103 protein-coding genes, 3 tRNA genes and 2 riboswitches (2 of these 108 cut by a window edge) are annotated in these 115,343 nt (G+C 63.5%); of the genes, 49 read left to right on the top strand and 57 right to left on the bottom strand.

The features are described 5' to 3' along the window. From flgA to VG99_RS12935, 4 genes are all read left to right on the top strand, one after another. Window positions 1-102 carry the end of a flagellar basal body P-ring formation chaperone FlgA gene (gene flgA, locus VG99_RS12950; protein ID WP_044500577.1) on the top strand. The gene continues 621 nt to the left of window position 1, outside the view, so only the last 102 of its 723 coding nucleotides appear in the window; its start codon lies beyond the left edge, outside the window; it ends in the stop codon at window positions 100-102. A 148-nt stretch (window positions 103-250) separates the two neighbouring features. Further along, a complete protein-coding gene (flgM, locus tag VG99_RS12945; RefSeq protein WP_044500575.1) occupies window positions 251-568 on the top strand; it encodes a flagellar biosynthesis anti-sigma factor FlgM in 318 nt (105 codons plus the stop codon). A gap of 40 nt (window positions 569-608) precedes the next feature. Continuing rightward, the gene (locus VG99_RS12940) at window positions 609-1,070 is read left to right on the top strand and encodes a flagella synthesis protein FlgN (protein ID WP_044500573.1); all 462 of its coding nucleotides are present in this window, start codon (window positions 609-611) and stop codon (window positions 1,068-1,070) included. A gap of 67 nt (window positions 1,071-1,137) precedes the next feature. Next, entirely contained in the window at window positions 1,138-1,881 is a 744-nt protein-coding gene (locus VG99_RS12935; RefSeq protein WP_044500572.1) for a flagellar brake protein, read from the top strand. Here the strand turns inward: VG99_RS12935 and VG99_RS12930 are convergent. The 3 genes from VG99_RS12930 to VG99_RS12920 all read right to left on the bottom strand — a co-directional run bounded on the left by VG99_RS12930 (window position 1,878) and on the right by VG99_RS12920 (window position 5,863). After that, window positions 1,878-3,191, bottom strand: a complete 1,314-nt coding sequence (locus VG99_RS12930) for an MFS transporter (protein WP_158023929.1) — start codon at window positions 3,189-3,191, stop codon at window positions 1,878-1,880. The genes VG99_RS12935 and VG99_RS12930 overlap by 4 nt on opposite strands. 168 nt (window positions 3,192-3,359) lie before the next feature. Further along, a complete protein-coding gene (locus VG99_RS12925) occupies window positions 3,360-5,525 on the bottom strand; it encodes a hypothetical protein (protein ID WP_044500570.1) in 2,166 nt (721 codons plus the stop codon). 261 nt (window positions 5,526-5,786) lie between these two features. Continuing rightward, window positions 5,787-5,863 (bottom strand) — tRNA-Arg (locus tag VG99_RS12920). Between the two features lie 318 nt (window positions 5,864-6,181). Between VG99_RS12920 and VG99_RS12915 the strand changes: the two genes are divergently transcribed. Continuing rightward, window positions 6,182-6,499, top strand: a complete 318-nt coding sequence (locus VG99_RS12915; RefSeq protein ID WP_044500568.1) for an Arc family DNA-binding protein — start codon at window positions 6,182-6,184, stop codon at window positions 6,497-6,499. Window positions 6,500-6,568: 69 nt separating this feature from the next. On the opposite strand, the gene VG99_RS12910 is transcribed toward VG99_RS12915, so the two are convergent. The 18 genes from VG99_RS12910 to VG99_RS12820 form a co-directional block, all read right to left on the bottom strand. Beyond that, complete coding sequence (locus tag VG99_RS12910) at window positions 6,569-7,705, bottom strand: sodium ion-translocating decarboxylase subunit beta (protein ID WP_044500566.1); 1,137 nt, start codon at window positions 7,703-7,705, stop codon at window positions 6,569-6,571. A gap of 10 nt (window positions 7,706-7,715) precedes the next feature. Beyond that, window positions 7,716-9,503 carry a sodium-extruding oxaloacetate decarboxylase subunit alpha gene (oadA, locus tag VG99_RS12905; protein ID WP_044500563.1) on the bottom strand — a complete coding sequence of 596 codons (1,788 nt, stop codon included), beginning with the start codon at window positions 9,501-9,503 and terminating at the stop codon, window positions 7,716-7,718. 43 nt (window positions 9,504-9,546) lie between these two features. Further along, the gene (locus VG99_RS12900; protein WP_044500561.1) at window positions 9,547-9,810 is read right to left on the bottom strand and encodes an OadG family protein; all 264 of its coding nucleotides are present in this window, start codon (window positions 9,808-9,810) and stop codon (window positions 9,547-9,549) included. A 158-nt stretch (window positions 9,811-9,968) separates the two neighbouring features. Continuing rightward, window positions 9,969-11,408, bottom strand: a complete 1,440-nt coding sequence (gene mgtE, locus VG99_RS12895) for a magnesium transporter (RefSeq protein ID WP_044500559.1) — start codon at window positions 11,406-11,408, stop codon at window positions 9,969-9,971. Between the two features lie 149 nt (window positions 11,409-11,557). Then, window positions 11,558-11,634: transfer RNA gene (locus VG99_RS12890), tRNA-Arg, on the bottom strand. A gap of 99 nt (window positions 11,635-11,733) precedes the next feature. Beyond that, window positions 11,734-11,824: transfer RNA gene (locus VG99_RS12885), tRNA-Ser, on the bottom strand. Between the two features lie 60 nt (window positions 11,825-11,884). Beyond that, the gene (gene csrA, locus VG99_RS12880) at window positions 11,885-12,070 is read right to left on the bottom strand and encodes a carbon storage regulator CsrA (protein ID WP_036990539.1); all 186 of its coding nucleotides are present in this window, start codon (window positions 12,068-12,070) and stop codon (window positions 11,885-11,887) included. Between the two features lie 204 nt (window positions 12,071-12,274). Beyond that, window positions 12,275-13,516: an aspartate kinase gene (locus tag VG99_RS12875; RefSeq protein ID WP_044501644.1), complete on the bottom strand. Its 1,242-nt coding sequence runs from the start codon at window positions 13,514-13,516 to the stop codon at window positions 12,275-12,277. 80 nt (window positions 13,517-13,596) lie between these two features. Then, window positions 13,597-16,221, bottom strand: a complete 2,625-nt coding sequence (gene alaS, locus VG99_RS12870; RefSeq protein WP_044500557.1) for an alanine--tRNA ligase — start codon at window positions 16,219-16,221, stop codon at window positions 13,597-13,599. 138 nt (window positions 16,222-16,359) lie between these two features. Then, complete coding sequence (gene astA / locus VG99_RS12865; RefSeq protein WP_044500550.1) at window positions 16,360-17,406, bottom strand: arginine N-succinyltransferase; 1,047 nt, start codon at window positions 17,404-17,406, stop codon at window positions 16,360-16,362. Between the two features lies 1 nt (window position 17,407). After that, entirely contained in the window at window positions 17,408-18,430 is a 1,023-nt protein-coding gene (locus VG99_RS12860) for an arginine N-succinyltransferase (RefSeq protein ID WP_044500549.1), read from the bottom strand. Between the two features lie 14 nt (window positions 18,431-18,444). Next, window positions 18,445-19,659 (bottom strand): aspartate aminotransferase family protein, encoded by a 1,215-nt coding sequence (locus VG99_RS12855; protein WP_044500547.1) that lies wholly within the window; start codon window positions 19,657-19,659, stop codon window positions 18,445-18,447. Between the two features lie 65 nt (window positions 19,660-19,724). Continuing rightward, complete coding sequence (locus VG99_RS12850; protein WP_044500544.1) at window positions 19,725-20,711, bottom strand: GlxA family transcriptional regulator; 987 nt, start codon at window positions 20,709-20,711, stop codon at window positions 19,725-19,727. A 166-nt stretch (window positions 20,712-20,877) separates the two neighbouring features. After that, complete coding sequence (locus VG99_RS12845; RefSeq protein ID WP_044500542.1) at window positions 20,878-21,696, bottom strand: SDR family oxidoreductase; 819 nt, start codon at window positions 21,694-21,696, stop codon at window positions 20,878-20,880. Between the two features lie 133 nt (window positions 21,697-21,829). Beyond that, window positions 21,830-22,483 carry a tRNA-uridine aminocarboxypropyltransferase gene (locus VG99_RS12840; RefSeq protein WP_044500540.1) on the bottom strand — a complete coding sequence of 218 codons (654 nt, stop codon included), beginning with the start codon at window positions 22,481-22,483 and terminating at the stop codon, window positions 21,830-21,832. Window positions 22,484-22,688: 205 nt separating this feature from the next. Continuing rightward, window positions 22,689-22,811, bottom strand: a complete 123-nt coding sequence (gene ccoM / locus VG99_RS16385; protein ID WP_044500537.1) for a cytochrome c oxidase subunit CcoM — start codon at window positions 22,809-22,811, stop codon at window positions 22,689-22,691. Window positions 22,812-22,906: 95 nt separating this feature from the next. Next, complete coding sequence (locus VG99_RS12825; protein WP_044500535.1) at window positions 22,907-23,089, bottom strand: hypothetical protein; 183 nt, start codon at window positions 23,087-23,089, stop codon at window positions 22,907-22,909. Between the two features lie 38 nt (window positions 23,090-23,127). Beyond that, window positions 23,128-23,409, bottom strand: a complete 282-nt coding sequence (locus VG99_RS12820) for a hypothetical protein (protein WP_044500533.1) — start codon at window positions 23,407-23,409, stop codon at window positions 23,128-23,130. A gap of 221 nt (window positions 23,410-23,630) precedes the next feature. Between VG99_RS12820 and rapA the strand changes: the two genes are divergently transcribed. Then, window positions 23,631-26,474: an RNA polymerase-associated protein RapA gene (gene rapA / locus VG99_RS12815; protein WP_044500531.1), complete on the top strand. Its 2,844-nt coding sequence runs from the start codon at window positions 23,631-23,633 to the stop codon at window positions 26,472-26,474. Window positions 26,475-26,693: 219 nt separating this feature from the next. Here the strand turns inward: rapA and VG99_RS12810 are convergent, their stop codons facing one another. Together VG99_RS12810 and VG99_RS12805 are read right to left on the bottom strand one after the other, a co-directional pair. Beyond that, window positions 26,694-27,872: a patatin-like phospholipase family protein gene (locus tag VG99_RS12810; RefSeq protein ID WP_044500528.1), complete on the bottom strand. Its 1,179-nt coding sequence runs from the start codon at window positions 27,870-27,872 to the stop codon at window positions 26,694-26,696. Further along, window positions 27,872-28,834: a lipid A biosynthesis lauroyl acyltransferase gene (locus VG99_RS12805; protein ID WP_044500525.1), complete on the bottom strand. Its 963-nt coding sequence runs from the start codon at window positions 28,832-28,834 to the stop codon at window positions 27,872-27,874. Before VG99_RS12805 ends, VG99_RS12810 begins: the two co-directional genes overlap by 1 nt. A 159-nt stretch (window positions 28,835-28,993) precedes the next feature. Between VG99_RS12805 and minC the strand changes: the two genes are divergently transcribed. From minC to VG99_RS12780, 5 genes are all read left to right on the top strand, one after another. Beyond that, the gene (gene minC / locus VG99_RS12800) at window positions 28,994-29,761 is read left to right on the top strand and encodes a septum site-determining protein MinC (RefSeq protein ID WP_044500523.1); all 768 of its coding nucleotides are present in this window, start codon (window positions 28,994-28,996) and stop codon (window positions 29,759-29,761) included. 148 nt (window positions 29,762-29,909) lie between these two features. Continuing rightward, window positions 29,910-30,716, top strand: a complete 807-nt coding sequence (gene minD, locus VG99_RS12795; RefSeq protein ID WP_044500520.1) for a septum site-determining protein MinD — start codon at window positions 29,910-29,912, stop codon at window positions 30,714-30,716. A gap of 1 nt (window position 30,717) precedes the next feature. Next, window positions 30,718-30,975 carry a cell division topological specificity factor MinE gene (gene minE, locus VG99_RS12790; protein ID WP_036990554.1) on the top strand — a complete coding sequence of 86 codons (258 nt, stop codon included), beginning with the start codon at window positions 30,718-30,720 and terminating at the stop codon, window positions 30,973-30,975. Between the two features lie 39 nt (window positions 30,976-31,014). Beyond that, on the top strand, window positions 31,015-31,650 hold the full coding sequence (locus tag VG99_RS12785) for an RluA family pseudouridine synthase (protein ID WP_044500516.1): 636 nt from the start codon (window positions 31,015-31,017) through the stop codon (window positions 31,648-31,650). Window positions 31,651-31,664: 14 nt separating this feature from the next. Then, window positions 31,665-32,957 (top strand): M18 family aminopeptidase, encoded by a 1,293-nt coding sequence (locus VG99_RS12780; RefSeq protein ID WP_044500514.1) that lies wholly within the window; start codon window positions 31,665-31,667, stop codon window positions 32,955-32,957. Window positions 32,958-33,130: 173 nt separating this feature from the next. Here the strand turns inward: VG99_RS12780 and VG99_RS12775 are convergent, their stop codons facing one another. After that, window positions 33,131-34,087 carry an NAD(P)H-quinone oxidoreductase gene (locus tag VG99_RS12775; RefSeq protein ID WP_052508848.1) on the bottom strand — a complete coding sequence of 319 codons (957 nt, stop codon included), beginning with the start codon at window positions 34,085-34,087 and terminating at the stop codon, window positions 33,131-33,133. Window positions 34,088-34,189: 102 nt separating this feature from the next. On the opposite strand from VG99_RS12775, the gene VG99_RS12770 reads away from it, so the two are divergent. Beyond that, window positions 34,190-36,307 (top strand): carboxy terminal-processing peptidase, encoded by a 2,118-nt coding sequence (locus tag VG99_RS12770; protein ID WP_044500509.1) that lies wholly within the window; start codon window positions 34,190-34,192, stop codon window positions 36,305-36,307. Between the two features lie 374 nt (window positions 36,308-36,681). Here VG99_RS12770 and VG99_RS12765 read toward each other — a convergent pair whose 3' ends face one another. Next, window positions 36,682-37,383 (bottom strand): BamJ family beta-barrel-assembly machinery protein, encoded by a 702-nt coding sequence (locus VG99_RS12765; protein WP_044500506.1) that lies wholly within the window; start codon window positions 37,381-37,383, stop codon window positions 36,682-36,684. A 147-nt stretch (window positions 37,384-37,530) separates the two neighbouring features. Continuing rightward, window positions 37,531-37,695, bottom strand: coding sequence for a con-10 family general stress protein (locus tag VG99_RS15795; RefSeq protein WP_076939754.1), 165 nt, complete (start codon window positions 37,693-37,695; stop codon window positions 37,531-37,533). A gap of 233 nt (window positions 37,696-37,928) precedes the next feature. Here VG99_RS15795 and VG99_RS12760 point away from each other — a divergent pair, with 233 nt between their 5' ends. After that, window positions 37,929-38,336 (top strand): hypothetical protein, encoded by a 408-nt coding sequence (locus VG99_RS12760; RefSeq protein ID WP_044500503.1) that lies wholly within the window; start codon window positions 37,929-37,931, stop codon window positions 38,334-38,336. Between the two features lie 4 nt (window positions 38,337-38,340). Here the strand turns inward: VG99_RS12760 and VG99_RS12755 are convergent, their stop codons facing one another. Further along, entirely contained in the window at window positions 38,341-38,835 is a 495-nt protein-coding gene (locus VG99_RS12755) for a CinA family protein (protein WP_044500499.1), read from the bottom strand. Window positions 38,836-39,228: 393 nt separating this feature from the next. Between VG99_RS12755 and glgA the strand changes: the two genes are divergently transcribed. From glgA to VG99_RS12700, 11 genes are all read left to right on the top strand, one after another. Continuing rightward, entirely contained in the window at window positions 39,229-40,791 is a 1,563-nt protein-coding gene (gene glgA / locus VG99_RS12750) for a glycogen synthase GlgA (protein WP_052508804.1), read from the top strand. Continuing rightward, window positions 40,779-42,542 carry a malto-oligosyltrehalose trehalohydrolase gene (gene treZ, locus VG99_RS12745; RefSeq protein WP_044500491.1) on the top strand — a complete coding sequence of 588 codons (1,764 nt, stop codon included), beginning with the start codon at window positions 40,779-40,781 and terminating at the stop codon, window positions 42,540-42,542. The genes glgA and treZ overlap by 13 nt, the downstream gene beginning before the upstream one ends. Then, a complete protein-coding gene (gene malQ / locus VG99_RS12740) occupies window positions 42,539-44,611 on the top strand; it encodes a 4-alpha-glucanotransferase (RefSeq protein ID WP_044500487.1) in 2,073 nt (690 codons plus the stop codon). Before treZ ends, malQ begins: the two co-directional genes overlap by 4 nt. Next, window positions 44,604-47,372: a malto-oligosyltrehalose synthase gene (treY, locus tag VG99_RS12735; RefSeq protein ID WP_044500485.1), complete on the top strand. Its 2,769-nt coding sequence runs from the start codon at window positions 44,604-44,606 to the stop codon at window positions 47,370-47,372. Before malQ ends, treY begins: the two co-directional genes overlap by 8 nt. Then, window positions 47,369-47,710, top strand: coding sequence for a DUF2934 domain-containing protein (locus VG99_RS12730; RefSeq protein WP_044500483.1), 342 nt, complete (start codon window positions 47,369-47,371; stop codon window positions 47,708-47,710). The genes treY and VG99_RS12730 overlap by 4 nt, the downstream gene beginning before the upstream one ends. Window positions 47,711-47,755: 45 nt before the next feature. Continuing rightward, window positions 47,756-49,879: a glycogen debranching protein GlgX gene (gene glgX / locus VG99_RS12725; protein WP_158023967.1), complete on the top strand. Its 2,124-nt coding sequence runs from the start codon at window positions 47,756-47,758 to the stop codon at window positions 49,877-49,879. Window positions 49,880-49,995: 116 nt separating this feature from the next. Next, the gene (locus VG99_RS12720; RefSeq protein WP_044500477.1) at window positions 49,996-51,282 is read left to right on the top strand and encodes a zinc-dependent alcohol dehydrogenase; all 1,287 of its coding nucleotides are present in this window, start codon (window positions 49,996-49,998) and stop codon (window positions 51,280-51,282) included. Further along, on the top strand, window positions 51,279-52,211 hold the full coding sequence (locus VG99_RS12715) for a DUF72 domain-containing protein (protein WP_420848300.1): 933 nt from the start codon (window positions 51,279-51,281) through the stop codon (window positions 52,209-52,211). The genes VG99_RS12720 and VG99_RS12715 overlap by 4 nt, the downstream gene beginning before the upstream one ends. Continuing rightward, window positions 52,208-52,996, top strand: a complete 789-nt coding sequence (locus VG99_RS12710) for an endonuclease/exonuclease/phosphatase family protein (protein ID WP_044500471.1) — start codon at window positions 52,208-52,210, stop codon at window positions 52,994-52,996. The genes VG99_RS12715 and VG99_RS12710 overlap by 4 nt, the downstream gene beginning before the upstream one ends. Continuing rightward, entirely contained in the window at window positions 52,996-54,228 is a 1,233-nt protein-coding gene (gene clsB / locus VG99_RS12705; protein ID WP_044500469.1) for a cardiolipin synthase ClsB, read from the top strand. The genes VG99_RS12710 and clsB overlap by 1 nt, the downstream gene beginning before the upstream one ends. Next, the gene (locus VG99_RS12700; protein ID WP_044500467.1) at window positions 54,225-55,202 is read left to right on the top strand and encodes a lysylphosphatidylglycerol synthase domain-containing protein; all 978 of its coding nucleotides are present in this window, start codon (window positions 54,225-54,227) and stop codon (window positions 55,200-55,202) included. Before clsB ends, VG99_RS12700 begins: the two co-directional genes overlap by 4 nt. Window positions 55,203-55,214: 12 nt before the next feature. Here VG99_RS12700 and VG99_RS12695 read toward each other — a convergent pair whose 3' ends face one another. After that, window positions 55,215-55,844 carry a hypothetical protein gene (locus VG99_RS12695; protein WP_044500464.1) on the bottom strand — a complete coding sequence of 210 codons (630 nt, stop codon included), beginning with the start codon at window positions 55,842-55,844 and terminating at the stop codon, window positions 55,215-55,217. Further along, the gene (locus tag VG99_RS12690; protein ID WP_044500463.1) at window positions 55,841-57,139 is read right to left on the bottom strand and encodes a sialidase family protein; all 1,299 of its coding nucleotides are present in this window, start codon (window positions 57,137-57,139) and stop codon (window positions 55,841-55,843) included. The genes VG99_RS12695 and VG99_RS12690 overlap by 4 nt, the downstream gene beginning before the upstream one ends. 254 nt (window positions 57,140-57,393) lie before the next feature. Between VG99_RS12690 and VG99_RS12680 the strand changes: the two genes are divergently transcribed. The 3 genes from VG99_RS12680 (at window position 57,394) to lipA (ending at window position 61,685) form a co-directional block, all read left to right on the top strand. Beyond that, on the top strand, window positions 57,394-58,668 hold the full coding sequence (locus VG99_RS12680; protein ID WP_044500458.1) for a lytic murein transglycosylase: 1,275 nt from the start codon (window positions 57,394-57,396) through the stop codon (window positions 58,666-58,668). Window positions 58,669-58,857: 189 nt separating this feature from the next. Further along, window positions 58,858-60,435, top strand: a complete 1,578-nt coding sequence (locus VG99_RS12675) for a TerC family protein (RefSeq protein WP_044500456.1) — start codon at window positions 58,858-58,860, stop codon at window positions 60,433-60,435. A 200-nt stretch (window positions 60,436-60,635) separates the two neighbouring features. Next, window positions 60,636-61,685, top strand: coding sequence for a lipoyl synthase (lipA, locus tag VG99_RS12670; RefSeq protein WP_044500453.1), 1,050 nt, complete (start codon window positions 60,636-60,638; stop codon window positions 61,683-61,685). Between the two features lie 34 nt (window positions 61,686-61,719). Here lipA and lipB read toward each other — a convergent pair whose 3' ends face one another. The 11 genes from lipB to VG99_RS12615 all read right to left on the bottom strand — a co-directional run bounded on the left by lipB (window position 61,720) and on the right by VG99_RS12615 (window position 71,623). Further along, window positions 61,720-62,343, bottom strand: a complete 624-nt coding sequence (lipB, locus tag VG99_RS12665) for a lipoyl(octanoyl) transferase LipB (protein ID WP_044500450.1) — start codon at window positions 62,341-62,343, stop codon at window positions 61,720-61,722. Beyond that, complete coding sequence (locus tag VG99_RS12660) at window positions 62,343-62,618, bottom strand: HP0495 family protein (protein ID WP_044500448.1); 276 nt, start codon at window positions 62,616-62,618, stop codon at window positions 62,343-62,345. Before VG99_RS12660 ends, lipB begins: the two co-directional genes overlap by 1 nt. Window positions 62,619-62,628: 10 nt before the next feature. After that, on the bottom strand, window positions 62,629-63,756 hold the full coding sequence (locus VG99_RS12655) for a D-alanyl-D-alanine carboxypeptidase family protein (protein ID WP_044501643.1): 1,128 nt from the start codon (window positions 63,754-63,756) through the stop codon (window positions 62,629-62,631). Between the two features lie 121 nt (window positions 63,757-63,877). Next, a complete protein-coding gene (locus tag VG99_RS12650) occupies window positions 63,878-64,786 on the bottom strand; it encodes a septal ring lytic transglycosylase RlpA family protein (RefSeq protein WP_044500446.1) in 909 nt (302 codons plus the stop codon). Next, a complete protein-coding gene (gene mltB / locus VG99_RS12645) occupies window positions 64,783-65,796 on the bottom strand; it encodes a lytic murein transglycosylase B (RefSeq protein ID WP_420848299.1) in 1,014 nt (337 codons plus the stop codon). Before mltB ends, VG99_RS12650 begins: the two co-directional genes overlap by 4 nt. A 30-nt stretch (window positions 65,797-65,826) precedes the next feature. Then, the gene (rodA, locus tag VG99_RS12640; protein ID WP_044501642.1) at window positions 65,827-66,951 is read right to left on the bottom strand and encodes a rod shape-determining protein RodA; all 1,125 of its coding nucleotides are present in this window, start codon (window positions 66,949-66,951) and stop codon (window positions 65,827-65,829) included. A gap of 14 nt (window positions 66,952-66,965) precedes the next feature. Beyond that, the gene (mrdA, locus tag VG99_RS12635; RefSeq protein WP_044500441.1) at window positions 66,966-68,864 is read right to left on the bottom strand and encodes a penicillin-binding protein 2; all 1,899 of its coding nucleotides are present in this window, start codon (window positions 68,862-68,864) and stop codon (window positions 66,966-66,968) included. Between the two features lie 3 nt (window positions 68,865-68,867). Beyond that, complete coding sequence (rlmH, locus tag VG99_RS12630; RefSeq protein ID WP_044500439.1) at window positions 68,868-69,335, bottom strand: 23S rRNA (pseudouridine(1915)-N(3))-methyltransferase RlmH; 468 nt, start codon at window positions 69,333-69,335, stop codon at window positions 68,868-68,870. 6 nt (window positions 69,336-69,341) lie between these two features. Further along, entirely contained in the window at window positions 69,342-69,701 is a 360-nt protein-coding gene (rsfS, locus tag VG99_RS12625) for a ribosome silencing factor (protein ID WP_044500437.1), read from the bottom strand. Window positions 69,702-69,722: 21 nt separating this feature from the next. After that, window positions 69,723-70,361 (bottom strand): nicotinate-nucleotide adenylyltransferase, encoded by a 639-nt coding sequence (gene nadD, locus VG99_RS12620; protein ID WP_044500435.1) that lies wholly within the window; start codon window positions 70,359-70,361, stop codon window positions 69,723-69,725. Next, window positions 70,358-71,623 carry a glutamate-5-semialdehyde dehydrogenase gene (locus tag VG99_RS12615; RefSeq protein ID WP_044500433.1) on the bottom strand — a complete coding sequence of 422 codons (1,266 nt, stop codon included), beginning with the start codon at window positions 71,621-71,623 and terminating at the stop codon, window positions 70,358-70,360. Before VG99_RS12615 ends, nadD begins: the two co-directional genes overlap by 4 nt. 86 nt (window positions 71,624-71,709) lie before the next feature. Here VG99_RS12615 and VG99_RS12610 point away from each other — a divergent pair, with 86 nt between their 5' ends. The 3 genes from VG99_RS12610 to VG99_RS12600 all read left to right on the top strand — a co-directional run bounded on the left by VG99_RS12610 (window position 71,710) and on the right by VG99_RS12600 (window position 74,236). Next, window positions 71,710-72,423 carry a DNA-3-methyladenine glycosylase gene (locus tag VG99_RS12610; protein ID WP_044500431.1) on the top strand — a complete coding sequence of 238 codons (714 nt, stop codon included), beginning with the start codon at window positions 71,710-71,712 and terminating at the stop codon, window positions 72,421-72,423. Continuing rightward, window positions 72,408-73,637, top strand: coding sequence for a DedA family protein (locus VG99_RS12605; protein WP_044500429.1), 1,230 nt, complete (start codon window positions 72,408-72,410; stop codon window positions 73,635-73,637). Before VG99_RS12610 ends, VG99_RS12605 begins: the two co-directional genes overlap by 16 nt. Before the next feature lie 143 nt (window positions 73,638-73,780). Beyond that, entirely contained in the window at window positions 73,781-74,236 is a 456-nt protein-coding gene (locus VG99_RS12600; RefSeq protein WP_044500427.1) for a MaoC family dehydratase, read from the top strand. A 312-nt stretch (window positions 74,237-74,548) separates the two neighbouring features. On the opposite strand, the gene VG99_RS12595 is transcribed toward VG99_RS12600, so the two are convergent. The 3 genes from VG99_RS12595 to mpl all read right to left on the bottom strand — a co-directional run bounded on the left by VG99_RS12595 (window position 74,549) and on the right by mpl (window position 77,314). After that, the gene (locus VG99_RS12595) at window positions 74,549-75,253 is read right to left on the bottom strand and encodes an SDR family oxidoreductase (protein WP_044500425.1); all 705 of its coding nucleotides are present in this window, start codon (window positions 75,251-75,253) and stop codon (window positions 74,549-74,551) included. 101 nt (window positions 75,254-75,354) lie between these two features. Then, window positions 75,355-75,960: a flavin prenyltransferase UbiX gene (locus VG99_RS12590; RefSeq protein WP_044500422.1), complete on the bottom strand. Its 606-nt coding sequence runs from the start codon at window positions 75,958-75,960 to the stop codon at window positions 75,355-75,357. Beyond that, window positions 75,953-77,314, bottom strand: a complete 1,362-nt coding sequence (gene mpl / locus VG99_RS12585) for a UDP-N-acetylmuramate:L-alanyl-gamma-D-glutamyl-meso-diaminopimelate ligase (RefSeq protein ID WP_044500420.1) — start codon at window positions 77,312-77,314, stop codon at window positions 75,953-75,955. The genes VG99_RS12590 and mpl overlap by 8 nt, the downstream gene beginning before the upstream one ends. 279 nt (window positions 77,315-77,593) lie before the next feature. Between mpl and VG99_RS12580 the strand changes: the two genes are divergently transcribed. From VG99_RS12580 to VG99_RS12560, 5 genes are all read left to right on the top strand, one after another. Further along, a complete protein-coding gene (locus VG99_RS12580; protein ID WP_044500418.1) occupies window positions 77,594-78,853 on the top strand; it encodes a 6-phosphofructokinase in 1,260 nt (419 codons plus the stop codon). 176 nt (window positions 78,854-79,029) lie between these two features. Next, entirely contained in the window at window positions 79,030-79,557 is a 528-nt protein-coding gene (ppa, locus tag VG99_RS12575) for an inorganic diphosphatase (RefSeq protein WP_044500416.1), read from the top strand. Between the two features lie 148 nt (window positions 79,558-79,705). Beyond that, a riboswitch (glycine riboswitch) is annotated at window positions 79,706-79,799 on the top strand. Window positions 79,800-79,803: 4 nt separating this feature from the next. Next, window positions 79,804-79,894: riboswitch (glycine riboswitch) on the top strand. 64 nt (window positions 79,895-79,958) lie between these two features. After that, window positions 79,959-81,224: a D-amino acid dehydrogenase gene (locus VG99_RS12570; protein WP_044500415.1), complete on the top strand. Its 1,266-nt coding sequence runs from the start codon at window positions 79,959-79,961 to the stop codon at window positions 81,222-81,224. A gap of 177 nt (window positions 81,225-81,401) precedes the next feature. Further along, window positions 81,402-82,748, top strand: coding sequence for an MFS transporter (locus VG99_RS12565; protein WP_158023926.1), 1,347 nt, complete (start codon window positions 81,402-81,404; stop codon window positions 82,746-82,748). A gap of 165 nt (window positions 82,749-82,913) precedes the next feature. Continuing rightward, on the top strand, window positions 82,914-83,594 hold the full coding sequence (locus tag VG99_RS12560) for a spermine/spermidine synthase domain-containing protein (RefSeq protein ID WP_044500413.1): 681 nt from the start codon (window positions 82,914-82,916) through the stop codon (window positions 83,592-83,594). 13 nt (window positions 83,595-83,607) lie between these two features. Here VG99_RS12560 and VG99_RS12555 read toward each other — a convergent pair whose 3' ends face one another. Next, on the bottom strand, window positions 83,608-84,144 hold the full coding sequence (locus VG99_RS12555) for a peroxiredoxin (protein ID WP_044500410.1): 537 nt from the start codon (window positions 84,142-84,144) through the stop codon (window positions 83,608-83,610). 147 nt (window positions 84,145-84,291) lie between these two features. Here VG99_RS12555 and VG99_RS12550 point away from each other — a divergent pair, with 147 nt between their 5' ends. Further along, window positions 84,292-85,005, top strand: coding sequence for a tellurite resistance TerB family protein (locus VG99_RS12550; protein ID WP_044500408.1), 714 nt, complete (start codon window positions 84,292-84,294; stop codon window positions 85,003-85,005). Window positions 85,006-85,069: 64 nt separating this feature from the next. On the opposite strand, the gene VG99_RS15550 is transcribed toward VG99_RS12550, so the two are convergent. The 4 genes from VG99_RS15550 to VG99_RS12530 form a co-directional block, all read right to left on the bottom strand. Continuing rightward, complete coding sequence (locus VG99_RS15550; RefSeq protein WP_082050047.1) at window positions 85,070-87,103, bottom strand: carboxylesterase/lipase family protein; 2,034 nt, start codon at window positions 87,101-87,103, stop codon at window positions 85,070-85,072. A 30-nt stretch (window positions 87,104-87,133) separates the two neighbouring features. Beyond that, a complete protein-coding gene (locus tag VG99_RS15545; RefSeq protein ID WP_052508802.1) occupies window positions 87,134-89,065 on the bottom strand; it encodes a carboxylesterase/lipase family protein in 1,932 nt (643 codons plus the stop codon). A 333-nt stretch (window positions 89,066-89,398) separates the two neighbouring features. Beyond that, window positions 89,399-90,172: an enoyl-CoA hydratase gene (locus VG99_RS12535; RefSeq protein ID WP_044500406.1), complete on the bottom strand. Its 774-nt coding sequence runs from the start codon at window positions 90,170-90,172 to the stop codon at window positions 89,399-89,401. 131 nt (window positions 90,173-90,303) lie between these two features. Continuing rightward, on the bottom strand, window positions 90,304-90,819 hold the full coding sequence (locus tag VG99_RS12530; RefSeq protein WP_044500398.1) for a gluconokinase: 516 nt from the start codon (window positions 90,817-90,819) through the stop codon (window positions 90,304-90,306). Window positions 90,820-91,023: 204 nt separating this feature from the next. Here VG99_RS12530 and VG99_RS12525 point away from each other — a divergent pair, with 204 nt between their 5' ends. The 5 genes from VG99_RS12525 (at window position 91,024) to VG99_RS12505 (ending at window position 94,474) form a co-directional block, all read left to right on the top strand. Next, on the top strand, window positions 91,024-91,572 hold the full coding sequence (locus VG99_RS12525; protein WP_044500396.1) for an RNA polymerase sigma factor: 549 nt from the start codon (window positions 91,024-91,026) through the stop codon (window positions 91,570-91,572). Beyond that, window positions 91,565-91,990 (top strand): anti-sigma factor family protein, encoded by a 426-nt coding sequence (locus tag VG99_RS12520; protein WP_044500394.1) that lies wholly within the window; start codon window positions 91,565-91,567, stop codon window positions 91,988-91,990. Before VG99_RS12525 ends, VG99_RS12520 begins: the two co-directional genes overlap by 8 nt. Continuing rightward, the gene (locus tag VG99_RS12515) at window positions 91,990-92,445 is read left to right on the top strand and encodes a periplasmic heavy metal sensor (RefSeq protein WP_036988739.1); all 456 of its coding nucleotides are present in this window, start codon (window positions 91,990-91,992) and stop codon (window positions 92,443-92,445) included. The genes VG99_RS12520 and VG99_RS12515 overlap by 1 nt, the downstream gene beginning before the upstream one ends. Further along, a complete protein-coding gene (locus tag VG99_RS12510; RefSeq protein ID WP_162182780.1) occupies window positions 92,442-93,035 on the top strand; it encodes a hypothetical protein in 594 nt (197 codons plus the stop codon). The genes VG99_RS12515 and VG99_RS12510 overlap by 4 nt, the downstream gene beginning before the upstream one ends. Window positions 93,036-93,142: 107 nt before the next feature. Beyond that, window positions 93,143-94,474 (top strand): ferredoxin reductase family protein, encoded by a 1,332-nt coding sequence (locus VG99_RS12505; RefSeq protein WP_044500390.1) that lies wholly within the window; start codon window positions 93,143-93,145, stop codon window positions 94,472-94,474. 75 nt (window positions 94,475-94,549) lie between these two features. On the opposite strand, the gene VG99_RS12500 is transcribed toward VG99_RS12505, so the two are convergent. From VG99_RS12500 to VG99_RS12485, 4 genes are read right to left on the bottom strand one after another with little or no spacing between them, the layout of a single operon-like run. Further along, complete coding sequence (locus VG99_RS12500) at window positions 94,550-96,121, bottom strand: FAD-binding oxidoreductase (protein WP_044500387.1); 1,572 nt, start codon at window positions 96,119-96,121, stop codon at window positions 94,550-94,552. 13 nt (window positions 96,122-96,134) lie between these two features. Beyond that, window positions 96,135-96,821 carry a hypothetical protein gene (locus VG99_RS12495; protein ID WP_044500384.1) on the bottom strand — a complete coding sequence of 229 codons (687 nt, stop codon included), beginning with the start codon at window positions 96,819-96,821 and terminating at the stop codon, window positions 96,135-96,137. 10 nt (window positions 96,822-96,831) lie between these two features. Beyond that, window positions 96,832-97,170 carry a c-type cytochrome gene (locus VG99_RS12490; RefSeq protein ID WP_044500382.1) on the bottom strand — a complete coding sequence of 113 codons (339 nt, stop codon included), beginning with the start codon at window positions 97,168-97,170 and terminating at the stop codon, window positions 96,832-96,834. A 32-nt stretch (window positions 97,171-97,202) separates the two neighbouring features. Further along, window positions 97,203-98,675 carry an aldehyde dehydrogenase family protein gene (locus VG99_RS12485; protein ID WP_044500380.1) on the bottom strand — a complete coding sequence of 491 codons (1,473 nt, stop codon included), beginning with the start codon at window positions 98,673-98,675 and terminating at the stop codon, window positions 97,203-97,205. Window positions 98,676-98,931: 256 nt separating this feature from the next. Between VG99_RS12485 and VG99_RS12480 the strand changes: the two genes are divergently transcribed. Further along, window positions 98,932-100,743 carry a sigma-54-dependent Fis family transcriptional regulator gene (locus VG99_RS12480; RefSeq protein WP_044500378.1) on the top strand — a complete coding sequence of 604 codons (1,812 nt, stop codon included), beginning with the start codon at window positions 98,932-98,934 and terminating at the stop codon, window positions 100,741-100,743. Window positions 100,744-100,980: 237 nt separating this feature from the next. On the opposite strand, the gene VG99_RS12475 is transcribed toward VG99_RS12480, so the two are convergent. The 3 genes from VG99_RS12475 to VG99_RS12465 all read right to left on the bottom strand — a co-directional run bounded on the left by VG99_RS12475 (window position 100,981) and on the right by VG99_RS12465 (window position 103,575). Further along, window positions 100,981-102,069 (bottom strand): NAD(P)-dependent alcohol dehydrogenase, encoded by a 1,089-nt coding sequence (locus tag VG99_RS12475; RefSeq protein ID WP_044500376.1) that lies wholly within the window; start codon window positions 102,067-102,069, stop codon window positions 100,981-100,983. Between the two features lie 81 nt (window positions 102,070-102,150). Continuing rightward, on the bottom strand, window positions 102,151-102,789 hold the full coding sequence (locus tag VG99_RS12470) for a TetR family transcriptional regulator (RefSeq protein ID WP_044500374.1): 639 nt from the start codon (window positions 102,787-102,789) through the stop codon (window positions 102,151-102,153). A gap of 6 nt (window positions 102,790-102,795) precedes the next feature. Continuing rightward, on the bottom strand, window positions 102,796-103,575 hold the full coding sequence (locus VG99_RS12465; protein ID WP_044500372.1) for an IclR family transcriptional regulator: 780 nt from the start codon (window positions 103,573-103,575) through the stop codon (window positions 102,796-102,798). Between the two features lie 208 nt (window positions 103,576-103,783). Here VG99_RS12465 and VG99_RS12460 point away from each other — a divergent pair, with 208 nt between their 5' ends. From VG99_RS12460 to VG99_RS12445, 4 genes are all read left to right on the top strand, one after another. Then, a complete protein-coding gene (locus VG99_RS12460; RefSeq protein ID WP_158023925.1) occupies window positions 103,784-104,935 on the top strand; it encodes an efflux RND transporter periplasmic adaptor subunit in 1,152 nt (383 codons plus the stop codon). 10 nt (window positions 104,936-104,945) lie between these two features. Further along, complete coding sequence (locus VG99_RS12455; protein WP_044500370.1) at window positions 104,946-108,098, top strand: efflux RND transporter permease subunit; 3,153 nt, start codon at window positions 104,946-104,948, stop codon at window positions 108,096-108,098. Beyond that, entirely contained in the window at window positions 108,095-109,528 is a 1,434-nt protein-coding gene (adeC, locus tag VG99_RS12450) for an AdeC/AdeK/OprM family multidrug efflux complex outer membrane factor (RefSeq protein WP_044500368.1), read from the top strand. Before VG99_RS12455 ends, adeC begins: the two co-directional genes overlap by 4 nt. 111 nt (window positions 109,529-109,639) lie before the next feature. Continuing rightward, window positions 109,640-110,188 carry an NADPH-dependent FMN reductase gene (locus VG99_RS12445; protein ID WP_044500362.1) on the top strand — a complete coding sequence of 183 codons (549 nt, stop codon included), beginning with the start codon at window positions 109,640-109,642 and terminating at the stop codon, window positions 110,186-110,188. Here VG99_RS12445 and VG99_RS12440 read toward each other — a convergent pair whose 3' ends face one another. Further along, window positions 110,189-110,527, bottom strand: coding sequence for a 4a-hydroxytetrahydrobiopterin dehydratase (locus VG99_RS12440; protein WP_044500361.1), 339 nt, complete (start codon window positions 110,525-110,527; stop codon window positions 110,189-110,191). A 146-nt stretch (window positions 110,528-110,673) separates the two neighbouring features. Here VG99_RS12440 and VG99_RS12435 point away from each other — a divergent pair, with 146 nt between their 5' ends. The 3 genes from VG99_RS12435 (at window position 110,674) to VG99_RS12425 (ending at window position 114,668) form a co-directional block, all read left to right on the top strand. Next, on the top strand, window positions 110,674-111,141 hold the full coding sequence (locus tag VG99_RS12435; protein WP_044500360.1) for a hypothetical protein: 468 nt from the start codon (window positions 110,674-110,676) through the stop codon (window positions 111,139-111,141). Between the two features lie 97 nt (window positions 111,142-111,238). Next, window positions 111,239-113,449: a TonB-dependent siderophore receptor gene (locus VG99_RS12430; RefSeq protein WP_082050045.1), complete on the top strand. Its 2,211-nt coding sequence runs from the start codon at window positions 111,239-111,241 to the stop codon at window positions 113,447-113,449. 55 nt (window positions 113,450-113,504) lie between these two features. Further along, a complete protein-coding gene (locus VG99_RS12425; RefSeq protein ID WP_044500359.1) occupies window positions 113,505-114,668 on the top strand; it encodes a PepSY-associated TM helix domain-containing protein in 1,164 nt (387 codons plus the stop codon). A gap of 57 nt (window positions 114,669-114,725) precedes the next feature. Here VG99_RS12425 and VG99_RS12420 read toward each other — a convergent pair whose 3' ends face one another. Beyond that, a protein-coding gene (locus tag VG99_RS12420; protein WP_052508800.1) for a porin family protein crosses the window boundary here: on the bottom strand, window positions 114,726-115,343 show its 3' portion. It continues 129 nt past the right edge of the window; only the last 618 of its 747 coding nucleotides appear in the window; its start codon lies off the right edge, out of view; the stop codon is at window positions 114,726-114,728.

Below are 115,343 nucleotides of genomic sequence, written 5' to 3'. Positions count from 1 at the left end.
AGCGGCAGCACCGGCAGCCAGATCCGGGTGCGCAATACCCGCTCGGACCGGGTGGTGCAGGCACGCATCACCGGGCCCGGCCAGGTCGAGGTAGCCATGTGATCGGGCGCCCTGAATCGACTATACTGGTCGCCATTCGCCCAGGCATGCAATCTGTGCGCTGGGTCACACTATTATTTACTCCGATTCCTAAAGTATCTGGGCAGGCTGCCGTTACAGCGGTAGGCATCCAGGTTCTGAGGACACACCCATGGCCATAGATTTCAACACTGGCGGCGCCAACGGCGCGGCCCGCAGCAACCAGACCAGCGGCACCACTGGCAAGCGCGACCTGCCGGTAGAACGCCCGGCGGGCGAGGCAGCCAGCACCAGCGCCCCGGCCACGACCCATGGCGAGGTCAAATTGAGCAGCCAGGCCCAGCAGTTGCAGGCAATCGAGGAACGGTTGCGGGAATTGCCCGAGGTAGACAATGCCCGGGTTGCGCAGATCAAACAGGCCATTGCCGACGGCAGCTACCAGATCGACAGCACACGGATCGCCGACAAGCTGATCGCCCTGGAAAAATAGTGAGCTGAAGGCGGCCGAGCAAACCAGCGGAGAAGGAAGGATGCAGGATCTCAGCGCACTTTTTGCCCAGGCCACACAGCACTGCGAGCAGTTCATCGAGCTGCTGGAGCGCGAGCGCCAGGCGCTGCTCGACCAGGATATGCCGACCTTGGAAAGCCTCATCCAGGCCAAGGCACCCCTGATCGAAGCGCTGAACGCTGACGGGCAGGCATTGGCCGCCCATTGTGCAAGGCTCGGCAAACCGGACTCGATGAGCCTGACGGCCTTTATTGCCAGCCTCAACGTTCCTGGGCTGGCCGAGCAACACGCTGCTTTCCTCAGCGCCGCCGAGCAGTGCGAAAGCAGCAATCTGCATAACGCCCGCTTGATTCGGCACAGCCAGCACATCAACAGCAGTCTGCTGGATCTGCTGCGCAACCAGGGCGAAGCCAGCCAGAACGTATACGATCGTCAGGGCAATGCCAGCCGCTCCGCCTCCGGGCGACCAATCAGCCGAGCCTGACAGGGATGTCGCTGGCCCACTGCGCCAGCCACATTGACTCCACCGCCAGTGAGAAGTCTCAGTGTCAATGTTATTCGAACAAGAGGGCAGCCCCCAGCCGCCCCGGGAAGTAACCGCCCCTCTGGAAATCCAATCCCTGCTGAAAAACCTGCAGCAGGCCCGCGTCCCCCTGGAAATCACCTTCGAGGGTCGTAGCCAGACCTGCCAGAGCTTCATAGTCGAGCTGGACCCGGTAAACGGAACCCTCGCGATCGACGAAATGATCCCCAACATCGGTGACAAGTGGGCCGGCCAGGGCGAAGCCTTCCAGGTGGATGCCTGGCTGGAGGGCGCGCATCTTCGCTGGCACAGCGAGCAGGCCCAGCGGGTGTTACTGGCCGACGCCCCGGCTTTCAGCACGCCGCTGCCGCCGTCCCTGCGTTACCACCAGCGCCGGGGCGCCTACCGCGCCGCCGTGCAGCGCAGCATCGATACCCGGGTGGAACTGGTCCATGCCAAGCATCAGCGTCAGTTCGCGGGCGAATTACTGGATATCTCCGCCACCGGTTGCAAGGCGCGCTTGCCGGGCAACCAGCTGAAAGGGCTGCAACCGGGCGAGCGCTATGAGCTCAGCCGCCTGCAGCTCCCCGATACCCCCCTGTTCGATATCAACCTGGAAATTCGCCATCGGGAATACCAGGAGGCAACCGATACCACCCATGTCGGGCTGCGCTTTCACCAGCCCGGGGCACAGGTGCAGCGGCAGATCGACCGCTTCGTGCACTTTCTGCAGCGCGAAGCACGCCGCCAGGCCCGGGAAGATCTGTTCTAACCGGGCCGGTGCTCGTCGTCCTCCTCGGCGACCGGCTTGGCCTGCAGATCCCCTTCATCCTGCATCTGCTCGATCACGACCTGCTCGTCTACCCGGGGGTCGATCGCTGCCGCCAGCGGCGAGGAAGCCAGGTTACCCGCCGCGGGCATGAACTGAATCGGCGCCTCCTCCACCAGGTGCGTACCGGTAACCCGCTCCGGCCGGACGAAGACCACCAGCAGCAAACTGCTGCACGCCATGAATACGTAGAGCATCGGCGCGCCGCCCAGCTTCATCAGTACCGAGCCCAACAACGGGCCGGCGCTGGCGCCCAGACCGAAAGTCACCAGCAGCATCGCGGACAGCAATACCCGCTCCTCCTGCTCCACGTGGTCATTGGCTAGCGCCACCGCCAGCGGATACAAGGTAAAGGCCAGCAGACCGAAGATGCCGGTCAGTAGCAGCAACATCTGCGGCCAGGCCACCAGGGCAATGAGCAGCGAGACCGTGGTCAGCACGACAGCGTTCACCTGGATCATGCGGCTGCGATCCAGGCGATCGGACAGCCAGCCAGCGGGCCACTGGGCGATCAGACCAGCGGCGATGGTGACCGCCATGAACACCCCCACATGCTCGGTGTCCAACCCCACCGAGCTGGCGTAGACCGGCGCCAGGCCATAGAAGGCGCCAAGCAGCAGACCCGCCACGCCGATGGTGGTCAGCGCCTGGGGGATACGCTTGACGAACAGACGGATTTCCAGCGGCGCCGGGTGCAGGGGCGCCGGGTGCAGGCGCTTGGTGACCGCCACGGGTACCAGGCACAGGGAAAAACACATGGCCACCAGGATGACGTGGCGGACGCTGAGATCCGGCATGGCGGTCAGTACCAACTGCCCCAGCCCCAACCCGAGGAAGGTCACCAGCATATAGCCGGCAAATACCCGTCCCCGTTGGTGGGATTCGGCCTGTTCGTTCAGCCAGCTTTCCAGCACCATGTACTGGCACATCATCCCCACGCCCACCAGCCAGCGCAGTACCAGCCAGACTTCGACGCTGGAGGTCAGCGCGTGGCCGAGCACGGAGGCAGTCACTACCCCGGCGCTGGCGACGAAGGCGCGGATATGCCCGACCCGGGCAATCAGCCGGTGCCCGACCGATGCGCCCATGACCAGCCCGACATAATAGGCGGTCATCAGGACACCGATCCAGATCTCGCTCACATTGGCCGCGGACAGCCGGAGCCCGAGATAGGTGCTGAGCAACCCGCTGCCGAGCAACATGAGAAGCGTGGAGAAATACAGGGACGAAAATGAGGTAAAGGTGCTCGGCAATGCGTCCTCCAGAGGGGCTTACTGTTCGCCTTACCTGGCCTGATGTATACGAGCCGTCACTTCCCGTGCGACCGCTATAGCATAGCAGCCCAGCGCTACCAGGGCGGCACGGCGAGGATGACAAGAACAAAAAGGCAGCCCTCTGGCTGCCTTTTTGATGGCGCAGGGTTATTGTGCTGGCACGGTTTCCACTACCGGCGGAGCACCGAACCAATCCGCTTGCACCGCGTAGAACAGCACGCCAAGCACTATCAGCACCACCAGCAGCCAGGGCCACAGCGGCCTTCTGGCCGCATAGGGGTCGCGCAACGCCCTGGCCGAGCCAGCCGGCAAGTGCGCCAACTGGGTAAGCGCCGTACCGAAGGCGATATTGATACGTGCCTGGGTATTGACCGCCCAGCCGTTGGCATCCAGGATCGGCCCCAGGTTGCGCCGGCGCAACTTGAACCAGGCCATCAACATGGAGGGCCCGGAGATGGCCAGCAACACCCCGACCACCACCAGTGGCCACTGCCACCACTGCAATGACATCAGACCGCTGAAGATGGCAGCCATGGCCGCACCCAGAGCGCCGACGGCCAGACCAATGGCAGCGAAGATACCGGCGAACTTGGCAATATCGAAGGTCTTCGACATGGTGCTGGCCTCAGCCGCTGCATCCGTACCGCTGCCCACGCGGGCGGCGGTCTTATTGACCAACGCATCGTCGCGACTGGCCGCCAGCTTTTGTATCTGTTCAGACACCAGTCTGGAGACCCGCCGGTACGGCGACCAGAATGCCTCGCGTACGCTGATCGCATTTTGTACCACCTTGACCACAGTGGCGTCCCAGTCATTTCCCTGGCGGTCATAGAACAGGCCATTGCGCCCAACCAGCAGCTCGCTTTCGCTCCCTGCGGTGACCGCCGCGACGATATTCAGTGATTCACGCTCCCTGACCGGCTGGCCGCGCCGCGTGCAGGCGCAATACAACAGAAAACTCTCACTGTTGGTCGCTACCCTGGCGTGGGCTTCCACATCCCCTACTTCCACCACCAGATCGCAGCTGCGCCCATCAATGTACAGCCGGCCCGCCTGGAAAATGGCCTTGTCCTTGCGGCAATAGAAATCCTGGAAGGAGATGAAGTTGCGCAGCAGGGTGACCAGCCCCCGCTGCAAGCGCAGCAGCTTGTCCAGATCGACCAGGCCGCCGGCCGCTTCCGCCACTTCCAGATCAAGCGCGACCAGCTCCAGCAGCCGGGCCTGAATGCCCTGCTCCACCAGTTCGACGATACGCTCGACACTCAGGCATTGGAGAATACCGACCTGTGGTTTGGAGGCCTGCCAAGCGAAATAGGCATTGCTGCGGGCGGTCAGCTCCTGCCACTGGCTCCGGGTGATGGCGTCCACATCGCCGAGCACCGGCTTGACCACATGCTCGCGCAGGGCTTCCATGGCCGCGCGCCAGGCCGGGTTGATGCCGCTGCCCAGCGGCAGGCTTTCGCCGTGCTGCAGACTGGCCAGCGGCAGATCCGCCACTTCCCGGGCATCGGCCAGATTCCTGCCAGACAGCCGCGCCAACTCCGCCTCGTCTGCGTTCATGATGCTCGCCGCCCGGGGATCGAAGGCGACCATCTCTACCCGGGTGAAGTAATCATCAATCTTGTCGCGCAGCGCGCTGATCGCGGCGATGGCCTGCTCATCATCCGGCCCCAGCGACAGTACACCATGCTGCTCAGCGCCCTGCTGCCATTGGTGTACCTGCTGCGCCTGAGCAAAGAAGTTATTGATACCCGCCGCAGACACCGCCGGCTCGCCGCTGCGATCCTGTTCCGCACCGAGGCAATTGATGATATCCGCAATCGCTACTTTTAGATCAGCATCAGTGGCCAGGCTCGCTGGCACCAGACCGTCGCCATTGGCTTCGGCCGGTGGAAACAACGCCGCCAGGTTGTCGGTGTCATCGGTAGTCAGGCCCTGGAGCTCATCCCGCCCCAGTACCTTCAACAGACGCTGGGCGGCAAGTGACAAACGATGCCCCTCGGGCTGGTCGCTGAAGGAGGTAAGGGTCAGGGGATCGTTACGAAACAGACTGTGCGGGTCGGCAAGGCGCACCAACGTCCAGTCCACCGCATCGAGGATCTCGGGCGCGCGGATCCGACCGTCGTTATTGCCGTCGATATAAGCCAACATGCGCTGATCGAGTTCGAGGTTCTTCACCGGGCAGGCCAAGGCCGCCCACAACTTCTGATCCAGACTGCGCAGCGCCAGCAGATCCTCAGGTGTCTCCAGCTGAACCTGATCGAAACCGCCAGCGCGAAAGAATTTCCAACGGTGGGTAGATGATGAGCCCATGATGTTCCTTGTTTTTCAGACGAAACGCGATGGGCATATTCTGGCAGCAATCCCGATATTCAGCGAGTGCCAACCGGGGCCATCAACTCCTTCCCTGCAGCAGGTCGAGGGACTCGCCCTGGCGATCCAGCGCCAGCAGACTCGCCACCGCCCATGAGAGGAGCGCGGAAAAATACAGGGACGAAAATGAGGCGGAGGTACTGGGGTGCGCTCCTGTAGCAGGCGCACAGCGGAACCTGTTGTGACAAACGTGCGGGGAAATGGTGCGCGAGCCCGGATTCGAACCGGGGACCTACCGCTTAGGAGGCGGTTGCTCTATCCAGCTGAGCTACAAGCGCAGAAACTGAGACGGGCGTACAGCTTTTAACGCGGCAAATGATACCTGATCGCAGTCAGACTTGACCACCTTGACAAATACTGCCAAAGTTCGATTTCAAATGGCCAGCGCCGGAAACCTGTCGCAAAAGCGAGACGTAATTCCGGCACTTTGTAAGCCATTGAAAAATAATGGGTATAGCATTGAGTAGAATGGCTTTATCCATTGTCAATGTGACAGGATTTTCCAGATCCTGACGAGATGGCGGTTTGGATGGCAGGAAGCCATGCGGATTCCAACTGGCCGGTACGACTCATTAGCCAAAGTGATATTTTTGCCCATGAAAACAGCACTTCAGCACTACACTAGCCGGACAGCCGACAAATTCGTTGTTCGTCTTCCCGAAGGCATGCGTGATCGCATCGCCGAGGTTGCCAAGCAGCACCACCGCAGCATGAACTCGGAAATCATTGCGCGTCTGGAGCACAGTCTGCTCGACCTGCCCAGCCTCCCCGAGCAGCCCTCCCGGCAAGCCCTCGATGCCCAGCGTCTGGAAGACCTGAACCATCCGGAGCGGGAACTGCTGGTGCGCTTCCGGGAAATGAGCCGCCGTCAGCAGAATGCCCTGCTGGCTCTGCTGGCCAGCGAACTGGGCTGAGCCAAGACCGCTTGTCGATAAAAAACCCCGCCCAGTTGCCTGGGCGGGGTTTTTTATTGGTCGCGCCGATTAGCTGACAAAAGTCAGCAGAATACCGGCAGCTACCGCCGAGCCGATCACACCCGCCACGTTCGGTCCCATGGCGTGCATCAGCAGGAAGTTCTGCGGATTGGCCTCGAGACCTACCCTGTTGGATACCCGCGCAGCCATCGGCACAGCCGATACCCCGGCGGAGCCGATCAACGGGTTGATGGGATGCTTGCTGAACATGTTCATCAGCTTGGCCATCAGCACACCGCCCGCGGTGCCTGCGCAGAATGCGACCATGCCCAGCACCAGAATGCCGAGTGTCTTGAGCTGCAGGAAGGCCTCAGCCGACAGCTTGGAACCCACCGCCAGACCCAACCCGATGGTCACGATGTTGATCAAGGCATTGCGGCTGGTGTCGGCGAGACGTTCAACCACACCACATTCGCGCATCAGGTTACCGAAGCAGAACATACCCACCAGCGGCGCCGCAGAAGGGAGCAGCAAGGCGATGAGCAGCAGGAGCACCAGGGGGAAGACGATCTTCTCGGTCTTGCCCACCGGACGCAGCTGGGTCATGACGATGGCCCGTTCCTTCTCCGTGGTCAGCGCCCGCATGATCGGCGGCTGGATCAGCGGCACCAGGGCCATATACGAGTACGCCGCGACCGCGATGGGACCCAGCAGATCCGGCGCCAGCTTGGACGTCACGAAGATCGAGGTCGGACCGTCAGCACCGCCAATGATGGCAATGGACGCGGCCTCGCGCATGGTGAACTCGAAGCCGGGAATACCCCAGGCGGTGAGTGCCAGCGCACCCAGCAGGGTACCGAAAATCCCCACCTGGGCCGCAGCCCCGAGCAACAGTGTGCGCGGATTGGCCAACATGGGGCCGAAGTCGGTCATCGCCCCGACGCCCATGAAGATCAACAGTGGGAAGATGCTGGTGGGGATACCGACGTCATAGATGAGCCGGAGCAGCCCACCGGCCTCCGCCATGCCCGCCACCGGCAGGTTGGCCAGAATGCCACCAAAGCCGATAGGGATCAGCAGCAGGGGCTCAAAGCCCTTGCGTATCGCAAGATAGATCAGCGCCAGACAGACCACAATCATGAACGCCTGGCCCAGAGCAATCTGGTACAGCCCGGTGGTGTTCCAGAGCAGGGAAAGCCTATCCATTTCGCTCTCCTCAGCCGATGGTCAACAGGGTGTCGCCAACGGTCACCGCATCGCCGACCTTGACATTGACCGAGCCGACCACGCCCGACTTGAACGCGCGGATGTCGGTTTCCATCTTCATGGCTTCCAGCACCATGACGAGGTCGCCCTCCTCCACCTGTTCACCTGGCTGCACCAGCACCTTGAAGATGTTGCCGGCCAGCGGCGCCGCCTGCGGATCGCCGCCGCCCACCGCCGGTGCCGCCGCTGGCGCCGGTGCCGCTGCGGCGTCGCCCAGCTGCTTGATACCGGTGATGTCACCTCCATCAGCGACCTGAACCACGAAGTCCTTGCCGTTGACCGTGACGGTGTAGACTTCCGGTTCGCCTGGCTTGGCGCTGACGGGTGCCGATTCCTTGCCGGTCGGTACGGGTTCGAAGGCCGCCGGGTTGCCGCGGTTCTCCAGGAACTTCAGGCCGATCTGCGGGAACAACGCATAGGTCAGTACGTCGTCAATGTCGTGCTCGGCCAGCTTGATGCCTTTTTCCGCCGCCAGATTGCGCAGCTCGATAGTCAGCCGATCCAGTTCCGGTTCGAGCAGGTCCGCCGGACGGCAGGTAATCGCCTCCGCACCCGCCAACACCCGTGCCTGCAGCTCGGTATTGAAGGGAGCCGGGGCGGCGCCGTATTCGCCCTTGAGCACGCCGGCGGTTTCCTTGGTGATGGACTTGTAGCGCTCGCCGGTCAGCACGTTGATCACCGCCTGGGTGCCAACGATCTGCGAGGTGGGGGTAACCAGGGGAATGAAGCCCAGGTCTTCACGTACCCGCGGGATTTCCGCCAACACCTCATCAAACTTCTCGCCAGCGCCCTGCTCTTTCAGCTGGCTTTCCATGTTGGTCAGCATGCCGCCCGGCACCTGGGCGACCAGGATGCGTGAATCCACGCCCTTGAGATTGCCCTCGAACTTGGCGTACTTCTTCCGTACTTCACGGAAATAGGCGGCGACTTCTTCCAGCAGCTCCAGGTTCAGGCCGGTATCCCGTGGCGTGTTCTGGAAAATCGCCACGACCGACTCGGTCGGTGAGTGACCATAGGTCATGGACATCGAGGAGATCGCCGTATCGACATTGTCGATACCCGCCTCCGCCGCCTTGAGAATGGCTGCAGTGGACAGCCCCGCAGTGGCGTGGCACTGCATATGGATGGGGATGCTCAGGGTCTGCTTGAGGCGGGTGACCAGTTCGAAGGCCACGTAGGGATTCAGAATACCAGCCATGTCCTTGATGGCCAGGGACTCGGCACCCATGTCCTCGATCTGCTTGGCCAGATCAACCCACATCTCCAGGGTGTGCACCGGGCTGGTGGTATAGGAAATGGTGCCCTGGGCATGCTTGCCGACCTGGCGCACGGCCTTGAGGGCGGTCTCCAGGTTACGCGGGTCATTCATTGCGTCGAAGACGCGGAACACGTCGACGCCATTGACCGCAGCGCGCTCGACGAACTTCTCCACCACGTCGTCGGCATAGTGCCGGTAGCCCAGCAGGTTCTGGCCACGCAGCAGCATCTGCTGGCGGGTGTTGGGCATGGCCTTCTTCAGTGCACGGATGCGCTCCCACGGGTCTTCACCCAGATAGCGGATACAGGCGTCGAAGGTTGCGCCACCCCAGGATTCGACCGACCAGAAGCCGACCTGATCCAGCTTGCCGGCGATCGGCAGCATGTCTTCGAGGCGCATGCGGGTTGCGAGGATAGATTGATGCGCGTCGCGCAGGATGACGTCGGTAATACCTAATGGCTGGTTTTTCAGGTCGGTCATAAACTTATGGCCTTTATTTTGTAATTTGTTCTGGGTGAGCTTTTCAGCCGCGGCGGCGGGCGCGGTGTTGACTCACCGCAGCGCCGATCACGGCAAGTAATTCGGCATCCACAGGCTGCGAGCCGGAGCTGGCTGCGGCCACACGCTTGGGTTTGGCAATTACCGGGGCAGCATCGGGGAAGAAACGATTGATGATGAAGGACATCAGGTTGATCAAGCCAACCAGCATCATCAGAAAGACAAATACCGTGCCCAGCCCCATGAACATCAGCTCAACGCCTTCCATTACCAGGTCGGAAGAGGTCATTATTTTTTGTGTCTCCATTAAAAAAGCGCACCACTTGAGTGGACGCGCTTCTTGAGGAAAGACGGAACGAGACGCCATTCCGTCGCGTCAAAGCGGGAGTAATGTAGCCTGATGTGACATTGTTGGCAATCAATGCGACATGGGGAAAGCCTGCTGCGCTATAGCAGGAACAGGCTGGCCAGGCCGAGGAAAATGAAAAAACCGCCGCTGTCGGTGATGGCGGTGATCAGCACACTGCCACCCAGCGCGGGGTCGCCGCCGGTGCGCAACCTGGCCAGGGGAATCACCACGCCCATCAGCGCAGCCAACAGCATATTCAGCAGCATTGCCGCCATCAGTACCGCCGACAGGGCCGGATTGCCGTAGAGAAAATAGGCAATGACCGCCAGTACCAGCCCCCAGAACAGGCCATTGATCATGGCCACCCCGGTTTCCTTGCGCAGCAGTCGCTTGCCATGGGCAACCTGGACCTGGCCGGTGGCGATGCCGCGGACGATCATGGTGATGGTCTGGTTGCCGGAGTTGCCGCCGATGCCAGCGACGATGGGCATCAATGCCGCCAGGGCGACCAGTTGCTCGATTGCGCCCTCAAACAGGCCAATCACCCGGGAAGCAATCAGCGCGGTGCAGAGATTGACCGCCAGCCAGGCCCAGCGGTTACGTACCGACTTCCAGACCGAGGCGAAGATGTCCTCTTCCTCCCGCAGCCCCACGGAATTGAGGGCTTCGGTTTCGCTTTCCTCGCGGATGTAGTCCAGCACTTCATCAACGGTCAGCCGGCCGCAGAGGATGCCATCGGCAGCCACCACCGGTGCGGTCACCAGGTCGTAGCGCTCGAAGGCCTGGGCCGCCTCGCTGGCATGGGCCTGGGGGTCGAAGGTCACCGGGTCGGTGGCCATCACCTCCGCCACCAGCGCATCCGGCGAACTGACCAGCAGCTTCTTGACCGGCAGCACACCCTGCAGGCGGCCGTCATTGTCGACAACGAAGAGCTTGTCGGTATGGTCGGGGAGCGTGTCGAAGCGGCGCAGGTAGCGACTGACGACCTCCAGGGTGACGTCATCGCGGATGGTCACCATGTCGAAGTCCATCAGCGCCCCGACCTGGTCCTCATCATAGGACAACGCCGAGCGCAGCCGCTCGCGCTGCTGGGCATCGAGCATATCCATCAGCTCGCGCACCACGTCCCGCGGCAGGTCCGGCGCCAGGTCTGCCAGCTCATCAGCATCCAGCATATTGGCTGCGGCGATGATCTCCTGATTGTCCATGTCGTCAATCAGGATCTCGCGCACCGCATCCGAGACTTCCAGCAGGATTTCACCGTCGCGGTCATATTTGACCAGCTGCCAGACGGCCAGACGTTCGGTCAGGGGCAGGGATTCGAGGATATAGGCGACGTCCGCCGGGTGCAGCTCATCCAGCCAGCGCTGCAGTTCGAGCTGATCCTGCTGCAGGTCAGCATCGGCCAGCAGCGCCGTGCGGCGGTGCTTGTCTTCATGTGCGAGAACATCAGCCAGGCCGTTGCGTTCCAGCAGCTGCAGAACCTGCTCGACCCGGTCCTGCAGACGCTCCGGGGATTTTCCGTGTTGCTCAGACATGGTGCGTCCTCCGACAAGACAAGCTCAGCGCAGCCGTAACGGCATGACGATAATCCTGTGGTCAATTCTGGCAGGCTTTTGCGCAGCCAGGATGACTGCAGATGCGGGACGAAAAAAAACCCACTGGATGTCCAGTGGGTTTCTTCGTTTGGCGCACTCGGGAGGATTCGAACCTCCGACCGCTCGGTTCGTAGCCGAGTACTCTATCCAGCTGAGCTACGAGTGCGTTGTTGGTGCGTATTATATAGGCTTTCAACTCCCTGTCAACTGTTTTTTTCTTTTAATTTCAAGAACTTAACAATTGACAACCTAGATAACACAAAAGTGGCGGAGAGGGAGGGATTCGAACCCTCGACACCCTTTTGAGGTGTACTCCCTTAGCAGGGGAGCGCCTTCGGCCTCTCGGCCACCTCTCCGTAACACGCGCAGAATATTAACTGCGCGGCTGCGCTAATGCAATGAAAAATTTAAGAAAATTAATCATTTGATGCTTCGTCTTTTTCCTTCTGGATGCGCTGGTAGATTTCTTCACGGTGTACAGCCACTTCTTTCGGGGCGTTGACGCCGATACGTACCTGATTCCCCTTCACGCCCAGGACCGTAACCGTCACTTCATCACCTACCATCAGGGTCTCACCAACCCGTCGAGTCAAAATAAGCATTCCATTTCTCCTTGCTCAATAATCAGGACACAGCTCTGCGATAAAACCGATTGTTATGTGTCAGCCGTCAAGCTTGCATGAATGTGACCACATCCGGCACCGAGCGTTCGATACCTGAGCCACTTCATATGGGCCGGCCTGCCCAGGCGGGCACGGCGCCCCGGAAAACCATGCCCAGCGGGGGCGATATCGCCCCGTGAGTGCTCAGATATGGTCGCTATCCTGCTCAGGGGCGTCCAGCTCGAAGGCCGAGTGGAGCGCGCGCACGGCAAGCTCGAGGTACTTCTCGTCGATGACAACGGAAATCTTGATTTCCGAGGTGGAGATCATGAGGATGTTGATGCCGTGGTTAGAGAGCGCTTCGAACATCTTGCTGGCCACGCCCGCATGGGAGCGCATGCCGACACCGACAATGGACACCTTGGCGATGGCATTGTCTCCGGCCACTTCACGCGCGCCGATCTCGGTGGCCACCTTGCGCAGTACCTCTTCGGTGCGACGCTGGTCGTTGCGGTTGACCGTGAAAGTGAAGTCGGTGGTCTGATCCTTGGACACGTTCTGCACGATCATGTCGATTTCGATATTGGCCGCGCTGACCGGGCCGAGGATCTTGAAGGCCACGCCGGGGGTATCCGGCACACCACGGATGGTCAGTTTGGCTTCATCACGATTGAACGCTATGCCGGAGATGACGGGCTGTTCCATTGACAGATCTTCCTCAAGGGTAATCAGGGTCCCGGGACCCTCTTTGAAACTGTGCAACACACGCAGTGGCACGTTGTATTTGCCGGCGAACTCGACCGCACGGATCTGCAGCACCTTGGAGCCCAGGCTGGCCATCTCGAGCATTTCCTCGAAGGTGACCTTTTCCAGGCGGCGCGCACTGTCGACCACCCGTGGATCAGTGGTGTAGACGCCATCCACATCGGTGTAGATCTGGCACTCGTCCGCCTTCAGCGCCGCCGCCAGGGCCACGCCTGTGGTGTCGGAGCCGCCCCGCCCGAGGGTAGTGATATTGCCCTGCGGATCCATGCCCTGGAAGCCAGCAACAATCACCACCTTGCCCGCGTCCAGCTCACCACGCAATCTGGCTTCATCTATATGCTGGATGCGTGCCTTGCCGAAGGAGCTATCGGTCTCGATGCGCACCTGGGCGCCGGTATAGGAGACGGCGGGGACACCAATGGACTTGAGCTTCATGGCCAGCAGGCCGATGGTGACCTGTTCACCGGTGGAGAGGATCACGTCCAGCTCCCGCGGGTCGGGCTCGGCGCAGATATCCTTGGCCAGACCGATCAGACGGTTGGTCTCCCCGCTCATGGCGGAGACCACGATAACCAGATCATGGCCCTGGGCCTTGAAACCCTTGATTTTCTCGGCCACCTGGGCAATGCGCTCCACACTGCCGACCGAGGTACCCCCAAACTTCTGGACAATAAGTGCCATTTGTTGCACCAACTCCCATGCGAAATCGGTTATCCCGACCATTGTGTCGATCCACCACCGTGGACCGACCCCTGTTCATTTCACTGCTGCTGCGCTATCCACTCGGCAGCGCTGGCCAGGGCGCTATCCAGCGCCGCGACGTCAGTACCACCACCCTGGGCCATGTCTGGGCGGCCGCCGCCCTTGCCACCCACCGCCTGCGCGGTGTTGCGGATCAGGTCGCCCGCCTTGACGCGGGCCGCCAGGTCCTTGGTCACCCCGGCGACCAGCACGACCTTGCCGTCCAGCTCGCCACCCAGCAGGATGACCGCCGAGCCCAGCTTGTTCTTCAACTGGTCGATCAGCGCCAGCAGGGCCTTGCCGTCCAGTCCGTCAAGGCGCTTGACCAGCACAGTCATGCCGCCCAACTGCTGCGCCTCGCCCGCCAGGTCGTTACCCGCAGCGGTGGCGGCCTTGGCCTTGAGCTGCTCCAGATCCTTCTCCAGCTGGCGGTTGCGATCGACGACCGCCGCCAGCTTCTCCAGCAGATTGTCCCGGGACCCCTTGACCAACTGGGCAGCCTGCCGCAGTTGCTCTTCCGATTCGTTGACCCAGTCCAGCGCCGCCTGGCCGGTAATCGCTTCGATGCGCCGCACGCCGGAGGCAATGCCACCTTCGGCGGTGATGCGGAACAGGCCGATGTCGCCGGTACGCTCGACGTGGGTGCCGCCACACAGCTCAACGGAGAAGCCGCCGCCCATGCTCAGGACGCGGACCTGGTCGCCGTATTTCTCACCAAACAGCGCCATGGCGCCCTTGGCCTTGGCGGTCTCGATGTCGGTGACTTCGATTTCCACCGCGGTGTTGGCGCGGATCTGGTCATTGACGATGCGTTCCAGCTCACGCAGCTGCTCGGGGCGGATGGCCTCGAAGTGGCTGAAGTCAAAGCGCAGGCGCTGACTGTCAACCAGCGACCCCTTCTGCTGGACGTGCTCGCCCAGCACCTGGCGCAGCGCGGCATGCAGCAGGTGTGTGGCCGAGTGATTGCCCTTGGTCGCAGCGCGCACATTGTCGTCAACCACGGCGCGGATGGTCGTGCCACTGTTCAGGCTGCCGCTGCTCACCACCCCGTGGTGCAGGTGGGCACCGCCGGCCTTGGTGGTATCGCGCACGTCGAAACGCACGCCGGCGCTTTCCAGGTAGCCGGTATCCCCGATCTGGCCGCCGGATTCGGCATAGAAGGGGGTGCGGTCGAGTATCACCACGCCTGCCTCACCTTCGCGCAGCGTGTCGACCCGTACGCCCTCGCGATACAGGGCCAGGATTTGCGCCGAGCCCACGGTCGCGGTGTAGCCCTCGAATTGGGTCTGCCCCTCGATCTTGACCAGCTGGTTATAGTCCACACCGAACTGGCTGGCCGACCGGGCGCGCTCGCGCTGGGCCGCCATGGCGGTCTCGAAGCCGGCTTCGTCGATGGTCAGGTTGCGCTCGCGGGCGATATCGCCCGTCAGGTCCATGGGGAAGCCGTAGGTGTCGTACAGTTTGAATACCACGTCACCGGGAATCTCGCTGCCCTTGAGCTCCGCCAGATCCTGCTCGAGGATGCGCAGGCCCTGTTCCAGGGTCTTGGCAAACTGCTCTTCTTCGGTCTTGAGCACCCGCTCGATGTGCGCCTGCTGGGTTTTCAGTTCCGGGAAGGCATCGCCCATCTCGGCGACCAGGGCCGCGACGATACGATGGAAGAAGGTGCCGGTGGCGCCCAGCTTGTTGCCGTGCCGGCAGGCACGGCGGATGATGCGACGCAGCACGTAGCCGCGGCCCTCGTTGGACGGCAGCACGCCGTCGGCGATCAGGAAACCGCAGGAACGGATATGGTCGGCGACCACCTTCAACGACGCCTGGCCCTCGTTGGCGCAGCCAATGGCCTGGGCCGCCGCATTGAGCAGGCTCTGGAACAGGTCGATCTCGTAGTTGGAGTTCACATGTTGCAGCACCGCGCTGATGCGTTCCAGGCCCATGCCGGTATCGACACTGGGGGCCGGCAGCGGATGCATCACGCCGTCGGCGGTGCGGTTGAACTGCATGAAGACGTTGTTCCAGATCTCGATGTAGCGATCACCATCCTCTTCCGGGCTGCCGGGCGGGCCGCCCCAGATGTGCTCGCCGTGGTCGAAGAAGATCTCGGTGCAGGGACCGCAGGGGCCGGTATCACCCATGGCCCAGAAGTTGTCGGAGGCATAGGGCGCACCCTTGTTGTCGCCGATACGCACCATCCGCTCGGCGGGCACACCCACTTCCTGCGTCCAGATGTCATAGGCTTCGTCGTCGCTGGCATAGACGGTAACCCAGAGCTTGTCCGCGGGCAGGCCCAGCCATTTGTCCGAGGTCAGGAATTCCCAGGCATAGTGGATCGCGTCACGCTTGAAGTAATCGCCGAAACTGAAGTTACCCAGCATCTCGAAGAAGGTGTGGTGCCGCGCCGTGTAGCCGACGTTCTCCAGATCGTTGTGCTTGCCACCGGCGCGCACGCACTTCTGGCTGCTCGTCGCGCGGGTATAGGCCCGCTTTTCCAGTCCCAGGAAACAGTCCTTGAACTGGTTCATGCCGGCATTGGTAAACAGCAGCGTCGGATCGTTATCCGGCACCAGCGAACTGGAGGCTACTCGGGTATGGCCCTTTTCTTCAAAGAAGCGAAGGAAAGCTTCACGGATCTCAGCGCTTTTCATAGGTCTCTTTATCACAGATCAGGTCGCCGGGCTCGCGCCGGGCAGGATTCGACATTATATAGGCATCGCAAGATAGCATGCATCATGCGGCCCGTGCGTTTCTGTCTATCGAGGCAATAACTTCAGGCCACGGCGCGCTCAGGGCGCGGCGGCATAGGGATCGGCCAGGCCATCGCCGCCCACCAGCGCGACCGCCCGCACCGGGGTGCCGGCGCGCAGACGCAGCAGCTCGGCGGTCTCGGCCGCGACCACCAGGGTGCCGGCGGCAATCCGGCCCGCGGCGGCGGTGATGCGGCAGTGCTGCCGTTCGCGGTTGTGCACCAGATAGGTCTGGGCCTCGTCCCCCGGGGTACCGATAGCCAGTACCAGCCGCTGGCTGTCATGGATGCTGCGCACCTGGCTGGGCGGCGCCTCCAGGGTGATGCCGCCGTCGAAGATATCGATATAGCCCTGGTAGGCCAGCCCTTCCTCGGCGAGCATCGCCAGGGCCGGCTCGGAATCGGGATGCACGCGGGCGATGGCGTCCCGTGCTTCCTGACTGAGGAAACAGGTATACAGCGGGAATTTGGGCATCATCTCGGCGATGAAGGCCTTGCTGCCGGTACCGGTCAGGTAATCCGCGCGGGCAAAATCCATGCGGAAGAAGTGTCGACCGAGACTGTCCCAGAACGGCGAGCGCCCCTGGCGGTCGGACAGGCCGCGGATTTCGGCTATGATCCGCGAGGCAAAATCATCGGCGAATTCCGCCATATGGATGAACCGCGCCTTGGACAGCAGGCGCCCATTGAGACTGTGGCGATGGGACTCGCGCAGATACAGCGAGCACAGCGCCGTGGCGCCGGTCAGGTCGTTGTTGAGAAACAGCGTCGGCTGGCGGCGATAGACGTTCAGTTCCCGGCTGGCAGTCACGGTCAGCCCGACCCGGTAACTGTACCAGGGCTCACGCATGCCCGCGCCGGCCACCATGCCGCTGGTACCCACAACCTGTCCCTGCGGGTCTTCCAGCACAAACAGGTAGTCGGCGTCCTCGGGCGTCAGCTCCCCGGCAAAGCTTGCCGCGACCGTCTGCAGGCGTCGCTGCAGCCGCTCCTCGCTGGCCGGCAGACTGGTCATCCCCGACCCTACGCCCAACGCCAGCTCCAGCAGAGCGGCCAGGTCGTTCATCTGCGCTGCGCGCACCAGCATGTCAGTCCCCTCCAATCAATCTGAGCGTGTCACCCTCCACCACCTTGAGCAATCCGGCCAGGGCTGTATCCAGCACCAGCGGCTCCCCCGGATGCCAAGCCAGCGGTGCCAGGCAGGCGCGAAAGTCGCGCACCTTCTCGTTGGCCACCAGCCAGGTACCGGTGGCCGCACCCGGCTCGCCGATATGCACCGTGGCCACTTCGCTGCAGCGCACCGAGATCAGCTCGGCGGTCTTGGCCTGCACCACCGGACCACCGTCGAAGATATCCACGTAGTTATCGGTCTCGAAACCCTCGGCCATGAGGATGTCGTACACCAACTGGGAAGCCGGGCGCACTTGCCCGATCACCTCCTGGGTAGCATCCGGCAGCATCGGGACATAGATGGGATAACCGGGCATCAGCTCCGCCAGCAGGCTGCGGCCGTGGCTACTGCCCAGGCGTTCGGCCTCCCGGTAATCGACGTCGAAAAAATGCCGACACAGGCCATCCCAGAACGGCGAGTTACCTTCTTCGTCGCAGACCCCGGAGATCTCCACCGCGGTGGACTCGGCAAAACGCTGCGGGTGCGAGGCCATGAACAGCAGGCGGCCGCAGGCGTTGAGCTTGAGCGCGGGATACAACCCCTTCCAGGGCGTATCCAGATAGAAGCCGGTGAGCAGGCTGTGGCCGGTCAGGTCATGGCAGAGCGACAGCACATGCATGCGGTTCTGCAATCCCAGCTCCCGGGAGGCGTGCATGAAGATGTCGTTACGGAAGGTATGGAACGGCTGGCTGAAACCGGCCGCCGACATGATGCTGCTGCAGCCGGCCAGCCGCCCACTCTTCGGGTCTTCAAGCACGAAGAAGTAACGCTCCTCGCCGGTGAAGGTGACCGTCTCATCCGTTGCCGCCTCACTGCCTTCGATGATCGCCGACAGCTGCTCGCTGTCCGCCGGCAGGGAGGTGATGCCTACCGGGCTGTCGATGGCCAGCCGCTGGATTTCCGGCAGGTCCGCGAGGGTGCACAGGCGCTGGATGAGCATGGCCGTTCTCCGCGTTATCCAACCAGCCGCAACAGCGCCGAGCGCAGCCGCCCGAGGCCCTCACGGATATCCGCTTCGGGGATGATCAGACTCGGCGCCAGCCGTACCACATCAGGTCCGGCCTGGAGCACCAGCAGTCCCTCCTCCTGCGCCAGGCGCATGAGTTGACCGGCCTGGCCCCGCCAGCGCTCGGCCAACACCGCACCGATCAGCAGGCCCTGGCCGCGCACCTCGGAGAACACCCCGAGCTCATCGGCCAGCTGCCGCAGGCCGGCGGTCAACAGATTGCGCCGCTCCCCGACCCCGTCCAGCACCTGGGGCGTATTGATGATATCCAGGACCTTTTCCGCTACGGCGCAACCCAGCGGGTTGCCGCCATAGGTGCTGCCATGAGTGCCGACGGCCAGGGCCGGCGCAACGCGATCGGTGGTCAGCATGGCCGCAATCGGAAAGCCCCCGCCAATGCCCTTGGCACTGGTCAGGATGTCCGGTGCGACGCCGCTATGCATATAGGCGTACAGCTTGCCGGTCCGCCCCATGCCGCTCTGCACCTCGTCGAAGATCAGCAGGGCATTGTGCTTGTCGCACAGCGCCCGGACCGCCTGCAGATACTCCACCGAGGCCGGAATGACCCCGCCCTCGCCCTGCACCGGCTCGACCACTACCGCGCAGGTGCGCTCGGAGATCTGCGCCTCCAGTGCGGCGATGTCGTTATAGGGGACGTGGCTGATACCGCTGATCGCCGGCCCGAACCCCTGGGAGTACTTGGGCTGGCCGCCCACGCTGACGGTGAACAGGGTGCGGCCATGGAAACTGTTGCTGCAGGCAATGATCTCGTGTTTCTCCGGACCGACCTGGTCATGGGCCCAGCGCCGCGCCAGCTTGAATGCCGCCTCGTTGGCCTCGGCCCCGGAGTTGACGAACAGCACCTTGTCGGCAAAGGTCGCCGCCACCAGCTTGGCGGCCAGGCGCAGCGCCGGCTCGTTGGTCATGATGTTCGACACATGCCAGAGCTTCTGCGCCTGCTCTACTAACGCTTCAACCACCTGCGGATGGGCGTGACCCAGGGAGTTCACCGCGATGCCACCCGCCAGATCGATGTATTCGCGGCCCTGCTGATCCCACAATCGCGACCCGTCGCCACGCACCGGGATCATGTCCACGGGGGCGTAATTGGGCACCATCAACCGATCGAAATCGGCGCGATTGACCTGCATTGACTGCGACATTCCGGTAACTCTCCTGTGTTCGCCCTGGCGGGCGGATAATGTATAGGGCCTGGCCAGCTCGCCGTCTACAGGCTGGCCCGGCCGTCCTGCGCCTGCTGGGCGCGGTATTGGTTGCGATCTTCCCGCGGGGTCACGCCGAAACAGTTGCGATAGGCGCTGGAAAAATGCGGACCCGATGAGAAGCCGCAGGACAGGCCGATCTGGATGATCGACTTGCTGGTCTGCTGCAGCATCTGCCGCGCGCGATTCAGGCGCAGCTCCAGATAATACTGCGACGGCACGCTGTTCAGGTACTGCTTGAAGATCCGCTCCAGTTGGCGCCGGGACACGCAGACGTGCCGGGCGATCTCATCGGTCGTGAGCGGCTCCTCGATATTCGACTCCATCAGAATCACCGCCTGGGTGAGCTTCGGATGGGTACTGCCCAACCGGTTGCGCAGCGGCACCCGCTGCTGCTCGCTGCCATCCCGGACCCGCTCGACGTTCAGATCCTCGGCAACCAGGGCCGCCAGGTCGGCGCCGTGGTGCTCGCCCACCAGGGTCAGGAACAGATCAGTGATGGCGCAGCCGCTGCTGCTCAGCCGGCCCTCGTCCTGCTCGAACAGCCGAGTGCCGGCCTGCACCGCGGGGAAGCGCTCACGAAACTCCTCAAGCATGCGCCAGTGCACGGCGCAGCGATGGCCATCCAGCAGCCCGGCCATGGCCAGGGGGAATACGCCCTCCTCCAGGCCACCGAGGTGGACACCTTCGCGGGCCAGGGAGCGCAGCTGCAGGACCATCGTCGGGCTCATGGACACCGGCAGTCGCTCGGCGTCGGCCACCAGCCACAGATGGGACAGGGCCTCGGCACCCTCCCAGCGTCGCGCCGGCAGTTGCCAGCCCTCGGGTGACAGGATCGGCTCGTCGTCGAGGGTAAAGCAGTCGATCAGGTAGAGGCCGGTTTCGGCCATGCGATTGGCCGAACGCAGCACCGCCAGCGCGGGCATGAGGATCGCCGGATGACAGCCAGGCCAAACGAGGAACGCCATACGACGTGCTTCAGCAGCATTCATCAACCCGCTTGCGGCAGTGGACACGCCCATGTTCCCGTCTGGTCCCGGTCAGAATTCAGTGCTGCATTGTGCCACATGCCGCAGAGCTTGACACCGCAGGAGCAAATCGGAACGACAAAAAAGGGAGACGCTGGCGCGCCTCCCCGGGGTACCGCGTGCAAAAGTGTCAGTTGCCCGAGGCGGAGAGCTTTTTCACAGCCAGGCGCACCATCTCGTCGTAGATCAGCTGCGGCTGGGCCTGCTTGACGGCCCAGGCCTCACGGCCCTTGTCATGGGGCAGGATCATGAAGGTGCCGGCCTCGCTTTCGCGGTAGATCAGGTCGGCGATGTCCGCCGCGGAAATGGGCGAGCTTTCCAGCAACTTGGCAATATCATCCCGGGACTCGCTGTCCGGGCCGCGGAAGGAACTCAGCAGATTGGTCTGGAAGAACGACGGGCAGACCACGTTGACCTTGATGCCACGGGGCTGCAGTTCGCACAGCAGGCTTTCCGACAGCGCCACCACCCCGGCCTTGGCCACGTTGTAGTTGCTCATGCCTGGCGCCTGCATCAGCGCCGCCATGGAGGCGATATTGATGATCCGGCCATTGCCCTGGGTCAGCAGCATGGGCACGAATGCCTTGCAGCCCTTGACCACGCCCATGAGGTTAATGCTGATCTGCCATTCCCAGTCCTCCAGCGACAGCTCCTCGAACCAGCCGCCAGACGCCACGCCGGCGTTGTTGATCAGCACATCCACACCCTGCATCAACTCCTCGCAGCTCTGGGCCAGGGCCGCCAGCTGGCTGTAGTCGCGCACATCGCAGCGCCGGGTGAAACCACTACCGCCCGCCGCCTCAACCAACCGCAGGGTCTCGCCCAGGCCGGACTCCTGGATGTCCGCCAGTGCCAGTCGCGCCCCCTCCCGCGCGTAACGCACCGCCAGCTCACGACCCAGCCCGCTACCCGCCCCCGTAACCACCACCCGCAAACCTGTCTTCTGCATACCGCCTCCGTAAACCCATGCTGTCGAGCCAATTTACGATTTTGTATCAACTCGACTATTTTCGCAGTCTAGCGGGGCCAGCAATCGGAGAGGAGTGGAAATCACCAAAATCACTGTCACGAATGGAGTCAACTCAACGTCGAGGTGGTGACCCTTCGGCATCCTGGTGGTTGCGCCGATAGACCTCCTCGCCCATGGCCTGGATCTGCCCTTCGATCAGCGCGTCAAAGGGCTTGAGCAGATCGTGAAAATCGCCGTCGGGCTCGATCAGCTGCAGCGCCGCGACGCCCGCTTCAATGGTGGACAGCGCGCCGGCAGCCGGCGCCTTGCGTAACCGGTAGCGACTTTCCAGGCCCGCCGGCAACGCCACCTGGGGCAACTGCTGCAGCAGCGGGCTCAGGTGCAGCAGCTTGCGGGCCTTGCGCCAGGTGCCGTCAAGCAGCACCAGTTGGCGGGGCCGCGGATCATCTGCGGCGGGCGCCACCAGCGGCACCTGCGGCCCGGGAAACAGCAATTCCGTCCGCCAGGCCGGGTTGCCCAGCCGCAGCTGCCACTTCTCCGGCAGTTGCTCCGCCACCACCAGCTCCCCATTGCGCAGGCCCGCCACCAGCAGGCGGGCGGTATTCAGCGCGTGGCGGCGTTCGTCCGGGTGCTGGATCACGATAATAGTGGTCCGTGGCGCGAGATCCGGCACCAGGTGACACAGGCACAGCTCGACCGGGCGCGCGCACTGCGGGCAACGGGCACGGGGAACGGGCGCACTGGGCGGCGAGGGCAGATTGGACATGGTGTGGCTCGGTACGGGATGGACCGGTCAGTCTACCGGATGCCTGCCACCCACCGCAGCAGCGAGGACACTGCCCAGGGGCAAAAAAAAGCGGTTACCCAAAGGGTAACCGCGAAGGCCTTGCGAGCCATGCACATTGAGGAACCCGAAAGAGTCCCGCGCAGAGGGGGCTGCGCTTTCGAGCTCCGGCAATTCCAGGGGTGAATCAGGGAATCTTTTTGCTGGTCTTGCGCGCATCCTGGTAGATGAATACGCCAACCCCGGCGAGGAACACGACCATCAGGCCCACTGTCAATAAACCGGCAATCACTGCATCATCGATAAACATGAGCTTTCTCCGCATCCATGTATGTCTGTCTATGATTGCAGAATACCCATGAGGATCATCAGGGTACTTGACCGAGGTCAAGTAAATAGCCGTTTTCAGCGCTTTTTCGGTTTTTTCGGTTTTTTCTTGCCACTGCGCTTTGGCTTGGCGGGCAATGGCAGGGCTTTTTCGAAGGCGGCGCGCACCTGCAGGAGGCGGGCTTCGTGGATATCATGCAGCCGGCTGCGCCGTGCTTCGGCAAGATCGATAACCGGGGCAGACTGTGGCTGTTCGGGCATGGGGGGCTCCTGGGGCAAGCGGCAAGCCTACCATCGCCTCAGGCCCGGATGTCAACCAGCAGCCCCTTGCGCGGCAGATCTGGCGCGCCGACTTCGGTTGGCTCGGTAGCGGCAGGCGGCTCATGGGCGGTCTGCAGATCGGCCGACTGCTCTGCGGCGCGATGCTGATGCTCGTGGCCGCCGTGCCCGTCCCTGTCGTCCGTCGGCAATCCCGAAAGCGGATCGCCGGGCACGCCGTCGATCGCCCCCGGCCGTAGCTGGCGGTCGGTCTTGAGACGTTCCTGTTGAACGCCGGGGGCGGGAACACCGGGAATGAGCATGGCTTTACCTGTAAAGGGTGATATCGAGCAGCATGGTAGCTAGCTTATCGACCGTCAAACGCCGCCTTTGATCCCCGAACTGCGACCGGCGTCACAGAACCGACTTTTTCTGCCGGGGCAGGCGGATCCGCCAGTGACTATCCCGCTTTGCTATCAGCGGTTTGTGAGCACTCCCGGATCAGGTAACATATGCGCCCTTTACGCATGGGCAGGAGTGAGGCATGACAGTATTTACCCCGGGGCAACGCTGGGTCAGTGACAGCGAATCGGAACTGGGACTGGGTACCGTGTTATCACAGGATGGCCGGCTGGTCGTGATCCTCTTCCCGGCGAGCGGCGAAACCCGCCATTACGCCATGCGCAATGCCCCCTTGACCCGCGTACGGTTCAGCCCGGGCGACAGTATCACCCACCACGAAGGCTGGAGCCTGACGGTCAGCGATGTGACCGAGCAGGATGGGCTGTTGCATTATCGCGGACTGCGGGACGATGGCAGCAATGCCGACTTTGCCGAAACCATGCTGGACAACTTCATCCAGTTCCGCCTGGCCAGCGACCGGCTGTTTGCCAGCCAGATCGACCCCCTGCCCTGGTTTGGCCTGCGCTATGAAAGTCTGCGCCATTATTGCCGCATCCAGCGTTCCCCACTGCTGGGCCTGGCGGGTGTCCGCACCCAGCCGATCGCCCACCAGTTGCATATCGCCAGGGACGTGGCTGACCGGGTCGCGCCCCGCGTACTGCTGGCGGACGAAGTGGGCCTGGGCAAGACCATCGAGGCCGGCCTGGTCATCCACCGCCAGATCCAGACCGGGCGGGTACGCCGGGTACTGATCGTGGTACCGGAGAACCTCCAGCACCAGTGGCTGGTGGAAATGCTGCGGCGCTTCAACCTGCGCTTTGCCCTGTTCAACCAGGAACGCTGCGATGGGGCCGAACAGAACCCCTTCGAGGAAGAACAGCTGGCGCTGGTATCACTGGAATTCCTGCTGGCCAATGACAAGGCCGAGCAGTGGCTGCACGCCAGCGACTGGGACCTGCTGGTGGTCGACGAAGCCCACCATCTGGTCTGGCATGAGGAGGCGGCCAGCCCGGAATACACCCTGGTGGAACAGCTCGCCGGCCAGATTCCCGCCGTGCTGCTGCTGACCGCCACGCCGGAACAGTTGGGCCAGGCCAGTCACTTCGCCCGCCTGCGCCTGCTGGACCCGGACCGCTTCCATGACCTTGAGGCGTTCCGCGCCGAAACCCTGCGCTACCAGCCGGTTGCCGAAGCGGTGCAGCAACTGCTCGACACCCCGGCCCTGGCGCCAGAACACCGCGAGGCCATCAGCCAGTGGCTCGGCGACAGCGCCGACAGCCTGCTGGATGCCGTGCAGGCCGGCGGCGAGACCGCCACCGAGGCCCGCCGCAGCCTGATCCGCCAGTTGCTCGATCGCCATGGCACCGGCCGGGTGCTCTACCGTAATACCCGCGCGGTAATCAGCGGCTTCCCCGAGCGCGAGCTGCATGCCTACCCGCTGCCCTGCCCCGCCCTGTACGACGAGCTGCAAGGCCGCGCGACGCTGTATCCCGAGGTTGGCCTGCAGGATGAGTTCGAGCCGGCGGAAACCGCCTGGTGGCAGGACGACCCGCGGGTCGACTGGCTGATCGACACCCTGAAATCCCTGAAGCAGCACAAGGTGCTGGTGATTTGCGCCCACGCCGAAACGGCGCTGGACGTGAACGACGCCCTGCGCATCCGCAGCGGCATCCCCGCCACCGTGTTCCACCAGGGCATGAGCATCATCGAGCGTGACCGCGCCGCTGCGTTCTTCGCCGATGAGGAATTCGGCGCCCAGGTGATGATCTGCTCGGAAATAGGCAGCGAGGGCCGCAACTTCCAGTTCGCCCACCACCTGGTGATGTTCGACCTGCCGGCGCATCCCGATCTGCTGGAGCAGCGCATCGGCCGCCTCGACCGTATTGGTCAGAAGCACACCATCGAGCTGCATGTACCCTACCTGGAAGGGACCGCCCAGGAGCGCCTGTTCCAGTGGTACGACCAGGGGCTGAACGCCTTCCGCGCCACCTGCCCCACCGGCAACGCCCTGCAGCAGCAATACGGCGACGCCCTGGAGCAGCAACTGGAGCAACCGCAGGAGCAAGAGTGGCAGACCTTGATCGCCGAGGCGCAGCAGACCCGCAACGCGCTGGAGGCCGAGCTGCACAACGGCCGCGACCGCCTGCTGGAACTGCATTCGCGCGGGCATACCGGCGAGGCGCAACGTCTGATCGAGACCATCGAGCGACAGGACCAGGACTTCCAGCTGCCTATCTATATGGAGCGGCTCTTCGATGTATTCGGTATCGACAGCGAAGACCACTCCGATAATGCCCTGGTGCTGCGCCCCGGTGAGCGCATGCTCGACGCAGGCTTCCCCCTGGGGGACGACGAGGGGGTGACCATCACCTACGACCGCGACACGGCCCTGTCCCGCGAGGACATGCAGTTCATCACCTGGGAGCATCCGATGCTACAGGGCGGCATGGACCTGGTGCTGTCCGGCAGTATGGGCAACAGCTCGGTGGCGCTGCTGAAGAACAAGGCGCTGAAGCCCGGCACCATGTTGCTCGAGTGCCTGTTCGTCAGCGAGGCCATCGCTCCGCGGGCGCTGCAGCTGCAACGCTATCTGCCGCCGACCCCGGTGCGCTGCCTGTTGGATATCAATGGCAACGACCTGGCCGCCAAGGTGGCCTTCGAAACCCTGGAAGCGCAGATCGATGGGCTGCCCAAGCATCTGGCCAGCAAGATCGCCAAGAGTCAGCGCGACGAGGTTGAACGTCTGCTGGACCGCGCCGAAGCCCTGGCTGACATCCAGCATGCCGAGTTGGTGGAACAGGCATCGACCCGCTTCACCACCGACCTGGACGAGGAAATCAACCGCCTCAAGGCACTGCAACAGGTCAACCCGCTGGTGCGCCAGAGCGAGATCGACGCCCTGGAGCAGCAACGCCGGCGTGGGGTTGAGGTACTGCACCAGGCGAAGATCCGACTGGACGCGCTGCGTATCCTGGTGGTGGGCTAAGCTCCGCGGTAATCTGCCACCGCATCGCTTCAGTGCGGTGCGGCTCGGCGAACCGGGGCGTGCTCGTCAATCCCAGGACAGGCACATGACTCGCGCGAACGCCTGGGAGATTCGAGCACCAGCTCGTATCTTGCTGGCAGCGGCCGCGGTACTTATCCGGTAGCATTCGATCAGTGGCCGCAAGCCACCTGGCCGGGACCCAACGGCGGCGTCGCCAGCTTATCTAGCCTCGGCAAGCCCCAAAAACCGCCGCAGCTCTGGCGCCTGGGCCAGGGCATCACGGCGGCCCAGGGCGATCAACTCATTGCAGTATTCCGCCTCGAACAGCAGATAACTCAGCAGATCACTGCCCGAGCTGCGGGTCGCGCCGCTGCCCCGCAGGAACAGCCGCAAGCCGGCCGGCAACGCCGCGCGATGGCGCGCGGCGATCAGGTCCAGCGGTTCGCTGGGCGATACTACCTGCACCTCCACCTGGCGCACCCCATTGCCGCTGTTACGCAGGGCCGCTGGCTGGTAGGCCGCCAGGCGATTCATCCGCTCCAGCTGCTCCAGGTCGGTCTCCAGGTTGTCAATGAAGGTACTATGCAGAAGATGTCCGCCCAGCTGCGCCAGGCTGGGGGGCGGCGGCGTTGCCAGCCTCCCGCCCGGCTGTCCCGCATCCGGAGTCACGCCATGATGGGTAACGCCGATTACCAGCACCCGGTTCGCCCCCAGGTGCAGCGCCGGACTCAGCGGCGCCTGCTGCCGCACCGCCCCGTCGCCATACCAAGTGCGATTGAGCAGCACCGGCGGAAACAGCAGCGGTATCGCGGTCGAGGCCATCAGATGGTCCAGCCCCAACCGGGTCTGCACGCCAATGCGCCGGTGCCGCCGCCAGGGCGTGATCCGGTCGCGCCCCTGGTAGAAGTACACCGATTGCGATGCACGGTAATCGAAGGCGCTGACGGAGATGGCCCGCAGCTGCCCCGCCTGCAGTGCCTCTTCGATGCAGCCAAAGCGCATGCGCGCCGCCAATAACTGCCGCAGCGGCTGATTGTCCAGCAGCGCCGTGGTGCTCTCCCCGGCCACATTGCCCAGCAGGTTGGTCCGACTCCAGCGCCAGGCCTGGGCCACCAGCCCTGGCCAGTCGGTGCGCATGACGTGGTGACTGCGAAAGGCGGACCAGACCTCGAGCATGCTGTCGACCGCGGCGTGCAGGTTGCCCGCATGGGTCGCCAGCGCCAGGGCGTTGATCGCCCCGGCAGAGGTACCGCAGATGATCGGAAACAGGTTGGGAGTTGTGCGCGGCGTCAGTTCGGCGATCCCCGCCAGCACTCCGACCTGGTAGGCGGCACGGGCGCCACCGCCGGACAGAATCAGCGCCAGGCCATCATCCTTGTCTGGGCCTGTCGTTGCCATCAGCGTGGGCTCTTGCGTTTACGCCGCTTGCGCTCGCGCTCGGGATAGGGCCGCGGCTCGCCCTCCGGACGGGTCTTGAAGCGCCGGTGCACCCACATGTACTGCTCCGGTTGCTGGCGGATTTCCTGCTCGACCCACTGGTTGATGCGCAGGGCGTCCGCCTGCTCGTCGCCCTGGGGAAAGTCCTCCAGCGGCGGGTGCACGGTAAGCAGGTAACCCTGGGCGTCGGGCAGGCGGGTCTGGGTGAAGGGCACGACTTGAGCCTTGCCCAACCGGGCAAAGGTGGCGGTGGCGGTCACGGTCGCTGCCGGCACGCCGAACAGCGGCACGAACACGCTGGCCTTGCGTCCGTAATCCTGGTCCGGGGCATACCAGATGCCGCGCCCCTTGCGCAGCGACTTGAGCATGCTGCGCACATCCTCCCGCTCCACGGCAACCGCATCGGCATTGTGCCGTTCGCGCCCGCGCCGCTGTACATAGTCAAAGGCCGCATTCTTGTGCTCTCGGTACATGCCATCGATGGTCGCCCGCTGGCCGAGCAAGGCGGCGCCGATTTCCAGGGTAGTGAAATGCAGTGACATCAGCACCACGCCCTGCCCCGCCGCGGCCGCCCGCTGCAGGTGCTCCAGCCCCTCCACCCGCGCCAGCTTCGCCAGGCGCTGGGGCGGCCACCACCAGGCCATGGCCATCTCGAACAGGGCGATGCCATTGGAGGCGAAGTTTTCCCGCAGCACCCGGTTACGCTCGGCGGCGCTCCACTGCGGGAAGCACAGCTCCAGGTTGATCCGGGCAATCTCCCGGCGCTCGCGCATCAGGTGATACATTCCCCAGCCCACCAGCCGGCCCAGCTGCAGCAGCACCCGGTAGGGCAGGCGAATGACCAACCACAGCAGGCCCAGTCCGATCCACATGGGCCAGTAGCGGGGATGCAGCAACGCAGGTTTGAAGCCGGGACGAGTCATCAGGCAGCCATATTCCGAAAAAAACCCATTCTACCCAAGCCGTCGGTCGGATGGGAAACCGCAAGGGTTCAACGACCAGCAACCTGCCGCTGGTTTCGGCTTGCGGTCGGCCATGGCAGGCTATATAAGTGTGCCCACCAAACGCTCTATGGATCTGCCATGACTTCTGAAACACATCTGGACCTGCTCGATACCGACCCCGTCTTCCATCTCAAGGGCGGCATGCTCACCATGACCGTCGTGGAGCTGGTCCGTCAGGCCCCGCAACGTTTTGCGGTGCAGCTGGCCGAGAAGGTCGAACAGGCGCCGAATTTCTTTCAGGACACCCCGGTACTGATCAGCCTGGAAAAACTCGATGACGAACTGGATATCGCCGGTCTGATCGCGCTGCTGCGCATCTGCCGGGATCATGGCTTGCAACCGGTGGCCCTGCGCGGCGACGAGCAGTTCCGTGCCCTGGCGCAACAGGCCAGCCTGGTGCTGCTGCCCCCGGGCCGCGGTCGCGACAAAATAATCGACGCACCGGAACCTGCACCGCAAGCTGTTGCCCAACCAGCGGAGGTCGCCCCTCCCCCGGCTGCGCCCCAGGTCGCCGATACCACGCCGACGCGGGTGATTACCGAGCCGGTACGCTCGGGCCAACAGGTCTATGCCCGGGGCGGCGACCTCATCGTGCTGGCGCCGGTGAGCGCCGGCTCGGAGCTGCTCGCCGATGGGCATATTCACGTATACGGCCCGCTGCGCGGTCGGGCACTGGCGGGTGTACGCGGGGATACCCGGGCACGCATCTTCTGCCAGTCGCTCGAAGCGGAGCTGGTCTCGGTGGCCGGGCAGTACAAGGTGGCGGAAGATCTGCGCCGGCACCAATGGAAGGAAGCAGTACAGGTATCGCTCGATGGGGACAGCTTGAAGATAGAAGCCCTTTGACAGATACTGTTCCACCATTCGGGGACGCCCGTGAGCCGTGGCTCAGGGCCAATCGCAAGTACCCCAGGCAAGGCAGGACAGGCGGTATCCGCACGCGGCGGGCCGACGCATCCCACATTCAAATTCAAGATCAGTCAGGAAGGTCATTTTGGCAAAGATCCTAGTCATTACCTCAGGCAAGGGGGGCGTTGGCAAAACCACTACCAGCGCTGCCATCGGTACCGGACTCGCTCTGCGTGGATACAAGACGGTCATCGTCGATTTCGATGTGGGCCTGCGCAACCTCGACCTGATCATGGGGTGCGAGCGTCGTGTGGTCTATGATTTCGTCAACCTGATCAACGGTGATTCCAACCTGAATCAGACCCTGATCAAGGACAAGCGCTCGGACAACCTCTATATCCTCCCCGCGTCCCAGACCCGGGACAAGGATGCGTTGACCCTCGAAGGCGTCCAGGGCGTGCTTGACCAGTTGAAAGAAACCTTCGACTTCATCGTCTGCGACTCCCCGGCGGGCATCGAGAAAGGCGCCCACCTGGCGATGTATTTTGCCGATGAGGCCATTGTCGTGACCAACCCCGAGGTGTCCTCGGTGCGCGACTCCGACCGCATGCTCGGCCTGCTCTCCAGCAAGTCGCGCCGCTCCGAACAGGGCGACAAGATCAAGGAGCACCTGCTGCTGACCCGCTACAGTCCCGAGCGGGTCGAGAACGGCGAGATGCTGTCGGTCAGCGACGTCGAGGACATCCTGTCGATTCCGCTGCTGGGCGTCATCCCCGAGTCCCAGGCAGTGCTCAAGGCCTCCAACCAGGGCATCCCGGTGATCATGGACGACAAGAGCGATGCCGGTCAGGCCTACAGCGACGCCGTCGAACGCCTGCTTGGCAAGGAAGTGCCCCACCGCTTCCTCGAAGCCCAGAAAAAAGGGCTGCTCAAGCGCCTGTTCGGAGGATGAGATGAGTCTTTTTGATTACTTCAGTCGCAAGAAGAAGCAGGACTCCCCGGCCTCCATGGCCAAGGAGCGCCTGCAGATCATCGTCGCCCATGAGCGCGGCCAGCGCAGCCAGCCCGACTACCTGCCGCAGCTGCAGCAGGAGATCATCGATGTGATCAGCAAGTATGTACCCATCGATCGTGACCAGGTGCACGTGGCGCTGGACAATCAGGACGACTGTTCGATCCTCGAACTCAACATCACCCTGCCCGAAAGATAACAGACAGGTGCCGCCCGTCGGCGGCACCGTGGTTGCCCAATGCCCCTGACCCATATCGGTATCCTCCACGAGGATCCGGCTTTTCTGATCGTCAACAAACCCACCCTGCTGCTGTCCGTGCCCGGCCGTGCCGAGGACAACAAGGATTGCCTGATTACCCGGCTGCAGGACAACGGCTATCCCGAGGCGCGCATTGTGCACCGCCTGGACTGGGAAACCTCCGGCATCCTGGTGATCGCCCGCGACCCGGACAGCCACCGTGAGCTGTCCCGCCAGTTCCAGGATCGTGAGACCGGCAAGACCTATATCGCCCTGTGCTGGGGCCAGCCAGCGGAGGACGCCGGGCATATCGACCTGCCCCTGCGCTATGATCCACCGAACAAGCCGCGGCATATCGTCGACCACGACCAGGGTAAGCCGGCGCAGACCTTCTGGCGCGTTCTGGAACGCCACGGGGATCATTGCCGGGTCGAACTCACCCCCATCACCGGACGTTCGCATCAATTGCGCGTGCATATGCTGAGCATTGGCCACCCATTGCTGGGCGATCGCCTGTACGCCCAGGGCGCGGCCCTCGATGCCTGCCCGCGTCTGGCCCTGCATGCCGCCCGGCTGGAACTCAATCATCCGTCCAGTGGCGAGCGCATGGCCTTCGATTGCCCTGCCCCGTTCTGAACCGAGGAAACACTATGTCAGCCCATACCGCCAGTCAGGCACTCGCCGATTTCATCCAGGCCTCCCCTACTCCCTTCCATGCTGCGCAGAGTCTCGCCGAGCGCCTGCGTGCCGCCGGTTATCAGGAACTGGATGAGCGGGATGACTGGCGCCTGGATGCTGGCGGTCGCTACTTCGTGCTGCGCAACCAGTCCTCCGTGATCGCCTTCAGCCTGGGGCGCGGCGACATGTTGCACCAGGGCATCCGGATGATCGGCGCCCATACCGACAGCCCCTGCCTGCGGGTCAAACCGCAGCCGGAGCTGAACCGCCACGGACTGTGGCAGCTGGGTGTGGAAGTCTACGGCGGCGCACTGCTGGCCCCCTGGTTCGACCGGGACCTGTCGCTGGCGGGGCGGGTGACCTGCCGGGATGCGGGCGGTCGGCTGCACAACCTGCTGATCGATTTCCAGCGGCCGATCGCCATCATCCCCAGCCTGGCCATCCACCTGAACCGGGATGTCAATAACGGCTTTGCGGTGAACGCCCAGACCGATCTGCCACCGGTACTGGCCCATGGCATCGAGCCCAACCGCGACCTGCGCGCCCTGCTGGCCAATGAACTGAGCCGGCAGTATCCCGATCGGGGACCGCTGCACGTGCTCGATTACGAGTTGAGTTTCTATGACACCCAGCCGCCGGCGGTGCTGGGCCTGGACAATGATTTCCTTGCTGCCGCCCGACTGGATAACCTGTTGTCCTGCCACGCCGGTTTGGAAGCGTTGCTGGCCAGTGACGGCAGCCAGGCCTGCCTGCTGGTCTGCACCGACCACGAAGAAGTCGGCTCCAGCTCGATGTGCGGTGCCGATGGTCCCTTCCTCGAAGATGTGCTGGCACGCCTGCTGCCCGACGAAAGCGAGCGTATCCGGACCATCCAGCGCTCGGTCCTGGTCTCGGCGGACAACGCCCATGCCATTCACCCCAACTACGCCGACCGCCACGACGGCAATCACGGGCCCCAGCTCAACGCCGGACCGGTGATCAAGATCAACACCAACCAGCGCTACGCCACCACCAGCGAAACCGCCGCCCTGTTCCGCCTGCTGTGCCAGCAGGTCGAGGTACCGGTGCAGAGCTTCGTGGTGCGCAGCGACATGGGCTGTGGGAGCACCATCGGCCCGATTACCTCCAGCCGCCTGGGTGTGCGTACCGTGGATATCGGCGCGCCGACCTTCGCCATGCATTCCATTCGGGAACTGGCGGGAGTCAGGGATGTGGAGTATCTGGGCAAGGTGTTAACGGCATTTCTGGATTGCGAGCGCGTTTAACCGGTACATAATTCAGGCGCTGAGGGAAGGCCGGGTTCCATCCCGGCCAGCACTGTCTCTGGCCCGCACCAGTGTCGAGATGGAACTCGACACTCCGGGTCGGCTGGCGCGGAGTCGGTACAGGAGCAACGCCTTGCACTGATACTCAGCGTAAGGCGCGTTGCAGGGTCCGATCAGTCCCCGTCGTTGACCAGGACGATCTTGCCGACAATCCGGTCCCGGGCCAGCTCGTCAAAAGCTTCATCGACCTCGTCGAAGCTGTAGGTCTTCGCCACCAGCGGCTTCAGCTGGCCGGTCTCGAACAGGGGCCACAGCCGCTCTTCCATGCGTTGCAACAGACCCGCCTTGAAATCGGCGCTGCGGGTGCGCAGGGTGGAGCCGGTCAATTGCAGGCGCTTGACCAATACCTTGGCCAGGTCCAGCTCAGCCTTGCGACCGCCCATCAGCCCGATCATCACCCAGCGGCCATCCAGCGCCAGCAAATCGAGATGATCCTGGGCGTAGTTGGCGCCCACCGGATCCAAGGCCACGTCAAAGGGGCCGTCGGCCTTCAGGGCGCTGATGCCGTCGTGGCGCAGTACGCCGCCCTGGGCACCCAGCGCCTTGCAGGTCTCCAGTTTTTCCTGGCTGCCCAGGGTCACCCAACAGGGATTGCCGAAGGCCTTGCACAGCTGGATGGCGGCCGTGCCTACACCGCTGGCACCCGCATGGATCAGGACCTTTTCCCCGGGCTGGGCGGCGCCCAGCTCGAAGACGTTCAGCCAGGCCGTGCTGAAGACTTCCGGGATGGCGGCGGCGTCTTCCCAACCCATGCCGGCAGGAACAGGTAACAGATGCCGGGCGTCGATCACCACCTCGTCGGCAATACCACCACCGGCCAGCAGCGCGCAGACCCGGTCGCCGACCGCCCAGCGCACCGCGCCGTTGACCTCGACCACCTCCCCGGCACATTCCAGGCCCAGGATGTCACTGGCACCCGGCGGCGGCGGGTAGTTTCCGGCCCGCTGCAACAGGTCCGCGCGGTTGATTCCTGCCGCGCGAATCCGCACCCGAACCTGCCCCGGCGCCAGCGCCACGGCGGCTTCCGTACGCCAGCTCAGTACCCCGGCTTCAGCTTGCAATCCTCTCACGGTGCCCCCATAGTTATCAGTCAAATCGGTTTGAAAAGGGAACCCACGGGTCCCTGTCGAGCACTAAAGAATACCCTCACCTCTCCGGACACGATACCTTTGATGACAGTTTCCAAGCTCCTGCGCACGTCCTGTGTAATCGCCCTGCTGGGCCTCGGCACCCATTCCTTTGCCGCAGAGACAGTCGACAGCGCATTGCCGGTGTTCGATCTGGAGAGTCTGCAGCCAACCCGCGAGCAGATGATCGCCAGCCTCAACACCGTCGAGCTGCTGCGCCGTCATCACTACAATCGCATCCGCCTGGATGACGCCCTGTCCAGCGAGATATTCGATACCTACCTGCGCCAGCTCGATCCCCAGCGCAGCCTGTTCACCGCCGCGGACATCAAATCCTTCGAGGAGTATCGTCACCAGCTCGATGACCTGCTGGTGGCCGGTGACCTGAGCGTCGGCTTCGCCATCCATACCCGGCAGATCCAGCGCGCGGATGAGCGCATGGTCTACGCCCAGCAGCTGCTGCGCGAGGGTATCGACAAGCTGGACTTCGCCAGCGACCAGAACATCCTGATCGACCGCGAAGAGGCCGAATGGCCCGCTGACGAGGACGCCCTGCGTGTGCTCTGGCGCCAGCAGATCAAGGACGAAGTGCTCCGGTTGAAACTGGCCGGGCGCGAACAGGATGCGATCCAGGAGCTGCTGGAAAAGCGTTACCACAACGCCCAGAAGCGCCTGTACCAGACCCGCAGCGAAGACATTTTCCAGAACTACATCAATGCCCTGGCCCAGGTCTACGATCCCCACACCCAGTACCTGTCGCCGGATAATGCCGAGAACTTCGACATCAATATGAGCCTGTCGCTGGAAGGTATCGGTGCGGTGCTGCAGAGCGATAACGACTACACCAAGATAGTGCGCCTGGTGCCTGCCGGCCCAGCGGAAAAGAGCAAGCAGTTGGCACCGGCTGACCGCATCATCGGCGTGGCCCAGGACAAGGGCGAAATGGTCGATGTAGTCGGCTGGCGCCTGGATGAAGTGGTCAAGCTGATCCGCGGCCCCAAGGGCTCCTCGGTCCGCCTGGAGGTAATTCCCGCCAGCAACCCGCCGAGCGACATGACCAGCCGCGAAGTGGCCCTGGTGCGTGAAGCAGTGAAACTGGAGGACCAGGCGGCCCAGTCGACCATCCTGGAATTCAAGGAACAGGGCAACGATTACCGGATCGGCGTCATCGAGGTGCCGGGCTTCTATATCGACTTCAAGGCCTACCGCCGCGGCGACCCGGACTACCGCAGTACTACCCGCGATGTGCGCCGCCTGCTCAGCGAACTGCAGGAGCAGGAAATCGACGGCATCGTGCTGGACCTGCGCAACAACGGCGGCGGCTCCCTGCAGGAAGCCACCGAGCTGACCGGGCTGTTCATCGACCAGGGACCGACGGTCCTGGTGCGTGACAGCAAGGGCGACGTGCAGGTGCTGGACGATCCGGAGGCTGGCGTTGCCTACAGCGGCCCGATGGCGGTTATCGTCAACCGGTTGTCCGCCTCGGCATCGGAAATCTTCGCCGGCGCTATGCAGGACTACGGCCGGGCGCTGGTCATTGGCGAGCCGACCTTCGGCAAGGGCACGGTGCAGTCGATCCAGCCGCTGAACCACGGCGAGCTCAAGTTTACCCTAGCCAAGTTCTATCGCGTTTCCGGCCAGAGCACCCAGAACCGCGGCGTGGTGCCCGATATCGCCTACCCGTCGCTGCTGGATACGGTGGAAATCGGCGAGAGCAGCCTGCCCCGCGCCTTGCCCTGGGATACCATCCCGGCGGCCCGCTATCAGGCGGATAACCGACTCGACAAGTTCATTCCCCTGCTGGCCGACAAGCACAAAGTACGGGCAGCCGAGGATCCGGAGTTTACCTATACCCTGGCCCGCATCGAACTCAATCGCGCCATGCAGGAGCGGGAATACCTGCCGCTGAACGAGAAACGGCGCCGTGCCGAGCAGAAGGAATTCGAGGACAAGCTGCTGGCCATGGAAAACGCCCGGCGCCAGGCCCGCGGCGAAGAGCCCCTGGCGGCGCTGGACAAGGAAGACCCGCTGATGGATGGCACCGGCATTCCCTCGCCCATGGCCGAGGAAGAAGAGGATGAGGACGACCCCTTCCTGGCGGAGACCGGCCATATCCTGATCGACCTGCTCGAGCTCAAACGGCAGGTCGCCAGCGCTGGCTGAGCCCTGCTCCTGCTCTACCCTTGAAATGGCCTTGCCGGCTCCCTCCGTGCAAGGCCATTTGCATTTGTGCCCCTGCGTTCCTCAATACTGGCCCAAAGGGGCACTGATCAGGGTTACCCACAGTTACTGTGGATAAGTCTGTGAACAAGGGTGGGGCAAAGCGGGCAAAGGCCCGATTGGATGCGCTTCAGGCTACTCTGGATATTTTTTGATCAACTGCAAAAACCTTGAAAAACAGGCACTTGCGGATTAGTACGGCGGGATGTAAATGAGGGGAATTAGTGCTTGCGTGTTACCGGCGTGGTGTGCATAACGGTAACACTCGCAGGTTCGAAACCTCTGCTTCGCGGCCTGCGCGGTGTTACCGCCAGTGCTTACTCGTCGTCCTGCTGGATACCCAGCAATTCCATTTCAAACACCAGGATGGAGTTCGGGGGAATGACGGGGCTCGGGCTGCCCGGACCGTAGGCCAGATCGCTGGGGATGGTGACCTTCCACTTGTCGCCGATGCGCATGAGTTGCAGCGCTTCGACCCAACCCGGGATCACGCCACTGACGGGCAGATCCACCGGCTCACCCCGGCTGATCGAGCTGTCAAATACAGTGCCGTCGGTCAGCTTGCCTTCATAATGAACCGAGACCACATCGCTCGCCTTGGGCTGGGCACCCTCGGCATCACCGGACTCGATCACTTCGTACTGCAGGCCGGACTCGGTGGTAATTACGCCTTCACGTTTGGCATTTTCGGCCAGGAACGCGGTATTGGTCTCGAGCTGTTCGGTGCTCTCGGCGGAGGCGCGTTCTTCAGCCTGGGCCTGGAGTTCACCGAAGGCAGCCATCAGGTCCTTCTCACTGACCCGGGCCTCGGTGCCGGCCAGGGCATCTTCCATGCCTAGCGCCAGTGCCTGGGTATCGATATTTTCCAGACCATCCTGCAGCAGGCTCTGGCCCATGTTCAGACCAATGCCGTAGGACGCCTGTTGGATGGAGGTGGTGAGTTCCGGTTCCTTTTCACTGCAACCCACCAAGGTGATAACGCTGAATGCAACACTGGCTGCCAGCAGATTCCGCTTCATGCTTACCTCTTCGACTAGCCCGCTCGGGGCGACAATAAAGCGAGCAGCATAACAGTGCAGCCAGAACCCGGCTACCGCCGGTGAATCCTGATTTTTTGCCGCCCAAAAGAAAACGGGGGCCGCAGCCCCCGTCTTCTGAACTACCGCTCAAGTACGCCGACTTTGCTGGCCACCCTTGCGTCCCGCCTCCGCAGCACGCTGCGGATTGTTCTTGAAATTACCACCACTGGCCTGGCCGCCTTTTCTGCCGGCCTCTGCTGCGCGTTGGGGGTTCTCCGCGAAGTTGCCTTTACCACCTTTACGTTGAGTCATGTCACTGCCTCCAGTATGGGTTGTAAACTCAGAACTCCAGGTGCATTGCACCTTCTTGTTGGAGGCCACCCCCGCTTGGAGGTTCGCCTTTTTTTCCGTTTCCGGGCCGAGCGGTCATCCGGCAGCCCGCATGCCGCCTCGCTTCCAGTGATGGACCAGGCTTTTTGTCGACAGGGTCAACTCATGGCCGCTTTCCCGGTCCAAGGGGTATCCCGCCCGACAAGGAGACCGACATGACCGATCCTGCTGCACCGCTTTCCACCGAGCTGTTCATCCGCCGCTTTGGTGAAACATTATTGGCCGCCGCCGCCCCCCTGTTCGAGCAGGCGGCGCTGAATGCCCGGGAGGTCGGGCTCGATGCCATGGCGCACACCGCCGGCAATCCGCCGGAGCTGCGGCTTGAGGTGAGGGCGGCTGACCAGCCCTACGCCAGCCATTACCGGATCAGTGCCGATACCGCCCGCCAATGCGTGGAGCATGCGCTCTATTTCGTCACCGACGGCACCACTCGTACCCTGGAAGGCGGGTTGGATTCCATCAACTCCATGGTAGTCGACACCCAGTTGGCCACCCTGCTGCGGGATGGCTTCGGCGTGACGCTGCCGACAGTGGAGGCGCGCCATCCGGCCGGATTCTGGTAATGCGTCAGGCAAACAGCGCCGGGTTACGCAGATCGGTCAGATACCGGTCCAGGGAGTACAGGGCGTGACGGGCCGCCTGCTCGCGCACCGCGTTGCGTTCGCCGTCGAACTTGCAGGTTTCACTGACCACCCGCGCCTTCCCGTCGACGGTCAGCGCACAGGCGATACAGACCACCCCATCCATGGGCCCCTCGGCTTCTGCCAGCCCGGTGTTGGCCAGGGTGACGCCCGCGCCACAGCGCTCCAACGCGCCAAGTGCCATTTCCCGGGCCACCTCCTCGCTGGTCAGGCCGAAGCGGTCGATGGTCTCCAGGTTCACCCCCAGCATCTCGCGCTTGGCCCGCACGGCGTACACCACGTAGCCGCATTCCATCACCGCCCCGCTGCCCGACACGTCGGCGACCAGTGAGGCGATGAGACCCGCCGTGCAGGACTCGGCGGTGGCCAGTACGAGATTGTTACGTTTGAGAAAATCCACTACCTCTTGCAGGTTCTGCATGCTCGGCTCCCGGTCGGTTTCTACTGCTCTCAATAGCAGCTTAGAGCCGACCATAGAGCGGTTCAGTTCCCATTTCTGCACCGGCAAGCTGCGGCAAAAAAAGTCGAAACTTCTGCAAAACCAGCCGGTCACTATTTTGAGGGATGGATAACAAGTCTTCTGATCTGTTACGGCGGGGGTGCCGGCAATAGCGTCTGTGTGATTGGGCAATCCTGAATAACGCAGCTGGCATACGCAAGACAATACCGGACTAGAGGCACGCTCGCGGTCAGTGATGACCCTGCCAGGTCTTGTAACCGGGTCGACCTGCCCCCAGCACCATCGCGCCTGATTCAGGATTTTCCACGCACCAAACGCTCTCCCAGAGAATCAGTGAACGATTAGGAGGGTGTCATGGGAAATGCTGCGGCGGCGGTCCTGCCGAAAGAAATAATCAAGCGTGCAACCGAGGGGGCTCCCTTGAGCCCTATGCCGCCTGCTGAGATTGGCCACAATATACTTTTCGTGACGTCCGAGATTACCGACCTGGTCAAGGTCGGCGGGCTGGGTGATGTATCCGCTGCCCTGCCCCGCGCCTTGAACCGGCATCATTCGGTGCGGGTATTGATTCCCGGCTATCGCCAGGTCATCCAGAGCGGCCACCCCATCCGCGTGGTCGGCAAGCTCCCCGGCCATGCAGCGATCCCGCCTTGCCTGATCGGCGAGATGACCATGGAGGACGGCCTGATCATCCACGTGGTCATCTGCCAGGAACTGTATGACCGCGAAGGCAACCCCTACGGTGACGCCAACGGGGTTGACTGGCCGGACAACCACATCCGCTTTGCCCGGCTGGCGCTGGCGGCCAGCAAGATCGCCGATGGCCAGGGAATCCGCGGCTGGCGTCCGGACCTGGTCCATGCCAACGACTGGCCGACCGGGCTGACCCCGGCCTACATGGCCTGGCGCGGGCAGCAGACCCCCTGCGTATTCACCATTCACAACCTCGCCTATCAGGGCCTGTGCGCACCGGAGAAAGCCGTCGAACTGGGCCTGCCCGACGAAGCCATGACCATTGATGGCATGGAATACTACGGCAAGCTGTCCTTCCTCAAGGCGGGCATCAACTACGCCGCGCAGATCACCACCGTCAGCCACACCTACGCCCACGAGATCACCTCGCCGGCCTTTGGCTGCGGACTGGAGGGACTGCTGCGGCGCAAGGCGGATGAAGGGTTGCTCAGCGGCATCGTCAACGGCATCGACACCAGTTGGCAGCCGGAGTCCGACCCCCGCCTGGTGCAGGGGTTCTCCGCTGGCGACTGGGCCGGCAAGCTTGCCAACCGGCGCTATGTCGAGGAGGCCTTCGGCCTCGCCCCGGAAGACGGCCCGCTGTTCGCCGTTGTGTCCCGCCTGGTCCACCAGAAGGGCATCGACCTGACCATCGCCGCCGCGGACACCATAGTCGCCGGTGGCGGGCGCATCGTCATCATCGGTCAGGGTGAAAAGGACCTGGAACGGCGTGTGCAGCAACTCGCAACCCGCCATCCGGGGCGTATCGGCGTCAATCTCAAGTTTGACGAGACCGAAGCCCGCCGGATGATCGCCGGCAGCGACTTCCTGCTGATGCCGTCCCGCTACGAGCCCTGCGGCCTGAGCCAGATCTATGCCCAGTGCTACGGCTCGCTGCCGATCGCCCGGCGCACCGGCGGCCTGGCCGATACCATCGAAGATGGCGTGTCCGGTTTCCTGTTCCGCGAGCCTACGGTCGACAGCTACGTGCAGGCCATTCGCCGCGCGTTGCATGTGCATGACCGGCCCGTGCTGCTCAATGCCATGCGTTGCAAGGCAATGGCCGCGCCACTGTACTGGCACCAGTCGGTACGCCCCTACGACAGACTCTATCGCCGCCTGATCGAGCACACCTATGACTCCTTCGCCCTGACCGGCAGGAGATTGCGCGCATGTTCGAAATGACCCGGCTGCACGGGGCAACCGTGCAACATGATGGCGCCACCTGCTTCTCGCTATGGGCGCCGGACGCCGACACCGTTGCCGTCAAGCTTGGCGACGGCAGCGTGCACACCATGCACCACCAGGCCAGCGGCTGGTACAGCGCCCGGGTCAATTGCGGGCCGGGCACCACCTACCGCTTCCTGATCAATGGCCAATTATCCGTGCCGGATCCGGCGTCCCGTTACCAACCCCAGGGCGTGGACGGCCCCAGCTGCGTGCTGGACCCCGATGCCTTTGCCTGGCAGTTCAATGAATGGAAGGGCCGGCCCTGGCACGAAACCGTCATCTATGAACTGCACCCGGGCGCCTGCGGCGGCTTTGCCGGCATCCAGGCCAAGCTGCCCGAACTGGTAGACCTGGGTATTACCGCCATCGAGCTGATGCCGGTGAACGAATGCCCGGGCAAGCACAACTGGGGTTATGACGGCGTCTTCCCCTTCGCGCCGCAGTCCAGTTGCGGCACCCCGGACGACCTGCGCCGGCTGATCGATGCCGCCCACGGCTACGGGCTGATGGTGTTCATGGACGTGGTCTACAACCACTTCGGCCCCCACGGCAATTACCTGGGCGAATATGCCAAGAGCTTCTTCCGCGACGACATCCATACGCCCTGGGGCCCGGCCATAGATTTTCGCAACAGCCAGGTCTGTGATTTCTTCTGCGAAAACGCCTTGATGTGGGTGCTCGATTATCGCATCGATGGCTTACGCCTGGACGCGGTACACGCCATCAGCGAAATGGATTTTCTCACCAACCTGGCCAAGCGGGTCCGCAGCGCCGTGCCGGACGGGCGCCATGTGCACCTGATGCTGGAAAACGAGAACAACCAGGCCAGTCTGCTGGCCGAGGGCTTCGACGCCCAGTGGAATGACGATGGCCACCATGCCCTGCACGTGCTGCTGACCGGCGAACATGAGAGCTACTACCAGGACTTCGCCGCGGACACCACCATCAAGCTGGCCCGCTGCCTGAAGGAAGGCTTCATCTATCAGGGCGAGACTACCCGCAAAGGTGCCAGCCGCGGCGAGCCCAGCGGCCATCTGCCGCCGACCGCCTTTATCCTGTTCCTGCAGAACCATGACCAGATCGGCAACCGCGCCTTCGGCGATCGGCTGATCACCCTGGCCGACCACCGTGGCGTACGTGCGGCGCTGGGGCTGGTACTGCTGTGCCCGATGATCCCCATGCTGTTCATGGGGGAGGAATGGGGCTGCGAGCAGCCCTTCCTGTTCTTCACCGATCACAATGAGGAGCTGGGCCGCGCGGTGCGCGAGGGGCGCCGCAACGAGTTCTCGGATTTCGCCGCCTTCGCCGACGAGATGATCCGCCAGCGAATTCCCGACCCGAACTCCCACAGCACCTTCGTGACCTCGGTGCCGGACCGCGCCGGCGGCAACCAGACCCTGCAGGACGACTGGCTGGCCTATTACCGCAGCCTGCTGCGCCTGCGCCACGCCCATATAGTGCCGCGGCTGCCCGGTACGCTGTCCGATGGCACCACGATTCCCGGCGAAAAGGCCGTCTCCGCCTGCTGGCGGCTGGGCGACGGCAGCCGGTTGCGCATCGACCTCAACCTGTCGGAGAACCCGGTGGTAGTGGCTGCCCCCGATCCCGGCAGCAAGATCATCCACGACTATCGAGCCAGCCTGTCCAAGGACCCGACCATACTACCGGGCTACAGTTCGAGAGCGATTCTGGATCAAGCCACATGATTACCGGTCCATTGCTGGAGCTGGCCCACGAAGCCGGCATTATCTGTGACTGGACCGACGCCCATGGCGACCCGGTCAGCCTTGAGGAGGACGCCCTGCACGCCGTATTGGCCGCCCTCGGTTTACCCGCCGACGGGCCCGACCAGGTGGCCGACAGTCTCAGGCGCGCACGGCAGCTACGCGAGGAAGCCGACAAGGGGCCCCTGCTGATCTGCGCCGCCGGCCAGCCCATCGACCTGCACTGCCGGCTGGTCGCCGGCAGCCAATGCGAACTCATCCGCGAAGACGGCCAGCGCCAGCAGGTAGAGATCGATGCGCTTGGCCGCCTGCCGGCCCAGCCCTATGGTTACCACCAACTCCGCTGTGGCGATCAGCAGTGGACCCTGGCCTGCGCGCCCGAAGCGGCCATGTCCGTGGCCGAATTGGCCGGTGGTCGCCCGCACATCTGGGGCATTGGCGCTCAGGTGTATGGTCTGCGCCGCCCCGGAGATGGCGGCCTCGGCGACACCGCCGCGCTGCAGGACTTGGCCGAGGCGGCAGCGCGTAAAGGCGCCGACGCCCTGGCAATCAGCCCCCTGCATGCCATGTTCAGCGCCCGCCCGGAACAGTTCAGCCCCTACTCGCCATCGAGCCGGTCGCTGTTCAATATCCTGCATGCAGCGCCGGCCGCGGTACTGGGTGACGAGGCCGTGGCCCGGGCCATGGAGCACTGTCATCTGCAAGCCGAATGGCAGGAATTGGAAGAACAGGAGCTGGTCGACTGGCCCGCGGTGGCCTCACTGCGGCTGCAGCTGCTGCGCCAGCTCCACGCGGATTTCGCCCAGGCCGCCGAGGCCCTGCAGGCCGATTTCCGCCATTTCCGCAGCACCGGCGGCGATCGCCTCGAACTCCACTGTCGCCATGAAGCCCTGCAACAGCACGCGCTGGCCGAGGAACGCAGTGGCGACTGGCGGGACTGGCCCGACGCCCTGCGCGACCCGCACTCGCCCGAGGTCGAAGCCTTCGCCTGGGAGCAGGCGCAGGAAGTGGAATTCCATGCGTTCTGCCAGTGGCTCATCGACCGCTGCCTGCAGCGCGTCCAAGACCGCTGCCGCGAGACAGGCATGGCCATCGGCCTGATTGCCGACATGGCGATTGGCGCAGACATGAGCGGCAGCTTCGGCTGGGCCCACCAGGGCGAGTTGCTGAGCAAGGTCACTATTGGGGCACCGCCGGACCTGCTCAACCGCGACGGTCAGGACTGGGGCGTGGCCGCCTTCTCGCCGCTGGGCCTGAAGCGCAGCGGCTATCGCGCCTTCATCGAGATGCTGCGGGCCAACCTGATGCATGCCGGCGGTATCCGTATCGATCACATCATGGGGCTGCAGCGGCTGTGGCTGGTGCCCGAGGGCAGCGATGCGAGCAAGGGCGCCTATCTGAGCTACCCGCTGGAGGACTTCCTGCGCCTGCTGGCGCTGGAATCCTGGCGCCATCGGGCGCTGATCATCGGCGAAGACCTGGGCACCGTCCCCGAAGGGCTGCAGGACACCCTGGCCCGGCAGAACATCCTGGGTATGCGGGTGCTGCTGTTCGAACAGCAGGATGACCAGATTCCCGCCCCCGATCAGTGGAGCGGCGACGCCCTGGCCACCACCACCACCCATGATCTGCCGACGCTCACCGGCTGGCAGTCCGGCCGCGATATTGCCTGGCGTGAACACGTTGGCCAGAGCAGTAGCGAGCAGGCCGAACAGGACCGCCAGCAGCGCACCGAGGAGGTGAAGATACTGCGCGATGCCCTGCACCGCGAAGGTCTGTTGCAGGGGGCAAAGGACCCGCAGGCGCAACTGGACGCCAGTATCGAATTCCTCGGCACTACCCCGGCACCGCTGGTACTGATTCCGCTGGAGGATCTGGTCGGCGCCATCGAGCAACCCAACCTGCCCGGCCCCGGCGACACCCACCCGAACTGGCGGCGGCGCTGGTGGCAACCGGCGGCGGAGATGCTTGATGCGCCCATCCCGGCGCGCCGCCTGCAACGCCTGCACGAGGCGCGCTTGAACCGTGAAAGGAAAAATCTCGATGGTTGAACTGCGTGCTACCTTGCGCTTGCAATTCCACGCCGGCTTCATGCTGGACGACGCCCTGGAGATGGTCGACTACTTCCATGACCTGGGCATCAGTCATATCTACGCCTCCCCCCTGCTTGCCGCCCGGCCCGGCTCGACCCACGGCTACGATGTCGTCGACCCCACTCGGGTCAACCCGGAGCTCGGTGGCGAACCGGCCCTGCGCCGCCTGGCCGATGCCCTGCACCAACGGGGCATGGGGCTGATCATGGACATAGTGCCCAACCACATGGCCGTGGATAACGCCAACCTCTGGTGGCAGGACGTGCTCCAGTGGGGCGCCGGCAGCCCCTTCGCCGGCTTCTTCGATATCACCTGGCGCTCCCAGGACGAGTTCATGCGCGATCGCCTGCTGCTGCCGATATTGCGCACCGACTACCTGGAGGTGCTCAAGGCGGGCGAGCTGCAACTGAGCTTCGAGGCGGCCTCCGGCAGTTTCTTCATCCACCATTTCGACCACCGGATGCCGGTCGCCATGGCCAGCTACGCCGACATCCTGGCCGACACCGGCGACGACGCCCTGACCCGGATCGCCGACCGCTGCGCCGCACTGGTGGACGAGTTCGGCGCCCATGGCATCGGCCAGCAGATTCGCCAGGACTTGGCAGCGGCTGCGGGTGCCTCATTGCCGGCCATTGAACGGGCCCTGACCCGTTTCACCGCGGATACGCCGGAGAACTGCCTGCGCTTGCATACCCTCCTGGATCAGCAACACTACCGCCTGGCCAGCTGGCGTACCGCCAACGATGACATCAACTGGCGGCGCTTCTTCGACGTCAACGAGCTGGTCGGCCTACGCGCAGAACATCCCCAGGTATTCGAAGCCACGCACCGCAAGATCTTCGAACTGATCGAAGCCGGGCTCATCGATGGCTTGCGCATCGACCACATTGATGGCCTCGCCAATCCGCGGGCCTACTGCCGCCGGTTGCGTCGCCGGGTTGATCGCCTGCGCGGCGAGCGCCGGGGCCACTTTCCCATCCATGTGGAAAAGATCCTCGCGGCCGATGAACGTCTGCCCGACAACTGGATGGTGGATGGCACCACCGGCTACGACTTCATGAACCGGGTCTCGCTGCTGCAGCATGATCCGAACGGGCAGGCGGAACTGGCCGATCTCTGGGGCAGCCTGACCGGGCGCAGCACCGATTTCACCGACGAGATCCGCGAAGCCCGCCGGCTGGTGCTCAGTGGCTCCTTGGCCGCGGATTTCGACGTATTGAGCCAGGCCCTGCTGCGGCTGGCCCGCTGCAGCCTGGCGACCCGGGATATTACCCTGGGGGCGATCCGCCGGGCCCTGCGCGCCCTGATTACCCATTATCCGGTCTACCGGACCTATGCCTGCGTCTGCGGCCAGTCTGCCCAGGACCGCCGGTTCTTCGACCAGGCGCTGGCCGGCGCCCGGGCCGAGCTGAGCAGCAATGACTGGCCGGTGCTGGAGCAGCTCGACCGCTGGCTGGGTGGCACACCCCTGTATGCCAACCCACCCGGAGCGAAACGCCGGTTCCAGCAGCGCCTGTTGTCGCGCTTTCACCAGCTGACCTCGCCGGTAGCCGCCAAGTCGGTGGAGGATACCGCCTTCTACCGCTCGGCCATTCTGTTGTCGCGCAATGATGTCGGCTTCGATCCGGAGCGCTTCAGCGCCAGCCCGGACTGGTTTCACCAGGAATGTATCGAGCAGGCCGAGCACTTCCCCCTGGGCATCCTCACCACCGCGACCCACGACCACAAACGGGGCGAGGATGCCCGCGCCCGGCTCGCTGTGGTCAGCGAGCATGCGCCCTGGTTCAACATCCAGGTGCGCTTCTGGCATAACCTGGCCGAACCCCTGATCGCCACCGTAAACGGCCAACCCGCGCCCTCCCCGGCCGACGAATTGATGCTGTACCAGACCCTGTTCAGCAGTTGGCCGCTGGGCCTGAGCGCCGACGACGATGCCGGCTGCGCCGAGTTCGCCGAACGGGTGGAGGCCTGGCAGCGCAAGGCTCTGCGCGAAGCCAAGTTGCGCAGCAGCTGGGCCGCCCCGGATACAGCCTATGAGGAGGCCTGCCACCAGTTTCTCCGGCGATTGATGACCACCCATGAAGTCATCGAACTGCGCCGCGCGCTGGCCCATGCGGTCAAGCTGGCCGCCTGCAACGGGGCGCTCAACAGCCTGACCCAATGCCTGCTGCGCATGACCACGCCGGGCGTGCCGGACCTCTACCAGGGTTGCGAGTACTGGGACTTCAGCCTGGTGGACCCGGACAACCGCCGGCCCGTGGACTACGCGCGGCGGGCCAGCACCCTGGCCCCCGCCGCCGCCCCGGCCGAACTGCTGCAGCACTGGCACGATGGACGCATCAAGCAATGGCTGATCACCCAGGTACTGAATTGCCGGCGCCGCCTGCCCGAGCTGTTCCGCCAGGGCAATTACCAGCCGCTGACCCTGCACGGCCGCCATGCCGATCGGCTGATTGCCTTCAGCCGGCAGCATGGCGACGAGGTGGCCATTACCATAGCGCCGCGGCTGGCAGCGCCCCTGCTCGGCGACAGTGAAGCACCCCTGATTCCAGCTGAGCGCTGGGATGACACCCTGATCGACCTACCCTCTGTCTATCTGACCAGCGCGTTGACCGGAGAAGCCGTTCCAAGCGGCCCCGCAGTCCCGGTGAGTGACCTGCTGGCGATGGTTCCAATGAATCTCCTTGTGACCACCCAACATCAGGAAGCCAAACCATGAACAGTGACGAACAACGTATCCGCGAACTGGCCTATCAAATCTGGGAAAGCGAAGGCAAGCCCGAAGGCCAGACCGACCGCCATTGGGAAATGGCCTGCAAGCTGCTCGAGAGCGAGCAACAGGGCGACCTGCAGCCCGCGCCAGCCAAGGCCCGCAAGCCGCGCCGCAAGGCTGCGGCCGAAGCGCCACCGGAAGACGAAACCCAACTGGAAAAGCCGGCGCTGCTGGGCAAGCCAGCCGGGGCAAAGAAAACCACCCGAGCCCCGCGCAAGCCAGCGGCGGCAACGGCCAAGACCACCAAGGCCGGCAAGTCCACTTTGGACTCCGGTAAAGAGTAGACCGCCATGACCGCGAAAAAACAGGGAACCCAGTCTCCCCAGATCATGCAGAAATCCCGGGTAGCCGAGGGCCAACCTTTCCCCCTGGGCGCCACCTGGGACGGCTTGGGAGTGAATTTCGCACTGTTTTCGGCCCACGCCACCAAGGTCGAACTCTGCCTGTTCGACAATGAGGGCAAGCAGGAGCTGGAGCGCATCGAGCTGCCGGAATACACCAACGAGATCTGGCATGGCTACCTGCCGGATGCCCGCCCGGGAACCGTGTACGGCTACCGGGTCTATGGCCCCTACGAGCCGGAGGCCGGACATCGTTTCAACCCCAACAAGCTGCTGATCGACCCCTATGCCAAGCAATTGGTCGGCGAACTGCGCTGGTCGGATCGCCTGTTCGGCTACACCCTCGGCTCGCCGGATGCTGACCTGAGCTTCGATGACCGGGACAGCGCCGCGCATATTCCCAAGGCCCGGGTCATCGACCCCGCCTTCACCTGGGGACGTCAGACCCATAGGCACATCCCCTGGGACCAGACGGTCATCTACGAAGCCCATGTGCGCGGCCTGACCATGCAGCATCCCGCCGTCCCCGAGTCGGTGCGCGGCACCTTCGCGGGGCTCAAGCATCCGGAGGTGATCAAGCATATCCGTTCCCTGGGCGTGACCAGCGTGGAACTCTTGCCGATCCATGGTTTTGTCAACGACCAGCACTTGCTGGACAAGGGCCTGAACAACTACTGGGGCTACAACAGCATCGCCTTCTTCGCCCCCCACCAGGCCTACCTGGCGTCCGGCAACATCAGCGAGTTCAAGGAAATGGTCGCCCACCTGCATGACGCGGGTCTGGAGCTGATCATGGATGTGGTCTACAACCATACCGCCGAAGGCAACGAACTGGGCCCGACCCTGTCGATGCGCGGTATCGACAACGCCACCTACTACCGGCTGATGCCGGATGAAAAGCGCTATTACATCAACGATTCCGGTACCGGCAACACCCTGGATCTGAGCCACCCCTGCGTGCTGCAGATGGTGACCGACTCCCTGCGCTACTGGGCCACCGAGATGCAGGTGGACGGCTTCCGTTTTGATCTGGCAACCATCCTCGCCCGCCACGCCGATGGCTACGACGAGCGCCATGGCTTTCTCGTTGCCTGCCGCCAGGACCCGGTATTGAGCCAGCGCAAACTGATCGCCGAACCCTGGGATTGCGGCCCCGGCGGCTATCAGGTGGGTGGCTTCCCGCCGGGCTGGGTGGAATGGAACGACCGCTTCCGCGATACCGCCCGCGCCTTCTGGATGGGCCAGGAAGGCCAGATTGCCGAACTGGCAAGCCGCCTGACCGCCTCCGGCGACCACTACAACCAGCGTGGCCGTCGGCCCCACTCGTCGGTGAACTTCGTCACGGCCCACGACGGCTTCACCCTGCGCGACGTGGTCAGTTACAACGACAAGCACAACGAAGCCAACGGAGAGAACAACCAGGACGGCAGTGATCACAACCTGTCCTATAACCATGGTTGCGAAGGCCCCACTGACGATCCGGAAATCAACGAACTGCGCATGCGGCAGATGCGCAACCTGCTGGCCACCCTGCTGTTCTCCCAGGGCACGCCCATGCTGCTCGCCGGCGATGAATTCAGCCGCACCCAGCAGGGCAACAACAACGTCTACTGCCAGGATAACGAGCTGGGCTGGATCGACTGGAACCTGGATGAAGACGGCACCGAGCTGCTGGCCTTCACCCGCCGCCTGATCGCCCTGCGCCGCGCCTATCCCATCCTGCGTCGGCAGCGCTTCCTGGTGGGCGAATACAACGAGGAACTGGGCGTCAAGGATGTCACCTGGCTCAGCCCCACCGGCGACGAGATGACCGACGAGCAGTGGGAAGATCCCCACGCACGCTGTCTCGGCATGCTGCTCGACGGCCGCGCCCAGCCCACCGGCGTGCGCCGCAGTGGCGATGATGCGACGCTGCTGCTGGTGTTCAACGCCCACCACGACGTGGTCAATTTCCGCCTGCCGGAGGTGGCCCAGGGCAGTTGCTGGCACTGCCTGGTGGATACCCATCGGCCGCAGTTACGCAAACGCGAGATCCATGAGTTCAATAGTGAATTCCAGGTGACCGGGAACTCGCTGCTGTTGTTTGCCCTGGAGCGGGAGGACGACAGCTGAGCGTTGCCGCTGCGCAGAAAGGCTGAACCAAGCTGCGCTCCGTCAGTCGGAAACAGTAGGGCGATACAGGCCCAGACCACAAACGCAGCAGCGCAGCGACCATGGGAGGACAGAGGATGAAAGCCGTCGTTTTTCACGATGTCGGTGACATACGCCTGGAAGAGGTACCTGATCCGGTATTGCATGAGCCCACCGATGCCATTATCCGCCTGACCACCTCTGCCATCTGCGGTACCGACCTGCATTTTGTCCGTGGCAGTATCAGTGGTATGCGTCCGGGCACCATCCTCGGGCACGAGGGGGTCGGCATCGTCGAAACCCTCGGCACCGATGTGCGCAACCTGCAGGTGGGTGACCGGGTGATCGTCGCCTCGACCATTGCCTGTGGCAACTGCTCCTACTGCCGGGCCGGCTATTACGCGCAATGCGATACCGCCAACCCGAACGGCCCCCAGGCCGGCACCGCCTTTTTCGGCGGGCCGGAAGCCAGTGGCAGCTTCGATGGCCTGCAGGCGGAAAAGGCCCGCATTCCCCACGCCAATATCGGCCTGATCAAGATCCCTGACGCCATTACCGACGACCAGGCGATCCTGCTCTCCGACGTCTTCCCCACCGGCTACTTCGGTGCGGAAATGGCAGAAATCGGCCCCGGTGATACCGTGGCCGTTTTCGGCTGCGGCCCGGTGGGTCAGTTTGCCATCGCCAGCGCGCTGCTGATGGGCGCTGCCCGGGTATTTGCCATCGACCATTTACCCGACCGCCTGGACATGGCCCGCCGCCAGGGCGCCGAGGTCATCGATTTCGATAAAGAGGATCCCGTCACTACCCTGCAGCGCCTGACCGGCGGCATTGGGGTGGACCGGGCCATTGACGCCGTGGGCGTGGATGCCGAGCATTCCTGCCTGAATGATGACCCCCTGCAGCAGAGCCAATTCCGCCAGGAGATGGCCGATAACGCGCCGCGAACCAATCCCGACGGCGACAACTGGCACCCCGGCGATGCGCCGAGCCAGGCGCTGCAGTGGGCGGTATCGGCGCTGGCCAAGGCCGGCACCCTCTCGGTGATCGGCCTCTACGCGCCGCAATCACGCACCTTCCCGATCGGCCTTGCCGCCAGCCGCAATATCACCGTCAACATGGGTAACTGCCATCACCGTCGGTATATCCCCATGCTGCTGGACCTGGTGCTCAGCGGTCGTATCGACCCGACCCAGATCCTCACGCAGTCCAAGCCCATGGAAGACAGCATCGAAGCCTTCAAGGCCTTCGACCGGCGCGCCTGTGGCTGGGTCAAGGTGGCGTTGCAGCCCGAACACGACCACGGCGAAGAGCTGCTGGACGAGGCACTGGTGGAATCCTTCCCCGCCAGTGATCCGCCTTCCATGGCTTCGCCCAAAGCCTGAGTGACCCAGCCATGAGCAGTAATATCCGTATCGGTATTTCCGGCTGGCGTTACGAGCCCTGGCGTGGCGATTTCTACCCCGAAGGGCTGGTGCAGCGCCGGGAGCTGGAGTATGCCTCGCGCACGGTCAGCAGCATTGAGATCAACGGCTCCTTCTATGCGCTGCAGACGCCGGAGCGTTACACCAGTTGGCGCGACGCTGTGCCGGACAACTTCGTGTTCAGCGTCAAGGCGCCGCGCTATATCACCCATGTCAAACGCCTGCGCGAGCTCGCCGAGCCGCTGGCCAACTTCTATGCCTCCGGCCCGCTGCAGCTGGAGCACAAACTGGGGGCCTTCCTCTGGCAGTTCCCGCCCAGCTTCCGCTTCGACGCCGGCCTGTTCACCGAACTTTTCGAACAGTTGCCGCGCACCTTCGGCGAAGCCATCCAGTGCGCCGGTCGCAGTCCACGCTTCGCCCCGCCGGAGGAGCTGAGCACGGCGCCGGAAACCGCCCTGCGCCATGCGGTGGAGATCCGCCATCGGAGCTTTCTGCAGGAAAGCTTTATCGAACTGCTGCGGGAGCATCGCATTGCCCTGGTGGTGGCCGATACCGCCGGCAAATGGCCGCTGGTGGAGGAACTAACTGCAGACTTCATGTACCTGCGCCTGCATGGTGACAAGGAGCTGTACGCCAGCGGCTACGACGACTCGGCCCTTGATGACTGGGCCCGCCGGATCCGCGCCTGGGCCAAGGGCGAGCAGCCAGAAGGCGCCCGCCGCATATCCGAGCAGGAGGACAGCTCCTGCGCCGCCCGGGACATCTATTGCTATTTCGATAATGACATCAAGGTCCGTGCGCCCTATGACGCCCGCCGGCTGTTGGAGAAGCTCGACCGCGCCGAAGGGCTGGAGGTCCAGCCGGGCCAACTGCCGGAGCGTTTTTTGTGACCCCGACGAGTTCCTCCCAGAACCACCTCACCAACAAGGCACCCCCGGTTCACTCGATCAAGGTGCTGACCGTCAATACCCACAAGGGCTTCAACTGGCTGAATCGGCGCTTCATCCTGCCGGAACTGCGCGACGCGGTGCGCACTACCTCCTCCGACCTGGTGTTCCTGCAGGAAGTGCTGGGCAACAACGACAACCATGGCGCCCGCTTCGACAACTGGCCAGACGCCCCCCATTACGAATACCTGGCCGACAGCATGTGGCCGGACTTTGCCTATGGCCGCAACGCCGTGTATCCGGAAGGGCACCATGGCAATGCCTTGCTGTCAAAGTTTCCGATACTGCACTACGAGAATCTGGATGTGTCGATCAGCGGTACCGAAGAACGCGGTTTCCTGCACGCCATTCTCGACGTGCCCGGTCAGGCGGACCTGCATGCCATCTGCGTACACCTTGGCCTGCGGGAACGCCACCGGCGCAAACAGCTGCGCCTGTTGTGTCGTCTGCTCGACCGACTGCCACCGGATGATCCGGTGATCGTCGCCGGTGACTTCAACGATTGGCGCAACCGAGCCGATGAACGGCTGGGCCGGTGCGGTCTCAAGGAGGCTTTCGTGACGGCTACAGGATCGCCGGCGAAGAGTTTTCCCGTGCAATGGCCGTTGCTATGTCTGGATCGGATCTACGTCCGTAACCTGACCACCCACGGCCCCGAAACGCTTTATCGGCGCCCCTGGTCGCACCTCTCCGACCATGCGCCTCTGTCTGTCGAGGTACGTTTCTGATGAGACCCATCTGGCGTGAAGGCAATGATGCAAAACTGCTGATCAACGGAGAGGAATTTTTCCCCCGTGTCTTCGAGAGCATCCGCAATGCGCAACGCGAAGTCCTGCTGGAAACCTTCATCGTGTTGGAAGACAAGGTCGGCAAGGAACTGCAGCGCGCTTTGATCAGCGCCGCCAACAACGGCGCCCATGTCGAAGTCATCGTCGATGGCTACGGCACCGTGGACCTGAGCAACCGGTACATCAGCGAAATGATCGATGCCGGTGTGCGGGTGCATGTGTTCGACCCCCAGCCCAAGGTAATGGGCATGCGCACCAACCTGTTCCGCCGCCTGCATCGCAAGATCGTGGTGGTCGACGGGGAAGTGGCCTTTGTCGGCGGCATCAATTTCACCGCGGTGCACCTGGGTGACTACGGCCCCGGTGCCAAGCAGGATTACGCCGTCGAGGTGCGTGGCCCCATTGTCAGCGATATCCGCCATGCGAGCCTGAATCTGTTCCGCCATGCCCGCAAGGAGTTGCCGCTGCCGCTCAAGGCCGATCAGCATACCCGCACCCGCCACGCCGGCAGTGCCTGGATCATGCTGGCGACCCGGGACAACAACCACCACACCTCGGATATCGAGGACCAGTACCTGCGCGCCATACGCTCGGCCAATCACCGGCTGGTGGTCGCCAACGCCTATTTCTTCCCCGGCTACCGGATGCTGCGCGAGCTGCGCAACGCCGCCCGCCGCGGCGTGCATGTGACCTTGATCCTGCAGGGCGAACCGGACATGCCCTGGGTGCGTCATTGCAGTACTTTCCTCTACAGCTATCTGCTGCGCGGCGGCGTGGTGATCCACGAGTACTGCAAGCGCCCATTGCACGGCAAGGTTGCCCTGATGGACCGGGAATGGGTCACCGTGGGCTCCAGTAACCTCGACCCACTGAGCCTGTCACTGAACCTGGAAGCCAACCTGTTCATCCGCGATCCGCAGCTCAACCAACGCCTGCATGATCACCTGCAGTCCCTGGCACGCAAGCACTGCAGCGAGATCACTGCGGCCAAGGCGACCCGGGGCTTCTGGTGGCGCGCGCCCCTGACCTTCCTGTCGTTCCATTTCCTGCGGCATTTCCCGGCCATCGCCGGCAGCCTGCCCGCCCATACGCCCCGCCTGGAGCCCTTGTTGCCCCAGGAAGAGCCCGCCGACGAGCAGCTCGCCCCCCTGGAACAGGAGAAGCTTCTTTGAGCGAGACACATGAATCGGGGTCCGACAAACCCTGGCTGCGCTGGGGCAAACGCCTGCTGACGCTGTTTTTCTTTATTGCGATTCCGGTATTGCTCTACCTGCAGCTGCGCAATACCGACTGGCAGGAGGTCGGCAGCGCCCTACGAGACTATCCCTTGTGGATGATAGCGGCCGCTTTTGGCGTGGCGCTGCTGAGCTATCTGACCTATGCCAGTTACGACCTGCTGGGGCGCTACTACACCGGTCACCGGTTGCCCATTCGCCAGGTCATTCCCCTGGTCTTCGTCTGCTACGCCTTCAACCTCAATCTCAACGCCCTGGTCGGCGGGGTCGCCCTGCGCTTCCGGCTGTACACGCGCCTGGGCCTGGACGTGCCAACCATCGCCCGCGTCTTCAGTCTGAGCATCATCACCAACTGGTTGGGCTATCTGTGGCTGGCCGGGGTCGTGTTTGCGGCGGGTTGGGTAACGCTGCCGGAGGGCTGGGCGGTGGGCAATGGCGGGCTGCGCCTGATCGGCCTGGCGATGATCGCGGCTGCCGTGGTCTATGTGCTGGCCTGCGCCTTTTCCACCCGGCGCAGCTGGACGATCCGCAACCAGGTCATTGAACTGCCCTCCTGGCAACTGGCGCTGGTGCAAGCCGGGGTCGGCGCACTCAACTGGTCGTTGATGGCCCTGCTGATCTGGCTGCTGCTACCGGCCGAGGCCTTCTATCCCGGGGTGCTGGGCGTACTGTTGATCAGCAGCATTGCTGGGGTCATCACCCATATTCCTGCGGGGCTGGGCGTGCTGGAGATGATCTTCCTGACCCTGCTGCAGGACCAGATCCCCCGCAGCAGCCTGCTGGCAGCCTTGATCGGCTACCGGGCGATCTACTTCCTGCTGCCGCTGAGCATCGCGGTGGTGACCTACCTGGTGCTGGAAAAGCGCGCCAAGAGCATGCGCAGTACCAACTCCCAACAGGAAGCGGCGTGAACCGGGGCTGGCTCAGTCCAGCCCTTCATCCAGTTGCGGCGCCGGGGTAAAGGCCCCGCGCCGCCAGCGGCGCAGGGCTCCCAACGAGCTGGCGGCCAGCATGCCGATAGCGTAGAGCACTACGAAGGGGTCCAGCAGGTAATCCCAGTAATTGTCCGAGGCCTTGATATCCAGGGTGAACGCCAGGGTAGCGAGCGTCAGCATCAGCACGCCCAGCAGGTTGCCCAGCACCAGGAGCGCCAATACGAGCGCACCTACCGCAGCAATCAGCCAGCGCGGCGAGTAGCCCCAGCTATAGGTATCCAACATGCCGACGCCCATCGACGCGGGATAAAGCACCACTCCCAGCACCGCGAACACTGACCACAATTGCCAGGCGTGCCGGCACGATCCGCCCGGCGCCCAGCCCAGACGCACAGCGGTGCCCGCCAGCAGCCAGACCAGCGCGGTGATCGACAGCTCGTCGGTCACGCCACGCAGATAGCCAGCCAGCGACAACCCGCCCGGCAAGGGCACCAGGCCGATCAGCAGCACGCCGAGTAACAGCAGGCCGCGCCAACGTACCGGCAGGCGGCCGCCGGGCAGCAGCAGGAACAGGATCAGGGCGAAACTCAGGCAGGACTGCGCACTGACAGCAATCATAGTTGCGCCTCCAACCAGGCATCATTGAACGCCACATGCTTGATGAAACTGTTGTTCCAGGCGTAGACCAGGTGATAACGCCCGTCGGTCGCGCGGATCATGTAGGGATACTCGTACTCGAAGTCACACATGCCGTTACGGCACATGCGCTGGTCAATCTCGTTCAGGTACTCGTCCAGCAACGATTGCCGCGCAAGCCCACTGGAAGTCAGGAATTTCTCGCTCAGCAGCTCCTTGTAGCGCAGCTGCGGGAACGGCTTGCCCCAGGGGTCCGGGGACGCATCCAGCGAGGTGACCAGCGACCATTCACTGAGGCTTTCGGTGGTCTCGTCCAGGCTCAGGTTGAACCGGCCATCGATCAGGTTGTTCTGCGCCACCAGCAGGCTGCCCGCCGCCGACCGCACCGCTGCCAGCGAGGTATTGGGATTCCAGGGTGCCACTTCCCGCTCCGGTTGCCAGGTGCGCCCGGCATCCTCGGTAACGGTGGCCAACACGTGCCCTTCATCCCCGGCCTGGCGCAGCAGCGCCACGGCCCGCTTGGGACTCAGGGGTACCACGGTAGGTTGCAGGGAGTTGGTGCCATCAGCGATGCGAAACTTGTCGATAACCCGGCCTTCGGCATCCATATACAGGTATTCAGGAAACTTGCCGAGAAACTCGTGATAGACCGGCAGCCCGATCGATCCATCGGCATGGAACACCGGCGCCGTGCGCACCAGGGTGCTGATATTGACGAAGGGGGTGGTGACCAGTTGCCGGGGCTTGGACCAACTGACGCCCAGGTCGTCGGAGACCATGGCGTTCACCGCACTGCCTGCCCAGCCACCGACCGATACGGACACATAGAACAGCCACAGGCGCTGATCGGGGGCGAAGGCGATCACTGGGTTGCCCAGCTTGCGGATGGGTTTGCCAATGGCGCGCCGGGTCATTTCCCGGGTTACCAGTATCTCTTCGTCGCCCCACACACCACTGATGGCATCATAGCGCGCCCCGCGAATCTCCACATCCGCCGCCCCCTCCCGGGACCCGGCAAACCAGGCCGCCATCAGGTCACCGCCGGGCAGCGCGGCGACGGACGGAGAGTGGACGAAGTCATGCAGATCGGATGAGGCGAAACCCTGCTCGAAATCCGCCTCCTGGCTCACCACCGTAGTATCAAAACCCGCTGCGGGAAACGCGGAAAAATCTGCCATCTGGTAGGCCGGGTGAGCAACCCAGGCCGCGACAAAGACCGCCAGCACGACGGGAATCGCCAGCAGGCGCCAGCGATCAGCAATAGTAGTCCAGTGCATTATTATTTCTTCAGTGTGTCTCGTGAGTGCCCGCAGCGCTTAACGCCCCCAGATATGCGCAAACAGCCATGCTGCAAAACGACATTGGGCGATGATACCAGTCCTTTTCCGGCCGATATATTTTTATCTTCCCCAGCCGCCGGAGGAACCTGACGCGGCCTGCGCCCTCCAACAGCAATACCGGGCCCAGCGGTTCGCGCTTGTCGAGGCGCGTGCTACAGTGGGCCAGAAATTGAATCTGTCGGAATCGATACATGCGCAATCTGCCCGTTCGCCCCAGCATCCTCTGTCGCAAGCTGCTTGCCGTCGCCGCCGGCCTGCTGATCCTCTCCGCCTGTGGCGAGAACCGCCTGGAAGCGTCCGTGCAGCCCGGGATCGAACGCACCGAACAGCACAACGAGACGTTCAGCCAATGGCGCGACGACTTCCGCAGCCAGGCGCTGGCCGCGGGGATCAACGGTCAGCTGTTCGACCGCGCCTTCCATGGCGTCGAACCCGACCCGGCGGTACTGAAAGCCGACAGCAGCCAACCCGAATTCACCCGCCCGGTCTGGGAATACCTGGAGGGCGCCATGTCCAGCCAGCGCCAGGCCACCGGTCGGATGATGCTGTCGCGCCACGCTGGCATCCTGCAACAGATCGAGGCCCGCTACGGGGTGGACCGCCATATCCTGGTCGCCATCTGGGGCCTGGAAAGCAACTACGGCAGTAATATGGGCGACCGCTCGGTGATCCGCTCGCTGGCCACCCTGGCCCACCAGGGCCGGCGTTCCGGTTTTGCCCAGAGCCAGTTGCTGGCCGCGCTGGAGATCCTGCAGCGGGGCGACGTCTCCGTTGATGGCATGGTTGGTTCCTGGGCGGGTGCCATGGGTCAGACCCAGTTCATCCCGACCACCTATAACGATTACGCCGTGGATTTCGATGGCAACGGCAAGCGGGACATCTGGCAGACCGAAGCCGACGCCCTCGCCTCCGCCGCCAACTACCTGCGTGCCTCCAACTGGCAGACCGGCGCCCGCTGGGGGATGGAAGTGCGGTTGCGCGAAGGCTTCGACTACGCGCTGGCGGACATGTCCATTCGCAAGCCGATGGCGGAGTGGGCCCAGCTCGGGGTCACCGATGCCCGCGGCCAACCCCTGGACAGTCGGTCGACCAGCGAGGCGACGCTGATCCTGCCGGCCGGCCACCGCGGTCCGGCCTTCCTGGTCAAGAACAATTTCCGCAGCATCCTGCGCTACAACAACTCCACCAGCTATGCGCTGGCGATCGCCCTGCTGGCGGAGCGCTTCCAGGGCAGCGGCGAGATCCGCGCCCCCTGGCCCACCGATGACAAGCCCCTGTCCCGCACCGAACGGCTGGAGCTGCAGGAACGCCTGGAAGCCCAGGGCTTTGATCCGGGCAGCGTTGACGGCATCATCGGGGCCAATACCCGGCAAGCGATACGGCGGCTGCAAATCGCCCTAGGCTGGCCGGCCGACGGCTATCCCGACCAGCAATTGCTGAAGGCCCTGCGGCACAAGGAAAACTGACAAACGGCAATAAATATTCGTTTGTCAGCCCTTATCAGAACGCGTATAAGGAAGCTTCCATTGGCTACCGGTTTACCGTTTTGAACTCCGTCCCTCCCCGAACAAACGCGATGACAGACCGTCTTCGCATCCTCTCTTCACAATCTATCCCTGCAACTATGCTGCGTCAGACCGTAAAGGAGCCCACCCATGTTTGAGTGGATGGCTGATCCTACTGTCTGGGCGGGCCTGTTTGCGCTGATTGCCCTGGAAATCGTCCTGGGTATCGACAACCTGGTATTCATCGCCGTATTGGCGGAAAAACTCCCGCCGCACCAGCGTGACAGGGCACGCGTACTGGGCCTGTCCCTGGCCTTGATCATGCGCCTGATGCTGTTGATGAGTATCGCCTGGCTGGTCACCCTGACCAATCCGCTGTTCCAGGTGGGCGACCACCCGGTATCGGCCCGGGACCTGATCATGTTGGCGGGCGGCCTGTTCCTGCTGTTCAAGGCCACCATGGAGCTCCATGAACGCCTCGAAGGTCGGCAGCACACCAGCAGCGCCCGATTGGCATACTCCAGTTTTGGCGTGGTGGTCACCCAGATCGTGATCCTGGACGCGGTGTTCTCGATCGACTCGGTCATCACCGCCATAGGCATGGCCGATGAGTTGGCGGTGATGGCGATTGCCATGATCGTTGCCATGGCCGTCATGCTGCTGGCGAGCAAGCGTCTGACCCGCTTCGTCAATGCCCACCCGACCCTGATCATCCTGTGCCTGGGCTTCCTGCTGATGATCGGCTTCAGCTTGGTGGCAGAGGGTGTCGGTCTGCATATACCCAAGGGGTATCTGTATGCGGCGATCGGCTTCTCGATCATGGTCGAGTTCTTCAACCAACTGGCGCGCCACAACAAGCAGAAGTGGCTGGATACCGGTGGCACGCTGCGTGAACGTACCGCCAATAACATCCTGCGGTTGCTGGGCAAGGCCGACAGCGCCGAGGCGGTATCCGCCGAGCATCTGATCGACGAAGCCGCCCCGGAGCAGGTGTTCCAGGAGAACGAGCGCGACATGATTCGTGGCGTGCTCAGCCTGGCCGATACCAACATCAAGGCGCTGATGACGCCGCGGCGCGAGGTTCATGCCCTGGACCTGGCGAGCACCCTGGCCGAGCAACGCCAGCAGCTGCTGGATTCGCCCTACTCACGCCTGGCGGTGATACGCGACGGCAAGCATGACGAGCCGCTGGGGATCGTGCAGAAGAAAACCCTGCTCGACGCCATCCTGCGCGGCGGCGAGCTGGACTTCGAGGCCTATATAGAGCAACCGGTGGTGCTGTTCGAGACCCAAAACGCGATCAAGGCGCTGGAAGCCTTCCGCCATGAGGGCAAGCAGATGGCCTTCGTGGTGGACGAATTCGGCACCCTCGAAGGTATCGTTAGCCTGACCGATATCATGGAGGCCATCGCCGGCGAACTGCCGGAGGCCGAACAGGGCATGGACTTGCCGCCCAGCGTCGTGGCGCTGGAGCCGGGCCGGTACGAGGTCGATGCCAGTGAGAATCTGGAGGAGATCAACCGCCAGCTGCCCGAGCCGCTGCCGCGCAGCCCGCTGTACACCACCCTGGCCGGGCTGATCCTCAACCATCTTGAGCACATGCCGGAGAAGGATGAGCTGCTGACGGTGGACGGCTGGCAGATGCGCATTCTCGAGATCGAGCATATGCGGATCGCCCGGGTGGAACTGACCCGCCAGGACCTGGCGGAGGCCCGATCCCGCGACTGAGCGCGGCCCTGCCCCGGGGTCGCTGCGCAACAACCATGGCGCCCCGTCTGCGGACGGGGCTGCTGTGGCAATGACTTGCCTATCTGCACCACCCCAGCCCCCCATGCCCCAGCACCACACCCACCGCGCCTGTGATAAACTGCACCGTGGCTACAAGCCACCCACCTTCCATGGAGCCTCTACCAGGAGCCCTGACCCCGATGTCTGACAGCCCGCAAAACAACGTTGCCAGTGGTGAAAAATTCCGCAATGCCCAGGGGATTGCTGCCATCAAGGACGGCCAGAAGCGCCGCGCCAACGCCGAACCCGCCGTGTTCGAGCCCAAGCCCAAGTGGTTGCGGGTCAAGGCGCCGGCAGGTGATCGCTTCGAAGCGGTCAAGCGCAACGTATCCGAGCATCGGCTGAGCACGGTATGTCAGGAATCCCATTGCCCCAACATGGGGGAATGCTGGTCCAACGGCACCGCCACCATCATGCTGATGGGCTCGGTCTGTACCCGCGCCTGCCGCTTCTGTGCGGTGGATACCGGCAACCCCAACGGCTGGCTGGATCTGGAGGAACCGGAGAATACCGCCAAATCGGTGGAGCTCATGGCGCTGCGCTATATCGTGCTGACCTCGGTGGACCGCGATGACCTCGCTGACGGCGGCGCCAGCCACTACGCCGCCTGCGTGCGCGCCATCAAGCAACGGACCCCGCAGGTGGTGGTCGAGGCCCTGACGCCGGACTTCGATGCCGACCTGGCTGCGGTGGAGCTGGTGGTGGATTCGGGTCTGGAAGTCTTTGCCCAGAACGTCGAGACCGTCGAACGGCTGACCCGGGAAGTGCGCGACCCCCGTGCCGGCTACGGCAAGACCCTGAAGGTGCTGGAGCATGCCAAGCGCCATCGTCCCGACGTGCTGACCAAGACCAGCCTGATGGTCGGCCTGGGGGAAACCGATGAGGAAATCCTGCAGACCTTCGATGAACTGCGCGCCATCGGTGTGGACATCGTTACCCTGGGGCAGTACCTGCAACCCACCCGCAACCACCTGCCAGTCAAGCGCTGGGTCAGCCCGGAAGAGTTCAACCGCTACCGGGAGCTGGGTCTGGCCAAGGGTTTCATGGAAGTGGCTTCCGGCCCGCTGGTACGCTCCAGCTACCGCGCCGACCGCGTATTCGAGAAGAACAACCTGGGCCTGGCGGCCCCTGCCCCGGTGCCGGGTCAGGACGTTGACACCAGCCTGATCCCCGCGCTGAACCTCAGGTAATCAGCCCAACCCTGGCGTGGCGGGCGCTGGCCCGTCACGCCAGCGGATAGCCCAACTGCCGCCGCAGCACCTGCTCCAACCGCTGCGCCACTTCCTCGATAACCACCGGCTGCGCTGCCAGTTCGCTGAGCTGGACCATCTGCAGTCCGCTGTAGCCACAGGGGTTGATCCGCTGGAACGGCTGCATATCCATCGCCACATTCAATGCCAGGCCATGGAAGGAACAGCCACGGCGTACCCGCAGTCCGAGGGAAGCGATCTTTGCCCCGTCGACATAGACGCCGGGGGCATCGGCCTTGGGCGCGGCGGTCACGCCATAGCTGGCGAGCAGCTCGACCAGGCTCTGCTCCATGGCGGTGACCAGCTCCCGCACGCCCAGGCCCAAGCGCCGCAGATCGAGCATCAGATAGCCCACCAACTGGCCGGGGCCGTGGTAGGTCACCTGCCCGCCCCGCTCCACCTGGATCACCGGAATATCTCCCGGCGCCAGCAGGTGCTCGGCCTTGCCCGCCTGCCCCTGGGTGAACACCGGCGGATGCTGCAACAGCCAGATCTCGTCGGCGGTCTGCGCATCACGCTCGGCGGTCAGCTTGCGCATGGCGTCCAGCGTGGGCTGGTATTCCACCAGCCCCAGGTGCCGCACGATCAGCTCGGGCATCACAGCACCATATGCACGTGGCCGGTGGCCTTGAGGTCAAGGTGCAACTGTTGTAGCTGCTCCTCGCCCGCGGCCGTCATCACCAACCGCAGGGACTGGAACCGGCCATTCTTGCTGTCCTGCACCACCAGCTTGCTGGCATCTAGCGCCGGGTCATGCTGGCGGACTACCGCCAGCACCCGCTCGACCACTCCATCCCCGGCGGAGCAGATGATCTTGATCGGGTACTGACAGGGAAACTCGATCTTCGGCGCGTCGGGGGTCTTGTCGCTCATGCCTGGCTCCTCAGTTGAACAGGCCGTAGAAGAACAGGCGGATGCTGTCCCACAGGCGACCGAACAGACCGGCTTCTTCCACTTCGGCCAGGGCAACCAGCGGCGCGGTGTGCACCACTTCCTCGCCCAGCTTGACCTCCACCTGGCCCAGTACGTCACCCGCCGCGATCGGCGCCTTGATGACCGGATTCAGCGTGACCGCAGCTTCGAGCTTGTCGGCCTGGCCCTTGGGCAGGGTCAACACCAACCCGTCCGCCAGGCCCGCATCAACCTGATCGGCCTGACCGGCCCAGACCCGCGCCGGCGCAACCACCTGACCCGGCTGGTAGAAGCCGCGGGTTTCGAAGAAGCGGAAGCCCCAGGTCAGCAGTTTCTGGGTTTCCGCCGCGCGGGCCTGTTCGCTGACAGTGCCCATCACCACGGAGATCAGGCGCATGCCGTCGCGCTCGGCCGAGGCCACCAGGCAGTAACCCGCTTCCTCGGTGTGGCCGGTCTTCAGGCCGTCCACCGACTTGTCACGCCACAGCATGAGGTTGCGGTTGGGCTGGCGGATACCGTTCCAGACGTATTCCTTTTCCTTGTACAGCTTGTAGTGCTCAGGGTCGTCACGAATGATCGCCTTGGCCAGCAGGGCCATATCCCGGGCGCTGGACAGGTGACTCGCACCCGGCAGGCCGGAGGCGTTCTCGAAGTGGGTGTTGACCATACCCAAGCGCTTGGCGTGGCTGTTCATCAGGTCGGCGAAGGACTCCTCGCTGCCGGCGATGTGCTCGGCCATGGCCACGCTGGCATCGTTACCGGACTGGATGATGATGCCGCGCAGCAGGTCGATCACCGGCACCTGGTTGCCCACCTCGATGAACATCTTCGAGCCGCCCATGCGCCAGGCCTTTTCACTGACCAGCACCAGGTCGGTCTCTTTCAGCTGGCCACGCAGGATTTCCAGGCTGGCGATATAGCTGGTCATCATCTTGGTCAGACTGGCCGGCGGCAGCGGCTCGTCAGCATTGTGCTCGACCAGCACCTTGCCGCTATCGGCATCGATGAGCAGGTAGCTGGATGCCGCGACGGTGGGCGCCGGCGGCATCAGCGGGGCTACCGCCTGCGGCTGGGGCTGGGGTTGCGGCGTCTGGGCCATGGCGGCCGGGACCAGCAGCACGGCAGTGGAAATCAACAGGGTATGAATCAATTTTTTAAACATGGTGCTCACTGTCTGGATAGATGTGGAACGCAAGGGCCGCTGCAACACAGCGGCAAATTCAGTTGGCGCTGACCAGGGACGGATTGCCCAGATTGGCCAGTCGCACGGTTTCCATCAGCCGTTCGGCCTCCGCGTGGTCATTGACCGGGCCGAGTCGGACCCGGTGCAAGGTGCGGGATTCCACCTCGATCGGACTGACAAAGACCGGTGCACTGACCATGCCCTGCAACTGGCTACGGAGCTGTTCGGCGGCCTGGTCGGAGGCGAAGGCACCGACCTGCAGGTACAGTCCGACATTGCTGCCGGAAGGCGCAACGCTGGACGCGGGTGCGGGGCGGGGCGGCGTTGCTGCAGGCTGCGCCTTGACCAGATAGCCCGGATTGTTCTCCTGCTGCCAGGCCACCGGATCGATGCCCTCGACCCGGACCCGGCCCACGCCCTGTTCCGCAAAGCCGAGCTTGACTGCCCCGGCGTAGGACAGGTCGATGATCCGGTCGGAATGGAAGGGACCGCGGTCGTTGACCCGCACAATGATGCTGCGGTTGTTATCGAGGTTGGTCACCCGAACATAGGTTGGCAGGGGCAGGGTCTTGTGCGCCGCGGTCATGCCGTACAGGTCGTAGGGCTCACCGTTGGCCGTCAACTGCCCGTGAAACTTGGTGCCGTACCAGGACGCCAGACCGGTTTCGCGATAGTTGCGCCCATCCTTCATCGGGTTGTAGTTGCGACCCAATACCCGATAGGGCGACGCCTTGAAGGCGCCGGTATGGGGCACCGGCACCGCGTCCGGGATCTGCGACACATCCTTGAAGTAATCAGGCGCACCATCCTGGGCCGGCCGGGGCTTGCTCGCCGGCGCTGCCCCACCCTGGTTCTGGGTCACCGGCGACGATGAACAGGCGCTCAGCAATGCCAGCAACAGGCAGACGATGGCAACGCCCGGGCCATGGCGCAATGGCTTGTTCATTGATCCCTCGCTTCCCTTATCAGGTCGGCCAATTGATGCACGACCATAGCGTACATGACGCTCCTGTTGTACCGGGTAATGACATGCAGGTTATTCAGACCCAGCCAGTACTGCTTATGTTCCCCCGCGTCGAACTCGAAGGCCATCACCTCGGTGCTGTCATCCAGCGGCTGTTGGGGCTTCCAGCCAAGCTTCTTCAACTCGCCAACGGTGATCTTGGCCTCCAGCCCCCGGTCGAGGGTGAAGCCCTTGGCATAATCTTCCCCGGACACCTCGGCGGCCACCGCCACGCCAGCGCCGTGCTGCCACTTATGCTCGGCAAAGTAGTTGGCAATACTGCCGATGGCATCGACCGGGTTGTTCCAGATATCGGTTACACCGTCCTCGTCGAAATCCACCGCATAGGCCTGGTAGCTGCTGGGAATGAACTGGGGAAAGCCCATCGCGCCGGCGTAGGAGCCCGTCAGCTCCAGCGGGTCGACCTGCTGCTCCCGGGTCAGTACCAGGAAGGACTTGAGCTGGCCACGGAAGAAATCCGCCCGCGGCGGATAATCAAAGCCAAGGGTAGTCAGGGCATCAATGACCCGGTGGCTGCCCTTGTTGCCGCCGTAGAAGGTCTCCACACCGAGGATCGCCAGGATCACTTCCGCCTCGACCCCGTAGACTTCCTCCGCCCGCGCCAGCGCGTCGGCGTGCTTGTCCCAGAAGGCGACGCCGTCCTGGACGCGCTTGTCGATGATGAAGATCTTGCGGTACTCATGCCATGGCCGCACCCGTTCGGCGGGGCGGGCAATGGCTTCGAGGATGGATTCCTTGCGCTCGGCCTGTTCCAGCAGGCCCCGCACATGCTCGGGATTGAAGCCGTATTCCCGGCGCATTTCCTCGACGAAGGGGTCCACCCCGGGGTGTTCTGCGGTATAGGGCCCAGCGGCCAGTAGTCCGGGGCTGAACCCGGCGACGAGCAAGGCTCCCAGCGCATTGCTGCGCAACCAGCCTGAAACGCGATCAATCATGAGCAAGCCCGATCTCCAATAGAATTATCATGTGCGCGCCATCCATTTGCGGTGCGTATGGATAGACATCAGAATGCCGAAACCCACCAGCAAGGTGATCAAGGAGGTGCCGCCGTAGCTGATTAACGGCAGGGGCACACCGACGACCGGCAGCAACCCGCTGACCATGCCGATATTAACGAATACGTAGACAAAAAACGTCAAGGTGATGCTGCCCGCCAGCAACTTGCTGAAACTTTCCTGGGCGTGGTGGGTAATGTACAGACCCCGGGCGACGATCAGCAGATAAACCATTATCAGCAGCGCCACGCCCACCAGCCCGAACTCCTCGGCCAATACCGCGATGATGAAGTCGGTATGCCCCTCCGGCAGGAAGTCCAGGTGCGACTGGGTGCCCTGCAGCCAGCCCTTGCCGAACACGCCGCCCGAGCCGATGGCTGCCTTGGACTGGATGATGTTCCAGCCCGCGCCCAGGGGATCGCTTTCCGGATTGAGGAAGGTCAACACCCGCCGCTTCTGGTAGCTGTGCATGACAAAGAACCACATCGCCGCTGCTGCGGGGCCCAGCAGCGCCAGCGCGCCGATGATGTAGCGCCAGCGCAGGCCGGCCAGCAGCAAGCCAAAGATGCCCGAGGCTCCGATCAGCAGGGTAGTGCCCAGGTCGGGCTGCTTGAGGATCAGCACCAGCGGTACCAGGATGATCAGCAGACACACGCACACATGCTTGAAACGCGGCGGTATTTCCCGGCGGCCCAGGTACCAGGCCACGCTCATGGGCATCACCAGCTTCATGATTTCTGATGGCTGGAAGGTAACCAACCCCGGGATCCGGATCCAGCGCTGCGCCCCCTTCGCCTCGGTGCCAATCACCAACACCGCCACCAGCAGCAATACGGAGACCACATAGGCCGGCGGCAACCAGCGCTCCATGAAACGCGGCTGCAACTGGGCCACAAACATCATCGCCGCCAGGCCAATGGCGTAGTGCGCGCCCTGGCGGTACACCATCGCCATGCTCTTGCTACTGGCCGAATACAGCACGAAGCCCGCCACGCCGGCGAGCACAAAGATCAGCAACAGCAGCCAGGGATCGACGTGCAGGCGCAGCCACCAGGGCTCGCGGCGCAGGCCCCGGGGATCCGGCGGTGACATACTGGCCAGGGGTTTCACTGCACCTCCTCCTCAAGACTACTCTCAGCTGCGGGCTCGGATGCGGAATCGGGCTCGGGCTCCGCCTCGGGAAGCAGCCAGGCATCGAACACCGCCCGCGCAACCGGCGCCGCTACCCGGCCGCCGGACTCACCATTCTCGACCATGACGGCAACCGCGATCTGCGGATCATCCACCGGGGCAAAACCGACGAACAGCGCGTGGTCCCGGTGCCGCTCCTTCAGCGCCTCCGAGTCATAGCGCGCGCCCTGGGCAATGGCGACCACCTGGGCGGTACCGGTCTTGCCAGCCATGCGATAGGGCGCACCCTCGGCAGCGGCTCGGGAGGTGCCGCGTTCGCCATGCATCACCTCTTCCATGGTCTGGATAATGAAGTCCCAGTCGTTCGGGTTCTTCAGTACCACATCCGGTGGGGTATCTGCTTCGTCGGGTGGGACACCATCGGCATGCAGCAACATGCGCGGGCGCTTCCACACGCCGCGATTGGCGATCAGCGCCGTGGAATGCGCCAGCTGCAGCGGGGTGGTCAGCATGTAGCCCTGGCCGATCCCGGTGATCAAGGTTTCACCGGGGTACCAGGGCTGACGCCGCGAAGCACGCTTCCACTCCCGGGAGGGCATCAGCCCGGCGGTTTCCTCGAACATGTCCAGCGACACCCGGCTGCCCAGGCCGAACTGACTCATGAAGGCATGCAGGCGGTCGATGCCGAGCTTGTGCGCCAGGTCGTAGAAATAGGTGTCGTTGGACCGGGCCATCGCCAGCTTCATGTCCACCCAGCCATCACCGTAGCGGTTCCAGTTACGGTACTTGTGTTTGTTGTTGGGTAATTGATAGAAACCCGGATCGTAGACCCGCGCATTGCGGGTGGTCACGCCGTAATCCAGCCCGGCCAGGGCGACAATCTGCTTGATGGTCGAGCCGGGCGGGTACAGGCCGCGCAGCACCCGGTTGAACAGCGGCTGGTCGAGGGAGTCGCGCAGCGCGCCGTAGTCGGCGTGGCTGATGCCGGTCACGAACAGGTTGGGATCGAAACCCGGCTGACTGACAAAGGCCAGCACCCCACCGGTACTGGGCTCGATGGCCACTACCGCACCGCGGCGATTGCCCAGCGCCGCCTCGGCCACCGCCTGCAGGTCGCTGTCCAGATGCAGGGTCAGGTCCTTGCCGGACAGCGGCTCGGTACGGCTGAGCACGCGCAACACGCGGCCACGGGCGTTGGTCTCGACCTCTTCATAACCCACGGTGCCGTGCAGCAGCTCTTCATAGAAACGCTCTACCCCGGTCTTGCCGATATAGTGCGTGCCGGCATAGGCCACCGGGTCGATGCGCTCCTGCTCGCGCTCGTTGATCCGGCCGACATAGCCCACCGAGTGGGCGAAATGTTCCGCCTGCGGATAATGCCGGACAAAGCTCGCCTGCACGTCGATACCCGGCAGGCGGAACTGGTTCACGGCGATGCGGGCGATCTGCTCCTCGCTCAGGCCGAACATCACCGGCACCGCCTCGAAGGGCCGTCTAGCCTGCTGCAGGCGCCGGCGCAGTTGCTCGATGTCCTCGTCGCTCAGCTCCAGTACTTCGCGCAGCAGGGCGATGGTGGCGTCCAGATCGGTGGTGCGTTCGCGGGTGATGCTCAGGCTGAAACTGGGTCGGTTATCCGCCAGCACCAGCCCGTTCCGGTCATAGATGCGGCCGCGCGCCGGTGGGATCGGCTGCACGTGCACGCGGTTGTTCTCGGACAACGTCGTGTGGTGCTCGTACTGCACCACTTGCAGCCAGTACATGCGCGCCAGCAGGCCGCCACTCAGCAGCGCAATGAACAGCACGGCAAGAATCAGCCTGCGCTGTACTATACCTGCGTCATTGAGGTGGTCCTTGATGCGGATCGGCTTGGCCATGAATCACTTGTGATATGGGTGGCGGTTCAGGATGGTCCAGGCGCGATACAGCTGTTCGGCGAGCAGGATACGTACCAGAGGGTGGGGCAAGGTCAGCGGCGACAGCGACCAGCGCTGGTCGCTGCGGGCAGCGACTTCACTGGCCAGGCCCTCGGGGCCGCCGACCATCAGGTTCACCGTGCGTGCATCCAGGCGCCAGCTTTCCAGCTGCTCGGCCAGCGCCTCGGTGGACCACGGCCGCCCTTCGACCTCGAGCGTGACGATACGCTCGCCGGGTTGGGTGGCGGCGAGCATCTGCTCGCCCTCACGGCGAATCAGCCGGGCGACGTCCGCGTTCTTGCCGCGGGTGGCCAGGGGAATCTCCACCAGTTCCAGCGGCAGATCGGGCGGCATGCGCTTGGCATACTCCTGATACCCCTGCTCTACCCAACGCGGCATGCGGGATGCCACGCTGATCAGGCGAATACGCAAGCAGCCTTACTCCGCGGTCGGTTGCTGCTGCGCCCGACGGGATTCAGCGCTCTGCCACAGGCGCTCCAGGTCGTAGAACTCACGGGTGGCCGGCTGCATGACGTGCACCACGATGTCGCCCAGGTCCACCAGCACCCACTCGCCCCCTTCCTTGCCTTCCACCCCCAGCGGACGAACGCCGGCGGCCTTGGCCTTCTCGATGACGTTATCCGCCAGGGCACTGACCTGGCGGTTGGAGTTACCGCTGGCAATAACCATGTAATCGGTAACGCCGGTCAGCTCACGCACATCGATGCGCACGACGTCCTTGGCCTTGAGCTCGTCCAACGCGTCTTCTACTGTCTTGATCAGATCTTCAATCTGCATAATGGTGTTCAATTCCTGAGATCAGGGCTGGTACAGCCCATTGGTTTCAATATAGCCAAGCACCGAGTCGGGCAGCAGAAATCGCGGTGAGCGCCCTGCCTGGATCAGTGAGCGGATATGGGTGGCCGAAATGGCCAGCGGCGTCTGTGCCAGGCACAGGATTTCGCCATGGGTAGCTTGCAAATCATTCGGACCGCTGACGCTACGCGCCGCCAGCAGGTCCTTGAGTACTTCGGGCAGTTCCTGATCCTGCTCGGGCCGCTGTAATACCACCAGACTGGCCAGCTGCAGGAGCTCTTCCCACCGATTCCAGCTGGGCAGCCCGCTGAAGGCATCCCAGCCGACAATCAGAAACAGGGTCGCCGCAGGCCCCAGGTCGGCACGCAGGGATTCCAGCGTGTCGACGGTATAGGACGGCCGGTCGCGCCGCAGCTCGCAGTCATCGACCAGCAAGCCGGCGTCCGACGCGGTGGCCAGGCAGACCATTTCCAGCCGCTGCTGCGCACTGGCGCCGGGGCGGTCCCGGTGCGGCGGCCTGGCGTTGGGGACCAGCCGCAGCTCGTCCAGCGCCAGGTATTCACGTACTTCGACGGCGCTGCGCAAGTGTCCGAAGTGAATCGGATCAAAGGTACCGCCCAGCAGACCAACGCGGAGTGTCACTGGCGAATGTGCCCGTCGCCAAAGACCACGTACTTCTCGCTGGTCAGCCCTTCCAGGCCGACCGGGCCACGGGCGTGCAGCTTATCGGTGGAGATACCGATCTCGGCGCCCAGGCCGTATTCAAAGCCATCGGCAAAGCGGGTCGAGGCATTGACCATCACAGAGCTGGAATCCACCTCGCCGAGGAAACGGCGGGCACGGGTGAAGTCCTCGGTCACGATCGACTCGGTATGCTGCGAGCTGTAGCGGCTGATATGGTCCATGGCGTCGTCCATATCCGTCACCACCCGCACCGACAGGATCGGTGCCAGGTACTCGGTGGACCAGTCCTCCTCGCTGGCGGCAACCGCCTGGGGCAGGATGGCACAGGTCTGCGGACAACCCCGCAGCTCCACACCCTTTTCCCCGTACAGGGCCGCCATACGCGGCAGGAATTCCGCGGCAACGCCCTGGTGCACCAACAGTGTTTCCATGGCATTGCACACGCCATAGCGGTGGGTCTTGGCATTCAGGGCGATGGCCTCGGCCTTGTTCAGGTCGGCGCGGTCATCCACGTAGACGTGACAGATACCGTCCAGATGCTTGATCACCGGCACCCGGGCGTCCCGGCTGATCCGCTCGATGAGACCCTTGCCGCCACGCGGCACGATCACATCGACGAACTCGGGCATGCTGATCAGGGCGCCGACCGCCGCGCGGTCCGTGGTCTCGACCACCTGCACCACTTCCTGCGGCAGACCGGCGGCGTCCAGCCCCTGGCGGATGCACTGGGCAATGGCCCGGTTGGAGTGAATCGACTCCGAGCCGCCCCGCAGGATGCAGGCATTACCGGACTTCAGGCACAGGCTGGCGGCCTCCACGGTCACGTTCGGCCGCGACTCGTAGATGATACCGATCACCCCCAGCGGCACCCGCATACGCCCCACCTGGATACCCGACGGCAGATATTTCATGTCGCGAATGGCACCAATGGGGTCGGCCAGCGCGGCGACCTGGCGCAGCCCTTCGACCATATTGGCGATGCCGGTCGGGGTCAGTGCCAGGCGATCGATCATCGCCTCATCCAGGCCATTGTCGCGCCCGGCCTGCAGATCCAGCCCGTTGGCTTCGATCAGACTGGCGGCCGCGGCCTCGATGGCGTCGGCGGTGGCCAGCAGCGCCTTGTTCTTGACGGCGGTAGTGGCGCGGGCGATCACGCGCGAAGCCTGCCGCGCCTGACGACCCAGCACGGACATGTATTCGGTAACCTGATCAGCGCTCATATTCACCACCCTGCTGCGAGACGAAAGTGGGCATTATACCGGTGCCTCCAGACGCTGGACAGGGCGAACCTGCTATCATCGCTGTTATGTCTGCGACCAATTCTTTCCAAAGGGCACCGAGCCCTCTACCACAGGCCTTTTTCCAGCGTGACAGCCGCGAACTGGCGGTGCTGCTGCTGGGCAAGGTCATCCGTCACTACCACCAGGGGCACTGGCTGTCGGCCCGCATCATCGAGACCGAAGCCTACCTGCGCGAGGAAAAGGGCAGCCACGCCTCCCTGGGCCTGACACCCTCGCGGCGCGCCCTGTTCATGGATGCCGGGACGCTATACATGTACTACGCCCGCGGCGGCGACTCGCTGAACATCAGTGCCGCCGGCGAAGGCGACGGGGTGCTGGTCAAGTCCGGCTACCCGGTGGTCGATGACATCAGCGGCCCGGACAGCCTGGCGCTGATGCAGCAACTCAACCCGGCCGCCAGCGGCGGGGTGCGCCCGACCGAGAAACTGTGCAACGGCCAGACCTTGCTGTGCCGCTCGCTGCACCTCAAGGTCCCGGTGTGGAATGCCCAGATCCCGGACCCGGAGCGGCTGCTGATCGAAGATGACGGCTACCGGCCCCAGCAGATCATCCAGACCACCCGGCTCGGCATCCCCCTGGGGCGCGACGAGCACCTGCCCTATCGCTTCGTCGACAGCGCCTACGCCCAGTTCTGCACCCGCAACCCCTTGGGACGCACCCGCCAGGAAGGCCGCGATTATCAACTGATCGACCACGTACCCGAATGGAAAGCCTGCTGAGCGGGGAGCTGACCGCCTGGCTGGCCGACCACACCCGCTGGCTCGGGGTGGCGATCTTTCTTATTGCCCTGACCGAATCCCTGGCCGTTGCCGGCCTGGTGGTGCCGGGCGTGCTGCTGCTGTTCGCGGCGACGGCCCTGGCCGGCGGTGGTGACCTGAGTCTCTGGGGCGCGCTGGCCTGGGCCTTTGCCGGCGCGGTCTGCGGCGACCTGCTCAGCTTTGCCATGGGCCGCTGGTTCCACCAGGACATCCGCCGCCTGGGGATATTCGCCCGTCATCCGCAGTGGATCGACCGGGGCGAGGGATTCTTTCGCCGTTACGGCATCTACAGCATCATGCTCGGGCGCTTCATCGGCCCGATCCGCCCGATCATCCCCATGGTTGCCGGCATGTTCGACATGCCGACCTGGCGCTTTCTGCTGGTCAATATTGCGTCGGCGCTGGCCTGGGCGCCGGTCTACGTGCTGCCCGGCTACCTCGCCGGTAGCGCCGTGCGTTGGCCGGTGCCCGAGTCCTTCTGGCAGGAGGCGGGGATGTTGGCTGGCGGTCTGGCGCTGCTCATCCTGGCGGTATTGATGTTGCTGCGCACCCAGGAACGCTGGAGCAGCCTGGCCGCCGGCGGGCTCTGCCTGCTGGCAACGCTCTGCCTGCCATTGGCAACGCCCTGGCTGACCGTGGTCTACGGTACCCTGGACACCTGGCTGGCAAGTGCCGACTACCCCCGCCTCAATGCCCTGCGCGCTGCGGTGCAGCCCCTTGCCGGCGAGGCCCTGCTGTGGCTGTCCTACCTGCCGATACTGGGCCTGCTGTTGCTATTGCGCCACGGCTGGCAGTTGCTGTTCCTGATGATCAGCGCCCTGCTGTGCCTCGCCCTGGGGTTGCTGCCGGGCACCCACGCCACGCTGCTGGCACTGGAACTGGCCCTGGTATTCGGTGGCGTCATGCTCGCCAACCGCCAGCAATCGTTCTGGCTGCGTCTGAGCTGGGCACTTTACGTCCTCCCGGCCGGCGCCGTGCTGCTTGCCGCCTGGCTGACACTGCCCATCAGCGTACCCGCGGTACTGGGTAGCGCGTTGCAATGTGCCTGCGCGGTACTGCTCGGCATCTGGCTGGTGGAGCGCGGCGCGCCCCTGCCCGCCCTGCCCCGCCCCTGGTCGATCCTGCTGCCCGCCTGGCCGGCGCTGGCGGGCCTGCTGCTGTGGCTCGGCTTCTGATGGCGCATAGCCCGGCGCGCCGGTAGCGGCATTCAGCAAACCAATGACACCGCCGATGGATTGACCCCTGCGCCGCGCTCTTGCCACCATGGCTCACCCATCGCTGCTTGCCAGCGAGCCACAATAATTGCATGGAGAACGCCATGACCGCCGTAGCCGTATCCGAACTGACCTCCTTTATCGGTAAAGACCTGGGCCATTCCGAGTGGCTGCTGATCGACCAGCAGCGCGTCAACCAGTTCGCCGAATGCACCGGGGATCACCAGTTCATCCATATCAATGAAGAAAAGGCCAAGCAGACCCCCTTCGGCGGCACCATCGCCCACGGCTTCCTGTCCCTGTCGCTGATCCCTGCCCTGTCTGCCGGCCTGGCCATGCGCCCGGAAGGCCTGAAGATGGCGGTCAACTACGGCCTGGACAGCGTGCGCTTTATCCAGCCGGTCCGCGTCGGCTCCCGGGTGCGCATGCAGTTGACTGTTATCGATGTGACCGAGAAGAACCCCGGCCAGTGGCTGGTCAAATCCCGCGCCACGCTGGAGATCGAAGGTAGCGAGAAGCCTGCGTATATTGCTGAGACATTGGCGTTGTATTTTGTCTGACAAGCGCCGGCCTTTCTGAAGTTACTCTTCTATCTCGCCGGGGCTCGGTTTTGGGAGGTGTAGCGCACCCGCGCTATACCTCATGATCAGTAGCAAACACAGCCTCACCCTCACTATTGCGCTGAACCCGCACCAAGAGCCCCGGCCCTTGCGCCAACCGACAGCAACCAAGCATAGGCTGCTGCATCGTCCATCGAGCTAGTGCTCGACGCCCCCCAGCAAACCGCTGTTTACCCAGGCCGCAGCGCATGCGAAAGGCGGCCCGGGCGCGCTTCCCTGGGACTCGAACACCAGATCGTACCCGGCCTCTCCTCACCAGGGATGCAATTCCCCATTCCACTTGAAGAAGCTGCCGCTGGTGTCCAGCGTCAGGTTGGCGGCGACGGCCTGGATGCCGGCGGCGCTTTCCTGGGGGGTGATCTCGGCGTTGGGGCCGCCCATGTCGGTTTGTACGTAACCGGGATGCACAGTGGCTATGCTAACGCCCTGGTCCTTGAGGTCGATGGCCAGGCTCAGCATCAGCCGATTGACCGCCGCCTTGGTGGCGCCGTAGACATACATGCCACCGTACGGCCAGGTGGAGGCGCCGATCTGGCTGCTGACCGTCAGCGCCTTGCCCTTGGCGGCGGTGAGGTTGGGCAGCAATGCCTGCACCAGCCGGAACGGGCCGATGGTCATGACTTCAAAGGCTTCGCGCCAGGCGGCAAAGTCCGCTTCGGTAAAGGGTGCGCTGGTCAGTTTATCGGCCCTGCCTCCGACGATCCCCGCCACGTTCAGCAGCACATCGACAGGAGTGTCGCCCAGGGCCTGGGGGATAGCGTCGATCGAGTTGCCGTCGGCCATGTCGATCTGATGCAGCGTCAGCCGACCGGCAGCGCTGGTGGCGATCTGGTTGAGCTCGGTGGCCTGGTCCGGGCGACGGCAGAGGGCGTAGACCCGGTCGCCGTCGGCCACATAGTTTCTGACCAGGGCAAGTCCGATGCCGCGGTTGGCGCCGGTGATGACGATATTGGCCATGTTCTGATTCCTCGTTGGGTAGCTTGATCAGTCGAGGATGCCAGAGGTCCGGGCAGGTAGCCAGGCAGCGGAGGTCTGCGGGGGCCAGACCCCGTTGCGCCCTACTCGCCCCAGCGCTTGAGCAGCGCCTGCTCGATCCCCAGCTGGTTGAGTATCCGCGCCACCACGAAATCCACCAGGTCGTCGATGCTCTTGGGCTGATGATAGAAACCCGGGCTGGCGGGCAGGATCACCGCGCCCATGCGGCTGAGGGTGAGCATGTTTTCCAGATGGATGGTGGAATAGGGACTTTCCCGGGGTACCAGGATCAGTTGCCGGCGCTCCTTGAGGGCGACATCCGCCGCGCGCTCGATCAGGTTGTTGCTGGCCCCGGTAGCGATCGCCGATAGCGTGCCGGTGCTGCAGGGGCAGACGACCATGGCCGAGGGCGCGCCGGAGCCGGAGGCGACCGGGGACATCCAGTCCTGCTTGCCGTAGACGCGGATCTGTCCGGGCCGGGCCTGGTAGCGCTCGGTGAGAAACTGCTCCAGCGCCTGGGGCTTGGGTGGCAGTTGCAGCTCGGTTTCGGTGGCGACCACCAGTTGCGCCGCCTGGGAGATCAGGAACAGCACCTGCACCTCGGCCTGCACCAGACACTCCAGCAGGCGCAGGGCATATTGCGCGCCGGAGGCGCCGGTCACCGCCAGGGTGACGCGCCGCTCAGCCATGTTTCGCCTCCAGCGTCTGCTTCATCTTCTGATGGATGCCGCCGAAGCCGCCGTTGCTCATGATCACGATGCGGGCGCCCGGCTCGGCCTGGGCTACCACCTGATCGATGATGGCATCGATATCGGTCATCACCGTCGCCGGCACCGGGCTCTGCGCCACCACCGAATCCAACGACCAGTCCAATCCGGGCGGCTGGTACCAGATCACCTCGCTGGCGTCCTTGACGCTGGCGGGCAAGGCGGCCATATGGCTGCCCAGGCGCATGGTATTGGAGCGCGGCTCGATGATCGCGATCAGCCGCTCGCCGCCAATCTGCGCCCGCAGCCCGGCCAGGGTGGTGGCGATGGCTGTGGGGTGGTGGGCGAAATCGTCATAGAGGGTGATGTCATTGATCTCGATGAGTTTTTCCATCCGCCGCTTGGGACTGGCAAAGCCGGCGAGCGCGGCGATGCCCTGCTCCGGCGTGACGCCTACATGGCGCGCTGCGGCCAGGGCGGTCAGCGCGTTGGCCACGCTGTGGGCGCCGGTCTGCTGCCAGTCGGCGACGCCCTGCAGCTGGCCATCAAGCCAGACCTCGAAGCGGGAACCGTCCTCGGCTAGCAGCCGTGCCTGCCAGTTGCCGCCCTCCCCCGTGGTCTGCGCAGGCGTCCAGCAACCCATGTCGATGACTCGCTGCAGTGCCTGTTCCTGCTGCGGGTAAATCACCAGACCGCTGGCCGGCACGGTGCGCACCAGGTGATGGAATTGCCGTTCGATGGCGGCCAGGTCGGGGAAGATATCCGCGTGGTCGAATTCCAGGTTATTGAGGATGGCAGTACGCGGGCGGTAGTGGACGAACTTGGAGCGCTTGTCGAAGAAGGCGCTGTCGTACTCATCCGCTTCGACCACGAAGAACGGTGTGCCGCCCAGGCGGGCGGAGATGCCGAAGTTCTGCGGCACGCCGCCGATCAGGAAGCCCGGTGCCATGCCGGCATCCTCGAGGATCCAGGCCAGCAGGCTCGAGGTGGTGGTCTTGCCATGGGTGCCGGCCACTGCCAGCACCCAGCGCTCCTGCAACACGTGCTCGGCAAGCCACTGCGGGCCGGAGGTATAGGGAATGCCCTTGTCCAGCACATATTCCACCGCCGGGTTACCCCGGGTCATGGCGTTGCCGATGATCACCAGATCCGGCGCGGGCTGCAGGTGGGCCGGGTCGTAGCCTTCCAGCAGCTGGATGCCTTGGGCCTGGAGCTGGGTGCTCATCGGCGGATAGACGTTGGCGTCGGAGCCGCTGACCTGGTGGCCGAGATCACGCGCGAGCAGGGCCAGCGAACCCATGAAAGTACCGCAGATACCGAGAATGTGGAGGTGCATCAGCCAACCCTGTCATCAATCCGTCAAGGCGCCGATACTACCATGCGGCTGAGTTGGGCCCCAAGGTTGGCCGGGCTGCGGTAGAGCGCCGGAAACGGAGGCGGGAGCAAGAACGGGGCTAATGGAATACACACCACTGAACAGCCAACCATGCAAAGGCTCACTCATTCGGCTATTATGCGCGCCATTCTTCACCCGACTATTGTTCTGCTGTCAGTGCAACCGTTCCGCTGGTTCGGTTGTCGTACCTGCCATCAGCTCACACATCATGGAGTCAGCATGACCGTCAAAAATGCCTTTTATGCCCAGTCAGGCGGCGTTACCGCAGTTATCAACGCTTCGGCCGCCGGCGTGATTGAAACGGCACGCCAGCATCCGGACCGGATCGGCAAAGTCTACGCAGGCCGCAACGGCATTATTGGCGCGCTCACCGAGGATCTGATCGATACCAGCCTCGAATCCGCAGAGAACATCGCCGCCCTGCGCCACACGCCGTCCGGTGCCTTCGGTTCCTGCCGCTACAAGCTCAAGAGCCTGGAAGCCAACCGCGCCGAATACGAGCGGTTGATCGAGGTGTTCAAGGCCCACGACATCGGTTACTTCTTCTATAACGGCGGTGGTGACTCCGCTGACACCTGCCTGAAGGTCTCCCAGCTGGCCGAAACCATGGGCTACCCGATCCAGGCCATCCATGTGCCGAAGACGGTCGACAACGACCTGCCGATCACCGACTGCTGCCCAGGCTTTGGCTCGGTGGCCAAGTACGTGGCCACGTCCATTCGTGAAGCCGGCTACGATGTGGCCTCCATGTCCGCTACCTCGACCAAGGTGTTCATCCTGGAAGTCATGGGTCGCCACGCTGGCTGGATCACCGCCGCCTGCGGCCTGGCCAGCGAAGCCGAAGGCGAAGCGCCGCACATCCTGCTGTTCCCCGAAGTCGAGTTCGATGAAGCCGCCTTCCTCGCCCGCGTTGACGAGTGCGTGAAGACCCACGGCTACTGCGTTATCGGGGTATCCGAGGGCATCAAGAACAAGGACGGCAAATTCCTGTCCGAATCCGGCCTGACCGACGCCTTCGGCCACGCCCAGCTGGGCGGCGTGGCGCCGACCATCGCCAACCTGGTGCGTGACAAGCTTGGCTACAAGTACCACTGGGCCGTGGCTGACTACCTGCAGCGCGCTGCGCGCCACATCGCCTCCAAGGTCGACGTCGAGCAGGCCTACGCCCTGGGCCAGGCCGCGGTACACATTGCCCTGGAAGGCAAGAACGCCATCATGCCGGCGATCCGCCGCCTGGAAGCTGCCCCCTACCGCTGGGACATCATCGAAGCGCCGCTGAGCGAAGTGGCCAACGTCGAGAAGTTCATGCCCCGCGACTTCATCACCGAAGACGGCTTCCACATCACCGAGGCCTGCCGCGAGTATCTGTCGCCGCTGATCCAGGGTGAGGATATCCCGCCGTTCAAGAATGGTCTGCCCGATTACGTGCGCCTGCAGAACCTGCCGGTCGAGCGCAAACTGGCCCCGTTCAAGGTCTGAGTCGGACCGTTCGCGCTGCCCAACGGGCGGCGCGAACATGCGGATCGGCGCCGGGCAGCAGGTTTCACTTGGTAAAGATGACCCGACCGCCTATAATCTCCGCCCATATTTTTCCTGGTGTCGCCGGTAATGGCGAACACCGATAATCCCCTACAATGCCTCGCATCAGGTAACCCATGAGCTACGACCAGATCCCCGCCGGCAAAGACATCCCCAACGATATCTACGTCGCCATCGAAATCCCGGCCAACCATGCGCCCATCAAGTACGAGATCGACAAGGACAGCAACACCCTGTTCGTCGACCGTTTCATGGCGACCCCGATGTTCTACCCGGCCAACTACGGTTTCATTCCGAACACCCTGGCTGACGATGGCGATCCGCTGGACGTACTGGTAGTCACCCCGCACCCGGTTGCCCCCGGCGCGGTCATCCGCTGCCGCCCGGTTGGCGTGCTGCACATGACTGACGATGGCGGCGGCGATGCCAAGCTGGTTGCCGTACCCCATGACAAGCTGAGCGTGCTGTACCAGAACGTGAAGGAATACACCGACCTGCCTGAGCTGCTGATCCAGCAGATCCAGCACTTCTTCGAGAACTACAAGGATCTGGAAGCCGGCAAGTGGGTCAAGATCGACCGTTGGGGCAACGCTGACGAAGCCCGTGCGGAAATTGTAAAGGCAGTAAGCGCTTACCAAAAATAAGCGTTTTGCCGAATAGGAGCCCGGCCACAAGCCGGGCTTTTTTATGCCTGTCGTTCGGCTGAAATTCGCAGGTTACAAGCGCAGACTTTTCTGGCAGTCTAGGTCCCAATGATGACGTGAGGGGCGCCACTGGCGGACCCCACGGGTCAGGGTGATATCGGGAGAGACTGCCGGCCACGCGCCGCAGCGCCGAAGGAGCAACCGCCCCGGAAACTCTCAGGCAAACGGACCGCTATCACCAGTGAACTCTGAAGAGCCGCCCGCGATCGTCACCGGGCGCACCGAAGGAGCAAGCGGGCCCCATGGCGCCCGTGAATCTCTCAGGTCCAGGACAGAGGGGGCGTTCGTCGTGCATTGGTGCGCGCGGGCTTGAATCCCCTGACGTTTCTGGAGCTACAACAATGAAAACAATCGCTGTCATCGGTGGCGGGATCACCGGCATCACTACCGCCTACGCCCTGGCCAAACGCGGCTTTTCGGTCACCCTCCTCGAGAAGCACCGCTACGCCGCCATGGAAACCTCCTTCGCCAACGGCGGCCAGCTATCGGCGTCCAATGCCGAGGTGTGGAACCATCGCTCGACCATCATCAAAGGGCTGAAGTGGATGCTCAAGAGTGATGCGCCCTTGCTGGTCAACCCCAAACCCAGCTGGCACAAGCTCTCCTGGTTCGCCGAATTCATTGCCGCCATTCCTGCCTACGACCGCAATACCATCGAAACCGCACGCCTGGCCATCGCCGCCCGTGAGCATCTGTTCTCCTGGGCCGAGGCGGAAGGTATCGATTTCGACCTGAAGAAAAAGGGCATCCTGCATATCTACCGGAACAAGGCCGGTTTCGACCATGCCGGCCGGGTGTCCCAGCTGCTCGCCCAGGGCGGCCTGCCCCGCCGCAGCGTGACGCTGGAAGAAATGCGCGCCATCGAGCCGACCCTGGCCGGCCAGTACTACGGCGGCTACTACACCGAATGCGACTCCACCGGCGACATCCACAAGTTCACCAACGGGCTGGCTGACGCCATCGATCGCCTGGGCGTGCGCTGCCTGTATAACCAGGACGTGAAAGCGGTCGCCTCCGACGGCAAGCGCGCCAGCGTTACCGTTACCACCGGCGGCACGGCCGGGGACGAGACCCAGCACTTTGATGGCGTGGTGGTGTGTGCCGGGACGGCCAGCCGCGACCTGGCCAGGCAGCTGGGAGACCGGGTGAACATCTACCCGGTCAAGGGCTACTCCATCACCGTCAACCTTACCGACGAACTCAGCCGCGCGTCGGCGCCCAACGTCAGCCTGCTCGACGACGAGACCAAACTGGTCAGCAGCCGCCTGGGCAATGATCGCTTCCGGGTCGCCGGCACCGCCGAGTTCAATGGCTACAACCGCGACATTCGCGCCGACCGTATCCGCCCGCTGGTGGAATGGGTGAACGAGTGCTTCCCCGGCGTCAACACCCGCAGCGTGGTGCCCTGGGCGGGCCTGCGGCCGATGATGCCGAACATGATGCCCAAGGTCGGGCGCGGCAAATCGCCCTGCGTGTTCTACAACACCGGCCACGGCCACCTGGGTTGGACCCTGAGCGCCGTCACCGCGGACATGATCGGCGGCGTTGTCGAGCAGGCGCTGGGAAGTAACGCCAGGGTTGCTGCCGCACAGCCGAGCTACGCCTGAGTGACGGCGGCAGCGGGGCCAGACACGGCCCCGCTGGGACGCGAATGGAGTAAGCGCAGCCGGCTGCGCAGCGGATAACGTATCCATTGAAGGCCAACCATGGCGCCCTGCCCCGGTCTTGCCTACAATCTGCGCCCACCCATCAGCCGCTTGCAGCCCCAGACAGTGACTCCAACCATGCCCCATACCGCGTCCCCGGCACCCGCCAACTCCCGCTCCCGCGTCATGCTCGCCAGTCTGGTGGGCACGACCATCGAGTTCTATGACTTCTACGTCTATGCCACGGCGGCGGTGCTGGTGTTTCCCCACCTGTTCTTCCCGCCGGGCAACGAGACCACGGCACTGCTCGCCTCCTTTGCCATCTTCGGCGCGGCGATGATTGCCCGCCCATTGGGCGCAGTGTTCTTCGGCCACCTGGGTGACAAGATCGGCCGCAAGAACACCCTGATCTACGCGCTGCTGACCATGGGTATCGCCACCTTCCTGATCGGTCTGCTGCCCACCTACCACACGATCGGCTGGCTGGCTCCGCTGCTGCTGGTGATCATGCGCCTGGCCCAGGGTTTCGCCATTGGCGGCGAATGGTCCGGCGCGGCGCTAGTGGCAACGGAGAACGCGCCGGAGGGCAAGCGGGCGCTGTTCGGCACCTTCCCGCAGCTGGGCGCGCCGCTGGGTTTCATCATTGCCAACGGCTTGTTCCTGTTGGTGGCTGCGGTCCTGCCGTCGGATAATCCGTCGCGGCCGTCGGAAGCCTTCCTCGACTGGGGCTGGCGTATCCCCTTCCTGTTTTCGGCCGTCATGGTGATCATCGGTTTGTGGATTCGGCTGAATCTGGTCGAGAGCACCACCTTTGCCAAGACGGTCTCCGCCGGCAAGGTGGTAAAACTGCCGCTGGGTGAAGTGATACGCAACAACTGGCGGGAGCTGATCCTCGGCACCTTCTATATGCTGGCGACCTACGTGTTGTTCTACCTGATGACTACCTTCTCCCTGAGCTATGGCCGCGCGCCGGTCGAGCCGGCTGCCGGCCAGCTGTCCGGTCTCGGCTACAGCTACAACAACTTCGTGTTGATGCTGATCGTTGGGGTGGTGTTCTTCGGTGTCTTCACCCTGCTGTCCGGGCCCTGGGCGGATCGGCTGGGGCGGCGCAAGACGCTGATCCTGGTCACCCTGGGCATCATCATCTTCAGCCTGCTGTGGGTGCCGCTGCTCAGCCTGGGTTTTGTCGGCGTGATGGCCTGGCTGATCCTCGGCTTCAGTCTCATGGGCCTGACCTTCGGGCCGATGGGCGCCCTGCTCCCGGAGCTGTTCCCAACCAACGTGCGCTATACCGGTTCGGGCATCTCCTACAACGTCTCCTCCATCCTCGGCGCCGCCGTCGCGCCCTTCATTGCCGTCTGGCTCTGGGGCGTGGGTGACGGCAGCCCCTTCCTGGTCGGGCTCTACCTGGCCGGCATGGCGCTGCTGACGCTGATCGCGCTGCTGCTGGGCAAGGAAACCCGGGACCTGGATATCAACCGCTAGCATATGGATCGGATCCCGCGGGTGGTCTCAGGAGTAACGACCACTCCGGGGTAGACAAGTAGGCCCCCCCGTGCAACGGGGAATGCGCTGAACGAAAAGTATAGACGGCGCAAGGGGCGGCCCGATCAGGCATACTGCGCTTCCCGATTTTTGCCCGAGCTGCCGATGAAACGCTTTGTTCTGCTGGATACCGCACCCATTCCCAATAACGGCGGCGCCCTGTGCCTGTTCGAATATGGCGAGGACTTTGTCATCAAGCTGGAGGGTGGCAAGGGCGGGCAGTTGATGAACACGCGTATGCACGGCTCGGAGGACGCGCTGGCGGCCATCCCCTGCCGCAAGATCGCCCACCGCCCCCAGGCCCGGGTGCTGATTGGCGGCCTGGGCATGGGCTTTACCCTGGCCTCGGCGCTGCAGCACCTTGGGCCCGACGCGGAGGTGCAGGTCGCCGAGCTGGTGCCCGGCGTTATCGAGTGGAACCGGGGCCCGCTGGGTGCCAAGGCGGGCCATCCGCTACAGGACCCGCGCACCACCGTGGTGAACGACGACGTGGCCAATATCCTGCAGGCCCAGCCCAGGGGATTCGATGCCATCATGCTGGACGTGGACAACGGCCCCGAAGGCCTCACCCATAGCGCGAACAACTGGTTGTATGCCCGCGAGGGGTTGGCCGCCTGCGCCCGCGCGCTGCGCGCCGGTGGGATACTCGCCGTGTGGTCCGCCAGCGCCGACCGGCAGTTTTCCCAGCGGCTGAAACAGGCGGGCTTCAAGGCCGAAGAGGTGCAGGTATTCGCCCACGGCAACCGCGGCGCGCGTCACACCATCTGGATCTGCGCGCTGAAATAGCCCGCGTCGCAGCTCAGGGTGCGGACTGCCGCCGCTCGACGCCCAGTTCGCCCAGGGTCGCCGCCATGTCTTCCGCGGAGCTGGCTGGCTTGACGTCGGTATCGATCTTGAGGATCTGTCCGTCCTTGCCGATGTAGAAGGTATGGCGTCTGGCGAAGCCCAGCGGGTGCAGCACGCCATAGGCCCGGGCAACCGCCTTGTCCTCGTCACTGAGCAGCGGGAAGTCCGCACCGGTTTCCGCCGCAAAGCCCTTGTTCTTGCTCAGTGGATCGACGCTGGCCATGAAATAGGCCGCATCGTACTCGCGGATCAGGTGGCCATTTTCCGCCAGGGACTTGCACTCGATGGTGCACCCGGAGGTATAGGCCTTGGGAAACCAGGCCAGCACCACGGCCTGCTTGCCGCGGTAGTCGGCCAGGCGGTGGGTTTCCCCGTCCGAACCGGGCAGTGCGAAATCGGGCGCCGGATCGCCCACCTCCAGGGCCTGGGCCGACGCGGCCAACAACGCCAACCCCACCCCGGGCAACCATCGCTTGACATAATTGAACACGGATTTTTGCTCCTGATGACCTTGAACAGGTATAGGCTTGAGCTCGGCCAGGGAACCCGGCGCGCCAGTGAGTATCCACATTAGCTGCAGGATCGCGGAAATACCACCCGCGCTCAGTTGCATGCTCAAGCCATGACAGAGGTAAACATGAATACACGCAGTCTGCTCGACCAACTGCTCAACGCCGGAAAGGACCTGCTGCAGAATCAGCAGGGCGGTGCGCAGCAGCCCAGCCGCTCTCCGACCCCTGGCAGCACCTCGCCCCTGGGCGGACTGCTGGGCAATATCGGTGGTGGCGCCCTGGGCGGCGGCGCCGTCAGCCTGCTGCTGGGCAGCAAGAAGGCCCGCAAGATGGGCGGCAAGGTCATTACCTACGGCGGTCTGGCGGCGCTGGGCGTGGTCGCCTACAAGGCCTACAGCAACTGGCAGCAGAAACAAAACCAGGCGGGTGGACCCGCCGACCAGCCTGGTCTGCGCACCGTCGACCGCGTGCCTGCAGGTGAAGTGGAACAGCATAGCCAGGCCATTCTGCGGGCCATCATCGGCGCCGCCAAATCGGACGGACATATCGATGACCGCGAGCGCGAGCTGATTGACGGTGAGATCGCCAAGCTCACCGACGACGGGGAGCTCAAGCGCTGGTTCGATGAGGAGCTGCGCAAACCCCTGGACCCGGCCGACATCGCGCGCTCGGCGCAGACGCCGGAAATTGCCGCGGAAATGTATCTGGCCAGCATTGTCATGGTGGATGAGGAAAGCTACATGGAGCGCGCCTACCTGGATGAGTTGGCGCGCCAACTCAAGCTGGAGCCAACATTGAAGACTGAACTGGAGAAGCAGGCGCTGACCGCGCTGCGTTGACGGTGGGAACCTGAGTAAGGACTGAAAGCGGTCTGCCGGCAGACAGACCGCTACCCCGCTCGGGTCAGTCCAACGCCTCGGCCAATCCGGTTTCCACGGTGGCCTGGTTGTCGGGACCGATTTCCAGGAAGGTGTCGGCAAACTCCGTGTACTCCGGCCATTGCAGCGCCGAGGTACTGGGGTTACCGGTCTTGGCGAAGTTGGTCCACAGGGTCATCGTCAGCTCGCCAATGGCGATGTCATCCGCACCGTACTCCATCGAGGCGTACACATCAGCCGCATCCCCCTGGCTACCAGTCACCCCGTTGTTGTTCAGATCGCCGATGACCGGCCTCCCCCCCTCCGGCGTGGTCACCAGCCCCAGCTGGAAGTTCTGCACCATGCCCGCCGGGTGATCGAACAGGTAGGGCAGTTCACAGCCATGGCAGCTTTGCAGGCCCATGTCCGCCCAGCCATCCGGCACCCGGCTGAACTTGTACACGTACTGGGGCGATTCATAGTGCTCGGTACGCTGCGCCAGCCAGACCGGCAAGGATGCCCGCAGATCAGGATAATCCCCTTCGGTGACCCCGGCCATCAGCGGTACATCACTGGGCATGCCGTCCAGCACGTTCTGGTAATAGGTCTTGGTCTGGTAATGGAAGTCCGCGTTGGGCCGGTAGGTCTGGCGGGGAATGCCATTATCCTTGTCTGCCTGCACGAACGCCGTCCACGGCAGGGCGCGGGCCTCCTCCAGGGTGCTGACTCCGGTGCGCTCGAACAGTGCAATGCCGATGGCTTCGGAATCGGCCAGGGAGCGTTCCGGGCCGTTGACCGTATCCAGCGGCGAGGCACCGCTCTGCACGATCGCCTTGTGGAACAGCCCCACCGCCTGGGGTGAGTTCATCAGCGAATAGGTCTTACCGCCACCGCCGGACTGGCCGAAGATGGTGACGTTATCCGGATCACCGCCAAAGGCCGCAATATTGTCCTGCACCCACTGCAAGGCCATGACCAGATCCATCTGGCCATAGTTACCCGAGCCACCGTAGCCGCTTTCTGCCGTCAGCAGCGGATGGGCAATGTAACCGAAGGGCCCCAGGCGATGGTTGACCGTCACCAGCACCACACCCTTGTCGGTAAGCCCGTCGGGGTTGTTGTACTGGGCGGAGTTGGCCGACAGGATGGCAAAGGACCCGCCATGGAACCAGACCATCACCGGCAATCCGGACGCCTCCTTGGGCGCGGTGATATTGAGATACAGCGAGTCCTCACTCATGCCGCCCTTGTTGACCGCCTCCAGCGCCATGTCCTGGGCCGACTGGTCAGCCCAGGACACCGCCTCGCGTACGCCGGACCAGGGCTCCGCGGCCACCGGAGGGCGCCAGCGCAGCTCGCCCAGCGGCGGCTTGGCATAGGGAATCCCGAGGAACTGCCAGGTATCCTCGCTGGCGGCAAAGCCGCGCAGATCGCCGCCGGTAGTAGATACCACGACGCGCTCCCCGGTGGCCCGGGTGAAATGCTCAACGGCATCGGTGGCGCTGACGACCGAGCGGGCGCGCGGGTCGGTATCGGTAAAGGCCCCCGCCTCCTCCAGAGCCTGCAACAGGGGTTCCAGGCTGATGCGAAACGCCGGCGCCGGCTGGTCGAAGTCGATGACCGCAGCGTTCAGCGAGACTTCCTCGCGAATGGCATCGCTGATCTGGATGCCGTTGTTGAGATCGCCATCGGCGTCGATGCTCTGCAGCAGGATCAGCTTGTTCACCACCCGCTGGTCCTCGGCGGAGTCCGCCCCCTCGGTAATGCTCAGGGGCGTCAGTACCTCGGCCCCCACCGCCGAGCCCAGCGTCAGCTCACCCACGGCGAAACTGATGGATTCGTTGGGGCGATAGCGGAACTGGCCCTGCTCATCAGTCCGGGCCGCCCGGGTTTCGCTGCCCTGGTAGTCCAGCCCTGCCACTGCGCTGTCGATAAAGGTGCCGGTTCGGGCAGCAGGCTCGTCATCGGAGCCGGAGGACGAGCTGTCGAAGCAGCCGCCCAGCGGCAGCAGCAGGCTCGCCAACGCCAGTGGCGTAAGCAACCACCGCCCGGCCCCGCGATCAATTCGGGAATGCGTCATCTATGTAACCCTCTTGTTATTGTTGTGGTGTTATTCGGCAAACACGTCGGCGATACCCACCTTCTCCTCGGCCTGGTCGCTCAGCTCGATGTAGCGCTGGGTCTGCCCGTCATACAGGGGATACTCCAGCTCGCCAGGAATGCTCGGGTCACCGGTCTTGGCGAAGTTGGTCCAGATGGTCAGCATGCGCTCGATCACCTGGTCATCGGTTTCATCGAAGCCGGCCGAGGCGAAAATATCCGCCGGGTCGCCCTGGGAGCCGGTTACCCCGTTGTTGTTCAGATCGCCGATGACCAGCGACTCGCCGGTGGCAGGATCGATCACCAGCCCCAGCTGGTAATGGGTGATCACGCTTTCCGGCATGTTGAACATGTAGGCCAGTTCCGCGCCGTGGTACGCCTGCACGCCCTGTTCCCGCCAGCCGCGGGGCTGATGACTGAACAGGGTGGCAAACACCGGTGCGGTCTTTAGCGGCGCCATCCAGGGGAATACATCGATCACGGTCTCGATCGGGTCGATGGTGTCGTTGGTATTCACCACGAACATGAAGGGCACATCGTTATGCACGCCGCTTTCGAAGCTCACCCGCTCGGTGTGGGGCAGGTAATGGTTGTCCACGTTGGTGTAGGGCACCAGCGGCGCGGCGGCGGACATCACCTCCAGCCAGCTCTTGCTGCGCATTTCTTCCAGCGAGGCAGCACCCAGGCGGGTCTGCAGCTCGCTGCCGATGGCTTCGGCCGCAGCCAGGCTGCGGGTATCGGGATACAGCGTGCCACTCTGGCTGATGGCGCGGTGAAACAACCCGGCCGCCTTGGGCGAGCCCATCAATGACAGCACCTTGCGCCCGCCCCCGGACTCGCCAAAGATGGTGACGTTATCCGGGTCACCGCCAAAGGCCTCGATGTTGTCCTGCACCCATTCCAGCGCCGCGATCAGGTCCAGCTGGCCGTAGTTACCCGAGCCGTTGTAGCCACTCTCGGCACTCAGTTGCGGGTGGGCGATGTAACCGAAGGGCCCGAGCCGCTGGTTCACCGCCACCTGCACCACGCCCTTGCTGGCCACTGCCAGGGGATTGTTGAAGGGCTTGGTATTGCTGGTCAGGGAGGTGAAACCACCGCCATGGAACCAAACCATGACCGGCAGCGCTTCGGCGTCCTTGGGTGCGGTGACATTCAGGTACAGCGAGTCCTCGCTCATGCCACCTTCGCCGAAGCGCTCCAGGCCGGGGTTCTGCGCCGCCTGATCGGACCAGGCTACCGCCTCGCGAACCCCTTCCCAGGCCTCCACCGGCTGCGGTGCCCGCCAGCGCAGGTCACCCAACGGCGGCTTGGCATAGGGAATGCCGAGGAACTGCCAGGTATTCTCGTCAGCCTCGAATCCGCGCAGCTGTCCGTCGGTGGTGTCAACTACGTGGCGGGTACTGGTCGAGCGGGCAAAGTGTTCCAGCGCATCTTCTACGCTGACCAACCGGCGCGGCCGCGGGTCGGTATCGGTGAACGCGCCGGCTTCCTCCAGGCGCGCCAGCAGGGGTTCAAGGCTGGTGCGGAAGGCGCCAGCTGGCTGATCGAATTCGATAGCCGCGGCGTTTGCCGACACCTCATCGCGGATGGCTTCGGTAAGCTGAATGCCGTTATTGAGATTCCCGTCCGCGTCCAGCGATTGCAGCAGAATCAGCTTGTTGGTAACCCGCTGGTCGGTCGCGGCGCTGGCCCCTTCGGTAATGCTCAACGGTGTGAGCGTGGCGGCGCCGACCGCCGAACCCAGCTCCAGGTCGCCAATGGCAAAACTGATGGTTTCGCCGGCGCGGTAGCTGAACCGGCCCTGCTCGTCGGTGATAGCGGCAGCGGTACGGCTGCCCTGGTAATCCAGCCCGGCGACGGCGCTGTCGATAAATACGCCGGTCTGGGATCGGGGCCCGTCATCGTCATCGGAGCTGGATGAGCCGTCGAAACAGCCGGTCAAGGGAAGCAATAATGCTGTGAGGGAAAGAGTAACGAATAGGGCACGGAGGCGAACGCCCCGGGTTGTCAGATACATCTGCAGATCTCCGCTTTATTGTTGTAATGGAGTCCCTTTGCGATGTTGTCGGGCCGAAATGGCGGGCCCGGAGATACGCCTCCCACGTCCGTATGTGCCAAGGCAGCTATCGCGGCCACCGAACAGAATCGTCCGGTGCCGCGATACGCACAAATGACTATAGTGAAGGCCTTATGAAACGCTAATCTGAAATGTATTATTTATCAGGCAAATGGGCATATAGCGTCGGGCGTGATGACCAAGCCGAGTAAGCGCCAGTCAGCCCGCGCTGAGCTTGCTGAAGTCTGGCTTGCGTTTCTCGGCAAAGGCCTGGAACGCCTCCTTCGCCTCGGCGCTGCGCAACTGCGCCGAAAAGATGCCGCTCTCCCGTTCCATCTGCTCGAGCACCTGATCGGTATTGCGCAGCAGCCCCTTGGCCAGGGCTAGCGCGCCAGCGGGTTTGTCCGCCAGCAGTTCGGCAATACGCCGGGTCTCGGCACGCAGTTCGTCGCGGGCAACGATCCGGTTGGCCAGGCCCCAGGCGTGGGCGTCCCGGGCGACCACCGGCTCGCCCAGGGCGAACATCTCGAACGCCCGGACGTGGCCGATGCGCAGGGGCATGAGCAGACTTGAGCCGGCCTCCGGGACCAATGCCAGGTTGATGAAGGGCGCGATCAATTCGGCATCCTCGGCCAGCAACACGTAGTCGCAGTGCAGCAGCATGGTGGTGCCCACCCCCACGGCCTTGCCCTGCACCGCGGCCATCACCGGCTTGCTGGCCCGGGCCAGGTTTTTCAGGAAGCGCTCCACATGGCGCACTGCCGGACCATTGCCGGTGGACTGCTGGGCAAATTCACCGAGATCGTTACCCGCCGAGAATATCTCGCCATCAGCCTGGAACACGACGACGCGGATCGCCGCCTCGGCTTCGGCGCGCTCCAGCCCATCGGCCAGTGCGCCATACATGGCATTGGTCAGGGCGTTTTTCTTGTCCGGGCGGGAAAGGGTCAGGGTGAGTATGCCGCCATGCAATTCGGTGATCAGGTCGCTCATCGGAATTCCTCGGTTGTCGTTTTTATCAGGTGTCGGAGAGTAGACGGGGGCGCTGTCGGGGTCCAGATGCATCAACGGTGTTATCGGGCGGCCATGGGTCGGGTGAATGGACCCTGCAAGGCGGAGTGGGCTCAGCACCGGGCCTGCCACCAGCCCACGGCCTGGCGGCTGATCTGCGCAACCGGCAGGGTGGCATCGACCGTCAGCACACCCGGTTCGGCCACGGGGCTTTCCAGGGTGTCGAACTGGCTGTCGACCAGCTCCGGGGCCATGAAGTGACATTGCCGCCGGGCCACCCGGCGCTGCACTTCGGCACGGTCCAGCTGCAGGAACACGAAGCCCAGGCCCGGCACAGCGGCGCGCAGGGCGTCCCGGTAGCGGCGCTTGAGGGCCGAGCAGCTGAGCACTGGCCGCTCCCCCGCTGCCACCGCCGCGGCCAGCAGGGCGCCGAGCAGTTCTAGCCAGGCCGCCCGGTCGGTGTCGTCCAGGGCCACGCCAGAGCGCATCTTGGCGATGCTGGCAGCGCTGTGGAACTGGTCACCCTCGATATGCCGGCCCCCGATACCCTGGGCGATGGCGTCGGCCACCGTGCTCTTGCCGCAGGCGGTGACACCCATGACCACCAACGCCGGGATCACTGCTGACATGGCTGACTCCTCTCGGTTGTGTTTCAGTCTAGACAACCCTGTCCATAACCAACCCTTTGAGGTAAAACACCCGAGGCTATCTACCTCTGCCAATGCCACTGCGTACCAACCCTGTGATGGTACGCAGCGGTCATCGCACGGGAACATTTCCCCGTCCTGTTACGTTAGGCAATCAAGCGCGACACACCAACTCAGAGGGATGACATGCACGAAGGAGAGTTGATCCGTCGAGCGCAAGCGGGTGACCGCCAGGCGTTCGGAGTTCTGGTGCAGCAGCACCAGGCACGGGTGTTCTCCTTTATCCGCCGCCTGTGCGGCAATCCGCATAACGCACAGGACATGACCCAGGATACCTTCATCAAGGCCTGGCATGCCCTGCCGGATTGGCGGCCCGAAGCGCGGCTGGAAACCTGGCTGTTACGTATCGCTCGCAATACCACTATCGATGCACTGCGTCGCAACAAGCATATGCCTGAACCGCTACCGGAGGACTATATGCTCACCGACTCCGGGCCATCGCCGCTGCGCCAGTTGGAGAGCAGCCGTAGCCTTCACGCGCTGGAGCAACTAGTTGCGCAGTTGCCCGTAGGCCAGCGGGAGGTGTTATTACTGCGAGAGATGGAAGGACTGTCCTATCAGGACATTGCCAGCACTCTGGATATCAGTGAAGGCACAGTAAAATCCCGCCTCGCCCGTGCCCGGGAGGCACTGCTCACCGCCCGCCGAGCCATTACAGGAGACTCAGATGACTGAACATCCAGACATGATGCAACTCTCCGCCCACCTGGACGGTGAGTTGGACAGTACCGAAACCGCTACCGTCAGCGAGCATCTGTTGCGCTGTAGAGACTGCCAGCAGCAGTATCAGCAAATGCACATGTTGACTCAGGCTCTTCGCCAGCTACCGGACCGCCAGCCCGAATTGGATATAGCCGCCCTGCTCGCGCAATTACCGGAACGCCCTGGGCGCCTCACATACGGCGCTGGCTGGCTCCGCGCGCTGCCAGGCATGGTCGCGGCGGCATTGGGACTACTTATCGGCGCCAATCTACAGCTTCCCGACGTGCATACAAGCCAGACGAGTTTTCCGGCTCTGGCGATTCTCGACAGCACGCCGCCGGGCGCACTGTGCCGCCAACCTGAACTCTGTTACCTCAAGGGAAGCCTGTAATGCATACCAACCTCCTGCGCCCGGCGCTGTTGATATCGCTCCTGTTCAACCTTGGCGTACTCGGCGCCCTTGGCTGGCAGTATCTGGTGGAGCGCACCCAGCAGCCCGGAGAGCCGCTGTTGGTCAGAGAGCTGCAACTGAATGAGCAGCAGCGCCAGCAGTGGCAACACATTGAAGATCCCTTTCTGCTGGAGCTGGAGCAAACCACCCAAGCCATCCAGCAACAGCGCAATCGCCTGATCGACAGTATTTTCACTGAGCCTTTGGATGCCGAGCGCGTCAGTAACGAACAGCAGCTATTGGCTGCGCAGCAACAACATCAGCAGCAACTGGTAATAGATCAATTGCTCAGGGAACGGGAGATTCTGAATGATCAGCAGCGCCAGCGGCTGGCGTACTTGCTGACCCAGCAGGCCATGGCGTCGTCGGATGTGGAAAAGCTGCATAACGAATGAATTCATCCGTTGATGGAACAAATCAGAGCGCCGTTGCGTTAGTACAGTTGAAACCGGTCTTGTTGACCGATCTGTTCTTCTTGAATCGGAGGTTCATCATGTCCATCAAGCTTTCCACTGCTGCCCTGCCCTTCACTCTGGTTGCCGCGCTGCTTGTTTCCAGTATCAGCCTGGCCGCCGATACCGCTGAGCATGACCATGATCACGGCGATGCGCCCTTTGCATTACAGCTCAATAACGGGGAGAAATGGGCCATTGATGCTCCGCTCGGCGAGGCCATGGGCGACATCAGCGCGACCATGCGTGCGTCGCTGGACGCCATACATAACGACCAACTGTCTGCGGAAGGTTATCTACCGCTGGCCGCCAAGGTCAATGACAGCGTCGCCCATATGATCAACAACTGCGATCTGCCTGAGGATGCCGATGCCCAGCTGCATATGATCATCGCGCAGCTCATGGCTGGCTCGGAAAAGATGGCAGGCAACGCCAATGACGCGCCCCGCGCCGGCGCCGTGCAGGTGGTCCAGGCTCTGGATGCCTATCATCGTTACTTTGACGATCCGGGCTTCGTACCTGTCGCTCACTGAGTATCTGCTGACTCGACCCCATTTGACGCCAGTCATGGATTAATTCCAACCAAAGGCATTCAATGACCGTTGCGGGTTCTGGTTTTCGACCTTTCAGGGGCTGTGCAATGCGTCGATTGAAGTGGGTGTTCTGCTCAAGTCTACTCCTGGTTACGCTGCTCTGGCTGTTCGCCGAGCCAGGCCTGGTCGACACGCGCGGGTTCTTCAACTGGCGCAGCCTGGCAGTGCAACTGAGCGGTCTACTGGCCATGACTTGCATGGGGTTGGCCATGCTGCTGGCGCTGCGCCCAAGGTGGCTGGAACAGCGCCTCGACGGGCTCGACAAGATGTACCGGTTGCACAAGTGGCTTGGCATCGGAGCATTGGTCATCTCGGTCATGCACTGGCTGGCGGCCAAAGGGCCAAAATGGGCAGTCGGCTGGGGCTGGCTGGAACGTCCGCAAAAGGGACCAGGTGCGGCACAGCAATCTCTGGAAGCTTTTTTTACCAGCCAGCGCGGTAATGCTGAAAGCCTTGGGGAGTGGGCCTTCTATGCGATGGTGATTCTGCTCGCGCTGGCGCTGATCAAACGTATTCCCTATCGGCTGTTCTACCAGACCCACCGGGTGATGGCCGTCACCTATGTGGTGCTGGTCGCACACAGCCTGGTATTGCTCAAATTCAGCTACTGGAGCACGCCTATCGGCTGGTTGACCGGCGCCCTGCTCGCAGTCGGCACCTGGGTGGCCGTCATATCTCTGCTGCGCCGAATCGGTGATCAACGTCAGATACCGGGTCAGATCACCGGGCTGCACTATTATCCCGAGGTTAAATCCTTGGAAGTGCAAACCCGAGTGCCCGCTTGGCCAGGTCACAAGCCGGGACAGTTTGCCTTTGTTACCTCCGATAGCCGTGAAGGCTTTCACCCCTACACCATTGCCTCCGACTGGCGGCCGGATAACCCGCAGATCACCTTTGTGGTCAAGGCCCTGGGCGATCATACCCGCACCCTGCCCGAGCAATTGAAAGTCGGCCAGCCGGTTACCGTGGAAGGCCCCTATGGTTGCTTCACTTTTGAGGACCTACGGCCACGGCAGATCTGGATCGGCGGCGGGATTGGCGTAACGCCTTTTGTCGCCAGGCTCAAACACCTGGCGGCACATCCGGGCGAAGACCAACATGTGGATTTTTTCCACAGCACCTCCGAGGTGGATGAACAGGCGTTGGCCCGATTAGCCGACGACGTGGACGATACCAATGTGCGCATGCACCTGCTGATCAGCGCCCGTGACGGATATCTCACCGCCGAACGCATCCGCGCTCTGGTGCCCGATTGGCGCGAGGCCAGCATCTGGTTCTGCGGTCCGGCCGGTTTTGGCGAGACGTTGCGCCGCGATTTCGCCGCGTTGGGTTTCCCTGTACACCGGCACTTCCATCAGGAAATGTTTGACATGCGCTGACCGCGCCACGAACAGATGCCCATACGCACAAAGGGCAGCCCGAGGGCTGCCCTTTGTGGATTACTCTGAAACGGCTCAGGACTTCTTGTAGGTATCCAGGTCGATACCGGAGCGGCCCGGTGCGAGGATGTTGTTCGGGTCCACCGCGCGCTTGATGGCGTGCTCCAGATCCCGCTTTACCTCGCCGTAGCTCTGCGCCACGCGCTCCTGGAAGCGGGTATTCACCCGGTACACGGCGTAGCCTTCCTTCTCGAACTCGTCCAGCAGCTCGTTGAAGCATGTGTCCGCGCGCTGGGTTTCTTCCTCGCTGGTGCGGTCGTACAACACGTCGATCACGTGGTGCATGTCCCGCGGAGCGACGATGAACTCGGCCACGTAGTCCAGGCCGTGCTTGTGCAGGATGCGCTTGGCCAGCGCCGCCTGCTTCCTGCACTCGCTGCCGCGGGCCTCGCTCACCGGGGCAAACCACATGGAGCCGCCGCCCCCGCGCCAGTTGTACAGCCCGAATTCCTGCAGGTTGGGCACCCCGGACATCAGCTCGGCGCGGTACTTGAACGGCTGGGTATCGCCGGCATCTTCCTGGGTGACGATGCGGCCCTTGCCGAGTTTCTTGAAGGTATCGGTAACGATCTTCCAGTTCACGTCGACCTGTTCCTGGGTGCCGTACAGCGCGGCATACAGGTTCCAGGCGCCCATACCGGTGTCGTCCTGCATCTTCTTCAGGATGTGGTCCGGGGTGTGGCCGGGCTCGCTGATGTACTGCGCCCGGGTCAGGTGGGCACTGCCCGCCTCCCAGAGCACGTTGGCGATCACCACCGAGTTGGGGATGGTGTTGTTCATGCGCAGCGGACGCAGGGCATCGACAATCTCGACGATGTCCTCCTCGTTTTCGAAGATCACTTCGAAAGGCTTGAACACCGGGGGCTTGGGCATCAGCCAGAAGCCCATCTTGGTGGTGATGCCATAGTTGGCCTGGGTGAACATGCCGTCCAGGGTCGGGCCGTAGCCCCACTTGAAGATCTGCCAGGTGTTGCTGCCTTTTACGCCGCCCATGCCGGTGCGGTAGACGTCACCGTTGGCCAGTACCACTTCCATGCCGCACTGCATCATGAAGTGTTCGCCGTAGGGGGTGTAGCCCACGCCACGGTCCATGGTGTTACCCACCGGGCCGGCAATGGCCGAGGGTGCGGAGAATGACAACATGACCGGCAGGTCGTTTTCCTGGATGTAGTTGTACAACTGGCCGTAGGTAACACCCGGCTCGACCAGGGCGTAGCACATTTCCGGGTCGATCTTGATGATCTTGTTCATCTTCTTCAGATCCAGGATCACCTGACCGCGCTGCACGGGAGCAGCCGAGCCGTAGCCGAAGTTGCGGCCAGTGGAAATGGTCCAGATCGGGATGCGGTGCTCGTTGCAGATTTTCACCACGCCCTGGATCTGCTCGACGGTGGTCGCGGTCAGCGCTGCCGAGGGGGTGTGGGCAGCGTTTTCCACCGACATCATGATCTTGTTGTAGGGCACCAGCTGCTGCTGCTCTACCAGTACGTTTTCATCCCCCAGCAAGGCGCGGAATTTTTCCACTGCCTTGTCGAAGCTTTCCTGCGTTACCCCTTTGGGCAGCAGCGAAGTGTTTTGTTCAGACATGGATCAGACTCCTTCAGGTCTCGATCGAAAAGGATACGAAGCTGCCGGACAGCGGCGTGCGGCTGGCAGTCACCAGCGGTGCCATCGCCGGACGACGGGTGCCCAGCGAGCTCAGCAGATAACCGACGCTGGCAGCCCACTGTTCGGAGTGCTCCGTGCTGCGTGCGGGACCGCCCAACTGGCGAGCTGGTGCGGCACTGTTCTGGCGTTCTTCGTTGAGGGTAAAACCGGCTCCGCAGGCGTGCAGCTGGCGGCTCAGTTGCCGTGAGCAGCCTTCGGCAAGTTGGGTATTAACCAGGTGATGGCGGCTCTGGCCAACGGTGGCCATGTGCTGGCCGATCCAGTTCACCCGGGCCCCAGCGCTACGTGCCAGATCAATCACTAGCGCCGCCGAGGCGTCATCCAGCAGGCCTATGACCTGCATCGGCTGGCCGCTGCGCAGCTGGCTTTCCAGGCCCAGCATGAAGCCCAGGCTGGTCTCCACCTGTTGCAACTGCGGCTGGCCGCCGGCAGCCCGGACACCCTGCACAAACGCTGAGTTTTGGGCGCCCTGCCCGACGAGTGCCAGCAGCGGGCGACCGGAACGCGCGCCAGGCGCAGCATGCGACCCTGCCATGGATGGCAGCGCAGCGCCCATGGTCAGCCCGGCGAGGCTACCCAGCGCCATGCCCTTGAGGACAAAACGACGATCGATGGTCATGGCAGTCTCCTCAGGGCTGTTCTGCCAGCGGCAGGCTGGCGATGTATTCCGTCACCTTGGCGATGGACGCGTCATCCACATAGGAATGCGGGAAGGCGGGCATGGCGTTGAAGCCGTTGCGCACGATGGCCTTGATGTACGTTTCGGGAAGCCCACGGCCACCCAGCGCGGGGCCCACCCCCACTTCCGGGGCATGGCAATGGCCGCAGACGTTGTCATACAGGGCCTTGCCGCTGGCCCATTGGGGGGTGTCCTGCGCCTTGGCGGCAGCGGACAGCAGCGCCAGCGGCAGGATCACCGCGGCGGCCAGGGCCCGGCTGGCAGCGGTACTGCCTGGGAAGAATGTCATTTTTGACTCCTTTGCATATCTGCTTGTCTGCTTCAGAACGGATAGGGACGCGGTGCGTGCTGAACCGTGATCCAGTGATCCGTAGTGAATTCCTCGATGGCCCAGTCGCCGTTAAAGCGACCGAGACCCGAATTCTTCTCGCCGCCAAAGGGCGCGTTGGGCTCGTCGTTGACGGGCATGTCGTTCAGGTGGGTCATGCCGGCGCGGATGCGCTGGGCGAAGTCCACGCCCTTGGAAATATCCCGGGTGAAGACGGCACTGGACAGTCCGTACTCGGTGCTGTTGGCCAACTCCAGCGCGTGCTCCGCGTCCCGGGCACTCTGGATACCCACCAGCGGACCGAAGATCTCTTCCCGGGCGATCTCCATCTCGGCCGTCACGTTGCCAAACACGTGGGGTGGCATCACGTTGCCCTGCGGCTCATTACCCACCAACAGCGTGGCACCTTCCGCCTGGGCGGTGCTGACCTTGGTCTTGAGGCCATCCAGCTGCCGGGTATTGATGACCGGACCCACGACCGTATCCGCCTTGCGGGGATCGCCGTAGGGCAGTGCCTTGACCCGCTCGACGAAGCGCTTGGTAAACTCCTCGACCAGCGGCGCTTCCACGATGATGCGGTTGACCGCCATGCAGATCTGCCCCTGGTGCAGGAACTTGCCCACCACGGCGGCGTTGACTGCCGCCTCCACATCCGCATCGGCCAGGACCACGAAGGGGCTGTTGCCGCCCAGCTCCAGGGCCACATGCTTGAGGTGCTCGCCACCGGCAGCGATACGCCCGATATTGCGCCCCACCGGGGTGGAGCCGGTGAAGGAAATGAACGCCGGCACCGGATGCTCGACAAAGGCATCACCGATTTCCGAACCGGCGCCCACCACCACACTCAGCACGCCCTCCGGCAGGCCGGCCTCACGGAAGATATGCGCCAGCAGCAGGCCACCGGTCACGGGCGTGTCACTGGCCGGCTTGATGACCACCGCATTGCCCAGCGCCAACGCCGGGGATACCGAACGGGCGCTCAGGTGCAGAGGGAAGTTCCATGGACTGATCACACCGACCACGCCCAGCGGCGCGCGGTAGACGCGGCTCTCCTTGCCGGGCACGTCGGACGGCAGGATACGGCCGTGCACCCGCCCCGGCAGGCTGGCGGACTCCAGGGTGATGGCCCGGGCGGCGCCCCACTCGATCTGCGCCTTGATCCGGGTGCTACCGGACTCACGAATGAGCCAGTCGATGATTTCATCCTTGCGCTCATCGAAGATCTCGACGGCGCGGCGCAGGACATTGCCCCGCGCCGTTGGGCCCATGGCGGCCCAGTTGACCTGGGCTTGCTGGGCGGCGCGATAGGCCTCATCCAGGTCTTCGCGGGTCGCCATGGGCAGGCTGAGGAGTTGCTCCCCGGTATAGGGGTCGGTGACCTCCAGGTTGCGGTCAGCACGACCGACACGCCACTGGCCACCGATGGGCTGCAGCTCCAGGTTCTGATAGGCAGACTGGTTTTTCATTGGGTTCTCTCTCTATGTTCGAACCCCCAATGCGGTGCGGCGGGTCAGGTAGGACCCGCGCTGCACGGGAAGGGGATTCCCGTCACCGTTACAAGTTCTATGCCACCTACAGCCTAGGCGACGAAAGGCCGCATAGCCAATTGACCAGCGTCAATTCCTTGAGCTGCGGCGACACCGCAAATGAAGAATTTTCCGCGTTGACGTATAATTTTCCGCACAGTCTTCCACACCCACCACAACTGGTCCCCTTCTTTCCATGCCATCTGACCTCCCCGATTACGCCGAGAACCTGTTGCAGCGGTTGCTCGCCAACCGGCGCAACCTGTTCGTCGACCCCTCCGACCGGCTCAGCACCGGCTCACCCGGCCCACAGCACCTGGCGGAAACCGTGGCCTTCGCCCCCGACCAGGGGAACATCTGGCTGTTCGGGCGGCGCTACATGCTGATGCAGGGCGCGGCCTTCGGCGAAATCCGGCGCGACCTGATCCGGGAGGTGGGATTGGAGAAGGCCCGGGGCATCTACACCAGCACCGGCTGGCACGCCGGGGCGCGGCTGGCCGAGCAGGTATCCCGGCAATGGCCCGAGGGTGACCACGGCAGCCTGTTCAGCGCCGGCCCGCGGCTGAACATGCTCGAAGGCATGGTCAACGTCGAACCCATCCGCTTCGAGATGAACAGCAGCACCGGGCATTTCTATGCCGAAATGTTCTGGCACAACTCCCTCGAAGCCCAGGAGCATCTCGCCCACCACGGCCAGGGCAGCGAATGCGTGTGCTGGATGCAGACCGGCTTCGCCAGCGGCTACGCCTCCGCCCTGCTCGGCCGCATGGTGGTGTTCCGCGAAACCCAGTGCCGCGCCACCGGCCACGCCGCCTGCCGCATCATCGGCAAACCCGCCGAGCAATGGGCCGACCTGGATAGCGACACCTCGGACCCGGAACGGGACGCCTTCTTCAGCCACCTGTTTCATGGCATGTCGGAGCCCGAGTACCCCCTGGCGACCCAGGACAGCGATACCCCCGCCATGCTCGGCGCCGCGCCAGCTTTTCTGCGGTCCCAGCGCATGCTGCACCGGGTCGCCCCGACCCAGGCCACCGTGCTGCTCACGGGCGAATCGGGCGTCGGCAAGGAACTCTTCGCCCAATACCTGCACCGGCACAGCAGCCGCAACAAACGGCCGCTGGTCAGCCTCAACTGCGCCTCCCTGCCGGAAAGCCTGGTCGAAGCCGAACTCTTCGGCGTGGAACGGGGCGCCTTCACCGGTGCCGACCGCAGCCGCCCGGGGCGCTTCGAACGCGCCGACGGCGGCACCCTGTTCCTCGACGAAATCGTCTCCCTCAGCCTGGACGCCCAGGGCAAGATCCTGCGCGCCCTGCAGGAAGGTGAGATCGAACGGGTCGGGGGCGACAAACCCATCCGCGTGGACGTCCGCCTGGTAGCCGCCGCCAACGTCCAGCTGCGCGACGAAGTGCGCGCCGGGCGTTTCCGCGAGGACCTGTTCTACCGCCTGAACGTCTACCCCATCCGAATTCCCAGCCTGCGCGAGCGCCGGGAAGACATCCCGCTGCTGATGAACCACTTCCTGCAACGCTACTGCCAACGGCACCAGCGGGACATTCCCGGCTTCAGCAGCCGCCTGATCAACACCCTGCTGACCCACGACTTCCCCGGCAATATCCGTGAACTGCAGAACCTGGTAGAGCGCGGCGTGATCAGCTGCGATGACGGCCAGCCCATGGACCTGCAGCACATCACCTTGAACGGGGAGCTGTTCGATGAAGACGCCCCTCTGGGGCTGACGGCCGAAGGAAAATTGGGGATTACCGCCGCGCCCATGGCCATTGCCGGGGCGAGCGATGGCGCTGCTGCGGCCCTCCCCCATCCGGCGATAGAACGGCTGACAGCCTTCCTGAACGGGTCAGATGAACGCCTGCGAACCTCATTGGGCGAGGTCGAGGGGTTGGTGATTGATCAGGCATTGAAGCGTACTGGGGGGAATGTGACGGCGGCGGCGCATCTGATCGGTTTGAGTCGGGCGCAGATCAATTATCGGTTGAAGGGGAAGTAGCGGGCGCTGCCCTCGACTACGAAGGTTAAAACCCAGCGCCGAACTGAAGTCGGGTTTGCTTCCAGCAAATGCGGATCATCGCGCTGCCTGTCTGGTGCCTATGTAGCAAAGCCTCTGTCGCCACGGATGGCGACAGGGAGCCTACACGGACGTATTCACGGCGTCTTTGCGGAATAGGTACCAGACAGGCGGCACCACACTGACACCAGCCATCCAAGCCGGCCGGCGTCGGCGCGATCAGGACAGTTTCAGGATAGGCTTCACCGCCGACCCATTGGCTGAATCCTCGAACGCCTGGTTGATCTGATCGAAGCTGTAGAACTTGACCAGTTTGTCGAAGGGGAATTTACCGGCCTTGTAGAATTCCACCAGCTTGGGAATGAACACCCGCGGCACCGAGTCGCCTTCGATCACGCCGATCATGCTCTTGCCCTCGGCCATCAGATCGTTATGCACATCGATATTCATCTCCGGCGTCACCCCGACGATGGCCACCACCCCCAGCGGACGCAGCGCATGCAAGCTCTGGCGCACCACCGGCGGTACACCTGTGCTTTCCACCGCGTAATGTACCCCGCCACCGCTGGCCTCACGAATCTCCTGCACAACGTCCACATGCTTGCCATTGAACGCATGGGTCGCGCCCAGCTCGCGGGCCAGCTCCAGGCGACTGTCATGCACGTCCACCGCAAAGATTTGCTGGCAGCCGGCAATCTTCGCCGCCATGATCGCACTCAGGCCCACGGCACCGCAGCCGTACACCGCGATGCTGGTACCGAATGCCGGTTTCAGGCGATTGAGTACTGTGCCCGCCCCGGTCTGGATACCGCAGCCCAGCGGCCCCAGCAGAGCCAGGTCCACCTCCTTGTCCACCTTCACCACGTTGCGCTCATGGGCCACCACATGGCTGCCAAAGGACGACTGGCCAAAGAAGGTATGTAGGTCGGTATCGCCTTGGTGCAGGCGGCAGCTATGGTCATCCATCCGCCCACCGAAATTCAGCTCATTGAAACGCGAACACACCGTGGGGTGGCCGGTCAGGCAATTCTCGCACTGGCCGCAGTGGGCAAAGGACATTACCACATGGTCGCCGGGGGCCAGGCTGGTCACGTTCTCACCCACCTGCTCCACCACCCCCGACCCCTCATGGCCCAGCACGATGGGATAAGGCGACACGCCCAGGTCACGGCCGACCGCATCCGTATGACATACCCCGGTGGCGACAATCCTGACCAACACCTCGTTGGCCTTGGGACCCGACAGGGTCACCTCCTCGATAGCGAAATCCGCGCCCTGGGCGTGGGTTACCGCTGCTTGAATTTTCATGATTGACTCCGTTTGTAGACAACAACGTGAACACAACGGCTACTTGGCAAGCAAGCTTCAGGCCAAGGTGCGCCGTGCCGATTAATCGCCGGTGGCGCGCGCGCCATGCGGGCGCAGCCAGTGCGCCGGTGGATTGAGCAGCAGGTAGCGCAGTGTATCCAGCATGGCACAAGCCTGGTCGGGGTTCGAATTTGCGCCCTGCAGGCACTCGAACAGCAGCCCCGAGACACTGCTGCGGCACATATCGCTGGCGCGGTCGATATCCAGCCGCGCGTCCAGCTCGCCCCGCGCCACGGCCGCCTGCAACAGCAGCCGCAGGCGTTCGACGAAGCCGCTGCGAATCTGCTCCAGACGGGCCGCCACCAGGCTGTCACCGGCGATCCGCTCGCTCTTGTGCAACATGATCTTCGACAACTGGCGCGACATGTCGTCGTTCAGGGTCTGCGTCAGCGCCTCGCCCAGGAACGCCCAGCCCGCCGCAAAGGTCAGGTCCGCTGGCAGCTCCTGCTCGATCGGCAACTGCTGCTCCGAGAGGAGCGCCGCCAGCAGGCCCCGCTTGCCCTCGAAATGCCAGTAGATCGCGCCCCGGGTGACACCCGCCTCCCGGGCCACCGCCTCCAACGAGGTACCGGCGATGCCGCCGCGGCTGAACACCCGCGCGCCAGCGGCGAGGATATCCTGCCGCGTCTGGGCTGCCTGTGCCGCACTCCGCCTGGCCATGGCTGATCAGGCCCCGCCCAGGGTGTGGCCGATAGCCCGCTCGATATCCTGTTTGCACTGCAGCAAGGCCGCGCAGATATGCTCGGTGCGCGGCCGCACCCGCGCCGTGGGCGCCACCACCGCCAGGCCGAACAGGCCCAGGTAGGTATCCAGCGCCACCGCGCAGGAACCCACCCCTTCGATGAACTCATCTTCATCGGTAGCCACCTTGGCTTCCCGAATGCGGGCCAGCTGCGTGAGCAGGTCGGCCAGCGTCGGACTGTAGGGGGTCAACGCCGGCAGCGGGTCCGGCAACAGGCTGCGGATATCCGCCTCAGGCAATTCACTGAGCAGCATCTTGCCGGCCGAGGTGGCATAGGCAGGGGCGTGGATGCCAATGGGGAACACCACCCGCAACTCCCGCTCCGCCACGATGCGGTCGATGATGTAGATCCGGTCACCCGATAGGGAACACAGGCTGACCGACTCCTGCAGCTGTTCCGACAGGCGCTGCAGATAGGGCCGGGTCAGGGAAATGATATCCGTCTGGGTCTGGTTGATCAGTTGCCCCAGCGCCGGACCCAGGCGCACCCCGCCCCCCGGGCCCGCATGCTCCACCAGGCGCTCCTCGGCCAGCGCCGTGATGATGCGCTGCACCGTCGAGCGCGGCAGCGTTACCTCCTGGGCGATTGCGCCCAAGCTCAACCCCTGGGGATTGTTGCCCAGCACGCGCATGATTTCCGCCGCCCGGGCAATCACCTGGATGCCGGACTGCCGGGGGTTTTCCGATTCCTGCGGTTCGTTCATAGCTGACTCTCGATCGTGACTGTGTAACCCAGCCACAAGGCCCGTGCGGCGACTGGAGATTGCTCCCTGATATACCTGAGCACCACCCTTTTTTCCATGGGAAATCTGGCAGGCCATCCGGCCGCGGTAAAAACATCTTACACAAAAACCCGCATACCGATACACTATACCGCTTTATGATACACACCGTTTTACATCAAATGGAGAAATGCCGGTGACACATTCAACGCCTCTGCGCCTCGCAAGAGCCCTGCCGTTCGCAGCTGTATTGCTGGCGGGCTGCGGCCAGACGCAAGAACCAACCCAGGCCCCGTCCACGCCCGAAGTCGGGGTTTATACCGTCGAGGCCAAGGCACTCACCCTGACTACCGACTTGCCTGGGCGTACCAGCGCGTACCGCGTCGCCGAAGTACGCCCGCAAGTAACCGGCATCCTGCAGGAGCGACTGTTCACCGAGGGCAGCGAGGTGGAGCAAGGCCAGCAGCTGTACCAGATCGACCCGCGGACCTATGAGGCGCGACTGGCCCGCGCCGAGGCCGACCTGAAAACCGCCGAGAACCTGGCCAAGCGCTATGAACGCCTGCTCGACACCAACGCCGTGAGCCGGCAGCAGTACGATGACGCCATGGCCGCCTGGGCGCAGGCAAAAAGTGCCCTGGAACTGGCCCGCATCGATGTGCAGTACACCCAGGTGCTGGCGCCCATTTCCGGTCGCATCGGCCGTTCCGCCGTGACCGAGGGCGCGCTAGTCACCAACGGCCAGCCCCAGGAACTGGCCACGGTGACCCAGCTCGATCCCATTTACGTGGACGTCAACCAGCCCATTACCAAGCTGCTGGGGCTCCAGCGGGCACTGGAATCCGGCCGGCTGCAGTCCAGCGGGGACGACCAGGCCACCGTTACCCTGCAACTGGACGACGGCAGCCAGTATCCCCTGCCCGGGGTGCTGAAATTCTCCGAGGTCGCGGTCGACCCCAGCACCGGCGCAGTTACCCTGCGCGCCGAATTTCCCAACCCCGACCGCAAACTCTTGCCCGGCATGTTTGTCCGCGCCCAGTTGCAGGAGGGGATTCAGGAAGACGCCATCCTGGTTCCCCAGCAGGCCGTGTTCCGTGATAGCCGCGGCGTAGCCCAGGCCTGGGTGGTAGATGCCGAGGGTGTTGTCCGCCTACAGGAACTGGAAACCCTGCGCACCGTGGGTAACAACTGGCTGATTGGCAGCGGCATCCAGGACGGTGAGCAGGTGGTTACCGAAGGGCTGCAACTGCTGCGTAACGGCATGCAGGTCACCACCGCCCCCGCCAGCAACGTCAATCCCGTGACCGAACTTGGCCAGACGCTGACCAGCGCCGCCAACTGAGGAGTACCCAATGCCCCATTATTTTATCGACAGGCCGATTTTCGCCTGGGTATTGGCGATCGTGGTGATGCTGGCCGGCGCACTGTCGCTGTTCAAGCTGCCCATCAGTCAATACCCGAACATCGCCGCCCCGGCCATCGCAATCAGTGTGGCCTACCCCGGCGCCTCGGCGGAAACCGTACAGGACACCGTCGTTCAGGTGATCGAGCAGCAGCTCAGCGGTCTGGACGGCTTCCGCTACATGTCATCCAGCAGTAACTCCGACGGTAGCGCGGTGATCATCGCCACCTTCGAACAGGGTACCGATTCGGATATCGCCCAAGTGCAGGTGCAGAACAAGCTGCAGCTGGCCACGCCCAAGCTGCCGGAAGAAGTGCAGCGCCAGGGTATCCGGGTGGTCAAGTACCAGGTCAACTTCATGCAGATCATCGGCCTGATTGATGAGAGCGGTCGCATGGATGACTTCGACCTGGGTAACTACATCGCCTCCAATCTGCAGGACCCGATCTCGCGGATTGACGGGGTGGGTGACTTCCTGCTGCTCGGCTCGCAGAATGCCATGCGCATCTGGCTGGACCCGGCCAAACTGAACAGCTTTCAGCTGACCCCCGGCGACGTGGCCGACGCCATCCGCGAGCAGAACGTGCAGGTGTCCTCCGGGCAGCTGGGCGGGCTGCCCGCACACAGCGGCACCCAGCTCAACGCCACGGTTATCGGCAGTACCCGTCTGTCCTCCGCGGAAGAATTCCGCGAGATTCTGGTCAAGGTCAACCAGGACGGTTCGCAAGTGCGCGTGAAGGACGTCGCGGAAGTCGGCCTGGGTGCGGACAACTATTCCATTTCCGGCAGCTTCAATGGCATGCCCTCCGCCGCGATTGCCCTGCGCCTGGCCCCAGGCGGCAACCTGCTGGAGACGGTTGAACGCGTACGCGCGGTGCTGGACGCCCAGGAACCCTTCCTGCCGGAAGGCGTGAAAATCATCTACCCCTATGACACCACTCCTGTGGTGGAGGCATCGATCAGTTCGGTGGTGATGACCATTATCGAAGCGATTGTGCTGGTATTCCTGGTCATGTATCTGTTCATGCAGAGCTTCCGCGCCACCCTGATTCCCACCCTGGCGGTGCCGGTGGTCTTGCTCGGTGCCTTCGCCCTGCTGCCGCTGTTCGGCCTGAACATCAACGTGCTGACCATGTACGCCATGGTCCTGGCCATCGGCCTGCTGGTTGATGACGCCATTGTCGTGGTGGAAAACGTCGAACGCCTGATGCATGACGAAGGGCTCTCGCCCCTGGAAGCCACCCGCAAATCCATGCACCAGATCAAGGGTGCCCTAGTGGGGATCGGCATGGTGCTGTCCGCGGTGTTCGTGCCGATGGCCTTCTTCGGTGGCTCGGCCGGCATCATCTACCGCCAGTTCGCCATCACCATCGTGATCTGTATGACGCTGTCGGTCCTGGTCGCCCTGATCTTCACCCCCGCGCTGTGCGCGACCATCCTCAAGGCGCCCAAGCCCGGCCAGTCGCTGAACGAGAAGAAGGGCTTCTTTGGCTGGTTCAACCGCAGCTTCGACCGCGGCACCCAGCGTTTCGAGCGTGGCGTCGGCGGCATGCTGGCGCGGCGCGGGCGTTATCTGGTGGCGTTCCTGCTGATCGTGGTGGGTACCGGCTTCCTGTTCAAGCAGATCCCGGCAGCCTTCCTGCCCGATGAAGACCAGAGTCTGCTGATGGTTGAAGTCCGCATGCCGGCCAACTCCAGCGCCGAGCGTACCGAAGCGGTACTGACCGAAGTGCGCGACTATCTGCTGGAGGAAGAGTCCGACATCATCGCCTCGGCGCAGACGGTCAGCGGCTTCAACTTTGCCGGTCGTGGCCAGAACTCCGGTGCCGCCTTTGTGCAGCTGAAGGACTGGGCCCTGCGCAGCGAGGACGGCCAGGACGTATTCAGCCTGACCCAGCGGGCGCAGGAGCGCTTCAACCAGATCAAGGACGCCCAGGTCATGGTGTTCCCGCCGCCCGCAATTCTGGAAATGGGTAACGCCATGGGCTTCAACTTCTTCCTGCAGGACAACGTGGGTCTTGGCCATCAGGGACTCATGGCCGCACGGGACCAGTTCCTGCAACTGGCCAACGAGCATCCGCTGTTGATGGCGGTACGCCCCAACGGCAAGGATGACGAGCCGCAGTTCCGCGTCAATATCGACCGGGAAAAAGCCCGCGCCCACTCGCTGAGCATTGCCGCTATCAACGAGACCATGTCGGCTGCCTGGGGCTCCATGTATGTCAACGACTTCATCGACCAGGGTCGGGTCAAGCGGGTCTACCTGCAGGGCAACATGGATTCGCGCCTGGCACCGGAAGACTTCCAGAAATGGTACGTGCGCAACCAGCACGGCGAGATGATTCCGTTCTCGTCCTTCGCCACGGGCGAGTGGACCTACGGCTCGCCCAAACTGGAGCGCTACAACGGTATCTCCTCGGTGGAGATCCTTGGCCAACCGGCCCCCGGCTACAGTACCGGCGACGCCATGGTGGCCATTGATGAAATCATGCAGGAACTGCCGCCGGGCATCGGCCTGGCCTATACCGGCCTGTCCTATGAGGAGATCCAGACCGGCGATCAGGCGCCGCTGTTGTATGCCCTGACCGTCATCATCGTGTTCCTCTGCCTCGCGGCCCTGTACGAGAGCTGGTCGATTCCGGTCGCCGTCATCATGGTGGTGCCGTTGGGGGTCATCGGAGCCGTATCCGCCACCCTGTTCCGCGGCCTAACCGCCGATGTCTACTTCCAGATCGGCTTGATGACCACGATCGGACTTACCGCCAAGAACGCCGTCCTGATCGTCGAGTTCGCCAAGGACCTGTACGAGAACCAGGGCCGCAGCCTGGTGCAGGCCGCCATCGAAGCCTCGCGCCTGCGTCTGCGCCCCATCCTGATGACCTCCCTGGCCTTCACCTTCGGGGTACTGCCGATGGCGCTGGCCACCGGCGCCGGCCAGGGCAGCCAGCACTCGATTGCCACCGGTGTCGTCGGGGGCATGATCACCGCGACCGTACTGGTGGTGTTCTTCGTGCCACTGTTCTACGTGCTGGTGGTGGGACTGTTCGAACGCAAGTCCAGGAAGACTGTCAACGAGACCCAGGCTGCAGGAGAAAATGCATGAAGATCAGATACCTGAGTTTGGCCGTCGCGCTGGCCTTGTCCGGTTGCAGCCTGGTTCCGGAGTACCAGCAACCGGCCTCCCCCGTGGCCGATAGCTGGCCGCAGGGCGTGGCCTACAGCGCGGCCGCGACCGGTCAGGCGGGCACCCTGCCGCCGGCCTGGGAAGACTTTTTCCAGTCGCCACAGTTGCAGCAACTGGTGCAGCTGGCGCTGGAACATAACCGCGACCTGCGCCAGGCCGTGCTGAATGTGGACGCCTACCGGGCGCTGTATCGGATCCAGCGCGCGGACCTGCTGCCCAGTATCGGTGTAGACGGCAGCGGCACCCGCCAGCGCCTGCCCGATGACCTGTCGCCCACCGGCGAATCCGGCATCAACAGTCAGTATGGCGTTACCCTGGGTACCAGCAGCTGGGAGCTGGATCTGTTCGGCCGGGTGCGCAGCCTGGAGGGCGCCGCATTGGAGCGCTACCTGGCCACCGAGCAGGCGCAGCACGCCGTGCAGTTGGCGCTGGTGAGTGATGTGGCGACTGCCTGGCTGACCTGGAATGCCGACCATGCGCTGCTGGAGCTGACCAAGGCGACCCTGGACAGCTATCAGGAGAGCCTGGATATGGTCGAGGCCAGCCATGCCGGCGGCATCGCCTCGGCCCTGGATGTGCGCCAGGCCCGCAGTCTGGTCGAGCAGGCCAAGGTGCAACTGGAGCGCTATACCCGCCAGGTGGCCCAGGACCGCAACGCCCTCGGCCTGCTGGTGGGCACCGCGGTCCCGCCGCAACTGCTGCGCGGTCATGAGCTGGATACCGGCCTGCTTGCCGACCTGCCGGCGGGTCTGCCTGCGGATGTGCTGCAGCAGCGCCCGGACATTCGCGCCGCCGAACACCGCCTGCGCGCGGCCAACGCGGATATCGGCGCGGCCCGGGCGGCCTTCTTCCCGAGCATTCGCCTGACCGCCGCGGCGGGCACCGCCAGCGCCGACCTGGATGGCTTGTTCGATGGCGGCTCCGGCACCTGGAGCTTCCTGCCGCAGATCAATATTCCGATCTTCACGGCCGGTCGCCTCAAGGCCAACCTGGAGTACACCGAGATCCAACGGGACATCAACGTGGCTGCCTACGAGAAAAGCATCCAGACCGCCTTCCGCGAGGTGGCCGATGGCCTGGCTGCCCAGGGCACCTTCGCGGCGCAGGTGCAGGCACAGACTGATCTGGTGACCGCGACCGAGGAGTACTACCAGCTCGCCCAGCAGCGTTATGACGAGGGGGTGGACAACTACCTGCTGGTGCTCGACGCCCAGCGCGAGCTGTTCGCCGCCCGTCAGGCCCTGCTGAGCTATCAACTGCAACAGCTCAGCAGTGAGGTCGCGCTGTACCGCGCCCTGGGCGGCGGCTGGGATGCGCAGGCTTATGACTCCACCTATCGAGAAACCTGATAACAATGCCGCAAAGGTCGCGCTTTATCCATCACTGGACATGATCGATAATCGCCACCAGGGTACACCTAACACATGCCACGCCAGTGCGTGGCCATTCAGGAGATATTCATGAGCACCATTCACCTGGCGATCATCGTCGGCAGTAACCACCGCGGCTCGATCAACCGCCAATATGCCCAGGCATTGGCCAAACTCCTGCCGGCGCACTTCTCGGTCAGCTATCCGCAGATCGACGACCTGCCGATGTATTCCCTCGACCTGGAAGGCGAGCGGCCGGCCAGCGTCACTCGTTTCACCGATGAGATCCGGGCGGCGGATGCGGTGCTTTTCGTGACGCCCGAGCACAACCGCTCGGTGCCCGCGGTGCTGAAGAATGCTATCGACTGGGGTTCCAAGCCGATGGACCAGAACGTCTGGGCCGACAAACCGGTCGCGCTCACCGGCACCTCGCCGGGCGCCATGGGCGCCGCCCATGCGCAACAGCACCTGCGCCAGATCATGGGCATCCTCCGTTCGGTGGTGCTGGGTGGTGAGGCCTATATCCAGTTCCATCCGGAGCTGATAACCAGCGAGGGTGAGATCGCGCCGCAGAGCCGCGGCTTCCTCCAGGCCTATATTGATCGCTTTGTCTCCCTGGTGGAAAAGCTCAAGGGCTGATCAGGTCGCCAGGGAATCGGTGCGCGCCGCCATGATGAAATCATTGCGGTGCAGCCCGCCAATCTTGTGCGTCCACCAGCGCACCGTCACCTTGCCATACTCCAGCAGCAGCGCCGGGTGATGGTTCTCCGCCTCGGCCAGGTCGGCCACCCGGTTGGTGAATACCAGGGCAGTGGCAAAATCAGGGAAGCGGAACACCCGCTGCAATTGCCGCTCGTCGCCCACCTGGATCACTTCCCACTCAGGTATCTCCCGCTGCAGTTCGCTTTCCTGCTCGCGGCTGACCTTGGGTGCATCCGCCCGGCAGGCCTCGCAATGCTGCTCTTTCAACGCGTTCATGCTGCTGTCTCCCTGGAATGACTCCTATCACTATAGCCCTTCGGTCAGCTGACAATCTGCGGCATGGGTAACTGGAGAAACCCAGGATCCTGGCCAACAATGTAAAGCGCCATCTGCTGTTTTAAGCCGACCAGGAGGACAGAACAATGAGCACCCACGCCGCATCCGCCGATGATGTGATCGATGTGCACACCGGCGCCCGGGATCTGCGCCTCTTCCAGCGCCGAAGCTACAGCGGCAATCCGGAGGAGCAGCGAGCCTTCGAACGCCTGGTGGACCTGAGCCGGGAGGTCGCCCGGCAACTGCGCGCCAACGGACCCGGCAAGGTCGCGGTGATTTCCGGCCATGTGTGCTGGGTGTCGCCGTTGTTCATTGCCGATGAGCCGCTGATTTCGGCGATGAACCCGCGCTTCGAGAACACCGAGTTCACCTTCGCCCTGTTCCCCTCCCATACCGATGAACTGGATGCCGAGGAGCTGGACGCCATTTCCGCGGCCATCGAATCCTGGCTGGCCAACCCGGTATTCCAGGAAATCGACCAGGCCCGGCTCGACGACGCCGTACCGGTGATCATCGAACGTTGGACGGACGATGACTGCCGCTACCTGATCTAGCACGGTTAGGGAAAAAAACCGGCAAGGCTATTAATGCGAATTATTATCAGTGCTAATATCATCCCCTTCTTGATCTCTTATCAGAAAGGGGTACTCCATGCTGCGAATCGCCACACCCTTCACCCTGGCGCTGCTACCGCTGTCCATCAGCCTGGGACTGTCAGCCCAGACCGCTGACGAAGCCGTCCCCGATCCCTCGCGCATCGAGCTACCCTCAACCTATGTCACCGGCTCCCTGGGCAATGCCCTCGGCGAGACCGAAGGGTACCAGGCCAGCCACAGCAGCGTGGCGACCAAGACCAGCATGCCGCTGCTGGAAACCTCCCAGAGCGTCTCGGTGGTCACGCGCAAACAGATGGACGACCAAGGCGCGCAGAGCGTGGCCCAGGCGCTGCGTTACACGCCCGGCCTGATGAGCTCTCCCTATGGTGCTACCAGCCGCTACGACTATGTGGCCATGCGCGGCATCACCGATGGCTCGGTGGACAACCTCTACCTGGATGGCCAGAAACTACTGGGCGACAGCGCTACCTACAGCACCCTGCAGGTGGATCCCTATTTCCTCGAGCGGATCGACATCCTCAAGGGTCCCTCCTCCGTGTTGTACGGGCGCAGCCTGCCGGGTGGACTGGTGGCGATGACCAGCAAGAAGCCGGGCTACGATACCCGGCGCCAGCTGCAGCTGTCCTACGGCAGCCACGACTACAAGCAGGCCGCCTTCGACATCGGCGCCCCGCTGGATGCCGGGCGGCGGGTGAACTACCGCCTGGTGGGCGTGGTACGGGATGCGGCCGACAAAGTGGACGACATCAAGAGCGAACGTTACGCCCTGATGCCTTCATTGGCCGTCGATGTCACCGAGGATACCCGCCTCACGCTGCTGGCGATGCTCCAGCACGACCCCGAGGGCGGCTATCACGGCGGTCTGCCGGCGGACGGCACCGTCACCTCCCGTAATGGCCGGCGTATTTCCCGCAGCTTCTTCGAGGGCGATGAAGGCTACGAGAAGTTCGAACGCCACCAATACATGCTCGGCTACCAGCTGGAGCATCGGTTCAATGATGTGATATCGGCCCGGCAGAATTTCCAGTATCTGGACTCGGTGGTGGATTCCGGGCAGGTGTACCAATATGGTTATCTTCCCGGCACCGATAACCTGGACCGCTACTACACCGGCGCCGACGAAGCGCTGCATGCCTGGAGCGTGGATAACCAGCTGCAATTCGAGTTTGCCACGGGCGAGGTAGCCCATACGTTGGTCACCGGGCTAGATTACCAGCGCCGCAAGACCAAGGTTGCCTATGACGCCGGTTATGGCCTCGCCCCGGTCAACCCCTTTACCGGCGCCGAAGGAGCAGCTGCTCCGGTGTTCTATCACCAGTATGACGAAGCCCGTTTTCTGGAGCAGACCGGTCTGTATGTTCAGGACCTGATTAGCCTGGGCAACTGGCGGTTATCGTTGGGCGCGCGTCAGGACTGGGTGGATATGGACTTCGAGCAGACCCGTTCGATGTATGGCAATCAGGCTGACGATGCCCGTATCGATCAATTCTCCGGCCGCGTCGGGCTGCTCTACGCCTTCGACAATGGTCTGTCTCCCTATGCCAGCTTCTCCCAGTCATTCAACCCCAATGCCACTGGCGCTTACAACGAAACCGCGCCCGGCGTGTTCGACATCAGCCTGCTCGACCCGACCGAAGGCGAACAAACCGAAGCCGGCCTCAAATTCCAGCCGCCCGGCACCCAGGACCTCTACACCATTGCCCTATTCGACCTGACCCAGTCGAATCTGGCGAACAAGGACTCCGGCGAATCCTTCTACCGCGCCGTCGGCGAAATCACCTCCCGCGGTGTTGAGCTGGAAGCCCGTTTCAAGCCCATCGAGCCGGTCAATGTGCTGGCCAGCTATACTTGGATGGACGTGGAATACTCGAAGGACTTCACTAGCACCGCGGGCGTCAACAACCGGGGCAACACGCCCAATGCGGTGGCGGAGAACATGGCCGCGCTCTGGGCCGACTACAGCTTCGCCCGCGGGCCCCTGACCGGCCTGCAGCTGGGTGCCGGGGTGCGGTATTTCGGCAAGAGTTGGGCGGACGCGGAAAATACCCTGCGGATTCCCTCTTACACCCTGTTCGATGCCTCGGTGGCCTATGACCTGAGTCAGCTGGGCGCCACCGGCCTGGGCCTGCGGGTCAACCTGAACAACCTGACCGACGAAACCTACGTGTCGGCCTGCAACAGCCTGAGCCAGTGCTACTACGGCGATGAACGTAACGTCATGGCCACCCTCACCTACGACTTCTGACCACCCGACCGGGCCGCCGCAACGCGGGCGGCCCGGTGCATTCCGGACCGAATCAATGCGCGCCATCCTGTTGTACCTGCATCGCTATCTCGGCCTCGCCATGGCCCTGTTCCTGGCGCTGGCCGGCCTGACCGGCAGCATCCTCGCCTTTCACCATGAGCTGGATGAATGGCTGAACCCCGACCTGTATCACACCGGCTCCAGCGGCCCGGCCTTGCCGCCGGACCAGTTGGTGGAGAAGGTGGAAACCGCCTGGCCACGCATGCAGGTCTGGTACATGGAGTTTCCCGACGAGGCTGACCACGCCGCGCTGCTGGCGCTGGTGCCGCGCACCAACCCTGAAACCGGCAAACCCTGGCCCGAGAAACCCGTGGTGCGCTACCTGGACCAGGTCACCGGCGCGCAGGTGGGCGAGCGCTACTGGGGCGAGTGCTGCTTTTCCCCACGCAACTTCGTGCCCTTCATGCTGGAGTTCCACTACAACCTGACCCTGCCGGGTAACTGGGGCCTCTGGCTGATGGGCCTGGTAGCCATCGCCTGGGTGCTGGATTGCTTCGTTGCCCTGGTGCTGACCTTTCCCCGGGGCCGGCCGTTCTGGCAGAAATGGCAGCGGGCCTGGAAGATCAAGCGCGGCCACAGCACCCGGGTCAACTTGGATATCCACCGCGCCGGCGGGCTCTGGTTATGGCTGCTGTTGCTGCCCGTGGCGGTGAGCAGCGTGGCGATGAACCTGCCGGAGCAGGTTTTCAAGCCGGTGGTCTCGCTGGTCTCACCGGTAGCACCCAGTGTCTATGCGGCACGCAGCGAGTTGCCGGCCGATACGCTGGGAGTAACGGGGTATGGCTACGGCGAAGCCTATCGACTGGCCATGGACCACGCCCGGGAGCTGGAGCTGGTCGCGCCCATCACCGAGCTGTACTACAGCTTCGAGTACAACTTCTACGGCGCGGGGTTTGGCGACCATGCCAGCAATGAGGGCAACGCCTGGATTTTCTTCCACGGCACGGACGGCCGGCTGCTCGGCACGGAAATCCCTGGCCAGGGCACCCTGGGTGAGCGCTTCTTCCAGTTGCAGGCACCGATTCACGGTGGGCGTATTCTGGGCTTTGCCGGGCGGGTGTTGATCGCGGTCCTGGGCGTAGCGATCTTCGTGCTGTCGATCACCGGGGTGGTGATCTGGTGGCGCAAACGCCAGGCCCGACAATTGCGCCGGGCCTGAAAGAAAAATCCCGCAGTCCGGTTAACCGGCTGCGGGATTGGGAAACAATTTAGCTGATCAGAACAGTACGCCCAGCTTGACGCCGAACTCGTTGTTCTCCAGCTCGGTGTTGTCAGCCAGCTCGTAGTCGTCATCCAGCTCGTAGTTGGTCTGGCTGTAGTAAACGCCAGCGGTGAACGGGAAGCCCTGACCCTGGTCCCACAGGAAGTTCAGCTCGGCATAGGGGTTGAACTTGTTCTTCAGGTCCACGGTTTCGCTGCCATAACCAACCAGCTTGACCTTGCCTTCGCCTTCAATGCTGTAACGGGTACCGATTTCCAGGCGAGTGGTCACGGTGTTGCCCTGGTGGTGCCAGCCAAGAGCGGCCTTGGCGAAGGGGCTCTTGTTGCTCAGCTCGACGTCGTCGTTGTTATCTTCCATTTCCCAGCGGGTCCAGTCGTAGCCCACACCAACCAGCACGTCGAAGTTGCTGTTATCGGTCAGCGGCATACGCAGGCCCAGGTCCGCCTCGGCGGTGGCATCCTTGACTTCGTCGTCGTTCTTCTCACCGTAGCGCGCCTCGACGCCGACCTGGAAGATGGTGCCCGGTCCGCCGGTCATCTTGTTGCCGTAGTTGTAGAAAATACCGCCTTGGCCCACCGTTTCCTCGCGGCCATCCACGCTATCGTTATCCGA

It is taken from the genome of Pseudomonas saudimassiliensis (assembly GCF_000939975.1).
In the GTDB taxonomy this organism is placed as follows: Bacteria; Pseudomonadota; Gammaproteobacteria; order Pseudomonadales; family Pseudomonadaceae; genus Halopseudomonas; species Halopseudomonas saudimassiliensis.
This window is presented reverse-complemented; position numbering and strand designations above follow the sequence as displayed.

Bases quoted from the DNA above. Each gene is read 5' to 3' on its own strand.
- flgM (WP_044500575.1), top strand. From the start codon at position 251: ATGGCCATAGATTTCAACACTGGCGGCGCCAACGGCGCGGCCCGCAGC.
- VG99_RS12940 (WP_044500573.1), top strand. From the start codon at position 609: ATGCAGGATCTCAGCGCACTTTTTGCCCAGGCCACACAGCACTGCGAG.
- VG99_RS12935 (WP_044500572.1), top strand. From the start codon at position 1,138: ATGTTATTCGAACAAGAGGGCAGCCCCCAGCCGCCCCGGGAAGTAACC.
- VG99_RS12925 (WP_044500570.1), bottom strand. From the start codon at position 5,525: ATGGGCTCATCATCTACCCACCGTTGGAAATTCTTTCGCGCTGGCGGT.
- VG99_RS12915 (WP_044500568.1), top strand. From the start codon at position 6,182: ATGAAAACAGCACTTCAGCACTACACTAGCCGGACAGCCGACAAATTC.
- VG99_RS12910 (WP_044500566.1), bottom strand. From the start codon at position 7,705: ATGGATAGGCTTTCCCTGCTCTGGAACACCACCGGGCTGTACCAGATT.
- oadA (WP_044500563.1), bottom strand. From the start codon at position 9,503: ATGACCGACCTGAAAAACCAGCCATTAGGTATTACCGACGTCATCCTG.
- VG99_RS12900 (WP_044500561.1), bottom strand. From the start codon at position 9,810: ATGACCTCTTCCGACCTGGTAATGGAAGGCGTTGAGCTGATGTTCATG.
- mgtE (WP_044500559.1), bottom strand. From the start codon at position 11,408: ATGTCTGAGCAACACGGAAAATCCCCGGAGCGTCTGCAGGACCGGGTC.
- csrA (WP_036990539.1), bottom strand. From the start codon at position 12,070: ATGCTTATTTTGACTCGACGGGTTGGTGAGACCCTGATGGTAGGTGAT.
- VG99_RS12875 (WP_044501644.1), bottom strand. From the start codon at position 13,516: ATGGCACTTATTGTCCAGAAGTTTGGGGGTACCTCGGTCGGCAGTGTG.
- alaS (WP_044500557.1), bottom strand. From the start codon at position 16,221: ATGAAAAGCGCTGAGATCCGTGAAGCTTTCCTTCGCTTCTTTGAAGAA.
- astA (WP_044500550.1), bottom strand. From the start codon at position 17,406: ATGCTGGTGCGCGCAGCGCAGATGAACGACCTGGCCGCTCTGCTGGAG.
- VG99_RS12860 (WP_044500549.1), bottom strand. From the start codon at position 18,430: ATGCTCATCCAGCGCCTGTGCACCCTCGCGGACCTGCCGGAAATCCAG.
- VG99_RS12855 (WP_044500547.1), bottom strand. From the start codon at position 19,659: ATGTCGCAGTCAATGCAGGTCAATCGCGCCGATTTCGATCGGTTGATG.
- VG99_RS12850 (WP_044500544.1), bottom strand. From the start codon at position 20,711: ATGAATGCTGCTGAAGCACGTCGTATGGCGTTCCTCGTTTGGCCTGGC.
- VG99_RS12845 (WP_044500542.1), bottom strand. From the start codon at position 21,696: ATGCAGAAGACAGGTTTGCGGGTGGTGGTTACGGGGGCGGGTAGCGGG.
- VG99_RS12840 (WP_044500540.1), bottom strand. From the start codon at position 22,483: ATGTCCAATCTGCCCTCGCCGCCCAGTGCGCCCGTTCCCCGTGCCCGT.
- ccoM (WP_044500537.1), bottom strand. From the start codon at position 22,811: ATGTTTATCGATGATGCAGTGATTGCCGGTTTATTGACAGTGGGCCTG.
- VG99_RS12825 (WP_044500535.1), bottom strand. From the start codon at position 23,089: ATGCCCGAACAGCCACAGTCTGCCCCGGTTATCGATCTTGCCGAAGCA.
- VG99_RS12820 (WP_044500533.1), bottom strand. From the start codon at position 23,409: ATGCTCATTCCCGGTGTTCCCGCCCCCGGCGTTCAACAGGAACGTCTC.
- rapA (WP_044500531.1), top strand. From the start codon at position 23,631: ATGACAGTATTTACCCCGGGGCAACGCTGGGTCAGTGACAGCGAATCG.
- VG99_RS12810 (WP_044500528.1), bottom strand. From the start codon at position 27,872: ATGGCAACGACAGGCCCAGACAAGGATGATGGCCTGGCGCTGATTCTG.
- VG99_RS12805 (WP_044500525.1), bottom strand. From the start codon at position 28,834: ATGACTCGTCCCGGCTTCAAACCTGCGTTGCTGCATCCCCGCTACTGG.
- minC (WP_044500523.1), top strand. From the start codon at position 28,994: ATGACTTCTGAAACACATCTGGACCTGCTCGATACCGACCCCGTCTTC.
- minE (WP_036990554.1), top strand. From the start codon at position 30,718: ATGAGTCTTTTTGATTACTTCAGTCGCAAGAAGAAGCAGGACTCCCCG.
- VG99_RS12785 (WP_044500516.1), top strand. From the start codon at position 31,015: ATGCCCCTGACCCATATCGGTATCCTCCACGAGGATCCGGCTTTTCTG.
- VG99_RS12780 (WP_044500514.1), top strand. From the start codon at position 31,665: ATGTCAGCCCATACCGCCAGTCAGGCACTCGCCGATTTCATCCAGGCC.
- VG99_RS12770 (WP_044500509.1), top strand. From the start codon at position 34,190: ATGACAGTTTCCAAGCTCCTGCGCACGTCCTGTGTAATCGCCCTGCTG.
- VG99_RS12765 (WP_044500506.1), bottom strand. From the start codon at position 37,383: ATGAAGCGGAATCTGCTGGCAGCCAGTGTTGCATTCAGCGTTATCACC.
- VG99_RS15795 (WP_076939754.1), bottom strand. From the start codon at position 37,695: ATGACTCAACGTAAAGGTGGTAAAGGCAACTTCGCGGAGAACCCCCAA.
- VG99_RS12760 (WP_044500503.1), top strand. From the start codon at position 37,929: ATGACCGATCCTGCTGCACCGCTTTCCACCGAGCTGTTCATCCGCCGC.
- VG99_RS12755 (WP_044500499.1), bottom strand. From the start codon at position 38,835: ATGCAGAACCTGCAAGAGGTAGTGGATTTTCTCAAACGTAACAATCTC.
- glgA (WP_052508804.1), top strand. From the start codon at position 39,229: ATGGGAAATGCTGCGGCGGCGGTCCTGCCGAAAGAAATAATCAAGCGT.
- treZ (WP_044500491.1), top strand. From the start codon at position 40,779: ATGTTCGAAATGACCCGGCTGCACGGGGCAACCGTGCAACATGATGGC.
- malQ (WP_044500487.1), top strand. From the start codon at position 42,539: ATGATTACCGGTCCATTGCTGGAGCTGGCCCACGAAGCCGGCATTATC.
- treY (WP_044500485.1), top strand. From the start codon at position 44,604: ATGGTTGAACTGCGTGCTACCTTGCGCTTGCAATTCCACGCCGGCTTC.
- VG99_RS12730 (WP_044500483.1), top strand. From the start codon at position 47,369: ATGAACAGTGACGAACAACGTATCCGCGAACTGGCCTATCAAATCTGG.
- glgX (WP_158023967.1), top strand. From the start codon at position 47,756: ATGCAGAAATCCCGGGTAGCCGAGGGCCAACCTTTCCCCCTGGGCGCC.
- VG99_RS12720 (WP_044500477.1), top strand. From the start codon at position 49,996: ATGAAAGCCGTCGTTTTTCACGATGTCGGTGACATACGCCTGGAAGAG.
- clsB (WP_044500469.1), top strand. From the start codon at position 52,996: ATGAGACCCATCTGGCGTGAAGGCAATGATGCAAAACTGCTGATCAAC.
- VG99_RS12695 (WP_044500464.1), bottom strand. From the start codon at position 55,844: ATGATTGCTGTCAGTGCGCAGTCCTGCCTGAGTTTCGCCCTGATCCTG.
- VG99_RS12690 (WP_044500463.1), bottom strand. From the start codon at position 57,139: ATGCACTGGACTACTATTGCTGATCGCTGGCGCCTGCTGGCGATTCCC.
- VG99_RS12680 (WP_044500458.1), top strand. From the start codon at position 57,394: ATGCGCAATCTGCCCGTTCGCCCCAGCATCCTCTGTCGCAAGCTGCTT.
- VG99_RS12675 (WP_044500456.1), top strand. From the start codon at position 58,858: ATGTTTGAGTGGATGGCTGATCCTACTGTCTGGGCGGGCCTGTTTGCG.
- lipA (WP_044500453.1), top strand. From the start codon at position 60,636: ATGTCTGACAGCCCGCAAAACAACGTTGCCAGTGGTGAAAAATTCCGC.
- lipB (WP_044500450.1), bottom strand. From the start codon at position 62,343: ATGCCCGAGCTGATCGTGCGGCACCTGGGGCTGGTGGAATACCAGCCC.
- VG99_RS12660 (WP_044500448.1), bottom strand. From the start codon at position 62,618: ATGAGCGACAAGACCCCCGACGCGCCGAAGATCGAGTTTCCCTGTCAG.
- VG99_RS12655 (WP_044501643.1), bottom strand. From the start codon at position 63,756: ATGGCCCAGACGCCGCAACCCCAGCCCCAGCCGCAGGCGGTAGCCCCG.
- VG99_RS12650 (WP_044500446.1), bottom strand. From the start codon at position 64,786: ATGAACAAGCCATTGCGCCATGGCCCGGGCGTTGCCATCGTCTGCCTG.
- rodA (WP_044501642.1), bottom strand. From the start codon at position 66,951: ATGTCACCGCCGGATCCCCGGGGCCTGCGCCGCGAGCCCTGGTGGCTG.
- mrdA (WP_044500441.1), bottom strand. From the start codon at position 68,864: ATGGCCAAGCCGATCCGCATCAAGGACCACCTCAATGACGCAGGTATA.
- rsfS (WP_044500437.1), bottom strand. From the start codon at position 69,701: ATGCAGATTGAAGATCTGATCAAGACAGTAGAAGACGCGTTGGACGAG.
- VG99_RS12615 (WP_044500433.1), bottom strand. From the start codon at position 71,623: ATGAGCGCTGATCAGGTTACCGAATACATGTCCGTGCTGGGTCGTCAG.
- VG99_RS12610 (WP_044500431.1), top strand. From the start codon at position 71,710: ATGTCTGCGACCAATTCTTTCCAAAGGGCACCGAGCCCTCTACCACAG.
- VG99_RS12605 (WP_044500429.1), top strand. From the start codon at position 72,408: ATGGAAAGCCTGCTGAGCGGGGAGCTGACCGCCTGGCTGGCCGACCAC.
- VG99_RS12600 (WP_044500427.1), top strand. From the start codon at position 73,781: ATGACCGCCGTAGCCGTATCCGAACTGACCTCCTTTATCGGTAAAGAC.
- VG99_RS12595 (WP_044500425.1), bottom strand. From the start codon at position 75,253: ATGGCCAATATCGTCATCACCGGCGCCAACCGCGGCATCGGACTTGCC.
- VG99_RS12590 (WP_044500422.1), bottom strand. From the start codon at position 75,960: ATGGCTGAGCGGCGCGTCACCCTGGCGGTGACCGGCGCCTCCGGCGCG.
- mpl (WP_044500420.1), bottom strand. From the start codon at position 77,314: ATGCACCTCCACATTCTCGGTATCTGCGGTACTTTCATGGGTTCGCTG.
- VG99_RS12580 (WP_044500418.1), top strand. From the start codon at position 77,594: ATGACCGTCAAAAATGCCTTTTATGCCCAGTCAGGCGGCGTTACCGCA.
- ppa (WP_044500416.1), top strand. From the start codon at position 79,030: ATGAGCTACGACCAGATCCCCGCCGGCAAAGACATCCCCAACGATATC.
- VG99_RS12570 (WP_044500415.1), top strand. From the start codon at position 79,959: ATGAAAACAATCGCTGTCATCGGTGGCGGGATCACCGGCATCACTACC.
- VG99_RS12565 (WP_158023926.1), top strand. From the start codon at position 81,402: ATGCCCCATACCGCGTCCCCGGCACCCGCCAACTCCCGCTCCCGCGTC.
- VG99_RS12560 (WP_044500413.1), top strand. From the start codon at position 82,914: ATGAAACGCTTTGTTCTGCTGGATACCGCACCCATTCCCAATAACGGC.
- VG99_RS12550 (WP_044500408.1), top strand. From the start codon at position 84,292: ATGAATACACGCAGTCTGCTCGACCAACTGCTCAACGCCGGAAAGGAC.
- VG99_RS15550 (WP_082050047.1), bottom strand. From the start codon at position 87,103: ATGACGCATTCCCGAATTGATCGCGGGGCCGGGCGGTGGTTGCTTACG.
- VG99_RS12535 (WP_044500406.1), bottom strand. From the start codon at position 90,172: ATGAGCGACCTGATCACCGAATTGCATGGCGGCATACTCACCCTGACC.
- VG99_RS12530 (WP_044500398.1), bottom strand. From the start codon at position 90,819: ATGTCAGCAGTGATCCCGGCGTTGGTGGTCATGGGTGTCACCGCCTGC.
- VG99_RS12525 (WP_044500396.1), top strand. From the start codon at position 91,024: ATGCACGAAGGAGAGTTGATCCGTCGAGCGCAAGCGGGTGACCGCCAG.
- VG99_RS12520 (WP_044500394.1), top strand. From the start codon at position 91,565: ATGACTGAACATCCAGACATGATGCAACTCTCCGCCCACCTGGACGGT.
- VG99_RS12515 (WP_036988739.1), top strand. From the start codon at position 91,990: ATGCATACCAACCTCCTGCGCCCGGCGCTGTTGATATCGCTCCTGTTC.
- VG99_RS12510 (WP_162182780.1), top strand. From the start codon at position 92,442: ATGAATTCATCCGTTGATGGAACAAATCAGAGCGCCGTTGCGTTAGTA.
- VG99_RS12505 (WP_044500390.1), top strand. From the start codon at position 93,143: ATGCGTCGATTGAAGTGGGTGTTCTGCTCAAGTCTACTCCTGGTTACG.
- VG99_RS12500 (WP_044500387.1), bottom strand. From the start codon at position 96,121: ATGTCTGAACAAAACACTTCGCTGCTGCCCAAAGGGGTAACGCAGGAA.
- VG99_RS12495 (WP_044500384.1), bottom strand. From the start codon at position 96,821: ATGACCATCGATCGTCGTTTTGTCCTCAAGGGCATGGCGCTGGGTAGC.
- VG99_RS12490 (WP_044500382.1), bottom strand. From the start codon at position 97,170: ATGACATTCTTCCCAGGCAGTACCGCTGCCAGCCGGGCCCTGGCCGCC.
- VG99_RS12485 (WP_044500380.1), bottom strand. From the start codon at position 98,675: ATGAAAAACCAGTCTGCCTATCAGAACCTGGAGCTGCAGCCCATCGGT.
- VG99_RS12480 (WP_044500378.1), top strand. From the start codon at position 98,932: ATGCCATCTGACCTCCCCGATTACGCCGAGAACCTGTTGCAGCGGTTG.
- VG99_RS12475 (WP_044500376.1), bottom strand. From the start codon at position 102,069: ATGAAAATTCAAGCAGCGGTAACCCACGCCCAGGGCGCGGATTTCGCT.
- VG99_RS12470 (WP_044500374.1), bottom strand. From the start codon at position 102,789: ATGGCCAGGCGGAGTGCGGCACAGGCAGCCCAGACGCGGCAGGATATC.
- VG99_RS12465 (WP_044500372.1), bottom strand. From the start codon at position 103,575: ATGAACGAACCGCAGGAATCGGAAAACCCCCGGCAGTCCGGCATCCAG.
- VG99_RS12460 (WP_158023925.1), top strand. From the start codon at position 103,784: ATGCCGGTGACACATTCAACGCCTCTGCGCCTCGCAAGAGCCCTGCCG.
- VG99_RS12455 (WP_044500370.1), top strand. From the start codon at position 104,946: ATGCCCCATTATTTTATCGACAGGCCGATTTTCGCCTGGGTATTGGCG.
- adeC (WP_044500368.1), top strand. From the start codon at position 108,095: ATGAAGATCAGATACCTGAGTTTGGCCGTCGCGCTGGCCTTGTCCGGT.
- VG99_RS12445 (WP_044500362.1), top strand. From the start codon at position 109,640: ATGAGCACCATTCACCTGGCGATCATCGTCGGCAGTAACCACCGCGGC.
- VG99_RS12440 (WP_044500361.1), bottom strand. From the start codon at position 110,527: ATGAACGCGTTGAAAGAGCAGCATTGCGAGGCCTGCCGGGCGGATGCA.
- VG99_RS12435 (WP_044500360.1), top strand. From the start codon at position 110,674: ATGAGCACCCACGCCGCATCCGCCGATGATGTGATCGATGTGCACACC.
- VG99_RS12430 (WP_082050045.1), top strand. From the start codon at position 111,239: ATGCTGCGAATCGCCACACCCTTCACCCTGGCGCTGCTACCGCTGTCC.
- VG99_RS12425 (WP_044500359.1), top strand. From the start codon at position 113,505: ATGCGCGCCATCCTGTTGTACCTGCATCGCTATCTCGGCCTCGCCATG.